Annotated in this window: 103 protein-coding genes, 1 tRNA gene, 1 other RNA gene and 5 pseudogenes (1 of these 110 cut by a window edge); 55 read left to right on the top strand and 55 right to left on the bottom strand. The window is 65.3% G+C overall.

Going from position 1 to position 114,146, the window contains the following annotated elements:
- Positions 1-462, bottom strand: partial view of a hypothetical protein gene (locus MSIMFI_RS18325; RefSeq protein WP_191498525.1) — the 5' portion only. The gene continues 252 nt to the left of window position 1, outside the view; 462 of the gene's 714 nt are visible here — the first part of the coding sequence; it begins with the start codon at positions 460-462; its stop codon lies off the left edge, out of view.
- 84 nt (positions 463-546) lie between these two features.
- Here MSIMFI_RS18325 and MSIMFI_RS18320 point away from each other — a divergent pair, with 84 nt between their 5' ends.
- Together MSIMFI_RS18320 and MSIMFI_RS18315 are read left to right on the top strand one after the other, a co-directional pair.
- A complete protein-coding gene (locus MSIMFI_RS18320; RefSeq protein ID WP_191498524.1) occupies positions 547-1,083 on the top strand; it encodes a TetR/AcrR family transcriptional regulator in 537 nt (178 codons plus the stop codon).
- Positions 1,080-2,330, top strand: coding sequence for a cytochrome P450 (locus tag MSIMFI_RS18315; protein WP_191498523.1), 1,251 nt, complete (start codon positions 1,080-1,082; stop codon positions 2,328-2,330). The genes MSIMFI_RS18320 and MSIMFI_RS18315 overlap by 4 nt, the downstream gene beginning before the upstream one ends.
- Here the strand turns inward: MSIMFI_RS18315 and MSIMFI_RS18310 are convergent.
- Both MSIMFI_RS18310 and MSIMFI_RS18305 read right to left on the bottom strand, forming a co-directional pair.
- Positions 2,327-3,937: a Na+/H+ antiporter gene (locus tag MSIMFI_RS18310; protein ID WP_191498522.1), complete on the bottom strand. Its 1,611-nt coding sequence runs from the start codon at positions 3,935-3,937 to the stop codon at positions 2,327-2,329. The genes MSIMFI_RS18315 and MSIMFI_RS18310 overlap by 4 nt on opposite strands.
- Positions 3,938-3,964: 27 nt before the next feature.
- Positions 3,965-5,056, bottom strand: a complete 1,092-nt coding sequence (locus MSIMFI_RS18305) for a DUF5685 family protein (RefSeq protein ID WP_191498521.1) — start codon at positions 5,054-5,056, stop codon at positions 3,965-3,967.
- Positions 5,057-5,360: 304 nt separating this feature from the next.
- Here MSIMFI_RS18305 and MSIMFI_RS18300 point away from each other — a divergent pair, with 304 nt between their 5' ends.
- Positions 5,361-5,798 carry a protease inhibitor I42 family protein gene (locus MSIMFI_RS18300; protein ID WP_191498520.1) on the top strand — a complete coding sequence of 146 codons (438 nt, stop codon included), beginning with the start codon at positions 5,361-5,363 and terminating at the stop codon, positions 5,796-5,798.
- 102 nt (positions 5,799-5,900) lie between these two features.
- Positions 5,901-6,605 carry a mycothiol-dependent nitroreductase Rv2466c family protein gene (locus MSIMFI_RS18295; protein ID WP_191498519.1) on the top strand — a complete coding sequence of 235 codons (705 nt, stop codon included), beginning with the start codon at positions 5,901-5,903 and terminating at the stop codon, positions 6,603-6,605.
- A 352-nt stretch (positions 6,606-6,957) separates the two neighbouring features.
- Here the strand turns inward: MSIMFI_RS18295 and MSIMFI_RS18290 are convergent, their stop codons facing one another.
- Positions 6,958-8,343 (bottom strand): FAD-binding oxidoreductase, encoded by a 1,386-nt coding sequence (locus MSIMFI_RS18290; RefSeq protein ID WP_191498518.1) that lies wholly within the window; start codon positions 8,341-8,343, stop codon positions 6,958-6,960.
- Between the two features lie 174 nt (positions 8,344-8,517).
- Here MSIMFI_RS18290 and MSIMFI_RS18285 point away from each other — a divergent pair, with 174 nt between their 5' ends.
- Together MSIMFI_RS18285 and MSIMFI_RS18280 are read left to right on the top strand one after the other, a co-directional pair.
- The gene (locus tag MSIMFI_RS18285) at positions 8,518-8,778 is read left to right on the top strand and encodes a type II toxin-antitoxin system Phd/YefM family antitoxin (RefSeq protein WP_191498517.1); all 261 of its coding nucleotides are present in this window, start codon (positions 8,518-8,520) and stop codon (positions 8,776-8,778) included.
- On the top strand, positions 8,775-9,182 hold the full coding sequence (locus MSIMFI_RS18280; protein WP_191498516.1) for a type II toxin-antitoxin system VapC family toxin: 408 nt from the start codon (positions 8,775-8,777) through the stop codon (positions 9,180-9,182). The genes MSIMFI_RS18285 and MSIMFI_RS18280 overlap by 4 nt, the downstream gene beginning before the upstream one ends.
- 386 nt (positions 9,183-9,568) lie before the next feature.
- Here MSIMFI_RS18280 and MSIMFI_RS18275 read toward each other — a convergent pair whose 3' ends face one another.
- Positions 9,569-11,062 carry an alpha/beta fold hydrolase gene (locus MSIMFI_RS18275; RefSeq protein WP_224770310.1) on the bottom strand — a complete coding sequence of 498 codons (1,494 nt, stop codon included), beginning with the start codon at positions 11,060-11,062 and terminating at the stop codon, positions 9,569-9,571.
- Positions 11,063-11,211: 149 nt separating this feature from the next.
- Here MSIMFI_RS18275 and MSIMFI_RS29340 point away from each other — a divergent pair, with 149 nt between their 5' ends.
- From MSIMFI_RS29340 to MSIMFI_RS18250, 5 genes are all read left to right on the top strand, one after another.
- Positions 11,212-11,334, top strand: a complete 123-nt coding sequence (locus tag MSIMFI_RS29340) for a hypothetical protein (protein ID WP_313958179.1) — start codon at positions 11,212-11,214, stop codon at positions 11,332-11,334.
- Complete coding sequence (locus MSIMFI_RS18265; RefSeq protein ID WP_191498514.1) at positions 11,318-11,668, top strand: type II toxin-antitoxin system PemK/MazF family toxin; 351 nt, start codon at positions 11,318-11,320, stop codon at positions 11,666-11,668. The genes MSIMFI_RS29340 and MSIMFI_RS18265 overlap by 17 nt, the downstream gene beginning before the upstream one ends.
- Positions 11,669-11,786: 118 nt before the next feature.
- Positions 11,787-12,566 carry an Rv3717 family N-acetylmuramoyl-L-alanine amidase gene (locus MSIMFI_RS18260; protein WP_191498513.1) on the top strand — a complete coding sequence of 260 codons (780 nt, stop codon included), beginning with the start codon at positions 11,787-11,789 and terminating at the stop codon, positions 12,564-12,566.
- A gap of 30 nt (positions 12,567-12,596) precedes the next feature.
- Complete coding sequence (locus MSIMFI_RS18255) at positions 12,597-13,310, top strand: haloacid dehalogenase type II (protein WP_224770309.1); 714 nt, start codon at positions 12,597-12,599, stop codon at positions 13,308-13,310.
- 20 nt (positions 13,311-13,330) lie between these two features.
- A complete protein-coding gene (locus MSIMFI_RS18250; protein ID WP_224770308.1) occupies positions 13,331-14,050 on the top strand; it encodes a potassium channel family protein in 720 nt (239 codons plus the stop codon).
- 5 nt (positions 14,051-14,055) lie between these two features.
- On the opposite strand, the gene MSIMFI_RS18245 is transcribed toward MSIMFI_RS18250, so the two are convergent.
- Positions 14,056-14,355: a DUF2695 domain-containing protein gene (locus MSIMFI_RS18245; protein WP_191498512.1), complete on the bottom strand. Its 300-nt coding sequence runs from the start codon at positions 14,353-14,355 to the stop codon at positions 14,056-14,058.
- A 363-nt stretch (positions 14,356-14,718) separates the two neighbouring features.
- On the opposite strand from MSIMFI_RS18245, the pseudogene MSIMFI_RS18240 reads away from it, so the two are divergent.
- Both MSIMFI_RS18240 and MSIMFI_RS18235 read left to right on the top strand, forming a co-directional pair.
- Positions 14,719-16,026, top strand: a pseudogene (locus MSIMFI_RS18240) (cytochrome P450); the annotation flags it as partial.
- A 15-nt stretch (positions 16,027-16,041) separates the two neighbouring features.
- Positions 16,042-17,157 (top strand): annotated as a pseudogene (locus MSIMFI_RS18235) (sulfotransferase family protein); the annotation flags it as partial.
- Positions 17,158-17,199: 42 nt separating this feature from the next.
- On the opposite strand, the gene MSIMFI_RS28335 reads toward MSIMFI_RS18235, so the two are convergent.
- On the bottom strand, positions 17,200-17,727 hold the full coding sequence (locus tag MSIMFI_RS28335; protein ID WP_224770307.1) for a hypothetical protein: 528 nt from the start codon (positions 17,725-17,727) through the stop codon (positions 17,200-17,202).
- Positions 17,724-18,299 (bottom strand): ester cyclase, encoded by a 576-nt coding sequence (locus MSIMFI_RS18225; RefSeq protein WP_191498509.1) that lies wholly within the window; start codon positions 18,297-18,299, stop codon positions 17,724-17,726. Before MSIMFI_RS18225 ends, MSIMFI_RS28335 begins: the two co-directional genes overlap by 4 nt.
- A 35-nt stretch (positions 18,300-18,334) precedes the next feature.
- Here MSIMFI_RS18225 and MSIMFI_RS18220 point away from each other — a divergent pair, with 35 nt between their 5' ends.
- The gene (locus tag MSIMFI_RS18220; RefSeq protein WP_224770306.1) at positions 18,335-18,940 is read left to right on the top strand and encodes a class I SAM-dependent methyltransferase; all 606 of its coding nucleotides are present in this window, start codon (positions 18,335-18,337) and stop codon (positions 18,938-18,940) included.
- Between the two features lie 37 nt (positions 18,941-18,977).
- Here the strand turns inward: MSIMFI_RS18220 and MSIMFI_RS18215 are convergent, their stop codons facing one another.
- The 3 genes from MSIMFI_RS18215 to MSIMFI_RS18205 form a co-directional block, all read right to left on the bottom strand.
- Positions 18,978-20,354, bottom strand: a complete 1,377-nt coding sequence (locus tag MSIMFI_RS18215; RefSeq protein WP_191498508.1) for a flavin monoamine oxidase family protein — start codon at positions 20,352-20,354, stop codon at positions 18,978-18,980.
- A 102-nt stretch (positions 20,355-20,456) separates the two neighbouring features.
- Entirely contained in the window at positions 20,457-21,743 is a 1,287-nt protein-coding gene (locus MSIMFI_RS18210; protein WP_191498507.1) for a cytochrome P450, read from the bottom strand.
- Between the two features lie 22 nt (positions 21,744-21,765).
- Entirely contained in the window at positions 21,766-22,104 is a 339-nt protein-coding gene (locus MSIMFI_RS18205; RefSeq protein WP_191498506.1) for an MmpS family transport accessory protein, read from the bottom strand.
- Between the two features lie 164 nt (positions 22,105-22,268).
- On the opposite strand from MSIMFI_RS18205, the gene MSIMFI_RS18200 reads away from it, so the two are divergent.
- Positions 22,269-23,297: an NAD(P)H-dependent amine dehydrogenase family protein gene (locus tag MSIMFI_RS18200; protein WP_260861272.1), complete on the top strand. Its 1,029-nt coding sequence runs from the start codon at positions 22,269-22,271 to the stop codon at positions 23,295-23,297.
- Positions 23,298-23,424: 127 nt separating this feature from the next.
- A complete protein-coding gene (locus tag MSIMFI_RS18195) occupies positions 23,425-25,290 on the top strand; it encodes an Hsp70 family protein (protein WP_191498505.1) in 1,866 nt (621 codons plus the stop codon).
- On the opposite strand, the gene MSIMFI_RS18190 is transcribed toward MSIMFI_RS18195, so the two are convergent.
- Positions 25,287-26,234, bottom strand: a complete 948-nt coding sequence (locus MSIMFI_RS18190) for an SDR family oxidoreductase (protein WP_191498504.1) — start codon at positions 26,232-26,234, stop codon at positions 25,287-25,289. The two genes, MSIMFI_RS18195 and MSIMFI_RS18190, sit on opposite strands and share 4 nt — an antisense overlap.
- A 95-nt stretch (positions 26,235-26,329) precedes the next feature.
- Between MSIMFI_RS18190 and lnt the strand changes: the two genes are divergently transcribed.
- On the top strand, positions 26,330-27,835 hold the full coding sequence (lnt, locus tag MSIMFI_RS18185) for an apolipoprotein N-acyltransferase (RefSeq protein WP_191498503.1): 1,506 nt from the start codon (positions 26,330-26,332) through the stop codon (positions 27,833-27,835).
- Positions 27,828-28,541, top strand: a complete 714-nt coding sequence (locus MSIMFI_RS18180; protein WP_191498502.1) for an SHOCT domain-containing protein — start codon at positions 27,828-27,830, stop codon at positions 28,539-28,541. Before lnt ends, MSIMFI_RS18180 begins: the two co-directional genes overlap by 8 nt.
- 77 nt (positions 28,542-28,618) lie before the next feature.
- Here MSIMFI_RS18180 and MSIMFI_RS18175 read toward each other — a convergent pair whose 3' ends face one another.
- Both MSIMFI_RS18175 and MSIMFI_RS18170 read right to left on the bottom strand, forming a co-directional pair.
- Positions 28,619-29,242, bottom strand: a complete 624-nt coding sequence (locus MSIMFI_RS18175; protein WP_191498501.1) for an MBL fold metallo-hydrolase — start codon at positions 29,240-29,242, stop codon at positions 28,619-28,621.
- Complete coding sequence (locus MSIMFI_RS18170; RefSeq protein ID WP_191498500.1) at positions 29,242-30,327, bottom strand: S-(hydroxymethyl)mycothiol dehydrogenase; 1,086 nt, start codon at positions 30,325-30,327, stop codon at positions 29,242-29,244. Before MSIMFI_RS18170 ends, MSIMFI_RS18175 begins: the two co-directional genes overlap by 1 nt.
- Positions 30,328-30,483: 156 nt before the next feature.
- Here MSIMFI_RS18170 and MSIMFI_RS18165 point away from each other — a divergent pair, with 156 nt between their 5' ends.
- The 3 genes from MSIMFI_RS18165 (at position 30,484) to MSIMFI_RS18155 (ending at position 32,993) form a co-directional block, all read left to right on the top strand.
- A complete protein-coding gene (locus tag MSIMFI_RS18165; RefSeq protein WP_191498598.1) occupies positions 30,484-31,503 on the top strand; it encodes a class I SAM-dependent methyltransferase in 1,020 nt (339 codons plus the stop codon).
- On the top strand, positions 31,503-32,333 hold the full coding sequence (locus MSIMFI_RS18160) for a serine hydrolase domain-containing protein (RefSeq protein ID WP_396820360.1): 831 nt from the start codon (positions 31,503-31,505) through the stop codon (positions 32,331-32,333). Before MSIMFI_RS18165 ends, MSIMFI_RS18160 begins: the two co-directional genes overlap by 1 nt.
- Before the next feature lie 147 nt (positions 32,334-32,480).
- Positions 32,481-32,993 carry a DUF3145 domain-containing protein gene (locus tag MSIMFI_RS18155; protein WP_191498499.1) on the top strand — a complete coding sequence of 171 codons (513 nt, stop codon included), beginning with the start codon at positions 32,481-32,483 and terminating at the stop codon, positions 32,991-32,993.
- A gap of 173 nt (positions 32,994-33,166) precedes the next feature.
- On the opposite strand, the pseudogene MSIMFI_RS18150 reads toward MSIMFI_RS18155, so the two are convergent.
- A pseudogene (locus tag MSIMFI_RS18150) lies at positions 33,167-33,679 on the bottom strand (Rv2253 family sensor-like surface protein).
- 356 nt (positions 33,680-34,035) lie between these two features.
- Between MSIMFI_RS18150 and MSIMFI_RS18145 the strand changes: the two are divergent.
- A complete protein-coding gene (locus MSIMFI_RS18145) occupies positions 34,036-34,626 on the top strand; it encodes a hypothetical protein (RefSeq protein ID WP_191498498.1) in 591 nt (196 codons plus the stop codon).
- On the opposite strand, the pseudogene MSIMFI_RS18140 reads toward MSIMFI_RS18145, so the two are convergent.
- From MSIMFI_RS18140 to MSIMFI_RS18130, 3 genes and pseudogenes are all read right to left on the bottom strand, one after another.
- Positions 34,561-35,315, bottom strand: a pseudogene (locus MSIMFI_RS18140) (PE family protein); the annotation flags it as partial. The gene MSIMFI_RS18145 and the pseudogene MSIMFI_RS18140 overlap by 66 nt on opposite strands.
- 416 nt (positions 35,316-35,731) lie before the next feature.
- A complete protein-coding gene (locus tag MSIMFI_RS18135) occupies positions 35,732-36,655 on the bottom strand; it encodes a diacylglycerol kinase (RefSeq protein WP_191498596.1) in 924 nt (307 codons plus the stop codon).
- Between the two features lie 14 nt (positions 36,656-36,669).
- Positions 36,670-38,259, bottom strand: a complete 1,590-nt coding sequence (locus tag MSIMFI_RS18130) for an FAD-binding oxidoreductase (RefSeq protein ID WP_191498595.1) — start codon at positions 38,257-38,259, stop codon at positions 36,670-36,672.
- Between the two features lie 47 nt (positions 38,260-38,306).
- On the opposite strand from MSIMFI_RS18130, the gene MSIMFI_RS18125 reads away from it, so the two are divergent.
- Positions 38,307-38,876 (top strand): TetR/AcrR family transcriptional regulator, encoded by a 570-nt coding sequence (locus tag MSIMFI_RS18125; protein ID WP_191498496.1) that lies wholly within the window; start codon positions 38,307-38,309, stop codon positions 38,874-38,876.
- Positions 38,876-40,414, top strand: coding sequence for a glycerol-3-phosphate dehydrogenase/oxidase (locus MSIMFI_RS18120; RefSeq protein WP_191498495.1), 1,539 nt, complete (start codon positions 38,876-38,878; stop codon positions 40,412-40,414). Before MSIMFI_RS18125 ends, MSIMFI_RS18120 begins: the two co-directional genes overlap by 1 nt.
- A gap of 61 nt (positions 40,415-40,475) precedes the next feature.
- On the opposite strand, the gene MSIMFI_RS18115 is transcribed toward MSIMFI_RS18120, so the two are convergent.
- The 8 genes from MSIMFI_RS18115 to aceE form a co-directional block, all read right to left on the bottom strand.
- On the bottom strand, positions 40,476-41,363 hold the full coding sequence (locus MSIMFI_RS18115) for a hypothetical protein (protein WP_191498494.1): 888 nt from the start codon (positions 41,361-41,363) through the stop codon (positions 40,476-40,478).
- A gap of 121 nt (positions 41,364-41,484) precedes the next feature.
- Positions 41,485-42,906: an acyl-CoA carboxylase subunit beta gene (locus tag MSIMFI_RS18110; RefSeq protein WP_191498493.1), complete on the bottom strand. Its 1,422-nt coding sequence runs from the start codon at positions 42,904-42,906 to the stop codon at positions 41,485-41,487.
- 45 nt (positions 42,907-42,951) lie between these two features.
- Positions 42,952-44,205, bottom strand: a complete 1,254-nt coding sequence (kasB, locus tag MSIMFI_RS18105; RefSeq protein WP_191498492.1) for a 3-oxoacyl-ACP synthase KasB — start codon at positions 44,203-44,205, stop codon at positions 42,952-42,954.
- 81 nt (positions 44,206-44,286) lie between these two features.
- A complete protein-coding gene (gene kasA, locus MSIMFI_RS18100) occupies positions 44,287-45,537 on the bottom strand; it encodes a 3-oxoacyl-ACP synthase KasA (protein ID WP_186243683.1) in 1,251 nt (416 codons plus the stop codon).
- The gene (acpM, locus tag MSIMFI_RS18095; RefSeq protein ID WP_023365075.1) at positions 45,534-45,881 is read right to left on the bottom strand and encodes a meromycolate extension acyl carrier protein AcpM; all 348 of its coding nucleotides are present in this window, start codon (positions 45,879-45,881) and stop codon (positions 45,534-45,536) included. The genes kasA and acpM overlap by 4 nt, the downstream gene beginning before the upstream one ends.
- An 82-nt stretch (positions 45,882-45,963) precedes the next feature.
- Positions 45,964-46,881, bottom strand: a complete 918-nt coding sequence (locus tag MSIMFI_RS18090) for an ACP S-malonyltransferase (protein ID WP_191498491.1) — start codon at positions 46,879-46,881, stop codon at positions 45,964-45,966.
- Positions 46,882-47,018: 137 nt separating this feature from the next.
- Positions 47,019-48,347, bottom strand: a complete 1,329-nt coding sequence (locus MSIMFI_RS18085) for a PucR family transcriptional regulator (RefSeq protein WP_191498490.1) — start codon at positions 48,345-48,347, stop codon at positions 47,019-47,021.
- Between the two features lie 165 nt (positions 48,348-48,512).
- Positions 48,513-51,302, bottom strand: coding sequence for a pyruvate dehydrogenase (acetyl-transferring), homodimeric type (aceE, locus tag MSIMFI_RS18080; protein WP_191498489.1), 2,790 nt, complete (start codon positions 51,300-51,302; stop codon positions 48,513-48,515).
- 140 nt (positions 51,303-51,442) lie between these two features.
- On the opposite strand from aceE, the gene MSIMFI_RS18075 reads away from it, so the two are divergent.
- The 6 genes from MSIMFI_RS18075 (at position 51,443) to MSIMFI_RS18050 (ending at position 54,484) form a co-directional block, all read left to right on the top strand.
- A complete protein-coding gene (locus MSIMFI_RS18075) occupies positions 51,443-52,018 on the top strand; it encodes a hypothetical protein (protein WP_191498488.1) in 576 nt (191 codons plus the stop codon).
- A gap of 80 nt (positions 52,019-52,098) precedes the next feature.
- Complete coding sequence (locus MSIMFI_RS18070; RefSeq protein ID WP_186245843.1) at positions 52,099-52,521, top strand: DUF3052 domain-containing protein; 423 nt, start codon at positions 52,099-52,101, stop codon at positions 52,519-52,521.
- Positions 52,521-52,982 carry a peroxiredoxin gene (locus MSIMFI_RS18065; protein ID WP_191498487.1) on the top strand — a complete coding sequence of 154 codons (462 nt, stop codon included), beginning with the start codon at positions 52,521-52,523 and terminating at the stop codon, positions 52,980-52,982. The genes MSIMFI_RS18070 and MSIMFI_RS18065 overlap by 1 nt, the downstream gene beginning before the upstream one ends.
- Positions 52,983-53,040: 58 nt before the next feature.
- A tRNA-Val gene (locus tag MSIMFI_RS18060) sits at positions 53,041-53,112 on the top strand.
- Between the two features lie 39 nt (positions 53,113-53,151).
- Positions 53,152-53,343: a hypothetical protein gene (locus tag MSIMFI_RS18055; RefSeq protein WP_224770305.1), complete on the top strand. Its 192-nt coding sequence runs from the start codon at positions 53,152-53,154 to the stop codon at positions 53,341-53,343.
- Between the two features lie 4 nt (positions 53,344-53,347).
- A complete protein-coding gene (locus MSIMFI_RS18050; protein ID WP_191498485.1) occupies positions 53,348-54,484 on the top strand; it encodes an epoxide hydrolase family protein in 1,137 nt (378 codons plus the stop codon).
- A 71-nt stretch (positions 54,485-54,555) separates the two neighbouring features.
- On the opposite strand, the gene MSIMFI_RS18045 is transcribed toward MSIMFI_RS18050, so the two are convergent.
- Complete coding sequence (locus MSIMFI_RS18045) at positions 54,556-55,371, bottom strand: oxygenase MpaB family protein (RefSeq protein WP_191498484.1); 816 nt, start codon at positions 55,369-55,371, stop codon at positions 54,556-54,558.
- 52 nt (positions 55,372-55,423) lie between these two features.
- On the opposite strand from MSIMFI_RS18045, the gene MSIMFI_RS18040 reads away from it, so the two are divergent.
- Positions 55,424-56,422, top strand: a complete 999-nt coding sequence (locus MSIMFI_RS18040; RefSeq protein WP_191498483.1) for a cobalamin biosynthesis protein — start codon at positions 55,424-55,426, stop codon at positions 56,420-56,422.
- A 40-nt stretch (positions 56,423-56,462) separates the two neighbouring features.
- On the opposite strand, the gene MSIMFI_RS18035 is transcribed toward MSIMFI_RS18040, so the two are convergent.
- From MSIMFI_RS18035 to MSIMFI_RS18025, 3 genes are read right to left on the bottom strand one after another with little or no spacing between them, the layout of a single operon-like run.
- On the bottom strand, positions 56,463-57,302 hold the full coding sequence (locus MSIMFI_RS18035) for an SURF1 family cytochrome oxidase biogenesis protein (RefSeq protein WP_191498482.1): 840 nt from the start codon (positions 57,300-57,302) through the stop codon (positions 56,463-56,465).
- Positions 57,302-57,799, bottom strand: a complete 498-nt coding sequence (locus tag MSIMFI_RS18030) for a low molecular weight protein-tyrosine-phosphatase (RefSeq protein ID WP_191498481.1) — start codon at positions 57,797-57,799, stop codon at positions 57,302-57,304. The genes MSIMFI_RS18035 and MSIMFI_RS18030 overlap by 1 nt, the downstream gene beginning before the upstream one ends.
- Entirely contained in the window at positions 57,792-58,472 is a 681-nt protein-coding gene (locus MSIMFI_RS18025; RefSeq protein WP_396820352.1) for an HAD-IA family hydrolase, read from the bottom strand. Before MSIMFI_RS18025 ends, MSIMFI_RS18030 begins: the two co-directional genes overlap by 8 nt.
- A 90-nt stretch (positions 58,473-58,562) precedes the next feature.
- Between MSIMFI_RS18025 and cobC the strand changes: the two genes are divergently transcribed.
- Genes cobC through MSIMFI_RS18005 form a run of 4 tightly spaced genes read left to right on the top strand, consistent with a single transcriptional unit; the run spans position 58,563 to position 62,579 of the window.
- Entirely contained in the window at positions 58,563-59,591 is a 1,029-nt protein-coding gene (gene cobC, locus MSIMFI_RS18020) for an Rv2231c family pyridoxal phosphate-dependent protein CobC (RefSeq protein WP_191498480.1), read from the top strand.
- Positions 59,588-60,736 carry a Nif3-like dinuclear metal center hexameric protein gene (locus MSIMFI_RS18015; protein ID WP_191498479.1) on the top strand — a complete coding sequence of 383 codons (1,149 nt, stop codon included), beginning with the start codon at positions 59,588-59,590 and terminating at the stop codon, positions 60,734-60,736. Before cobC ends, MSIMFI_RS18015 begins: the two co-directional genes overlap by 4 nt.
- Positions 60,733-61,470, top strand: coding sequence for a zinc ribbon domain-containing protein (locus tag MSIMFI_RS18010; RefSeq protein WP_191498478.1), 738 nt, complete (start codon positions 60,733-60,735; stop codon positions 61,468-61,470). Before MSIMFI_RS18015 ends, MSIMFI_RS18010 begins: the two co-directional genes overlap by 4 nt.
- Positions 61,467-62,579: a bifunctional RNase H/acid phosphatase gene (locus tag MSIMFI_RS18005; protein WP_191498477.1), complete on the top strand. Its 1,113-nt coding sequence runs from the start codon at positions 61,467-61,469 to the stop codon at positions 62,577-62,579. Before MSIMFI_RS18010 ends, MSIMFI_RS18005 begins: the two co-directional genes overlap by 4 nt.
- Before the next feature lie 15 nt (positions 62,580-62,594).
- On the opposite strand, the gene MSIMFI_RS18000 is transcribed toward MSIMFI_RS18005, so the two are convergent.
- From MSIMFI_RS18000 to MSIMFI_RS17990, 3 genes are all read right to left on the bottom strand, one after another.
- Positions 62,595-64,184: a phospholipase C gene (locus MSIMFI_RS18000; protein WP_224770304.1), complete on the bottom strand. Its 1,590-nt coding sequence runs from the start codon at positions 64,182-64,184 to the stop codon at positions 62,595-62,597.
- A gap of 172 nt (positions 64,185-64,356) precedes the next feature.
- Entirely contained in the window at positions 64,357-64,551 is a 195-nt protein-coding gene (locus tag MSIMFI_RS17995) for a ferredoxin (protein WP_191498476.1), read from the bottom strand.
- Positions 64,548-65,732 carry a cytochrome P450 gene (locus tag MSIMFI_RS17990; RefSeq protein ID WP_191498475.1) on the bottom strand — a complete coding sequence of 395 codons (1,185 nt, stop codon included), beginning with the start codon at positions 65,730-65,732 and terminating at the stop codon, positions 64,548-64,550. The genes MSIMFI_RS17995 and MSIMFI_RS17990 overlap by 4 nt, the downstream gene beginning before the upstream one ends.
- Positions 65,733-65,830: 98 nt before the next feature.
- Here MSIMFI_RS17990 and rnpB point away from each other — a divergent pair.
- An RNA gene (gene rnpB, locus MSIMFI_RS17985) (RNase P RNA component class A) lies at positions 65,831-66,247 on the top strand.
- 104 nt (positions 66,248-66,351) lie between these two features.
- Here the strand turns inward: rnpB and MSIMFI_RS17980 are convergent.
- The gene (locus tag MSIMFI_RS17980) at positions 66,352-67,917 is read right to left on the bottom strand and encodes a CYTH and CHAD domain-containing protein (RefSeq protein ID WP_191498474.1); all 1,566 of its coding nucleotides are present in this window, start codon (positions 67,915-67,917) and stop codon (positions 66,352-66,354) included.
- Between the two features lie 127 nt (positions 67,918-68,044).
- A complete protein-coding gene (gene panB, locus MSIMFI_RS17975) occupies positions 68,045-68,899 on the bottom strand; it encodes a 3-methyl-2-oxobutanoate hydroxymethyltransferase (protein WP_186243664.1) in 855 nt (284 codons plus the stop codon).
- Positions 68,900-69,045: 146 nt separating this feature from the next.
- On the opposite strand from panB, the gene MSIMFI_RS17970 reads away from it, so the two are divergent.
- From MSIMFI_RS17970 to MSIMFI_RS17940, 7 genes are all read left to right on the top strand, one after another.
- A complete protein-coding gene (locus MSIMFI_RS17970; RefSeq protein WP_186243663.1) occupies positions 69,046-70,455 on the top strand; it encodes a WS/DGAT/MGAT family O-acyltransferase in 1,410 nt (469 codons plus the stop codon).
- A gap of 37 nt (positions 70,456-70,492) precedes the next feature.
- The gene (locus MSIMFI_RS17965; RefSeq protein ID WP_191498473.1) at positions 70,493-72,049 is read left to right on the top strand and encodes an alpha/beta hydrolase; all 1,557 of its coding nucleotides are present in this window, start codon (positions 70,493-70,495) and stop codon (positions 72,047-72,049) included.
- A gap of 109 nt (positions 72,050-72,158) precedes the next feature.
- Entirely contained in the window at positions 72,159-73,712 is a 1,554-nt protein-coding gene (locus MSIMFI_RS17960) for an alpha/beta hydrolase (protein ID WP_191498472.1), read from the top strand.
- A 94-nt stretch (positions 73,713-73,806) separates the two neighbouring features.
- Entirely contained in the window at positions 73,807-75,147 is a 1,341-nt protein-coding gene (glnA, locus tag MSIMFI_RS17955; protein ID WP_186243660.1) for a type I glutamate--ammonia ligase, read from the top strand.
- A gap of 136 nt (positions 75,148-75,283) precedes the next feature.
- The gene (locus MSIMFI_RS17950; RefSeq protein ID WP_191498471.1) at positions 75,284-78,283 is read left to right on the top strand and encodes a bifunctional [glutamine synthetase] adenylyltransferase/[glutamine synthetase]-adenylyl-L-tyrosine phosphorylase; all 3,000 of its coding nucleotides are present in this window, start codon (positions 75,284-75,286) and stop codon (positions 78,281-78,283) included.
- A 15-nt stretch (positions 78,284-78,298) separates the two neighbouring features.
- Positions 78,299-78,922 carry a PaaI family thioesterase gene (locus MSIMFI_RS17945; RefSeq protein ID WP_224770303.1) on the top strand — a complete coding sequence of 208 codons (624 nt, stop codon included), beginning with the start codon at positions 78,299-78,301 and terminating at the stop codon, positions 78,920-78,922.
- Positions 78,919-79,776 (top strand): TIGR03619 family F420-dependent LLM class oxidoreductase, encoded by an 858-nt coding sequence (locus MSIMFI_RS17940; RefSeq protein ID WP_191498470.1) that lies wholly within the window; start codon positions 78,919-78,921, stop codon positions 79,774-79,776. Before MSIMFI_RS17945 ends, MSIMFI_RS17940 begins: the two co-directional genes overlap by 4 nt.
- A 77-nt stretch (positions 79,777-79,853) precedes the next feature.
- Here the strand turns inward: MSIMFI_RS17940 and glnA (MSIMFI_RS17935) are convergent, their stop codons facing one another.
- The gene (gene glnA, locus MSIMFI_RS17935) at positions 79,854-81,290 is read right to left on the bottom strand and encodes a type I glutamate--ammonia ligase (RefSeq protein ID WP_191498469.1); all 1,437 of its coding nucleotides are present in this window, start codon (positions 81,288-81,290) and stop codon (positions 79,854-79,856) included.
- Between the two features lie 228 nt (positions 81,291-81,518).
- Here glnA (MSIMFI_RS17935) and MSIMFI_RS17930 point away from each other — a divergent pair, with 228 nt between their 5' ends.
- Positions 81,519-81,941, top strand: coding sequence for an RDD family protein (locus MSIMFI_RS17930; protein ID WP_191498468.1), 423 nt, complete (start codon positions 81,519-81,521; stop codon positions 81,939-81,941).
- 6 nt (positions 81,942-81,947) lie between these two features.
- On the opposite strand, the gene MSIMFI_RS17925 is transcribed toward MSIMFI_RS17930, so the two are convergent.
- From MSIMFI_RS17925 to sucB, 5 genes are all read right to left on the bottom strand, one after another.
- Positions 81,948-82,700: a DUF4191 domain-containing protein gene (locus tag MSIMFI_RS17925; protein WP_191498467.1), complete on the bottom strand. Its 753-nt coding sequence runs from the start codon at positions 82,698-82,700 to the stop codon at positions 81,948-81,950.
- A gap of 5 nt (positions 82,701-82,705) precedes the next feature.
- Positions 82,706-83,632 carry a lipoyl synthase gene (lipA, locus tag MSIMFI_RS17920; protein WP_191498466.1) on the bottom strand — a complete coding sequence of 309 codons (927 nt, stop codon included), beginning with the start codon at positions 83,630-83,632 and terminating at the stop codon, positions 82,706-82,708.
- Between the two features lie 10 nt (positions 83,633-83,642).
- Positions 83,643-84,329 carry a lipoyl(octanoyl) transferase LipB gene (lipB, locus tag MSIMFI_RS17915; RefSeq protein ID WP_191498465.1) on the bottom strand — a complete coding sequence of 229 codons (687 nt, stop codon included), beginning with the start codon at positions 84,327-84,329 and terminating at the stop codon, positions 83,643-83,645.
- A 107-nt stretch (positions 84,330-84,436) separates the two neighbouring features.
- A complete protein-coding gene (locus MSIMFI_RS17910; protein WP_186243652.1) occupies positions 84,437-85,366 on the bottom strand; it encodes a TIGR01777 family oxidoreductase in 930 nt (309 codons plus the stop codon).
- A gap of 2 nt (positions 85,367-85,368) precedes the next feature.
- A complete protein-coding gene (gene sucB, locus MSIMFI_RS17905; protein ID WP_191498464.1) occupies positions 85,369-87,105 on the bottom strand; it encodes a 2-oxoglutarate dehydrogenase, E2 component, dihydrolipoamide succinyltransferase in 1,737 nt (578 codons plus the stop codon).
- A gap of 209 nt (positions 87,106-87,314) precedes the next feature.
- On the opposite strand from sucB, the gene MSIMFI_RS17900 reads away from it, so the two are divergent.
- The gene (locus MSIMFI_RS17900) at positions 87,315-89,087 is read left to right on the top strand and encodes an SDR family oxidoreductase (RefSeq protein ID WP_191498463.1); all 1,773 of its coding nucleotides are present in this window, start codon (positions 87,315-87,317) and stop codon (positions 89,085-89,087) included.
- Positions 89,088-89,090: 3 nt separating this feature from the next.
- Here the strand turns inward: MSIMFI_RS17900 and MSIMFI_RS17895 are convergent, their stop codons facing one another.
- The 3 genes from MSIMFI_RS17895 to MSIMFI_RS17885 all read right to left on the bottom strand — a co-directional run bounded on the left by MSIMFI_RS17895 (position 89,091) and on the right by MSIMFI_RS17885 (position 92,356).
- Positions 89,091-89,435, bottom strand: coding sequence for an aminopeptidase (locus tag MSIMFI_RS17895; protein ID WP_191498462.1), 345 nt, complete (start codon positions 89,433-89,435; stop codon positions 89,091-89,093).
- 113 nt (positions 89,436-89,548) lie between these two features.
- The gene (locus MSIMFI_RS17890; RefSeq protein ID WP_191498461.1) at positions 89,549-91,108 is read right to left on the bottom strand and encodes a leucyl aminopeptidase; all 1,560 of its coding nucleotides are present in this window, start codon (positions 91,106-91,108) and stop codon (positions 89,549-89,551) included.
- Between the two features lie 132 nt (positions 91,109-91,240).
- Complete coding sequence (locus MSIMFI_RS17885; RefSeq protein ID WP_186243647.1) at positions 91,241-92,356, bottom strand: adenylate/guanylate cyclase domain-containing protein; 1,116 nt, start codon at positions 92,354-92,356, stop codon at positions 91,241-91,243.
- Positions 92,357-92,398: 42 nt separating this feature from the next.
- On the opposite strand from MSIMFI_RS17885, the gene gcvT reads away from it, so the two are divergent.
- Both gcvT and MSIMFI_RS17875 read left to right on the top strand, forming a co-directional pair.
- Positions 92,399-93,511, top strand: coding sequence for a glycine cleavage system aminomethyltransferase GcvT (gcvT, locus tag MSIMFI_RS17880; RefSeq protein WP_191498460.1), 1,113 nt, complete (start codon positions 92,399-92,401; stop codon positions 93,509-93,511).
- Positions 93,512-93,565: 54 nt separating this feature from the next.
- A complete protein-coding gene (locus MSIMFI_RS17875; RefSeq protein ID WP_191498459.1) occupies positions 93,566-94,684 on the top strand; it encodes a branched-chain amino acid aminotransferase in 1,119 nt (372 codons plus the stop codon).
- Here MSIMFI_RS17875 and MSIMFI_RS17870 read toward each other — a convergent pair.
- The 5 genes from MSIMFI_RS17870 to MSIMFI_RS17850 all read right to left on the bottom strand — a co-directional run bounded on the left by MSIMFI_RS17870 (position 94,681) and on the right by MSIMFI_RS17850 (position 99,250).
- Positions 94,681-96,087, bottom strand: coding sequence for an MFS transporter (locus tag MSIMFI_RS17870; protein WP_224770302.1), 1,407 nt, complete (start codon positions 96,085-96,087; stop codon positions 94,681-94,683). The genes MSIMFI_RS17875 and MSIMFI_RS17870 overlap by 4 nt on opposite strands.
- A 114-nt stretch (positions 96,088-96,201) precedes the next feature.
- Entirely contained in the window at positions 96,202-96,942 is a 741-nt protein-coding gene (locus MSIMFI_RS17865) for an adenosylcobinamide-GDP ribazoletransferase (protein WP_191498458.1), read from the bottom strand.
- A complete protein-coding gene (cobT, locus tag MSIMFI_RS17860; protein ID WP_191498457.1) occupies positions 96,939-97,988 on the bottom strand; it encodes a nicotinate-nucleotide--dimethylbenzimidazole phosphoribosyltransferase in 1,050 nt (349 codons plus the stop codon). Before cobT ends, MSIMFI_RS17865 begins: the two co-directional genes overlap by 4 nt.
- Positions 97,985-98,521: a bifunctional adenosylcobinamide kinase/adenosylcobinamide-phosphate guanylyltransferase gene (locus MSIMFI_RS17855; RefSeq protein WP_191498456.1), complete on the bottom strand. Its 537-nt coding sequence runs from the start codon at positions 98,519-98,521 to the stop codon at positions 97,985-97,987. Before MSIMFI_RS17855 ends, cobT begins: the two co-directional genes overlap by 4 nt.
- 27 nt (positions 98,522-98,548) lie before the next feature.
- Positions 98,549-99,250: a DUF3043 domain-containing protein gene (locus MSIMFI_RS17850; protein ID WP_191498455.1), complete on the bottom strand. Its 702-nt coding sequence runs from the start codon at positions 99,248-99,250 to the stop codon at positions 98,549-98,551.
- A 161-nt stretch (positions 99,251-99,411) separates the two neighbouring features.
- Between MSIMFI_RS17850 and MSIMFI_RS17845 the strand changes: the two genes are divergently transcribed.
- Together MSIMFI_RS17845 and MSIMFI_RS17840 are read left to right on the top strand one after the other, a co-directional pair.
- Entirely contained in the window at positions 99,412-100,488 is a 1,077-nt protein-coding gene (locus MSIMFI_RS17845; protein WP_191498591.1) for a glycerate kinase family protein, read from the top strand.
- Between the two features lie 103 nt (positions 100,489-100,591).
- A complete protein-coding gene (locus MSIMFI_RS17840) occupies positions 100,592-100,948 on the top strand; it encodes an iron-sulfur cluster assembly accessory protein (protein ID WP_186243640.1) in 357 nt (118 codons plus the stop codon).
- A gap of 47 nt (positions 100,949-100,995) precedes the next feature.
- Here MSIMFI_RS17840 and MSIMFI_RS17835 read toward each other — a convergent pair whose 3' ends face one another.
- Positions 100,996-101,691 carry an Rv0361 family membrane protein gene (locus MSIMFI_RS17835; RefSeq protein ID WP_186243639.1) on the bottom strand — a complete coding sequence of 232 codons (696 nt, stop codon included), beginning with the start codon at positions 101,689-101,691 and terminating at the stop codon, positions 100,996-100,998.
- 204 nt (positions 101,692-101,895) lie between these two features.
- Between MSIMFI_RS17835 and MSIMFI_RS17830 the strand changes: the two genes are divergently transcribed.
- On the top strand, positions 101,896-102,870 hold the full coding sequence (locus MSIMFI_RS17830; RefSeq protein WP_191498454.1) for a carbohydrate kinase family protein: 975 nt from the start codon (positions 101,896-101,898) through the stop codon (positions 102,868-102,870).
- Positions 102,871-102,936: 66 nt separating this feature from the next.
- Here MSIMFI_RS17830 and asnB read toward each other — a convergent pair whose 3' ends face one another.
- A complete protein-coding gene (asnB, locus tag MSIMFI_RS17825; protein ID WP_191498453.1) occupies positions 102,937-104,895 on the bottom strand; it encodes an asparagine synthase (glutamine-hydrolyzing) in 1,959 nt (652 codons plus the stop codon).
- Positions 104,896-105,085: 190 nt separating this feature from the next.
- Between asnB and ctaC the strand changes: the two genes are divergently transcribed.
- From ctaC to MSIMFI_RS17805, 4 genes and pseudogenes are all read left to right on the top strand, one after another.
- Complete coding sequence (gene ctaC, locus MSIMFI_RS17820; protein ID WP_191498452.1) at positions 105,086-106,150, top strand: aa3-type cytochrome oxidase subunit II; 1,065 nt, start codon at positions 105,086-105,088, stop codon at positions 106,148-106,150.
- Positions 106,151-106,158: 8 nt separating this feature from the next.
- Positions 106,159-106,578, top strand: coding sequence for a cytochrome c oxidase subunit 4 (locus MSIMFI_RS17815; RefSeq protein ID WP_085253500.1), 420 nt, complete (start codon positions 106,159-106,161; stop codon positions 106,576-106,578).
- Between the two features lie 166 nt (positions 106,579-106,744).
- Positions 106,745-107,568: pseudogene (locus tag MSIMFI_RS17810) on the top strand (MmpS family transport accessory protein).
- Positions 107,568-108,209 (top strand): DUF2561 family protein, encoded by a 642-nt coding sequence (locus MSIMFI_RS17805; protein WP_186243635.1) that lies wholly within the window; start codon positions 107,568-107,570, stop codon positions 108,207-108,209. The pseudogene MSIMFI_RS17810 and the gene MSIMFI_RS17805 overlap by 1 nt, the downstream one beginning before the upstream one ends.
- 221 nt (positions 108,210-108,430) lie before the next feature.
- Here MSIMFI_RS17805 and qcrB read toward each other — a convergent pair whose 3' ends face one another.
- The 4 genes from qcrB to ctaE form a co-directional block, all read right to left on the bottom strand.
- Positions 108,431-110,089 carry a cytochrome bc1 complex cytochrome b subunit gene (gene qcrB, locus MSIMFI_RS17800; RefSeq protein WP_191498451.1) on the bottom strand — a complete coding sequence of 553 codons (1,659 nt, stop codon included), beginning with the start codon at positions 110,087-110,089 and terminating at the stop codon, positions 108,431-108,433.
- On the bottom strand, positions 110,086-111,351 hold the full coding sequence (qcrA, locus tag MSIMFI_RS17795) for a cytochrome bc1 complex Rieske iron-sulfur subunit (protein ID WP_191498450.1): 1,266 nt from the start codon (positions 111,349-111,351) through the stop codon (positions 110,086-110,088). The genes qcrB and qcrA overlap by 4 nt, the downstream gene beginning before the upstream one ends.
- Entirely contained in the window at positions 111,348-112,190 is an 843-nt protein-coding gene (gene qcrC, locus MSIMFI_RS17790) for a cytochrome bc1 complex diheme cytochrome c subunit (RefSeq protein ID WP_186243632.1), read from the bottom strand. Before qcrC ends, qcrA begins: the two co-directional genes overlap by 4 nt.
- A gap of 73 nt (positions 112,191-112,263) precedes the next feature.
- Positions 112,264-112,875 (bottom strand): aa3-type cytochrome oxidase subunit III, encoded by a 612-nt coding sequence (gene ctaE / locus MSIMFI_RS17785; protein ID WP_186243631.1) that lies wholly within the window; start codon positions 112,873-112,875, stop codon positions 112,264-112,266.
- A gap of 87 nt (positions 112,876-112,962) precedes the next feature.
- On the opposite strand from ctaE, the gene trpD reads away from it, so the two are divergent.
- A complete protein-coding gene (gene trpD / locus MSIMFI_RS17780; protein ID WP_191498449.1) occupies positions 112,963-114,075 on the top strand; it encodes an anthranilate phosphoribosyltransferase in 1,113 nt (370 codons plus the stop codon).
- Positions 114,076-114,146: the final 71 nt, after the last annotated feature.

Raw genomic sequence — 114,146 nt, 5'->3', positions numbered from 1 at the left:
GTGTTCGGTGCGTAGCCATTCCAGCCACCCATCAGGCCGCCCCTCGGTGGGCTCCTCGATGATCAGCAGGACGCCGCGGTGCGGACGGAATGGCACTACTTCGGCGGACACCAACGTCGAATACCATTGCAGCAGTTGCAACCCCGCTATTTGCAGCAATGGCCGCCAGACCGGGAAGCGACCTTGATCGCGAAGCGTACGGCCCAGCGCCACGAAGTCGGCGAAGGTCTGACGCACGGGTTCACCGACGAGGTAGTGGACGACATTCCCAACTAGCGGTCCATCGGAAACCAGCCGGTGATCGAGGTATTCGCCATCGGCGATCCATCGCAGTCCGTGCACGATGCCCGGTAGCTGGTATTGCTCCGGCATGTGATCTAACAGATGCCACCGCAGATAACTACCGTCGTCGTCGGGCGGCGTGGGAGCGGTGAGGCTGAATATGCCCGCCTTGACCCGCATTACGAGGCATTCAGCTCGGCTAGCGACAGCGTGCTCATCGCGGTAGATTCTAACAGTGCTCGAATTAATTCGAACTAAGATCGAATGACCTCCGCGGCGCGACGCGCATACGGCGAACTGGACCGGGCTCAGGTGGTGGCATCCCTACACAGCCTGGCGCGGCGCGTCGGCGTACAGCAAGTGACGATGCGTGAGCTCGCCGCCGAACTCGGCTCGGCCGTACCGTCGGTCTACTACCACGTCGCGGGAAAGCAAGCCGCGCTGGATCTGCTTGCCGAGTCCGTGCTGGCCGACATCCCCGTACCCCAGGCGGGTCCGTGGGACATTCGGCTCACCGAGCTCTACTGTGCCGCACGCGAGGTAATGCTCGGCGTTCCCGGTGTCGCCGGAATCTTGCAGACCAATGGTGACGGCGCCCGCGCCCGCCGACTGGATCGGCTCAGCCGCTCACTTCTCGCCGAAGCCGGCCTCGCGAAAACCGTTGTCAGCACGGCACATACGGTGCTCTACACCTACCTGCTGGGCTCGGTCAGCCTGGAGGAGGCCCGAGGCAAACGCCAGCCCGCCTCGCGTTTCCGTTCCGGGCTTGACGTGATCATCGCCGGGGTCAAGGCCTCATGAACGTGCCAATGCTTAGCTCCATAACCGTCGAAAACCAGGACAGTCCCGCCGACCGTGACGCCGCGGCGGTGCTCAACCCCGACACCTTTGTCCAAGGCGCCCCGTTCGCGGCGCTAACCCGGTTGCGGCTGAACTCACCAGTGCATCCGGTGCAGCTGCGCGGGCTGCCGCGGACATGGTTGTTGACTCGGCACGCCGACGTGCGGCTGGTCAGCCGCGACACCGAAACCTTCACCAGCCGCAACGGGAACACCCTGGTGAAGGCCGAGGCGGGACCCAACTCCGCGATGTTGCCCGGTATCGACCCGCCGCGTCACGTGCACTTCCGCAAGCTCATCAACCAGGGCTTCACCGTCCGCAATGTGCAGCGCCTGGAGCCGCGGATGCGCCGAGTCGCGCGGGACATCGTCGCCAACATCACCGGCAAGGGTGAATTCGACGCCGTGGCAGACATTTCCGCGGAGATGTCACTACAAGTGATCGCCGACGTGCTCGGGGTTCCCGCCGAAGACCGGATGGAGGTTTTCCGGTGGAGCAACGCCATCGGCAGCCTGGGCATCGAAGACCCCGATTACGCACCCACACCCCAGGCGCTTGGACAGGCGGCCGCTGAAATGTTCGCCTACTGCGGCGAACTGGTGGCCCACCGGCGCAAGCACGGTCTCACCGACGACATCTTGTCGGCACTGCTCACGGCGGAGGTTGACGGCGAAAAGCTCAACCGCGATCAACTCAACGAGTTCTTCCTGCTGCTGGCAATCGCGGGCAATGAGACCACCCGAAACACACTCAGCCACGGCATCTTGGCGCTGTCACAACACCCGGAGCAACAGGCGCTGCTTGCCAAAAGCCCGGACGCGATCACGCCCGCCATCGAGGAGCTGCTCCGCTGGGCAACGCCGGTGATGCATTTCCGGCGCACCGTCACCAGCGACGTCGAGATCCGTGGACAACGGATTCCCGCCGGCGACTGGGTGCTGATGCATTACCTGTCGGCCAACCGTGACGAGGAAGTGTTCGATCGTGCCGACGAGTTCGACGTGACGCGCACCGACGCCAATCACGCCGCATTCGGCGGCGGGGGAGTGCACTTCTGTCTTGGCGCTCAACTAGCCCGTCTGGAGTTGCGGGTGATGCTCGAGGAGTTGTACCGAAATGTGCCGGCTCTGAAGGTAACTGGGCCACCCGATCGGCTGCGGTCGTCGTTCTTCCATGGGATCAAGCGCCTACCGTGCAGCGCGAACTAGCCGCTACCTTCGTATGCCTCGGTATCGGCGGGGTCGAGTAGTTGCACTTCCTCTAGATCCATCTCGCGCTGCAACTCGCGCAACACGATGTCGTCGATGAGGTTTTGGTTTCGCAACGTGGTAACGGCGTGGCGCTGGTGGTCGAGCACGCGCAGATGGACCCGTCGGACCAGATCGTTGCGTTGGGCCAGATCGTTTGTCGCCGAGTCGTCGCCGATTTCGCGGACGAGCGCGGCGCGTTCCTCGTACTCCTTTGTCAGGCGCTTCAGGACGTCCGGACCGGCATCGAGCTCGCGGGCGACCTCCGGCAGGATTTCGAGGGCGGCTTCGGCGCTTCGAGTTCGGGCCAGTTGCAGTTCGTCAGCGCGGGCAATGTCTTCGGGCATCCGGGCCCATCGAACGACGGCTGGCAGCGTGCTGCCTTCGACCAAAACGCTGACCAGAATTACCACGGAAACCACGAAGATGATGCGGTTGCGGTCCGGGAACGGGGCGCCGCTGGACGTGGTCAACGGCACCGCTAATGCTGCGGCAAGCGACACGGCTCCTCGGAATCCCGCCCAGCTGGTGACGCAGCGCTGACGGAATCCGACATGACGAGTGGGCTTCTTGAGGACCCTGTCCGCGGCTCGACCGAGCACGGTGGTGAGCTCGACCCAGACGATCCGGGTTGCGATGACGACGCCGGTGACGGCCAGGGCCAGAACCGCTGCGCGGCGCAGGCCACCGTCGGCGTCTGAGATGTGCTGCACCGCGCCCGGGAGTTGGACCCCGACGAACACCCACAACGAGCCGTTGATCAGGAACGTCGAAATGTCCCAGAATGCGTAGGCCTCCAGGCGGGAACGTGCCCGGATTACTTTCGGCCCGACATAGGTGAGCACCAGTGCCGATACCAGGACCGCGACCACTCCGCTGCACTCCAAAGTCTCGGCAAGCAAAAACGCCGCGAACGGCGTCAGCAGGCTCAGGGCACCTTCCTCCAGCGGCGCGTCAATTCGGCGGCGCACCAGGGTCACCAGCGTGCCGACCAACAGCCCGGCCGCGATTCCACCGACATAGGAATAGACAAACCGCCCGGTGAGGGCGGCGGGGCTGACCTCATGTCCGCCGACCGCTACCGACACGGTCACGGCGAACAGCACGAGCGCGGTGCCGTCGTTGATCAGGCTCTCGCCGCGCAGCACGGTGAGGGCCCGGCGGGGCAACTTCTTGGCCAGACCCGCTACGGCGGCCGCGTCGGTAGGGGAGAGCACCGCGCCGAGGACCGCCGCCGCGTGCGACTCCATGCCGAACGCTCGCGCCGTCCACGAAACCGCCACCGCGGTCGCGATCACCAGGCCAACGCTGAACAACACGATGACGCGTAGATTCCAGCGGATCTCGCGAAAGCTGGTGTTCATGCTCTCCCAATAGAGGATCGCCGGCAGGAACAGCAGCAGCACGATCTCGCCGTCGATCTCGACGCTGCCGAAGCGGGGGATCAGACCGAGCAGCCCACCCAAGAAGATGAGCAGGACCGGCGGACCCACGCGATAGCGTCGACCCAGGATCGTGCCCACGACCACGGTGGCGACCAGCGCGACGATTACGACTAGCCCAAACACGCGACCATCCTGCCGTACGCCGGCCGGTTAGTTGCAGTCGCAGCAGTCTCCGCAGTCACAGCAGCAACCGCCATCGCAACAGCTGTCGCAGCAGCAGTCACACCCGCAGTCGCAACAGCAGGCATCGGTGCAGGTGTCCCAGCACCCCTGTTTGCGCTGCGGCACGGGTTCGGGTGGCAGCTCGCCCGGCATGCCGGGGTAGGAGCCAGCGCTCATCGCCTGGTTACCGAAGTTGATCCCTTCCTGCTGGCCGTGCGGCGTTCCGTTGTGCGCGCGAAATGTGCGTGAGACCGCACGGCGGACCTCGCGGGTCAGCAGGCGGCGGGGCAACCGTTCGTCGGTGAAGTCGACGTCGGCCAATGCCAGCTCGATACCCAGCATCGCGTCGTCACACAGGGTCCGAACCTCGTCAACAGATGTGCCGGTGGCGGCCAACGGATTCCACTTCCCGTGCGCGACGTCGTCGCGGTAATCCTCGACCGCGTCGAGCAGGTGCGCCAACCGCCCGAACAGTTGACCGACCTCACGCAGCGGCGCCTCGTTCGCGGGCCGGCCGGCCAACACGGCGGTGTGGGCGAACGCCGCGGCAACGGCCGTCTCCGTCGGCTCGGTCACCGCCAGCAGCGAACTGCCCGGGCCTGCGCTCGCTTCCAGCTCGGCCTGCCGATCCATCGCGGCCACCAGCACGCCGGTATCGAACCCCAGGCTGTGACCGGTTTCGGTGCCCTGGCGCACCCACCGCTCAGCGACCCGGCGTGCAGCGGGACGCACCCCGACCGCGCCGACCAAGCCGTCGCGGTCGTCGACATGATCACGCACCCGCGCGGCGGCAAGCGCCAACGAGACCACGGCGGCCAGCCGCACACACTCGCCGGTCGCCACGTCGGCGCGCTTCATTCCGCGCAACGGGCACGGACCCGCGGTGCGTCGGGTGGGTTGCGCCTGCGACTGCGCCTCGACCAGCAGCGAGACCACTAACCCGTCGTAGTTGGTGGCGATCCGCGCGGTCTGGCCGTAGTCGTCGCGCAATGCCAGGCACAGGCCGCACAACTGGGCTCGCCAGGCCGCCGTGAGTTCGCCGCCGAGCCGATGACGGCAGGGCCTGATGATGCCAAACACGCATCGAAGCTACCGGACAACTAGCTGTTAGCGAGGCAGGTCGTGGGCAAGTCGACCATGGGCTGTGCAGCGCCGTCGACTTCCGGTGCTTAGGTGTCGGGGTGCTTTCCAGTGGCGGTACCCCGCGGGGCCGGGCCACAGGGCCAGCATGACGATCACGAAAAACGTTAGTAGCACCCCGAATTGACCGTTGAGCGCAACCAACATGGCCAGTACCGCGAAACACCCGTTCCGGGCCAGCGTCGGCCAGATCATCACGGGTGTTCACCTCCGGACTCTGGCAGACGTGGAATATTAGATTCTCGTGAAGACTAGGCTCATCGCTGCCGTCGCCATGTTGGTCACCCTGATTGCGGTAGGGGTGGCCGCTTGCTCAACCAAGAGTCAAGCGGCGACCAAGACCATCGACGTCTCCATGGACGATGTGTTGAACCAGACCACCATCAGTCGCGACGTCGCGCTTTCGGTAGGGGACACGCTCAAGGTGTCATTGGGGTCGAATCACAGCACGCCGTTCCGCTGGACGGATGACCCCAAGATCGGCGATTCCACCATCTTGACGCAGTCCAGTCACGAGTATGTGCCTGCAAAAACCGACCTTATTGGAGCCCCGGGTACCGAGGTTTGGACGTTTACAGCGCTGAAGTCCGGGACGACGACCGTTGTTGCCCACTACGCGAGTGTCGTGGGCAGCGATCCGGCACCGACATGCACATTCACCGCGAACGTCACCGTGAAGTAGCTCTGGGCCACGTGGCGCGGGCAGACGCAAAAGCCCCCGAAAACCGCGATTTTCGGGGACTTTTGCGTCTGCTCGGCGGGTCTGCCGGGGCACAATAGCCTGATGACCGCCCCGTATAGCGTTGTGGACTTCCATTTCGACCCGATGTGCCCGTTCGCCTACCAAACTTCGGTGTGGATCCGCGATGTCCGCGCGCAGTTGGGCATCACGGTCAATTGGCGATTCTTCAGCCTGGAGGAGATCAACCGCGTCGAGGGCAAGAAACACCCGTGGGAGCGCGATTGGTCGTACGGCTGGTCATTGATGCGTATCGGTGCGCTGCTGCGTCGCACGGATATGTCGCACCTGGACCGGTGGTATGCCGCGATAGGTCATGAGCTGCACATGGCTGGCGGCAAGCCGCACGATCCCGAAGTGGCGCGACGTCTGCTGGGCGATATCGGCGTTGACGGGGCCGTTCTGGATGCGGCGCTTGATGACCCGACCACTCACGACGAGGTTCGTGCCGAGCACCAGCGGGTTGTCGACGCGGGCGGCTTCGGCGTGCCGACTCTCTTTATCGACGGACAATGCTTGTTTGGGCCGGTGCTAGTGGATCCGCCGACCGGGCCGGCCGCGTTGAAGCTGTGGAGCGTCGTCACCGGCATGGCAGAACTGCCGTACGTTTATGAACTTCAGCGACCGAAGTCTGCGGCCGACGCCGAACTCATCGGACGGAGTTTGCGCCCTTACCTCGATGGGCGTGATTGGGTCAGCATCAATCGCGGTGAAGTGATCGATGTCGAAAGGTTGGCCGGCGGACGGTAGTTCATTAACCCGCCCCAGCCACTTAGGCTAGGAAACCTAGGCATTGTTGACGACGGCCGTTCTCGTTACGCATGCATGCTTATGCATGTAGCTCCGAAAGCTCTATCCCGGAAATAGAACGCATAGGCGGCAGTTTGCGGAGCGTCGTATTACACTGCGGCTCACCCGAATAAACCCTGGCCGACCTGGCCGGTATGTCTCGCTCCAGTGTCCAGTCGCTCGAAAAGGGTAGTGGCTCAATCAAATTTGGATTAGATCGGTTTCGATGATCGACAAACCAAGCGCCTCGCGAAGATGCTGCGCATCAGAATCGAAAGCTTGGCGGGGCTAGAGGGGCGGTTCGTGCCGCGAATCATGCTTGTTCTGCCGGGAAGACAACATCGGGGTTGAGGATTCCCGCCGGGTCGAAGCTCTGCTTGATCCGGCGCATCAGAGCGATCTTGGCAGGGTCTTCGAGCTCCAGGAAGTACGGGGTTTTGGCGCGGCCAAGGCCGTGTTCGCCGGAGATCGCACCACCCAATTCCATTGCGAGCGCGAAGATGTCGGTCATCAGCTTCTTCTTTTTGTCCGGATCTTTGCAGACGATAGCCATGTGCACGTTCCCATCGCCGGCGTGCCCGCAGCCGACCGCGGCACCGCCCGCGGACGACGCTAGACCGCGCGCGGTGGCAAGGAATTTCGGCATCGCGGCGCGCGGGACGACGGTGTCGATGATGTCGTCCGCGCCGAGCGCTTTTGCCGCCCAAAAGGCTTTCTCGCGGGCCTCGATCAACTTGCGCGCAGAGCCTCCTTCGAGGACATATGCGTCGACCGCGCCAAGCTCGGCAAGCATCTCACCCACGGTTTCGACGTCCTCGAACAGACGGTCCGCGCTACGGTTCTCAAGCGCCACAAGGAGATACGCTTGGCAGCTGTCGCGGATCTTGTCTGGGATGCCCAGCTCCAGATTCTGGGTGGCGACGAGCGCGGCCATCGTCGTGTTGTCGATGTACTCCAGGATGTCGGGCGCAAGACCGCTGGCGAGGACCTTGGGCACCGCCGACATGACCTGGTCGAAGTCGGCGAATGGGGCGAGCACGCTGGCGTTGTGGTCGAGTCGTGGGTGCAGCTTGACGATCACCTCGGTGACCAACGCCAGGGTGCCTTCGGAGCCGATAATCAGCTGGGTCAGGTCGTAGCCGGTGGAAACCTTGGCGATCCTGCCGCCGGTTCGGATGATCTCGCCGGTCGGCAGTACGGCCTGCAACCCGAGTACGTTGTGACGGGCCACCCCGTACTTGACCGCACGCATCCCGCCGGCGTTTGTTCCGACGTTCCCGCCGACGCTGGAGGACAGCTCGCCTGGGTACACCGTGTACCGCAGCCCGGCATCGACGGTCGCGGCGTCCAGGTCGGTCAGCGTCACCCCGGGCTGGACAACGGCGACCTGGTTGATGGCATCGACCTCCAGGACCGCGTTCATCCGCTCGAAAGAAATCAGCAGCCCACCCTGCACCGGCCGCGCCGCACCCGACAAACCGCAGCCGGATCCGCGGGCTGTCACGGGCACCTTGTGTTCGGCGGCGGCTCTGAGTAGCTCTGCAACCTCTTCTGCTGTCTTCGGCTTGGCGACGTAGGCCGGCTGCTGCGGCGGGTTCGTCAGCTCCTCGTCGTGCGCATAATCCTCGGGGGTTGCGTCGCCCGTCAGCAGGGTGTTGTTCCCGACGACTTCTGCAAACCGTGCAGCTATGTCGCTCATCGAAGGCCCCACCTTCTTGCTGTGCCAGTTAGCGATTTACTTTACGGTCGCGATCACGGCGCAGGTGCTACCGCGGTCTTGATGGCGTTATGCGCCGCCTCCATCGCGGCCGCAACGGCCGGCGCGGCTATCCACAAGGCGAGGCGTGGCCTACAGTAGTGCTACGTTCGTAGCATGTCTGAAGTGGCGTCTCGTCAGCTACGTAACGACACGGCTGGGGTGCTTCGGCGCGTGCGCGACGGAGAGGACGTCACCATCACTGTCAACGGCCGACCCGTCGCGGTACTCACCGCGGTTCGCCCCCGGAGCCGCCGTTGGTTGAGCAAGTCAGAGTTCCTGTCGCGATTGCGCCGCGCTCAAGCTGATCCCGGGTTGCGCGAAGATCTCGCGGCGCTCGCGGGCGAAACCACCGACGATCTCGGACCGATTCGATGATCACCCCGCGGGCTGCCGGCGTGCTCGACACCTCGGTGTTCATCGCGACCCAGAGTGGCAAGCAACTCGACGCGGCGCTGATCCCTGACGAGGTTGCCACCACCGTCGTCACGCTCGCCGAACTCCACGCCGGTGTGCTGGCCGCGAGGACTTCTGACATCAGGGCGCAGCGCCTCGCGACGCTGGAATCCGTTGCTGACATGGAAACGCTGCCTGTTGATGATGAAGCGGCCAGAATGTGGGCGCGGCTGCGGATCCATCTCGCCGAGACTGGTCGGCGGGTGCGGATCAACGATCTGTGGATCGCCGCCATTGCCGCATCGCGAGAATTGCCCGTCGTCACCCAGGACGAGGACTTTGCCGCCCTAGATGGCGCCGTCAACGTGACGATCATTCAGGTGTGACTTTGGCCCGAGCGCCAGCGGTGACCTGCGCCGCGACCGGACCGTTGTAACGAAAAGCCTTGCGAGACTGAGCGAGTCGCTTCCGATCGGTAGACGGACAAGGTGCACAGCACGTGGTGAAATGGGCAGCAGCGCGCCAATACCTTTGTTACCCAGGGTTTCACGGACAAGGCGTACCACGTCCTCCTCCATGGATGTCAGCGATCTCCCGCCGCGAGTGGGGCGTTTGCGTTCGCCGGCGTCCGCCAAGTGCGCATCGGCCGCGAGCAGACGCAGAATCGCACCAAAAACCCATTGTTAGTGCGATTCTGCGTCTGCTCGCCGAAACGAGCCGAAACGAGCCGAAACGAGCCGAAACGAGCCGAAACGAGCCGAAACGAGCCGCCCTACTTCACCTTGAACGGTTTGGGCGAAATCGTTGCGACACAGCTGGTATCGGGTGAACCCGGGGTCCGGAAGAAGGATGCCACCACGTCTTGCGCGCACTTGGACGTGATGACCGCCGCATGCCCGACGCCGGGAATGGCAATGGACGTCGAGTGGCTCAGTTGCCGTGCCACATAATCACCCCACTGGGCACCGGTCCGTGCATCAAACTTTCCGGAGACAATCAGTGTCGGGATCGAGCTTCGTGCAGCCGCACGCACCGATGTCGGCGCCTTCGGCACATTCCACTCCCGGTCGATGCCGAACGGAAATGGCGGCGGGTGGGCTAATACGGAGTCCGGATAATCCGGAAAGGCGGATCGCCCCTGCTCCAGCAGCTGCGACGGCGGATCGTAGGCCACCCACTCGCTACACGTCGCGCCGAAATTCAGCCCGTAGGAATATTGGCCGACAAACTTGGCCGCCGCCCACGACTCGGCCCATTCAGCGGCAACGATCTCAGGGTGGCCATGCGCCAATTGATCGATCGCATAAGGGACTTCGGTGGCATTCTCGCCGCGGGAGACCATACGCATCATCCAGTTCACGAGCGCCCCGCCGCTCAGCACTACCTTCACCGATAGATCACTGTCGGGCATCGTCACCGATGTCTCGACTGGGGCGGCTTCCAGCTGGCGCACCAAGCTTGTGAAAGTTCCGGCCAGATTCGGAAACTGATCGCGACACGCCACGTCGGCCTCGCACGCACCAAACACGTTGTCGAACGCTTCGCGTGTGCTGCTCCAAAACCAGCTAGGACTAACCACATCGGGCGGCACCACCCCATCGATCGTCACCGCCCGGATCCCTTCGGGATGTTCGCGCATGTAGGTCAGTGCCAACTCCGACCCATAGGAAAGCCCGTACACATTCCATTGATCGATTCCCAGCGCCGTGCGCAGGTCCGCGATGTCGGCGGCGTTTTCGGTGGTGTTGTAGGCGCGGAGGTCAGCGCCCGTGGCCGCCAGTCGGTCGTGACACGTCCGGATCGCCGACGCATCGGAGACCATCGCGACATTGTCTGCGTGAAACCGGTCAATCTCGGTGCAGGTGAGGGCCGGCTGATTGGAGTACGTTCCGCGCTGGGCGATCAGGATCAACTCACGGTCGCGGTCCAATCCGGCGCCCATGACGAAGTCCGCACCCTGAACCGCGTCCTCGCCGGGGCCGCCGGCCAAGTACACCACCGGATCTGGTGCCGGCGTCGGCGTCGCAGCCGGCACCCGCGCGACCGCGAGCCGGATCGTTCGCCCGTTCGGGTTGGCGCGATTTTCGGGCACCACCAGGTAGCCGCAGTGCCACGCATCGGAGCCAGCGACCGGTTCGAGCAACTGTGGGCACGGGGCCCGTTCGAATCTGGGAGTCGTGGCCGCCGACGACGTCGGTTCGTGGCACGCCGGCAACACCCCAGCGGCGACGAGAACTACCGCTAGTTCAATCGCCGCGCGCCGCATGAGGGAAACCGTATCTGGACGGTGCCCGGATCGGACCGGGGTTTGGGCAGACTACTACCGTAGTACAACGACGATGTCGCGTGTTAGACGCATATGTCAAGCGGACCGGATTGCCGTCGCGTTCAGCAGCCGTACAGCGAGCAATTCGCATGCTCCGACATCCAGGTCTCGAAGAGGACTATGCGAACGCGTGGGCGGAATGGTCGACGGTCGATGAGGCCGACGTGTGGGAGAACGCCACCGACGACGGACTCGGTGATGCTGCGCGGTGAGATATGGCAGGTCGATCTCAATCCCGCGCGGGGACGCAAGGCGAACAAGAGTCGTCCAGCTGTCGTGATCAGCAACGATCGGGCCAATGCGACGGCTTCCCGCCTTGGGCGTGGAGTGGTGACGGTGGTGCCGGTGACAAGCAACATCGCCACGGTTTACCCGTTCCAGGTGTTCTTGCCTGCTGCTACGACCGGCCTTGCGGTTGACTCCAAGGCGTGGGCGGAACAGGTCAGATCCGTTGCAACCGAACGGCTGCGACGCCGAATCGGCCGAGTCTCGCCCACCGAGCTAGCGCAACTCGACGAGGCACTGCGGCTGCATCTCGATTTGTGACGGCAAAGTGGCTGGCGCCGAGAACCGTGGCGAGCAGACACAGAGTCGCACCCGCGCTACCGGCATAGTGCGATTCTGTGTCTGCTCGCGACGCCCGGGTGCTTGTTACCATCGCGCGGTGAGCGCGCCACACGGGTGCGGCCGACCGCAGTCACGGCGCGACATCTTGAAGCTCGTCGGCCTTGCGCCGGCAATTCTTGGCGCCAGCGCACTGATAGACCCGCCGCGCGCCACCGCGGGCCTCGCTGGAATGGCCGTCTTCCTCGACCCTGGCCACAACGGCGCCTACGACCCCTCGATGGGCCGACCGGTCCCCAATGGTCGGGGAGGCACAAAACCGTGCAACACGACCGGCGCCGCGGCACCCGACGGCTATGCCGAGCATGCGTTCACCTGGGACGTCACGCGTCTGGTCGCCGACGCGCTCAACCAAATGGGCGTACGTACCCAGCTGTCGCGCGAAAGCGACAACTCTGTTGGGCCGTGTGTCGATGAACGGGCAGCCTTGGCCAACGCGATGCGCCCAGACGCGATAGTGAGCATCCACGCCGACGCCGGACCCCCGTCCGGTCGGGGGTTTCACGTGAATTACTCCAGTCCGCCGATGAACGACATCCAAGCCGGCCCCGCTATCCAGTTGGCGCATGAGATGCGTGATTCTCTGGCGGCAGCGGGTCTGCAGCCGGCCACTTATATCGGGTCCAACGGGTTGTATGGACGCGCAGACCTCGCCGGCTTGAGCCTGGCCCAATACCCGGCTGTGCTAGTAGAACTTGGCAACATGAAGAACGCCGACGACGCTGCCCAGATGGAAAGCGCGGACGGCCGGGCACGATATGCCGGGGCGGTCACCCGGGGGATAGCGGCCTATCTGAACGCCCGAGCCGCGGCAGGCTAACCGAGGGGTTCAACGTTGCATCATGAGCATGTGGTGAAAGCGTTGTTGTTCGACGTGCAAGGCACGGCGACAGATTTTCACTCGACCGTTTGCGACGAGGCAAAGCGGATCAGCGCCGGTCGGCACCCGCGCGTTGATTGGGCTGAGGTGGTAAGGCGTTGGCGCGCAGGCTACTTCGCTGGTTTGGAGGCCGCTTTGGACGCCGCGCCGACCCGCGACGGCCGTTGGGTTTCGGTGCACTCGGTCTATCGACGCGTGCTCGACACCGTTCTGGACGAGTGCGCCGTCACCGGATTATCCGACGTCGAGTGCGACGAGCTCACTTTGGCGTGGCAGCGCCTGAAGCCGTGGCCGGATGTCGTGCCCGGGCTGACCCGGCTAAAAAGCGTGTTCACATTGGCCACTCTTTCCAACGCCGACGTCAGCGCCGTGGTCAACATCTCCAAGCGGGCGGGCCTGCCCTGGGATGCCATCTTTGCGGCGGAGATGGCCGGGGTGTTCAAGCCCGATCCCGCCGTCTACCGCATGGCCGCGACCTACCTCGGTCTTGACCCTGCCGAAATCATGATGGTGGCAAGCCACAAGTACGACATCCGCGCCGCGGCCCGGCTCGGATTTCGAACGGCCTTCGTGGCACGTCCGCTGGAACTCGGCATCGGGGCCGCCGCGGATGTGGCTTACGAAGACGAGTTCGATAGGAACGCTGCCGATTTCCTCGACCTCGCCGAACAACTCGGCTGCTAAAGGAACTACCGTAAGGCCGCGTGAGTAAGCCAACCAAGGAACAACTCTGGGAACAGCGCACCGAATGGCCACTCGCCGCGGTTGCCGTCGCCTTCCTAGCCATGTACTCGGTGCAAGTCCTCACCCGACCGCAAGGTGAGGAAGCCCGCATTCTGTGGATGGCGAGCTGGATCGCATGGAGCCTTTTCGCCATCGACTACTTTGTTCGGCTGAGCTTGGCCGCCGATCGCCGGCAATGGTTCCGGCTGCACCTGTTCGATCTGCTTGTCGTTGCGCTGCCACTGATGCGACCGCTGCGGCTGCTGCGGTTGGTTGTTCTCGTCGGCGTGCTCCAGAAAGCCATCGGTAACGCCGTTCGCGGCCGCATCCTGACTTACACCATTGCGGCCGTCGTCCTGTTGATCTACGTGGCATCGTTGGCCATCCTCGACACCGAACGCGACCAGCCCGGCGCGACGATCAATACCTTCGGACAGGCCGTGTGGTGGTCCATCACCACCGTGACCACGATCGGGTACGGTCACTTGTATCCCATTACCGTCACCGGTCGAGTGATCGCGGTGCTGCTGATGATCGGCGGCATCACTCTCGTCGGTGTAGTGACTGCATCGCTCGCCTCGTGGATCGTGCAGCGCGTCGCCGAAACCGGCGTCGAGAATCAGGCGGCTACGGCGGCCCACATCGACGAGCTTCGGTGTGAAATCCGGAGGTTGGCCGAAGAACTACGGCAAAGACCTTGATTCTGCTAGCCGAATACCTCGTCAGGCTCGACATTGAAGAGGATTTCGCAGTCGCAGTAGCCACCAAACTCCCGAAGCTCCCGCTGCAGTTCTGGCCAGTCGATGCCGCGCGACTCGGCCCATCGTTGGGCATGCCGGGGGCTGTGGTCGCAAGGCTGGTCGTCGGACCTCTCTTCGATGTAGTTGAGCAGCTCGTCAAGCTGGTCGTAGTCGATCAGGGTCAGCTGCGGGCCGGCCAAACGCTGGGCTTCCTGGTAGGCGTCGAGCAGAAACTTGCGCCGCGCTTTATCGGGTGGGGTCGCCATGAGGTCCGAAGCTAGTAGCTCCACAACTGACGCGCACGTTGCCGTCGGGAAATCTGACGATCCTGCCGGGTTGCTGGATCGCCTGCACCGATACGCCGACGTGTCGAAAACTTACGTGTGCCACTAGCGGGCGTTCGAACTTCACGCCCTGTTTGCAAAACGCTTTGTCGAACTGCCTACCTATCCGAAAGTGCGCCGTTAACCTACAGGTGTTCAAAGACGTTCGCTGCCGGAAATGGGAGGGCGATGACAGCGACGCAATCCCCTGCCGGACTGGGCCAGGATTGGGTACTGCCGGCAGGGTGCCCGATTGGCGGAGCGCCCGCCCCCGAGCCGAACGTCGGGCACGCGCCCCGGCCCATGACCACAGCGATGCGGCGCGACGCGCGAATTCTGCGGACCTATGGGCCCGAGTTCGTCAAACGGTTTGCAGGCAGCGTCACCGGGCAGGCCCGGTCCAGACTAGTCGGCAGGCGCTACCGAAAGCGTATGCAACACACGGACTTCGACCCGCTTGATCCTGCAACCGCCGCCGATCCTTACCCGCGGTACCGGGAACTTCTGGCAGGCGAGCGGGTGCAGTACAACCCCAAGCGCGACGTGTACATCTTGAGCAGATACGTCGACGTCCGCGAGGCCGCGCGTAACCACGAAATGTTATCCAGCGCCCGTGGGATCACCCTTTCCCGCGGCTGGTTGCCTTTTCTGCCCACGACAGACCCGCCCATCCACACGCGGATGCGCAAGCATCTGACGCCGGGGATGACGCGTGGCGCGTTGGAGTCGTGGCGTCCGATCATTGACGAATTTGCCCGAGAGCTGGTTGGCGGGCTGCCGACCTGGACAACCGTGGACGTCGTATCCGCCGTGGCGGCACCGATGCCGATGCGCACCATCACCAACGTGCTCGGCGTTGCAGGAGCGGACGAGGCCGCTTTCTGCCGCGCATCCAATCAGGCCGCGAGGATCACCGAAATCAACCTGTCAGTTTCGGGGCTGCTTTCGATGATGCAGGGTTTCACCGGATCTCGGCGGTTGTGCTCGCTGTTCACACAACGGCGCGACAACGGGCTACTGGGAGAGCGCACTATCCTCGGGAAGCTTTCCGAGCATGCCGAGCACGGTCGGCTCACCGATGACGAATTGTTTTTCTTCGCTGTGTTGCTGCTCGTCTCGGGCTACGAGACCACCGCGAATTTGCTCAGCACACTGTTTCTCACCTTGGCCGACAATCCGGATCAGCTCAAGTTGATTGCGCGGCAACCAGATCTGATTCCATCGGCGATCGAGGAGCAACTTCGCTTCATGTCTCCAATCCAAAACATTTGCCGCACAGCGCGCGTCGACTATCCCGTCGGCGGCGACATCATCCCGGCGGGTTCATTGGTGATGCTGGCGTGGGGTGCAGCGAATCGTGATCCGCGTCAGTACGACGCTCCGGATGTGTTTCGCGCCGACCGCAACCCGCCCGGGCATCTTGCGTTCGGTGCGGGCATCCACTTGTGTCCCGGGGCCCACTTGGCGCGTATGGAAGGCCAGGCGGTCTTGCGCGAGATCGTCAATAACATCGACAGGATAGAGGTGGTGGAGCCGCCTGTGTGGACGACAAACGCCAGCCTGCGCGGTCTGGCCCGGCTAGGCGTCGCGATTACGCCGCGTGCAACCGTGTAGGCCGGGTCTGCTGCGATGAAAGCCTCGACGTCTCGATTTTCCTGGTTGCAGTCGGCCCCGCTGTGGATCGGCTGCGGGTTTTCGGCCTGGACGCGTCTACTGATCCGTCACCGCTTCGCCGTGCATTGGAGTCGCTGGCACTTCGCGGTTTTCTACACGTTTCTCAGTATCGTCAATTCCTTTCTGGGGTTGTGGCAGAAGATCTTGTTCGGCAGGCGAGTGGCCAATACGGTGATCGCTGATCCGCCAATCTTCATCGTCGGTCACTGGCGGACTGGCACCACCTTGCTGCATGAATTGTTGGTTCTCGACAACCGTCACACTGGTCCCACTGGATACGAATGCATTGCGCCGCACCATTTTCTGTTGACCGAGTGGTTAACGCCGTACATAGGCTTTCTGGTGCCGAAGCATCGGCCCATGGACAACATGGATTTGAGCTTGCAGCATCCGCAGGAAGACGAGTTCGTGTGGTGCATGCTGGGCCAGCCGTCGCCGTACCTGACCATCGCGTTCCCAAACCGGCCGCCTCAGTATGAGCGGTATCGGAATTTGGAGCAGGTCACATCGGGAGAACTAGAAGCATGGAAGCGAACCCTATTCCGGTTCGTTCAGCAGGTCTACTTCCGCCGTCGCAAGACGGTGGTGCTAAAGAATCCGATGCATAGTTGCCGAATCAAGGTGCTGCTGGACATCTTTCCGCAGGCGAGGTTCATACACATCGTCCGGGATCCTTACGTCGTCTATCCATCGACCATTCATCTCTATAAATCGTTTGCGCGAATACACGGCCTGCAGCGGCCGACCTTTGAGGGATTGGACGAACAGGTCGTGTCCACCTATGTCGATCTGTATCGAAAGTTGGACGAAGGACGCCAACTTGTGGATCCGTCACGTTTCCATGAGTTGCATTATGAGGATCTGATCGCCGATCCCGAAGGCGAGCTTCGCAAACTATATGACCACCTGGAATTGGGCGGCTTCGAGCATTACCTGCCGCGGCTACGGCAGTACCTCGCTGACCATGTGGACTATAAAACCAATACCTACGCACAGTCGGCCGAGCAGCGTGCGATCGTCGATGAGCACTGGGGTGAGGTCATGGAGCGCTACGGCTATCGTCACGATCCTTCGGCCGATCCGCCGTTCGGCGTCGACCGTGCCGACGATGTGTCAGCGACGCGCGGACCCAGTCAGAAGTTGACCGCTGGCCGCTTGCAGCAGACAGATGACGATACTCGGGGTGGGATCCGACCCGGTTCGGTCCTGATGGGAATCGATGAGCCAGGTAACCGAGTACGGACTGGCTTCGACGGGTTGACCGGTGTAAGGCGCGAACCCGGAACCGCACGCTTGGTTGGCGACGGTGGCGACGGCCGAGTCGACGGCGACCGGAGCGCGTAGATACACCTCAGCCAAATGCGGTGTCCCGCAATCGGCCAGGGTCACGGTGATGCGGCTCAGATCGGCCGGCGGAAGGTCTACTACGCACTGGCCGACTTGGAGATCAATCCACTTCTGAGTGTGCGTGCCAGGGGCGGCGGGTCGCGGCGAGACCGGGGCGGTGACGGCCGTCGCGGCGGCTGAGGTCGGTGCCGTGGCGGTCGACGTCGTGCCGGTATGGACGGTATTGGTGGCACAGCCCGCCAGCAGTGCTGTTGCGGATAGGCCGCACAACATATGACGGGGTGAGACATTCATGGCCGGGAGTCTAATTCGGGTGAACGTCGGTGGCGGGTGTTAGTGAGTGCCGGGTCGGGTTCCTCCGAGGACATCGAAAGCAGGCCGCGCACGCAACGCGCGGTCAGCAGCCAGTTCGCCGGTTTCTTCATGTCAAGTCCATCGATCAGTTGCTTGAACATGGTCAGCCTGTCGAAGTAGATGCGTTCGCAGACAAGGGTTTCGGTCTCATCGAAGACGAAGTAAGCGGTCATCCGGACGCGGAACCGGCTGCCAGTGGGTGGTACCGCGCCGAGATAGCCGCGATGAGTGCCCATCAGCCAGAACTCGACGATCACCGCATCGGCGCTGTGGCGCAACGCAATAATCTCGTGGTCCTGGTCCGGGAAGGCGGTCCGAGTGTAGTTGTAGTAGCCCCGGACCGCCTGGTTCCCGTCATGAACCGTCATCTGCGGGATGAGTTCATAGCGGGGGTGCGGGAAGGTCGACAACACGGCGTCCCAGTCTTGGCTGACCTCGTCACGGAAATGATCGAGCACAAGCTTTTGCCGGGCGGCTAGCGCGTCAGGCGCGGGAAACGCGGAGGTGGGCATGCTTGGACAATAATCCTCGGAAGGGAGGTCTCTAAGTGCGCATCAGACTGCGGGAACAGCGCCGGCGCGTTACGGAAGCGCTACACGTCATGAAGCCCGCGGCCAGACTGCGGGACCAAGCCAAAGCGCTCGCGGATTACCTAAGTCACGGCGATAGCCTGCTCGACGTTGGCTGCGGGACCGGCCATCTCTCGGCGTATCTACAGCAAATGTATGGGGTGGACCCAAGCGGGGTGGACGTCAAAGATTTTCGTCAAGCCCCGATCCCATTCCGCCAGTTTGACGGCACCACAATCCCCTTCCCGGACAAGGCGTTTGATCACGTCGTGGTCAGCGAAGTGCTCCATCACAGCCATGACCCCATGGCGTTGATCAAGCAGTGCCACCGGATCGCGCGCCGTAGCATCATCGTCTTCGAGGACGTGCCGGAGGGGCCTCTCGGCAAGTTGGTGCTCTTTGCGCATGTGCAGTTGTTCGCGCGGTACTACCGCTACCCCTTCCGGCCCGCACACCTCGGCGCCTACCGGTCTGCGCTGGAGTGGCTGGGCGACAAGGCGATCTGCTTAGCGCGACTCCCGCAGCCCCCCGAGTGGTTGACCATGTACCCCCGAGTCTTGCTCGTGTTCACGCTTGCTGCGTAGCTACCGTTAGAACCGCTGTAGCGAGAACTCGTAGGTGTCACAACCCCTTGTTGGCGGATGTGAGCGATTCGGCTGACATGACTTCGCTGGCGGCGCGTTCGCCGGAACGGATGGCGCCATCGATCCACCCGCACATTTGCACCGAGCTTTCGGTGCCGGCCCAGTGAATACGGCCACACGGTCTGCGCAGCGCATGGCCGAATTCGGTGAGCACACCCGGCGGTGCGTGGCTGAGCATGCCGCCGCCGGAGTAACGCTCGCGGCTCCAGTTCTGCTCGACGTAGTCCTCGGGCTTGCCGGCCCTGGGGCCGAACCGTTCCACCAGGGCGTTAAGGACCGCCCGACGGCGCCCGTCCTCGTCGAGGCGCTCATATTGTCGTGCGATCGGGCCCTCGATGACCACGCACAGGATGCCCGGGGTGCCGGTGTCGGTGCAGGCGTCGATGGTGACCGTTGCCAGCGATCCGGGCGCGGCGCTTTGGCCGCACAAACCGTCGGCTCGCCAGAACGGCTCGTCGTAGACGATCGAGACCTTGACGATCGCGCCGCCGGGCATCCGCTGGTGCAGGAACGACCGATCGGTGGGAAGCATTGGCTCATAGATGATTTGGCTGGCGATCGCCAACGGAACCGCGACGATGACACGCCCGGCCCGAACGCTGTCGCGATCGGACCGGACGGTTACGCCGTCGGGATCCTGGGTGATCGACCGGACCGGCTGCGACAGCTGGATCACGTCGCCCAGCTCGTCGGCGATTGGCCGGTAGATCGCACCCATTCCGCCGATCACCCGGGCGTCTTGAGATGCGCCCTTGCCGCCGAGCACGAAGCTGGGCCCACCGGCCGACCCCATCTGGTAGAGCATGAAGAGCATTGACACCTCGGAAGCCGCCGACGTGTAGCAGCCGGAGATCGCCGTATCGAGCAGGTCGTGTGCCACCTTGGACTTGATGTTGCGTTCCAGCCATTGGGCCAAAGTCATCCGATCCCACTTCTGCGCCTTCTTGGCTTCCCATGGCGCCTCCAGGGGGATCGACTTGCACATCTGCCCAAGTTCGAGGAAACCCGCGCCCAGGTTCAGCGACGCCCACGGGCTCATGGTCCATGGGATCGTGCCCTCGTAGCGGTATTGCTTGCCGTCGACCACCATCATGGCTTCGCCGTCGTGGTACTGCTTGAAGCTCTTCACGCCGAATTCGTCCATCAGCGCATAGATCCGGTCCTGCGTCGGCCCGATCCAGGCGCCACCCTTGTCGATCCACGACCCGTCGTCGCGCTCCACGGTGAAGGTCCTGCCGCCAACCCGGTCCCGTGCCTCCAGCAACCGCACCGAATGGCCGGCCTGCTTGAGCCGAAGTGCCGCAGTCAGGCCGGCGAAACCGGCACCTACCACGCATACGTCGACATCGTTCATCATGAAAGGCCTACTAGCAAACGGGGGACCAGTCAACGCCGAGCAGACGCAGAATCGCACGAAACGCTCGGCGTTCGTGCGATTCTGCGTCTGCTCGGCACACTAAGTCCACGCCACGGGCAGCCGCTTGATGCCATGAATGAACTGCGACAGCAGTCGCGCCGGCTCCTCGGTCGCGACGATGTCGGGCATTTCGCGGCGCAACTCGTCGAACACGACCCTGATCTCACGACGAGCCAGGTTCGCGCCCAGGCAGAAATGGGCGCCCCCGCCACCGAACCCCACGTGCGGATTGGGGTCGCGCGTGACGTCAAACGTCCACGGATCGGGGAACTTTGACTCATCCCGGTTGGCCGAGCAATACCACAGCGAGACCTTGTCTCCGGCGGACATCTTGGTGCCGCGCAGCTCAACATCTTGGGTCAGGGTGCGGCGCATGTAGACCACCGGCGACGCCCACCGCACGATTTCCTCGACCGCGGTGGGTGACACGCGGTCGAAGTCCGACCACCACTTCTCCCGCTCCTCGGGATAGCGGGACAGCGCCAGCACGCCGTGGCTGATCGCATTACGCGTCGTCTCGTTGCCGGCCACCACCAAAAGAATGAAAAACGTTGCGATTTCCGACGATGTCAGCCGCTCGCCGTCAACCTCGGCTTCCACCAGGCTCGTGGTCAGATCGTCGTGATGGTTAACGCGACGGTCGTCGGCCAGCGCGGTGGCGTAGGCGCCGATATCCATCGAAACCTGAATGAACTCATCGAAATCGGTCGCCAGATCCGGGTCGCCGAACCCGAGAATCACGTTGGTCCAATGGAATACCCGCTGGTGGTCTTCCTCGGGAACACCCATCATGTCGCAGATGATCTGCAACGGCAGCGGCCCGGCGAGTTCGCTGACCAGGTCGGCTTGCCCGTCGGGATGATTGGCGATCATCGATGCCACCAACCGGTGGGCCCGCTCGCGCACCGACGCCTCGATGCGGGCGACGACCTTCGGAGTGAACGCCCTGCTGACAATCGAGCGCAGCCGCTGGTGTCGCGGGTCGTCGAGCACGATCATTGAGCCGAAATACTCGGCCAACTCCGGTGTTTGGTCGTTGATCGTGATGTTGGGGCTGGAGCTGAAAATCTCGGGATGACGGCTGGCGTAGAAGATGTCGTCGAGCTTGGTCAGCGCCCAATGCCCGTTGCCGGCGGTGAACCCGGGCAGTTCGAGGGTGGGCCAGAACGAAACCGGCGCGTCTCGGCGCAAAGTGGCGAAGGCGCCGTCGCGGATGTCGTCGTCGAATCCCCAGAATTTCAGGGAGTCGAGACGGACATCGGCAAGTGGAACCTCGGGCGGTGCTACTCCGTTGACCCGAGTCGAAATTCCACTCTTGAGGGCCATCGGATCCTCCTCTGGGCCGTTATCAGTGCGAGCAGGCGGCTCGTCCGGGTAGCCCGGTCGACGTCTGCTGGTTCACCACATTGCCGTCGAGCAGGATCCTGCAGGATATGGTGCCCGGTCCCTGGGCGCTGAGCACGAACACTTGAGCACCGAATGAGCTGAACTCCGTTTTCCATGGCAGGGGCACGTTGACGGCATGCTGCTGACCTTCGACGGTTTGGTACGAGATGTATTCGGCGAGGCCGCTGCCGCTCACTTCGTAGCGGACTTGGGGCATTGGGTCGGCGTTTGCCACACCACACGTGGCCGCCAAGCCGATACCGACAGCAAACAGGATCGAGGGTCCGCCGAGATGCTTCATGGTTGTCCATGTTGTCACCGCGCACGGCGGCACACCAGGGGCTTCGCGTCCTTTGGCCACGAGCCACGCTTAGGGTGAAGTGCGGGATCAGGGTGCAGCAGGAGGTGGCTGGTTTGGACAAGATAAAGCGAGTGGTGGTCTGGGGCACCGGATTCGTGGGCAAGATGGTGATCGCCGAGATCGTCAAGCATCCGCTGTTCGAGCTGGTGGGCGTCGGCGTCAGCAATCCCGACAAGGTTGGCTGCGACGTCGGCGAAATCTGCGGGCTGGCCGAACCCGTCGGCATCACCGCTACCGACGACGTCGACGCACTGATCGCGCTCAAACCCGACGCGCTGGTGCACTACGGTCCGACGGCAATGCACGCCAAGGACAACATCCTGCTGATAACGCGGTTCCTGCGGGCCGGGATCGACGTCTGCTCGACTGCAATGACGCCCTGGATCTGGCCGACCATGCACCTGAACCCGCCGAACTGGATCACGCCGATCACCGAAGCCTGTGAACTTGGCGAGTCGTCCTGCTTTACCACCGGTATCGACCCGGGATTCGCCAACGACCTGTTTCCGATGACCCTGATGGGCCTGTGTTCCGAGGTGCGCAAAGTCCGGGCGTCCGAGCTGCTGGACTATACGAACTACGAGGGCGACTACGAACACGAGATGGGCATCGGTCAGAAACCCGAGTTCACGCCGATGCTGGAGAACCGAGACGTGTTGATCTTCGCGTGGGGCGCCACCGTGCCGATGATCGCCCACGCCGCCGGCATCATGCTCGACGAAATCACCACGACCTGGGAAAAATGGGTGACTCCCACCGAGCGCAAATCGGCCAAAGGCGTAATCAAACCCGGCCACGTCGCCGCCGTCCGGTTCACCATCAACGGCGTCTACCGGGGCGAAACCCGCATCCAACTCGAGCACGTCAACCGCATCGGGCTCGACGCCGCCCCCGACTGGCCGACGGGCCATGACAATGACGTCTACCGGGTGGACATCGAGGGGACCCCGAGCATCTTTCAGGAAACCGCGTTCCGATTCACCGACGGCTCGGGCCGGGATGCGGCCGCCGCCGGCTGCCTGGCCACCGGAATGCGAGCGCTTAACGCCGTACCGGCGGTCAATGAGCTGTCCCCTGGCTGGGTCACGGCGCTCGACCTCCCGCTGATCCCCGGAGCCGGCGTCATCCGTTGACCAGCGCGCGTCGTGTCGTCATACAGCTCGCGCATAGCCGGCGCAAAGATTGGCTATATGTAATACCGAGAAAATTCGGGTAGGCGGGATGGCCGGGACATGCCGCTGAACACGGGGATTGGACCACATGGCAGAAGCACCACGGTCCGCACTGGGTCTGTCGATCGGTGCCACCAACCTCGCGGCGGTCACCGCGGATCACGCGCTCACCCGCAAGCCGGTGCTGACGTTGTACCGACAGCGCCCGTCCGAGGTGGGCGTCCCACCGGAAAATCCCAGACTCTACGAGCCCGGCCTGGTGATCACCGACTTCGTCGATCGGGTGGGGGACCCGGTCGAAATCGTGGCTGCCGACGGCTCGATGCACCGCAGCGAGGCCCTGGTCGCCGACGGGCTGCGGGCGCTCGGCTATGCGGCCACCGGCGGCCGCCCACTACCCGACAGTGTGGCGGTGACCTATCCCGCCCACTGGGGACCCGCGGCGGTGGACGCGCTGAGCGGCGCTTTGAGCCGGGTTTCGGAGTGGTCGCGTGGGGCGCAACCACCGTCGCTGATCCCTGACGCCGCGGCAACGCTTTTTGCCGCGCGGGCCAACCCCGGCCTCCCGGCCCGCGGGATGGTCGCCGTGTGCGATTTCGGTGGTAGCGGGAGCAGCATCACCGTGGTCGACGCCGACGGCGACTATCAGCCGGTGGCGGCGACCGTTCGCTATCACGACTTCTCCGGCGACCTGATCGATCAGGCGCTGTTGACCTACGTCATGTCCGAAATTCCGAGCACCGGCCCGTTCGACCCGGCGGGCACTTTTGCGATCGGCTCGCTGGCGCGGCTGCGGTCGGAATGCAGGAATGCCAAGCAGCAGCTCTCGTCCAGCACGGTCACTACGCTGGGCGACGACGTGCCGGGAATGCGCGGGGAAGTCCGGCTCACCAGAAACGAGCTCGAGGACACGATCCGCGGTTCGCTGGACGGGTTTGTCGGGGCTCTGGATCAGACGTTGGGGCGCAGCGGAATCCGCGCGGCCAAGCTGGTTGCAATCATCTCGGTGGGCGGCGTAGCCAACATCCCGGCGATCACCACCACCCTGTCGGGACGCTTTGGCGTCCCGGTGGTTACAACCCCGCGTCCGCAACTGACCGCCGCGATCGGCGCCGCACTACGGGCCGCGGGCGGTCCAGCCGATACCGGTGCGACGGTGTTGACGCCGACGGCATCTGCGTCTGGGGCGACGGCTACCGCCCCGGCTGTTTTGGCGCCGGCTCCGGCTGTTTCGCCGCCGGTACCGGCGGCGAATGGGATGGGCGATGCGCCGGTATCGGTTCTGCAGCCCGCGTTGGCCTGGTCGGAGGCCGACGATGACTCCCGCGCCATGCCCGCGGGCACCGGCGAATACCCGGGTTCTTCGCGGGGCTCCGGGTTCACGGCCGCACGCCCGCAATTGAGCTTCGACCGCGATGCCCGCGCGGAGCCTGAGCCCAAACCCAAGATCATTCCCTGGTATCGCCTGCCCGCGGTGATCATCATCAGTGCCGTCGTCGCGGTGCTGCTCGTGGGTACCGCGGTCGCGATCGGGTTGAACTCGTCCGACAACAAGCCGGCGCCCTCCACGGGCGTGACCACCGTTCCCACTTCCTCGGCGCCGCCCGCTGCCCCACCGTCGACCGACGCCGGAACCACGGGGCCCACGCCCGAGAACACTCAACCAGCGCCGCCGACCCAGCAAGCACCTCCGCCGCCACCGGCGCAGACCACGGAAACTCCGCCACCGTCGACGACGGAGACCCCGCCAGCCACCACAACTCCGCCGCCCGTCACCACCACACCGCCGGCATCGCCGACCGCTACCACCGGGGCCCCGGCGACCACCCAGCCGCCGGCGACCACGCAATCACCGGCGCCGCAGGCACCCGCTCCGCCGAATCCGCCGCCGATTCCGCCGGTCCCACCGATTCCGGACATACCGCAGATCCCGGGAATCTCACGCGGCGGCTAGTCCGGGTAGCTGACGCCGGTGAGCCGCTCGGAAATCTCCCAAAGACGTTGGCTCTCAGCCTCATTGCGGGCACGAGCGGGAACTTTGGCGTCAGTCACGCCGCCGCCCGCGGCCTCATAGACCCCGCGGGGTCCATAGAATGCACCGCCCTCGGCTTGGGGCGTCGCGGCTGCATACAGCGCCGGCAGGATCCCCTCGTCGATCTCTTGCCATAGGAACGGACTGAACCGCCATGACATCTTGTACAACCGCTCCATCAGAGCCGGCTTTTGCCGGCCATGCGACGGGCCGCTGATCTGGAGGTTGGTCTTGGTCAATCCCGGGTGCGCGGCATTAGACACGATGCCCCATCCCGCCTTGCGGCTGCGGCGGTCCAGCTCGCGGGCGAACATCAAGACCGCCAGCTTCGACTGGCCATAGGCCGTCATCGCGGCGTACGACTTCTCAAACTGCAGATCATTGAAATGGATGCGACCGCGGCGGGCCGCCAGGCTGCTCAGGGATACCACACGCGCGCCCTTGACCGCGCGCAACAGCGGCAGCACGTGCGCGGTCAGCGCGAAGTGTCCGAGATGGTTACTGCCGAACTGCAATTCGAAGCCGTCGGATGTGGTGTCGCGGTCGGGTGGCGTCATGACACCGGCGTTGTTGATCAGGATGTCGATCGGGCGGCCCTCGGCATTGAGTTGTTCGCCCAAGGCGGCGACGGAAGCCAGTGACGACAGGTCGAGTGTTTTAACGGTCAGCTTGGCGTCGGGAACCGTGCTGCGGATTTCCTCGATCGCCGCTTCACCCTTGGCGCGATTGCGGATCGCCATCACCACGTCGGCGCCGGCCGCCGACAGCCGCCGGGCCAGCCCGAACCCGAGACCGCTATTGGCTCCGGTGACAATCGCCAGCTTCCCGGAAAGATTGGGCACCGTGACGACGAGATCGTTGGCCATGCGTATCACTCCCTTTTCCGGTTGCTTGGTATCCGGTGGGTCCCAGTGTCCTCTTTCCCTCGTCTTCCGCGAAGTTGAGCGGCATTCTGATCTGCATGACCCCGAGCGTGGGACGGCGCATCCCTGGCTGGGCCGCGGCCTTGGCCGCTGGCGCGCTACCGGGGCTCGCTTTTCCCGCGCCGTCGTGGTGGTGGCTGGCGTGGTTCGGCGTGGTCCCGCTGCTCTTGGTGGTGCGGGCCGCGCCGACGTCCGGGCAGGGCGCCGTACGTGCGTGGTGGGGTGTTGCCGCGTTCGTGCTGACCACCCAGTACTGGCTGGTGACCAGCGTTGGCCCGGTGGCGGCGGTGTTGGCGATTGGACTGGGCGCGTTGTGGCTGCCGTGGGGGTGGCTCGCGCACCGGCTGTTGTCGGCGCCGGTCAGTACCGGGCGCACCTGTGCCGCCGTGATGGTGTTGCCTAGCGCGTGGGTGGCGGCCGAAGCAGTGCGGTCGTGGCACCCGTTGGGCGGTCCGTGGGCATCGTTGGGTGCGTCCCAATGGAACCAGCCTGTGACGCTGGCATCGGCCGCATTGGGCGGGGTGTGGCTGACGAGTTTTCTTGTGGCCGCGGCAAATACCGCGATCGTCGGCGTGATCCTGCACCGGGACGTGGTCGGTCGATGTGTCGCGCTGGGCTCCATGTTGGCATGCGCGGGACTCGGCCCGGCCTGGTATCTGCTGGGCCACACGCCAACCGGCGGCGCGACCGTGCGCGTGGCGTTGGTACAGACCGGCGACATCGCCGACTCGACGGTCCGGCAGGCGGCCAGCGAGGCACTCACCGCAACGCTCGCGGGCCAGCGGCCGGACTTGGTGGTCTGGGGAGAAAGCAGCGTCGGGCAAGATCTTGCCAGTCGCCCGGAGGTGTTGGCCCGCCTCACTGCGCTGTCTCGGCGGGTAGGCGCGGACCTGCTGGTCAATGTCGACGCGCGCGCACCCAACGGGGGCATCTACAAGACGGCGGTGCTCGTCGGCGACCACGGATCATTGGGCAGCTATCGGAAAACCCGGCTGGTGCCGTTTGGCGAATACGTGCCTCTCCGGCCGCTTTTGGGCCGGATCACCCGCGATACCAAAGCCGCCGCCGAGGACCGGCAGCGAGGGAGCGGGCCGGGGGTGCTGCGCGTGGACTCCCTGGATATCGGACCGCTGATCAGCTATGAGGCAACCTTTTCCGATCTCGCCCGCGGCGCGGCGCAGCTGGGCGCCGGGCTGCTGGTGTATCAGAGTTCCACGTCGACATTTCAAGGAAGTTGGGCGCAGCCGCAATTAGCTAGCCAGCCCGCAGTCCGCGCCGTCGAAGTGGGCCGCCCGGCGGTGCATGTCGGATTGTCCGGCGACAGTTCGGCCTTCGACGCTCGGGGCCGCCGGCTGGCGTGGTGCTCATCGGAATTCCGGGGGGTCATTATGGTCAGCGTTCCGTTGGGCTCGACTACCACTCCTTACCAGCGACTCGGAGACTGGGTGCCGGTGTTGGTGTTTGTGGTTGTCGGTGGTGCTGGTGCGTATACGGTGTTTCGTCGTCAACGAATTGCCCGCGTGAAACACTGCGTGAATGAGTAGCGCACGGCTCGCCAAGATTTCGCTGGCCGCCGCCATTGCGATGCTGGTGATCTCGGTGGCCGGCTTCATCACGGTACTGGTGCTCAACGCATTTTTTCTGGACAAGTACAACGCCTACGGCGAAGTACCCATCCCGGGATCGGGCAGCCTGCATTTGCCGGCCGGCGAAGTCACCGTCAGCCTGCACACGGTGGTCATTAGCGGTCCTAGTGGCAGCGGGCTGCCGGTGCCACCGCTTGGGGTCACGATCATCCCCCCGGACGGCGTCGCGCAACCGGTAGTGAGGGAAAGCATCGGTAGTACAACGACCGTCAACAACGATGCGCATGTGCGAGTGTGGCTGGTCCAGATTCCCGCCGAGGGTACCTACAACATCACGACGGACGGCCAGGTCAACGGGTACATCAACCCGCGATTGGCCTTCGGCCACAAGAGTTCATATGGCTACCTGGTGTGGGTGTTCGTCGGCTTGTTCGCTGTCGGTCTGGTCGACCTGGCGTTGTCGATCAGGTGGATGACTCGCCCCAGGCGGCAGGCGGCGTCGGCGATACTGACCACGCCTGTAGCGAACACTTTCGCTGGGGCTTACGAACCCACCGACGACGGCGTCAGGCTGGAGCGACTCAAAACGCTTGCGGCGCTGCGAGATTCCGGAGCGTTGACAGAGGAGGAGTTTCAGGCCGAAAAGCGGCGGATCCTCGGCTAGCTTGTTGTGGCGAGCGTGCGTGTCTGTTCGCCGACACGCCGGTACGGCTGACAATCTGCGCACGCTCGCGGGCGGACTTAATGGCCGCGGGCCACCCATTCTTCGTAATGGACGATCTCGTCGCCGACGATCGTGCTGTCACCGTGCCCGGTATGCACGACGGTGTCGCCGGGCAACTTGCCGAGCCGACCGGATATTGACTGCAGGATCGTCGGGAAGTCGGAGTAGGAGCGGCCGGTTGCGCCGGGCCCGCCGGAGAACAGGGTGTCGCCACTGAACACGGTGCCAAGTTCTGGGGCATACCAGCACACCGATCCGGGGGAGTGGCCCGGCGTGTGCAGCGCCTGCAACTCCGTTCCCGCCACGCGCAACCTGTCTCCGTCGTTGACAGTGCGAAAGTCCTTGTTCGGGTGAGTCATTCGCCACAACACGTCATCGCCGGGATGCAGCAGCACCGGTGCGTCGAGGGCCGCACCGAGTTCGGGAGCCACAGTCACGTGGTCGTTGTGGCCGTGCGTGCACACGACGCCGACCACGTTGCGGCCCCTGACGGCATTGATGATCGGGGCCGCGTCGTGGGCGGCGTCGAAGACCACCACCTCGGAGTCGTCGCCGACCAGCCAGATGTTGTTGTCGACTTCCCAGCTGCCGCCGTCGAGTTCGAATGTGCCGTGCGTGACGACCCGTTCGATCGAGGCCACTACAAGACCACCACCGACCGCAGCACATTGCCCCCATGCATCTGGTGAAACGCATCCTCGACGTCGCCCAGCCCGATGCGCGCGGAGACGAACTTGTCCAGCGGAAGGCGGCCCTGCAGGTACAGGTCGATCAGGGTGGGGAAGTCGCGTTCGGGCAGGCAGTCGCCATACCAGGACGACTTCAGCGCGCCGCCGTGGGAGAAGAAGTCCACCAGCGGCATGTCGAGGCGCATGTCGGGCGTCGGAACTCCTACTAGCACAACGGTTCCGGCGAGGTCGCGTGCGTAGAAGGCCTGCTTCCACGTCTCCGGCCGGCCGACGGCGTCGATCACCACGTTGGCACCAAAGCCGTCGGTGAGGTCCTGGATGGTCTTGACGACATCGAGTTCGCGGGCGTTGACGGTGTGGGTGGCACCGAATTTGCGGGCCAAGTCCAATTTCGTGTTTTCGGTGTCGACGGCGATGATCCGTTTGGCACCCACCAGCGCGGCCCCCGCGATCGCCGCATCGCCCACGCCGCCGCAGCCGATCACCGCGACCGTGTCGTCCCGGGTAACGGCACCGGTGTTGATCGCTGCGCCTATACCGGCCATCAGTCCGCAGCCCAGCAGGCCGGCGACGGCGGGATCGGCAGCCGGGTCGACCTTGGTGCATTGGCCGGAGTGCACCAGCGTCTTGTCGGCAAACGCGCCGATGCCCAGTGCCGGGGTGAGTTCGGTGCCGTCGGTCAGTGTCATCTTCTGCTCGGCGTTGAAGGTGTCGAAGCAGTACTGCGGCCGGCCGCGTTTGCAGGCCCGGCACTGGCCGCACACCGCTCGCCAGTTCAGGATCACGAAGTCGCCCGGCTCCACCGTCGTCACCCCGGGCCCGACCACTTCAACAGTGCCCGCGGCCTCGTGGCCGAGCAGGAAGGGGTACTCGTCGTTGATGCCGCCCTCGCGGTAGGTCAGATCGGTGTGGCACACGCCGCATGCGGCGATGTCGACGACGGCCTCGCCGGGTCCGGGTTCGGGAACGACGATGTCCACCAGCTCAACGGGTTCACCAGTTTTACGTGAAATCACGCCGCGCACTGTCTGACTCATGGGTCCAACCTACTGTTTGGCGTCGAGCCTTCGTCGGCGGCGCCGATCCTGCGCTGAGAGTGCCCATCCGGATGAAAGGGTGGCAGTGAACGCAGGCTCGACGGATAGAGTCCAAGCGTGACGGCAACCGAGACCACTGAAGAATTCAGCGAACGGATGGTTGCGGCCATCGACAGCGCCAGCCTGGCGATTCTGGTGAGCGTGGGACATCAGACCGGGCTGCTGGACACGATGGCTGGGCTGCCACCTTCCACCAGCGGCCGGATCGCCGAGGCCGCGGGGCTCAACGAGCGGTATGTCCGGGAGTGGTTGGGCGGCATGACCACCGGGCAGATCGTCGACTACGACGCCGATACCGCCACCTACTCGCTGCCTGACCACCGAGCGGCCGTGCTGACCCGCGCGGCCGGGCCGGACAATCTCGCCGTGGTGGCCCAGTTTCTCCCGTTGCTCGGCAATGTCGAACAGAAAATCATCGACTGTTTCCGAACGGGCGGCGGGCTGCACTACAGCGAATATCCCCGCTTCCACAAGCTGATGGCCGAGCAAAGCGGCGCGGTCTTCGACGCCTCGCTCGTCGACGTCGTGTTGCCGTTGGTCGACGGACTCCCGGGGCGCCTACGTAGCGGCGCGGACGTCGCCGATTTCGGCTGCGGCAGCGGCCATGCGATCAACGTGCTGGCGCGGGCGTTTCCGGCGAGCCGGTTTACCGGGATCGACTTCTCCGACGAGGCGATCGCTGCGGGCATTGCGGAGGCGAATCGCCTCGGCCTGACCAACGCCAGCTTCGAAAGTCACAATCTGGCTCAACTAGACAAGGCCGCGGCGTACGACGTCATCACCGTGTTCGACGCCATCCACGATCAAGCGCAACCGGCGCAGGTGCTGGCAAACATCTACCGCGCACTTCGGCCCGGTGGTGTCCTGCTGATGGCCGACATCAAGGCGTCGAGCCGACTCGAGGAAAACATCGGGGTCCCGATGAGCACCTACCTCTACACGACCTCGTTGATGCATTGCATGACGGTGTCGCTGGCGCTGGGCGGGGCCGGACTCGGTACGGCGTGGGGATGGCAGCTGGCCACCTCGATGCTCGCCGCTGCCGGGTTTGCCGACGTGCGGGTAGCAGAGATCGAGTCTGACCCGATCAACAACTACTACATCGCCACCAAATAGTGCCCGCTTCGAGCGCCTTAGCCGCGCTGGACCCCCTCGCCGATTGGCCGGTGGCCAATGCCGCCGCCGCGGTGGTCGGACCCGCCGGAGTGCTCGCCACCCATGGCGACACCGCGCGGGTGTTTGTCTTGGCGTCGGTGACCAAGCCCCTGGTGGCCCGCGCCGCGCAGATCGCCGTCGAGGAGGGGGTCGTCGACCTCGACACCCCGGCCGGCCCGCCCGGCTCCACGGTTCGCCACCTGCTGGCACATACCTCGGGTCTGGCGATGCACTCCAATCAGACGCTGGCTCGGCCCGGCACCCGACGGATGTATTCCAATTTTGGTTTTGCAGTGCTGGCCGAAAGCGTGCAGCGGGAGTCGGGAATCGAGTTCGGCCGGTATTTCGCCGAGGCGGTGTGCGAGCCACTGGGCATGGCAACAACCCAGCTCGATGGCGGTGCCGCAGCCGCCGGGTTCGGGGCCACCTCGACGATTGCCGACTTAGCGGCGTTTGCGGGTGACCTGCTGCGTCCGTCGACGGTCTCGGCGCAGATGCACGCCGAAGCCACCGCGGTGCAGTTTCCGGGTCTGGATGGTGTGTTGCCCGGCTACGGCGTCCAGCGGCCCAACGACTGGGGGCTGGGCTTTGAGATCAGGGATTCGAAGTCGCCGCACTGGACGGGCGCGCGCAACTCGGCGCGGACGTACGGCCATTTCGGCCAATCGGGCGGCTTTATCTGGGCAGATCCTGAGGCCGACCTGGCGCTGGTGGTGCTCACGGACCGCGATTTTGGAGACTGGGCGCTCGATCTTTGGCCGGCGCTCAGCGACCGCGTGCTGGCCGACTGATATTTGAGAAACTGCACACTAGCGCAACAGGGGCCTCACAAGGCACAATAGACACGCAAGACACACAAATATCAGCAAGCATCCTGCTTTGTCGGGTTCACCAGGTCGTTGGGGAAGACGTCCCTCGTGGAACCGAAGGAGCAACAGATGCGTGCGTCGAATCAATTCGCCGACGTGACGGCCGGTGTGGTGTACGTCCATGCCTCGCCCGCGGCGGTGTGTCCGCATGTCGAGTGGGCGTTGTCGTCGACCCTGCAGGCCAAGGCGAACCTGGTCTGGACGCCGCAGCCGGCCATGCCCGGCCAGTTGCGCGCGGTCACCAACTGGGTCGGACCGGTGGGCACCGGGGCGCGACTGGCCAACGCGTTGCGCTCCTGGTCGGTGCTGCGGTTCGAAGTCACCGAGGATCCCAGCCCCGGAGTCGACGGCCAGCGATTTAGCCACACCCCGCAACTCGGACTGTGGAGCGGTGCGATGAGCGCCAACGGCGACATCATGGTGGGGGAGATGCGGCTGCGGGCGATGATGGCGCAGGGCGCCGACACGTTGGCCGCCGAACTGGATTCGGTGCTGGGAACGGCGTGGGACGAGGCGCTCGAGGTGTACCGCGACGGCGGCGATGCCGGTGAAGTGACCTGGCTCAGCCGGGGCGTGGGCTAGTGGTGATCGCAAGCGCGGCAGTGGCGATCGCAAGCGCGGCAGTGGCGATCGCAAGCGCGGCAGTGGCGATCGCAAGCGCGGCGTAGCCGGGCGCAGCGGGTCGACACCACGGGACGCCGGGCGCAGCGGGTCGACACCACAGGACGTAGGGCGCAGCGGGGCACCACCATTGGCTAGTTAACCGGCACTGAGACCGGCTTTGCCGACACCGGCATATCGACGTTGCCCGTGCACGCGCCGCTCGCAATATCGGTATGGAAGACGCCGGTGAGGATTCCGTGATCGCCTGGCGTGTAGACCGTTATCGATTTCGCCGGGTCGTATTCGATGGTGCCGTCGGGTAGTAGGCAGTCCCAGTTCCAGCTCATCTCACGTATCCACTGAGACCCATTCCAGGTGAATTCGATTGTCCGCGGCATGGATTCATTCTTGCGCGGGGGAGGGTCATTCACTGTGGCGACACAGCTGCTCGCTGAGCAGCTCGAGCTGATGGAGACGCTGGTCCGGTGGGCATATTCTGGCTGACTGGCCGCCATGCTGGTGCCTGTCTTCGCGTTGGCGGACAGCGTCAGAATGTACTGCCCGTTTCACGACGCAACCTCACCGGCGAACGCTGCAGGAGCTAGCAAGCCTCCCAGCGACGCAGCCGCCAAGGCGACGAGCGCGGTCTTGCGAAGTCCGGACATTCATCCTCCCTCGCGAGCGCGTCTGCCAAGATGTCGCGTTCAGCGATCGGGTTGTTACACATTCGGCCTGCACCGGCCGCCCGCTAGCCCGACAACGTGGTGAAGAGAACCCGCGTGGTGCCGGAAAACCCCCGCGCGGGGTCGGTTGTTGTCGAATTGCGGCCTTGCGCCAATGCGAGGGGCGCTGTCTCGCCAGCGGCGGTATCAGACCAGCTGGCCGAGGCGGTTAACCGAGCATTAGCGAATCAAAGCCATGCTGGCACAAGCAAATTTGATGATTAGCGGTCAATGCACCCGGCCCGCACGGCGTAGCTGTGCTTGGTAATGGTGCGCGACGCGACGACACGGTGAACGACTTGCCTGCAGCCGCTTCAACCGTTAGCGCCAGGTACGCCGGAACTACCGGACAGCGACCCGCCGGCCCCGCCGGCCCCGTCGGCTCCATCAGACCCAGGGTTACTTCCGGACCCACCGGACCCACCGGACCCACCGTTACCACCATTGCCGATCAGCTTGGCGTCGCCGCCATTCCCTCCGGTGCCGCCGTCGCCGCTTGCGCCGGCGGATGCAACACCGCCCTTGCCGAAGCCGCCCTTGCCGCCAGCGCCGCCGGCCCCGGCATTCCCGCCGCTGCCGCCGTTGCCGTACAGCGACCCACCGGGAGCCCCCGCTCCGCCGTCGCCGCCGCGGCCGCCGGGCCCGCCGGGGCCGCCGCGGCCGTCGTCGTCACCACCGGGAGGGTTTGCGCCTCGGCCGCCTATGCCGCCGTCGCCGCCGGTGGCGGCGTGGCCCCCAGACCCGCCCGTGCCGGACAGCCATCCCGAATTGCCTCCGGCGCCGCCGTCACCGCCCTGGCCGCCGGCGCCGCCGAAACCGCCACGGCCGTTCCTGCCGAAGCCCTCGCCGCCTGCGCCGCCATCACCGCCGGTACCGGCGTTGCCGCCTGAACCGCCCGTGCCGGACAGCCATCCGGCATTGCCGCCGGCGCCGCCGTTGCCGCCAATCCCACCATCACCGCCGGTATTTACGCCGCTGTCGCCCCCCCCCCCCCCCCCCCCCCCCCCCCCCCCCCCCCACCCCCCCCCCCCCCCCCCCCCCCCCCCCCCCCCCCCCCCCCCCCCCCGCGCGCCCCCCCGCCCCCCCCCTCCCCCCCCTCCCCCCCCCCCCCCCCGGCCCCCCCGCCGCCGCCGCCCCCCCCCCGTTGGGCCCCCCCCCCGCCGGCCCCGCCGTTGCCATACAGCAGACCGCCCGCTCCGCCGGGCTGGCCCACGCCGTTGATAGTTCCCCCTGCGGCGCCGTCGCCAATCAGCGGGCGCCCCAGCAGCACGGTGGTGGGCGCGTTTATTACATTGAGAACGTTCTGCTGCAGCGTTTCCAGGGCGGAGGCATTGGCGGACTCGGCGCTAGCGTAGGCACCCGCGCCGCCGGTCAGGGCCTGAACGAACTGCCGATGAAACGTCGCCGCTTGGACGCTGAGCTGCTGATACTGGTGAGCGTGCGTCTCGAACAACTCCGCGATGGCGGCCGACACCTCGTCGCCGGCCGCGGGCAATAGCTCGGTCGTCGAGGCTGCCGCCGCCACGCTGGCTGCGCTGATCGTCGAATCAATGGTGCCCAGCCGTGTTGCCACCGCCATCACAAACTCCGGTGCCACGCTTACAAATGACATGTCGCGCCTCCAACAACCTGCTGTCCTGCTAACGATCCGGCCCGCGTCGTGCCGGCGCACCGTCACAGTGCACAACATTGCCAACGCAGCTTTGCGAATTGCACAGTCGTGCGTATAGCGCGTTGCTAGCAGGGACGCAGCACCTGCAGCGCGGCCGAGGCCGCGGAGATCTCGGCGAACAGCACGTCATGTTTGCTGGTGCCACCTGACCAGTGCGGCAGTGCGGTCGGTCTGCACCTATGTCAGCCATGCGGGCCGGCCGCGCCGGAGGTGCCGTACAGCGTGCCGCCGGACTCACCGGACCCGCCAGCCACCGGATCCATTGGTAACACCGGAGCCGCCGGCTCCTCCGGCCCCTGGCCACGCAGGCTTGGGTCCGCCGACTACCGGTTGGGTCGCAGAATCTGCAGCGCGGCCGGCACCGCGGAGATCTCGGCGGGTAGTAGGCAGGCGAAGTCGCCGTCCGCATAGACGTTGATACCGGGGCACTCGACGTGGATTGTCTTGGCCCGTGCCGTGCTCACCTCGTCCAGCTCGACATGTGAGCCTTTGAAAATGGTCGGGAACAGGCGGAGCAGCTTGGTACGGGAATCCGATTGGGCCATGGTGATGTCGAGCAGGCCGTCCGAGTGATCGGCGTTGGGGCAGATCAATAGCCCGCCGCCATAGCTGCGGGTATTGCCCAAGGCGACAAGCGTGAGATCGGAGTCGATCTCCGTGGTTCCGTCGAGCACCATCCGAAACGGCAACAGCCGCAGCTGCGACAGCTCGGCAAGCATCGCGATGTAGTAGCGCAGCCGACCATGCGGCCAGCTCATCCGGTTGGCGCGATCGGTCACCAGAGAATCGAATCCGGCTGCCGCGACGGTTCCGAACCACTTGTTCACGCCCTTGCCGTCGCGAATTCGGCCCAGGTCAATGGTTTCCGTCCACCCGTCGATGACGATGTCCGCGGCGGCCTCGGGATCCTTTGTGGGAATACCGAATTCACGGGCATGATCGTTACCGGTACCCGCCGGGATGATTCCCAGCGGGACGTCCGTGCCCGCCAACACCTGCAGGGCATTGGAAATCACGCCGTCGCCGCCTGTGACGACGACCGCGTCGGTGCCCTTCTCGAGCGCTGCGGCGACGAGATAGCGCGCGTCTTCCGGGTCCTCGCCGACGATTTCGACGACCTCCACACCGCGATGCTTCAACCGGGCGATCGCGTGCTGCGCCGCGCCTACCGCGGTGCCATGTCCCGAGAGGGGATTGGTCAGCGCGGTCACTTTAGCGATCTCACGCCGACGCAGTTGCCCGGTGATGGTGCTTTCTGCGGTCACGGAATCAGCTTGCCGGGATTGAGAATTCCGGCCGGGTCCAAGGTTGCCTTGACGGCACGCAACAGCTGCACGCCCAGATCGCCCACCTCGTCGCGCATCCAGGGCCGGTGGTCGGAACCGACCGCGTGGTGGTGGGTAATGGTGCCGCCGTTGGCCATGATCGCGTCGGAGGCGGCTTTCTTAGCGGCAAACCACTGTTCGATCGGATTGCCGCGTTGCCCGGCGACCACAGTGAAGTACAACGACGCGCCGGTGGGATAGACGTGCGAGACGTGACACATCACCAGCGCCGGTGTGCCCGATTCGGCCAGCGAGCTGGTAAGTGCTTCGGTCACAGCGGCTTTCAGCGTCGGAATGTTGGACCAGTCGGTGGCCGTCTCCAGGGTCTCGCAGAGCGCACCCGCGGCCAACAGCGAGTCACGCAGGTAGGGTGCGCTGAATCTGCCGTGCTCCCAGGTCTGGGCTGGGCCTTCGCCCAACGACTTGCCGCCGTGGGCTTCCAGCAGCGCGCGCGTCTCGGCGTGCCTGCTTTCGGTGTGCTCCTTGGTGCCCTCGAACAGGGTCAGCCCCAAACAGCCTCCGGTGGACTGATTTTCGCCGATCGTTTCGTGGGTCGCGAGGTTGACTCCGGTCTCGGCTTCGTCGGATAGTCGCACGACGGTGGGTCCGGTGCCGGTCTGGGTGATGGCGCGCAGAGCCGCGACCCCGGTGGCGAAGTCCGGGAACGACCATGCCTCATAGCGAGTCGTTTCGGGTACCCGATGCACCCGCAGCCGCACCTTGGTGATGACGCCGAGGGTGCCTTCCGAGCCGATCGCCACCTGGCGCAAGTCCGGTCCGGCCGCCGACGCCGCAACCCGACCGAGATCCCAGATGCCCACCGGGGTGATCATGCGTAGACCGAGAATCATGTCGTTGAACCGGCCGTAGCCTGCCGAGTCCTGGCCCGACGACCGGGTGGCCGCGAAACCACCAATCGTGGCGTACTCGAAGCTCTGCGGGAAGTGCCCGAGCGAGAAGCCGTGCTCGCTGAGAAGGCGTTCGGCCTCCGGGCCGGTGACACCGGCGCCCAATTCGGCGATGCCGGACACCTCGTCGAGGGAGTGCAGTTGGTTGAAGCGCCGCAAATCCAGTGAGACCACAGCGCTGAACTGACCGCGTGTGGGATCGAGCCCACCGGTGACGTTGGTGCCACCCCCGAAAGGCACGATGGCAATGCCGTGTTCGGAGCAGTAGCGCAGGATCGCGGCGACGGTGTCCTCGCCGCTGGGGCCGCCGGGCAGCAACACCGCATCGGGAGCATCCTGGACGCCTCGGTCCTTCCGCCGCAGCATGTCGGGCGTGGACTTGCCGCCGGCGTGTAGCAGCCGATCGCGGTCGGCAGTACGGACATACTCCGCGCCGACGATCTCGGCCAGTGCATCGTGATCCGCCTGCGACAAAGCCGACGGGCGCAACCGAACCTGGTCGGGTTCGAGTTCGACCTCATCCGAATCGTCCAGGCCCACAACCTGTTTCAGTAAAGATCGGATGCCATCGGAAAGCGGTTTGGCGGCGGCGGGATCTCCCCACGCGTTCCATTTCATCGGCGGAAGGAGTTCCTCGAGATGCGTCATGCGTTACAGTATTACACATGGTGTCAATCAGTAATGAGCCTGCGGACATCGGGAACCGGATACTGCGTGCCGCGGAGACCTGCGTGATCGATTTCGGTGTGGACCGGGTGACCCTCGCCGAGATTGCACGCCGTGCGGGTGTGAGCCGGCCGACCGTGTATCGCCGCTGGCCGGATACTCAGTCGATTGTGGCGGATCTGCTGACCCTCCACGCCCCTCGGACGTTGCGCGCGGTGCCACGGCACGGCGAGGGCCGGGGGGCGCTGGGCGAACGGATCGCCACGGTGGCCACCAGCCTGCTGGACGACGAAGTGGTCGTATCGATCCTGCGCTCGGAGATGGTGATGGTCTATATCACCGAACGCCTCGGCCGCAGCCAGCGGATTCTGATCGAGACGGTTGCCAACTGGCTGTCAGAAGCGCAGCGCGAAGGCAGTGTCCGCCCCGGCGACCCATGGCAGCTGGCCGCGATGGTGCTGCTGATCACCCAGTCGGCGATTCAGTCCGCACAAATCATCCGGCCGATCCTCGATCGCGATGCACTGACCACCGAACTCGCCTACGCACTGAACGGATACTTGTCCTGATGACCAACTCGACCGCTCTCAATGCTGCGCGCCGGACCGCCGACCTCGCGGCTCTCGCCGACGGCGAACCACTCGACGTCATCGTCATCGGCGGCGGCATCACCGGCGTTGGCATCGCCCTGGACGCCGCGTCCCGCGGCCTTCGGGTGGCCCTGGTGGAAAAGCACGATCTGGCGTTTGGCACCAGCCGCTGGAGTTCGAAGCTGGTGCACGGCGGTCTGCGGTATCTCGCGACCGGCAATGTGGGCATCGCCCGGCGCAGCGCCATCGAACGCGGAATCCTGATGACGCGCAACGCTCCTCATCTTGTTCATGCGATGCCGCAGCTGGTTCCGTTGTTGCCGTCAATGAATTTCGCTAAGCGCACGCTGGTTCGCGCCGGGCTTCTGGCCGGCGACGCGCTGCGGATGCTGGCGGGTACACCGTCCTCGACGCTGCCCCGGTCGCGAACGATCTCCACACAGCGCGTCGTGGAGATGACGCCGACCGTACGGCGTGAGGGACTTCGGGGTGGGTTGCTGGCCTACGACGGGCAGTTGATCGATGACGCCCGATTGGTCACCGCGGTAGCGCGCACCGCGGCGCAACACGGCGCGCGGATCCTCACCCACGTGGCGGCGTCCAAGGCCACCGGAACGTCGGTCCGACTAACCGACCAGCGCACCGGGCAATCGTTCGATGTTTCCGCGCGCGCCGTCATCAACGCGGCGGGAGTGTGGGGCGGCGAAATCGACCCCTCGCTGAAGTTGCGGCCCAGCCGCGGAACGCATCTCGTCTTCGACGCCAGTGCGTTCGCCAATCCGACTGCAGCGCTGACCATTCCGATTCCGGGTGAGGTCAACCGATTTGTGTTCGCCATGCCCGAGCAGCTCGGTCGGGTGTACCTTGGGTTGACTGACGAAGACGCTCCCGGCCCGATTCCCGATGTGCCAGAGCCGTCTTCGGCGGAGATCACGTTCCTTCTCGACACGGTGAACACAGCGTTGGGGACCGCGCTGCAGACTTCGGATGTAATCGGTGCCTACGCCGGGTTGCGGCCGTTGATCGATACCGGTGAAGGCCGCACCGCCGATGTGTCGCGTGACCACGCCGTTTTTGAGTCGGCATCCGGCGTGATCAGCGTGGTCGGTGGCAAGCTGACCGAATATCGTTACATGGCAGAGGATGTCCTCAATCGTGCGATCAGCCTGCGGCAATTGCACGCCGCTGATTGCCGGACCCGCAACCTGCCTCTGATTGGGGCACCAGCCAACCCCGGGCCCGCCGCGGGGCCGAGTGGCGGATTGCCGGAGTCACTGGTCGCCCGTTACGGGGCCGAGGCCCCAAACGTCATCAGAACCGCTACCTGCGAACGGCCTACCGAGCCGGTCGCCGACGGAATCGATGTCACCCGGGCGGAGTTCGAATACGCCGTCAGCCACGAGGGCGCGCTCGATGTCGACGACATTCTCGATCGGCGGACCAGGATTGGCTTGGTGCCGCGCGACCGCGCGAGAGTGGTTGCCGTAGCAGAGGAGTTCCTCGCGGCCGCCCGCTGAGCAGACGCAGAGTCGTACTCCACGAGGCGTTTTCGTGCGATTCTGTGTCTGCTCGGCGGGGTTAGCTTGCCATGCGGGGACGGCTTAGGTGGGTGGCGATTCGCTGCACAAGGCGGTACGGTTCGTGCCGCACGTCGTCGACAACGATCGGGACGATCGTCCAGCCGAGCTCTTGGATCATGCCCCAGCGTGCTTTATCTCGCAGCATTTCATTGCGGCCCGCGTGCCATTCGACGCTTTCGTATTCTGCCGCCAAACGTGCGTCCGGCCATGCGAAGTCGACTCGCCATAGTTCGCCGTCGCGGCCGTATATCGAATACTGGAGCTCCGGAAGCGGCAGCCCATGGTCGATCATGACGAGCCTAGCCTCGCTTTCCATTGCGGACTCCGCACGCGCATCGACAAGGGGCAATAATTCTCGCACTGCGACAATGCCCCGGCGCCCCCGCTGTTCAACAATGGCGGCTTCAATCTCGTTGCGTGTGCACTGAGTCGAACGCAGTGCGGCGTCGAGAGTTGCCAGTGCTCGCGGACGGCGCAATTGCCTCGCGACCTCCACAGCCGTCCAGGCCGGTGCGGTAGCCAGACGACCTGCTACCCGTTGCAGCGGAGCGCCGGTGCGTTGGTGAACCATTAGGCCGACTGTGGGACGCATTCGGACGCCGGGATCTAGCACGTGAATGGTATTCGTGTTCTCCACGTCAAACCCGTACAACTTCGCTGCTGTGCCCATGCAAACTACGGCATGCCGTCTCATGAAGAGGTCGAGGGCGGCCAAGCGGCCCGACAGGTTTGGGTCTTGAGCCGCGTAGACGCCATACCAGACGCGAACGAGGCCACCGTTTTTGACCTGCACGTCGAGCTGTTGACGGGTCATGACTTTCAGCAGCTGCGCGGTGGTGGCGAACCCGCCGGACTTCTCGAGGAGTGCTGTCGCATCTGGGTGCACCGCGAAAGCATGCGAAAGCTACCTCGCCTTGGCCAGTCACCGTGTGGATAACGCTCGCTGAGCAGACGCAGAATCGCACGCGGAAGGCCTTCCGCGTGCGATTCTGCGTCTGCTCGCGCTATTAAAGCGGGATGTTCTTGTGGCGGCCGCGGCGCGCTGGCGCTTGCGCCAGCGCTTCGGTGAGCTTGCTGCGGGTATGCGCGGGATCGATTTTCTCGTCGACCACACCGATGTCGATGGCGCTATCCACGCCTCCGGCAATCCGCTCGTGCTCGGCGGCCAACTGGTCATGCAGCGCCTCGCGTTCGTGGTCCGGTGCGGCGGCGAGCTTGCGCTTGTGCAGGATGCCGACGGCCGCCTTGGCGCCCATCACCGCAACCTCGGCGTCCGGCCAGGCGAACCCCTTGGTCGCGTTCAACGAACGGGAGTTCATCGCAATGTAGGCCCCGCCGTAGGTCTTTCGGGTGACCAGGGTGACGCGCGGAACGGTGCATTCACCGAAGGCGTGCAGCAGTTTGGCGCCGCGGCGCACGACGCCGCCCCACTCCTGGTCGACACCCGGCAGGTAGCCGGGCACATCGACAACCACCACCAGCGGGATCCCGAACGCATCGCAAAGCCGCACGAAACGCGCTGCCTTCTCGGCACTTTCGGAGTTCAGGCAGCCCCCGAGCCGCAGCGGGTTGTTCGCCAGAACGCCAACCGTGCGGCCGGACAGCCGGCCCAGCCCGACCACCATGGACGGTGCCCAATTCGCCTGGAATTCGTCGAAAGGTGTGTCCTCGTCCAGGATCGCGGTCACGATCGGACGCACGTCATAAGCCCGCCGAGCGGACTCGGGCAGTAGCGCGTGGATGTCGGTGTCACCGGCCTCGGCCTTGCTGCGGTCGAAATGCCCTTGCTGGCAGAACAATCCGACCAACCGCCGGCCGCGCTCGTATGCGTCGAGTTCATCGTCTGCGACGATGTGGCACACCCCGGACTTCTTGTGGTGGGTCTCCGGTCCGCCGAGCGACGCCATGTCCACGTCCTCGCCGGTGACGCTGCGCACCACGTCGGGCCCGGTGACGAACACCCGGCTTTCCGGCGCCATCACGACGACGTCGGTCAGCGCGGGTCCGTACGCGGCCCCGCCGGCGGCGAAGCCGACGACCACCGAGATCTGCGGAACGTAGCCGGATGCGCGGATCATGGCCTCGAACACCGTGCCGACCGCGTGCAACGCCCGCACACCCTCGGCCAGCCGAGCACCACCGGAGTGCCAGATGCCCACGATCGGGCTCTGCTCCTCGATTGCGGTGTCGTAGGCGTTGACGATGTGAGCGCAGCCTTCGGTGCCCATGGCTCCGCCCATCACGGTGCCGTCCGTGCAGAACGCGATGGTGCGCACACCGTTGACGGTGCCCGCCGCGGCAAGCACACCCGAGCGGTCACGCTCGTGCAGCAGTTCGACGCTGCCGTCGTCGAAGAAATTGCTCAGACGCAGCAGTGGATCGCGGGGGTCAAGCGACTCGCCAACCGCCTCGGGGGCCATGATTGTCATCGCAGGTCCCCTGTTCCGAGTGATGCTCTGGGTAGCAGCGCGGGGTCAGTCCCGCCCGAGGGCGAGTGCCACGTTGTGCCCGCCGAATCCGAACGAGTTGTTGATGGCGTACTTGTAGTCGCCCGGCCGCGGCTTACCCGCCACCACGTCCAAGTCGATCTCTGGATCGAGGTTTTCCAGGTTAAGTGTCGGCGGAACGACCTGATCCCGCAACGCGAGCACCGTCAGGATCGACTCCACCGCACCGACCGCGCCAACCGAGTGGCCGAGGGCAGATTTCGGTGCGTACACCGCCGGCCTGTTGCTGCCCAGCGCGTTGTTGATGGCTCTGCCCTCGGCAACGTCGCCCACCGAGGTCCCGGTGGCGTGCGCATTCACGTGGTCGATATCGCCCGGCGTCAGGCCGGCGAGCTGAATTGACCGGGTCATCGCGTGCCCGGCCCGTTCGCCGTTGGGGTCCGGCGCCACCATGTGGTACCCGTCCGAGGTGATGCTGGCGCCCATCAGACGGGCCAAGATGTTGGCGCCGCGAGCCTTTGCATGCTCCTCGGTCTCGATCACCATCAGCGCGCCGGCTTCGCCGAACACGAAGCCGGTGCGGTCTCGGTCGAACGGGCGACAAGCACCGGCAGGGTCATCGTTCTTGGTGGACATCACGATGCGCATCTGCGCGAACGCCGCGATCGGGACGGCTTCGATCTTGGTCTCGACGCCGCCGCAGATCGCGACGTCGGCCTCACCGAAAACGATATTCCGCCAGGCCTGAGCGATGCCCTCGGAGCCGGACGCACACGCCGACACGGGCGTGATAACCCCCGCCCTGGCATGCCGTTCGAGACCCACCGCCGCGGCGGCGCCGTTGGGCATGTACTTCTGCACGCCCAGCGGGGAGACCGCCTTCATCCCACGGGCCCGCATGTCGTCGTAGCTGAACACCATTTCTTCCGACGAGCCCAACCCGGTGCCGATGGACACCATCAAGCGGTTGGGGTCGACCTCCGGGGAGCCGGCGTTTTCCCACACCCGACGACTCAGAATGGTGGACATCCGCTGCAAGTAACCCATCCGACGCAGCTCGACGCGGGTCAGCTGGCTGTCGAACTCCTCCAGCAGGTGACCGCCGATGCGAACCGGCAGGTCGAACTCCTCGACAAATGGGTCGTCGAGCGTACGGATCCCACTTTGGCTGTCGAGCAACAACTTCCACGTGGTCTCGGCGTCAGTTGCCAGTGCGGTCGTCATGGCGATGCCGGTGACAACTACATTCGGGAGCGTTTTCCCGGTAACCAGCTCCGTCATTTGTCTTGCGAACGTCCCTTCCGTATCTGTCCGGCTCCCCCTCGGGCCGTTTGCGGCCCGCGTCATCGCCGGACGCCGTGCTCAGTAACGCCCGAAGGCGAGCGCCACATTGTGGCCGCCGAACCCGAACGAGTTGTTGATCGCGTAACGGAAATCGCCGTAGCGAGGTTCGCCCGCGACAACATCAAGGTTGATCTCGGGATCAGGGGTTTGGTAATTCAGGGTCGGGGGGATGACGCCGTCCCGCAACGTCAGCACCGTGAGTAGGGATTCGAGCGCACCGACAGCGCCGATGGAATGGCCCAGCGCCGACTTCGGCGCATACACCGCAGCGTGCTCGCAGCCAGCAACCCGGAGGGCGTTGGCCTCCGCGGCATCGCCGATCGGCGTCGCCGTTCCGTGCGCATTGACGTGGTCGATGTCTTTGGGGGACAAGCCCGCCAACTCCATTGCCCGTGTCATCGCCCGACCCGCACGGACCCCGTCCGCCGCGGGCGCCACCATGTGGAAGGCGTCTGAGGTGACACCTGCACCCATCAACCGTGCCAGCGGCTTGGCGCCGCGGGCTTTGGCGTGCTCTTCGGTCTCGATGAGCATGAGCGCCCCGGCCTCGCCGAACACGAAACCGTCACGGTCCTTGTCGAACGGGCGCGATGCCCCTTCGGGGTCGTCGTTCCGGGTCGACATGGCCCGCATCATGGAGAACGCCGCGATGGGCAGCGCCTCGATCGGGCCCTCGACACCGCCGCAGACGGCGACGTCGGCGTCACCCATGACGATCTGCCGCCACGCGTGCGCAATCGCCTCCGAGCCCGACGAACAGGCCGACACCGGGGTAATCACTCCGGCACGGGCCCCGAGCTGGAGGCCCACCACGGCCGCGGCACCGTTGGGCATGATCATCTGAACCGCGAGCGGGGACACCTTGCGGGGGCCGCCCTCGTTCATGAGGTCGTAGCTCTCAACGATCCTCTCGGCGCCGCCAAGGCCGGTACCGACCACGACGGTGAACCGGTCCGGATCGACCTCGGGGGTGCCGGCACTCTCCCAGAGCTGACCGCTCAACAACTTGGCCATCCGCTGGACGTAGGACATGCGTCGCATGTCCAGCCGGCCCATGTGGTTATCGACCGGCTCCTTCAGGTGGCCACCGATCTTGACGGGCAGGTCCCACTTGGTGACGAACTCGTCCTCAAGCACGTGGATGCCGCTCTCGCCGGCCAACAGCCCCTTCCACGTGCTCTCGATGTCCGGCGAGATCGACGTCGTCGCTGTGACGGCGGTTACCACAACGCTGGGGTACCCGCCATTAGCAGTGGAAGGCTTGGTCACTTGCTCTCTGCTTCCAGCCTCGCCTTGACGTTGGCAACAGCCTCGGGGTTCTCCGACTCCAGCTTGGCGCGCAGCGCCTCGGCGGCCTCGGGGTTCTCTTCCTCGAGCTTCTGGATGTAGGCGACGACGTCACCGACGGTACGCAGACCGGCAAGGTCCTCGTCGGGGATCTTGACGCCGTACTTGTCCTCGGTCTGCACAGCGATCTCAACCATTGACAGCGAGTCGATGTCCAGGTCGTCGACGAACGACTTCTCCGGGGTGACCTCGGACGGCTCGATACCGGTGACCTCTTCGATGATTTCGGCAATACCGGCGATGATTTCTTCCTGAGATACGGCCACAGCTAGCTTCCCTTCATAATGTGTTGTGTATCAATCGAACTGACGTACTTTTGTGGTTCTGGCCTTTTGGCCGAGCCGGCGGTTACAGGCTTGCCAACTCGTCCAGATCTGCGGGTGACTTGACGGCGCGCGTCGGAACCCCCCGAAGTTCGCGTTTGGCGATGCCGGTGAGGGTGCCCGCGGGGGGGAACTCCACGATCGCCGTGACATTGTTCTCGCTGTGCTCACGGATGTATGCGGTGCACAGGTCCCAGCGCACTGGCTGGGTGAGCTGAGAGACCAGGGTCTCCATCGCCGCCGCGGCAGACTCCACCGGCTTGCCGTCGTGGTTGGACAGCAGCGTGGCGGTGGGCTCGGCGGTCACGATGCGGGCCGCCGCCGCGGCATAGCCTTCAAGCGCCGGTGCCATGAACTGGGTATGGAACGCCCCGGCGACACCCAGCGCACGCACCCGGGCCTTGGCCGGCGGGTCTTCGCCGAGCTTCTCCAAAGCGGTCAGCCGGCCAGCGGCGACGATCTGCCCGGCGGCGTTGCGGTTGGCGGGGACCAGGTCGAGCTGCTCGAGTCGAGTCAGCACGTCGGCCTCGTCGCCGCCGAGCACCGCCGACATGCCGGTCGGCTCGGCAGCGCACGCCTTGGCCATTTCGGCGCCGCGGGTGGCGGCCAGCGCGACGGCGTCGTCGGCGCCCATCACGCCGGCGATGGCGTAGGCCGCGATTTCGCCCACGGAGTGGCCAGCGACGATGAGGTCTTGATCAGCGAGCAGACCACGCCGGGTCAGCTCATCGTGAGCCAGCAGGGTCGCGGCAACGATCAGTGGTTGGGCGACGGCGGTGTCGGTGATCTCCTCGGTCGAGGCGGTGGTGCCCAGACGGGCGAAATCGAGGCCAGTGGCCTTCGACCACGACGCGATCCGGTCTGCTGCGCCTGGCAGTTCCAGCCACGGCGCCAGCATTCCCTCGCTCTGGGAACCCTGTCCGGGTGCAAGCAACGCAATCACGTGTCTAAGAGAACACTGTGAAGACGGTTTTGCGGGGTGTAACAGATTATGAACCTCGTCTTAGGTTTTTGTATACACCCTACAAAACAGGCCCGTAAGCTCCGCGTTTGAGATCAGCCCGCACCCTGTCATCTAAATCACTCTCCCCCCGACGGAGCTACCGTACCCCCTCTGAGCGGCAGCGGAAGGGGTGAGACCGCATTGTTCCCGACGCTGGAATGATGCGTCGGGTAGTTCAGTTGGCCGACCGTCGCCGCCACTCGCAGGACATACGCGTCACGCGGTTGGGTGGGATCGCGCCCGGTGAAGTCGGTGATCCGCTTGAGTCGGTATCGGACGGTGTTTGGATGAACGAACAACTTCCTGGCACAAGCCTCAATTGCGCCGCCACAATCTAAGTAAACGTCCAGCGTCTCGATGAGAGTCGGTCCAGCGTCGGCCAAGGGGCGCATCACATCTGTATGCAGCGCGACGATCGCCGATGCATCTCCCATCAGGGCACGTTCTGGCAAGAGTTCTCGCGCCAGTACGGGGCGTGGTGCGCCGCGCCAGCCGCCGACTGCGTTCATCGCGGAAATTGCCTCGCTAGCGCTGTGGTAGGCCGCCGTCAGCATGGGTGCCGTTGGCCCGATCACCACCGGTCCGTCGGAAAAGGCGTCCAGCAGGTCCTTCAGGAACTTCTCGGTGGGCGACAAGTGGCCCGACACGATTGCCACCAGCCAGGTGCCGTGCACGTCGGTGAGGGCCGCTCGGCCGTGGCGGACGGCGATATCGCGGACGTCCTGGCTGGCCCGGGCGCTGCCGTGCGGGCTGTTGGGGCCGTCGCGTCCGGGTGCCGGGGTGCCCACCACCACCGTTGCCGGTGCGGTCGTGTCCCAGTTCAACGCGGCCGCGCGGGACAACAGCTCGGGACCGGTGTCGCCGCGTACCACCGCGTCGACGACGCTGGCCTCCATCCGGCTGTCCCAGGTGCCTCGCGCTTCGGCCGCATCGGCATAGGCCGACGCCGCGGTGAATGCCAGGTCGCGGCTGTATTTCAAGATCCCCACCGTCAGCGCGGTCAACTGCTCTTCGGAGCGGGCCAGCAGCGGCACTACTTCTTCGAAGAACTCCATGGTGACCCGCACCATGTCCACGGTGTGGCGCAGCGCGATGCGTCGGGTCAGATCCTGTGGCACCAGCTCGAACGCCTGCGCGGTGTAGCTCACGTTGCTGTGCGGGTCGTGCATCCACTCGACGAAATTCACCACCGCCGTCTGAACCACCAGCGCGACACTGGCCCGCTGGGAGGCCTCCAGGTCGGCGAAGAACGGCAATCGATCCTGCATGGCCGAGACCGCCTCGGTGGCCAGCCGGCCCGAGTATTGCTTCAACCGCCGAAGCAGTGACTCGGGCACGGTCTCCAGTAGTTCCAGGGGCGACCTGGGCCTAGCGGCAAAAGGGCCCGCAAACTGGTTGTCGTTCACCCCTAAAAGCTACGCCCAAATTCTGGAAGATCCCGCCAAAGGACGGGCGTGGTGGTCCGCTTCGACCGCGCAGCCAGCGTCACGCTGTCGTGACGCTCGACGTCGAACGCCACGCTGTCGTGACGTTCGACGTCGAACGCCACGCGGCTGTGGCGCGCAACGTGGTTAGGCCACACCTGGATCAGAGGTTTGCTCGGGCGCGGCCCGCACGTCGTCGATCCGATACTGACGGGCGGCCGCGACCGCCACCGACGGGTCGATCTCGCCGTCGCGGGCCAGCGCCTCCAGCACTGCTACCACCACCGATTCGGCGTCGGTGTTGAAGTAGCGACGAGCGGCGGGCCGGGTGTCGGAAAAGCCGAAGCCGTCGGTGCCCAGCGTGCAGTAGGTGCCGGGGACCCAGGGGCGGATCTGTTCGGGGACCGCCCGCATCCAGTCCGATACGGCGACCACCGGGCCGCTGGTCTTCTCCAGCGCCTTCGTCACGTACGGGACGCCCGCCGGCTGGTCGGGGTGGCGCAGGCGTTGCGTTTCGATGGCCACCCCGTCGCGGTTGAGTTCACCCCAACTGGTCACCGACCACACGTCCGCGGTGACATCCCATTCGGCGGCCAGCATCTCGGATGCCTTCAGCGCGGCGGGCATCGACACCCCGGAGGCCAGGATCTGAGCCGCGCTGGCGCGTTGTTCTCGCACCGCGTGGTAGCGGTAGATACCCCGCAGCAGTCCCTCGGGATCGAAGTTCGCCGGCTCTGGTGGCTGCACGTATGGCTCGTTGTAGATGGTGATGTAGAAGAAGACGTTCTCCGGGTTCTTCCCGAACATGCGGTCGAGACCACTTTCGATGATGTAAGCGATTTCGAAGGCGAACGCCGGGTCGTAAGAGACGACCGCCGGATTGGTACTGGCCAGCAGCAGCGAGTGGCCGTCGGCGTGTTGTAGGCCCTCACCGGTCAGCGTGGTGCGCCCGGCGGTGGCCCCGAGCACGAACCCGCGGGACATCTGGTCGGCCGCGGCCCAAAACCCGTCGCCGGTGCGCTGGAACCCGAACATCGAATAGAAGATGTAGATCGGGATCATCGGCTCGTCATGTGTCGCATACGAGGTGCCGGCTGCGGTGAATGAGCCCACCGAGCCGGCTTCGCTGATGCCCTCGTGCAGGATCTGGCCGACTTCGCTTTCTTTGTAGGCCAGCATCAGTTCGGCGTCGACGGCGGTGTACAGCTGGCCGTTGCGGTTGTAGATCTTGAGCGACGGAAACCAGGAGTCCATCCCGAAGGTACGGGCCTCGTCGGGAATGATGGGAACAATTCGCGGACCAATTTCTTTGTCCCGCAACACTTCTTTGAAGGTGCGTACCGTCGCCATGGTGGTGGCGACCTCCTGTTGTCCCGAGCCCTTCTTCAGCGCTTTGTATATGTCGCGGCTTGGCAAGGTCAGCGCCTTGGCCTTGGTCCGGCGTTCGGGGACGAAGCCGCCTAGGGTGCGGCGTCGGTCGAGCAGGTAACGGATCTCCGGGGCGTCCGGGCCTGGGTGGTAGTACGGCGGCAGGTAGGGGTCTTCCTCGAGCTGAGCATCGCTGATCGGAATGCGCATGGCGTCCCGGAAATACTTAAGGTCTTCCAGCGCGAGCTTTTTCATCTGATGAGTGGCATTGCGGCCCTGGAAGTGGGCCCCCAGCGAATAGCCTTTGATGGTCTTGGCCAGGATGACTGTCGGCTGTCCCTTGTGGTCGACGGCGGCGCGGTAGGCGGCATAGACCTTGCGGTAGTCGTGGCCGCCGCGCTTGAGATTCCAGATCTCGGAGTCGCTCATGTGCTCCACCAGCGCCTTGGTGCGTGGGTCGCGCCCAAAGAAGTGGTCGCGCACGTAGGCGCCGTCGTTGGCCTTGTAGGTCTGGTAATCACCATCGGGGGTGCTGTTCATCAGGTTCACCAGCGCGCCGTCGCGGTCGGCGTGCAGCAGGGCATCCCATTCGCGGCCCCACACCACCTTGATGACGTTCCAGCCGGCCCCGCGGAAGAACGACTCCAGCTCCTGGATGATCTTGCCGTTGCCGCGCACCGGGCCGTCGAGGCGCTGCAGGTTGCAGTTGATCACGAAGGTCAGGTTGTCCAGGCCTTCCAGTGCGCCCACATGGGCCAGGCCGCGGCTCTCGGGCTCGTCCATCTCGCCGTCGCCCAAGAAGCACCACACGTGCTGGTCGGAGGTGTCCTTGATGCCGCGGTCATGCAGGTAGTGGTTGAACCGGGCCTGGTAGATGGCGTTGAGCGGGCCCAGGCCCATCGACACCGTCGGGAATTCCCAGAAGTCCGGCATGAGCCGCGGGTGTGGATAGGACGGTAACCCACCACCGGCGTGACTGTGCTCTTGGCGGAACCCGTCAAGCCGATCGGCGGTCAACCGGCCCTCGAGGAAGGCGCGCGCGTATATCCCGGGGGACGCGTGGCCCTGGATGAACACCTGATCCCCGCCGCCGGGGTGCGATTTGCCCCGGAAGAAGTGGTTGAAACCGACCTCGTAGAGCGCCGCGGACGATGCATAGGTGGAGATATGGCCCCCGACGCCCACGCCTGGTCGTTGCGCGCGGTGCACCATGATGGCCGCGTTCCATCTGATCCAGGTCCGGTACCGGCGTTCGACGTCCTCATCGCCGGGGAACCACGGCTCCAGCTCGGTCGGGATGGTGTTGACGTAGTCGGTCGACGTCAATGCGGGTATGGCCACCCGCTGCTCGCCGGCGCGTTCGAGCAGTCGCAACATCAGGTAGCGCGCCCGCGCCGGCCCCGAGCGCTCGAGGAGCTCGTCGAACGACTCCAGCCATTCCGACGTCTCCTCGGGATCGATGTCGGGCAGGTAAGACGCCACACCTTCGCGGATCACCCGAACACGGTCGTGTTCGCTTGCGCTGCTTGTGGTTTTGGCCAAATCGTGGCGGGCGAACTCGGTGGTCAACGCACTACTCCTGTTGTTGGCGGCGTGGTCCCTACCCCTATCGTGCCGCACCGCTGTGCCAGGCGGGTAGCCGCCGGGTGCCGAATCCAACCCGGTACAGGTGGGACAGTTGAGACCGGAACCCGGTAACGTCATGAGCCGTGCTCATCGGATGGCGTGCCGTCCCCAGACGAGGCGCTCTGGCGCTCGGGTGTGTTGCGATAGTGCTGATGGGCGTGATCAACCTGGCGGGATGTACCAGCGTCACCGAAGGTACGGCGACACCGGACACCAACGTCGCCGGGGCCTACCGGTCTTCGGTGTCCGCGTCGATATCGGCGTCATCCGCGACGTCGAGTGTCCGGGAGTCCCAGCGGCAACAATCATTGACGACCAAGGCGATTCACACCTCCTGCGACGCGCTTGCGACCACGAGTAAGGACGCGATCGACAAGGTGAACGCCTTCGTCGCGGCATTTAACGCCGGCCGCAACACGGGTCCGACGGAAGGCCCGGCCATTGCGGCGCTCAACAACAGCGCCACGGCGGTTTCCGGCAGTTTCAGTGACGCGCTGTCGGCGGAGATGCGCGATGCGGTCAATGCTTATATGGATGCGGCGCGCGCGGTGGCCAACGCCATCGGCACGCACGCGGCGACGGGGGAGTTCAACAGGCGAGTCGATCAGCTCAACGACACGAAGACCAAGGCGCTGAAACTGTGCATGGCGTCCTACTAGGTAGTGGTATGTGCGCGGACGCGACTGTGCGACGATAGGGCCCATCGCACGGAGTGCGGATGGTTAGAGGAGGTTCCACGGTGGTCGCGGCGGATCACGCCCCGAGCTACGCCCGCAAGCTGGGCATCCAACGAGACCAACTTGTCCAGGAATGGGGCTGGGACGAAGACACCGACGACGACATCCGCGCTGCGGTCGAGGAAGCGTGCGGCGGTGAGTTGCTCGATGAGGACAGCGACGAGGTTATTGACGTCGTTCTGCTGTGGTGGCGCGACGGCGACGGGGACCTGGTGGACACCCTGATGGACGCGATCAGCCCGCTCGCCGAGGACGGCGTGATCTGGGTGTTGACGCCCAAGACGGGCCGGCCCGGTCACGTGCTTCCCGCCGAGATCGCCGAGGCGGCGCCCACCGCGGGTCTGATGCCGACGTCGTCGGTCAATCTGGGTGACTGGAGCGCCAGCCGATTGGTCCAGCCGAAGTCGCGGGCCGGAAAGCGCTGATGCTGGACGTCGGAGTCACTGCCCCGGACTTCACGCTGCGCGACCAGAATCATCAGCCCGTAACGCTCAGTGGCTATCGGGGCGCCAAGAATGTGCTGTTGGTGTTTTTCCCGCTGGCATTCACCGGGATCTGCCAGGGTGAGCTGGACCAGTTGCGCGACCACCTGCCCGAGTTTGAGAACGACGACAGTGCGGTGCTGGCCATCTCGGTGGGCCCGCCGCCGACGCACAAGATCTGGGCGACCCAGAGTGGGTTCCTGTTTCCGGTGTTGTCGGACTTTTGGCCGCACGGAGCGGTCAGCGAGTCCTACGGCGTCTTCAACGACAAGGCCGGCTACTCCAACCGCGGCACGTTTGTCGTCGATCGGTCTGGGATCATTCGGTTCGCCGAGATGAAGCAGCCCGGTGAAGCCCGCGATCGGCGGGTGTGGAGCGATGCGTTGGCGGCCTTAAAGGTATGAGCGTTTTGGGTGCTCGGCGTCTAGGCGTGTAGCCTGCGGCGGGGCCGTGTGGTTTCAAGGGCGCGTAGCTCAGTGGTAGAGCTCTGGTTTTACACACCAGCGGTCGGCGGTTCGATACCGTCCGCGCCCACTTTTGTCGGCGACGAGCCGATATGGCAGTGTCGTGGGCGTGGGTGACCTACCTGGCTTTCAGAGCGACAGCGCGGCGCGACGGACGACACCGCCGGTGCGGTCAACCGCAGCGGACCAGCAGCCGGCGACCAAGGCGGACTTGTATGCCGCCGTGGACGCGATGCGTGCCGATATGCGTGAACTGCTAGAGCAGATCAGCGCGTTGATCAAGGACGCGAACAAGCAATAGCGTCATGAGGCCGTTTCGCATCGATGTTCCCGACGAGGTTCTCGACGACTTGCGAACACGATTGGCGCACACCCGATGGCCGGAAGCCGAATGTGTGGACGACTGGAGCCAGGGCATCCCGCTGGCTTACACCCGCGACTTGGCCGCGTATTGGGCCAACGACTATGACTGGCGCTCGCGCGAGGCCGCACTCAACCGCTTCGACCAGTTCATCACCGAAATCGACGGGTTAGACATTCATTTCGTTCATCAGCGGTCCCCGCACGAGGACGCCTTTCCGCTGGTGATCACCCACGGCTGGCCGGGCTCGATCGTGGAGTTTCACAAGGTGATCGAGCCGCTCAGCAATCCCACGGCCCACGGTGGACGTGCCGAAGATGCTTTTCACGTCGTCTGCCCGTCTCTTCCCGGCTACGGCTTCTCCGGGAAGCCGAGCCGCACGGGGTGGGGCGTCGGGAAAATCGCGCAGGCATGGGAGACGCTCATGCTGGGCCTGGGCTACCAGCGCTACGGCGCCCAGGGTGGCGACTGGGGGGCGGCGGTGACCACCCAGATGGGCCGCAACGGCGGCCCCGGCGGCAACCACTGCGCAGCCATCCATCTGAACATGCCGATCGGCCGGCCTACGGCCGAGACAATGGCCAATCCGAGCGAAGCAGAACAACGGGCACTGGCCGCGCTGGCCGAACACCGCAAGTGGGGGACCGGCTATTCCAAGCAGCAGTCCACGCGCCCGCAAACGGTGGGATACGGCCTCGTCGATTCGCCCGCGGGCCAGCTGGCCTGGATAGTCGAAAAGTTCTGGGCGTGGATGGACTGCGACGGGCATCCCGAGAACGTGCTCGGCCGCGATGAGCTGCTCGACAACGTGATGATGTATTGGGTGACCGGCACCGCCGCTTCCTCGGCCAGGTTGTACTGGGAGAGCTTCAAGGTTTGGGGGCAAATGGACCGCGTCGAGTTGCCGACGGGTGTCGCGGCGTTTCCCGGGGAACTCCTGAAGGCCCCGCGGAGCTGGTGCGAGCCCGTCTACAACATCACCCACTGGACGGACATGCCGCGCGGCGGGCACTTTGCCGCGTTTGAGCAGCCGGAGCTGTTTGTCGAGGACCTGCGCGCGTTCTTCGCCACGGTGCGCTGAGGCGCCTCGCCGACTGTGAATTTGCCGACGGGACACGCCGTTTCGGCGTCGTCGTTTTCACAGTCGGCGCTTTAGACGATCCGCCAGCCGCGGCGGGCGCGAAACCGCATGTCCCACAGGTAGAGCCGGTAGGTGAAGATCCACGCCCGGTGCGGAATCAGTCGGTCGGCCAGCCGCAGCACGGCCAGCAACCACTCGAACCGGCGCTGCTGGGCTTGCGTCCAGTCCAGCTGCATCATCGCCCGAAACTCCGGCGCCAAAAACCCCGTCGTCGCGAACAGATTGAACGGTCCGGCAAGTGCCCTGAGCGGCCACGGAAGAAAAGCCACCGAGGCCACACCGCGAAGATGCTCTCGGACTGGTGGGTCGATGCGCAGGTCGTCGAGCGAGCGCTTCCAGTACTCGTCGAACGCGACCCGGTCCGGCGGCCACATGCGCTCCGGCACCTGCAGCGTGGTCCCCAGCCGCTTGGCGTCGCGATAGACGAGGTCGGCGCTGACGTCATCGAGCGGTCCATGCAGGAACTCGTGTTGGTCCACGAAGTACCGGTACAGGCACGCGGCAACCCACAGCTGCAACTTGGGATCGAATGCGTTGTAGGACACCGGGCTCGACGGCGTCGACCGGACCTGCCGGTGCGCGACATCGACGGCGCCGCGAATTAGGGCTCGATCCGATTCGGAACCGATGGTGGCAACCGCCAGATAGGTGCCCGTGGTGCGGGCCCGCTTGAACGGATGCTTGTAGACATTGCCGCTGTCCACCGGGCTTTCCAGCACGCCATACCCGACGCCCGGCAGTGACAGCTGCATGATCACGTTCGCGGCCGGCAACAGCAACGCCGCCGGGTTCAACAGGTCGGCGATCCGACTCGCGGGCCGCTTCATCGCGGATATCCTCCCATGGGTTCGAGTAGACCACGTATGAGACGCTGCCGTGATGTTTGCCTCGACACGGCAGGCCCGGGTCGCCGGCGCGCTGGCCGGCTACGTGCTCGATCTCGCGCTGGCCGATCCGAAACGCGGTCACCCGGTCGCATTGTTTGGCCACGCGGCCGCGAAGTTGGAGCGGGTCACCTATCGCGACTCCAGGCTCGCCGGGGCACTGCATGTGTGTCTGCTGGTCGGTTCCGTGGGCCTGCTGGGTGCGGCTCTGCAGCGCTGGGGCCGGTCCTGGTCGGTGGCGGCCACTGCGGCCGCCACCTGGGTATCACTGGGCGGTACCTCATTGGCGCGCACTGGCCGGCAGATGTCGGATTTGCTGGACCGTGGCGACGTCGAGGCCGCCCGACGGCTGTTGCCATCGCTGTGCGGGCGCGATCCGGCCTGGCTGGATGAGCAGGGGCTGACGCGTGCGGCCCTGGAATCGGTGGCGGAGAACACCTCCGATGCCCAAGTGGCGCCGCTGCTGTGGGCGGCGGCCGGCGGCGTGCCGGCGGTGCTGGGATATCGCGCCGTCAATACCTTGGATTCGATGGTCGGATACCGCTCGCCGCGCTATGTCCGATTCGGTTGGGCTGCAGCGCGATTGGATGACTTGGCCAACTATCTCGGCGCACGGGTCACGGCGACGCTGGTGGTGATCTGCGCACTGGGGGTGGGCGGCTCACCGTTGGGTGCGGTGCGCGCTTGGCGTCGTGACGCCGCGCGACATCCCAGCCCGAACGCTGGGATCGTCGAGGCGGCATTTGCCGGTGCGCTGGGCGTGCGACTTGGTGGACCGACCCAGTATCACGATGAGCTGCAGATCCGGCCCAGACTCGGTGACGGCCGGCAGCCCACGGTGGCCGATCTACGTCGTGCGGTGGCGCTGTCGCGAGGGGTGCAGGCGGCGGCCGCCGTGGTGGTCGCGTTTGAGTGTGTGCTCAGGGCTTCGAGCGTGCGTGCAGGCCGGGCGTGGCGCGGTTTTTTCGCCGTCAGCGCACACCCAAAGCCGTGAGCGCACACTCATCGACTGCTGACATGGCCAGGCAATTGGCTTAGCGCCGGCGGCCGTAGCGATCGCTGAGCTTCTCCTCGATGGTCGTGGGTCCGGTCATCGGCTGGTCCGGCGCTGAAGCCGTCTGCTTTTCCCGTCGGCGGGCTCGGATCTCGGAGTAGGCGAAGTAGCCCAGGCCGATCGGCGCCAAGATGCCGAACGAGATCCATTGGATGCCGTAGGACAAAAACGGACCCGCGTCGAGGTGCGGTATGCCGAGCACACCCAGCCCCCCGGGTTGGTCTTCGACCAGTTGCAGATAAGAACCGGTCAGCGGCACTCCGGTCAACACCGAAACCTGTCCGGTGTTGATCGAATACACCTGCTGCACACCGTCTCTGGTGAACGGCTCCTTGTCCCGCATGGTTGGTTCGGAGTCGCGCAGCCGCCCCGTGATCGTCACGGTTTGATCGGGCGGGCGCGGGATCGGCGGTACGTGTGAGCCCGGCTGCGGCCGCACGTATCCGCGGTCTACGAGGACGGTTGGCCCGCCGTCCACGACGAATGGCGCCAGCACCTCGAACGCCTGGTCCCCTTCGACCACTCGCAACCGGGCCAACACCTGAACGTCCGCCAGATAATGCCCGGTTGCCGTGACCCTGCGCCACTGGGCAGCGGGTGCCGACGAATCCTGTTGCGGAAGAAACGTTTTCAATGACACCGGGGGAGTGTTGAGCGAGTATTCGATTTGCTGGTTCTCCCGTGAGGTCCTGGTGTTCTTCCCCAGCTGCCACGGCGCGAGCACCATGAAACACAGATAGGTGAACGCGACGACTACCAAGATCAGCGCGATCCAGCCCGGTCGCAGCAGGAACGCCAGGCCCCGGATCAAACGAGGCATCAACCGGATCCGTTCTGCGCGAGTCGCTCGTCGACCCAGTCGTGCAGGCCGGGCAGCGCCGCCTCGATCACGGCGAATGCCTCTTCGAAGTCGTCGTGGTCGCCGTAGTAGGGATCCTCGACATCGAGGGCATAGGCGCCGGAGCGCGGGTCGAACGAGCGCAGCATCCGTATCCGAGTGGCGTCAACCCCGAGTTGGCGCAGCAGCCGCACGTGGTTGCGGCCCAGGGCCACCACCAGATCGGCTGTCAAGTGATCGGCGTCGAGCTGTGCGGCGCAATGCTCGGTGGGGTAGCCGTGCGCACGCAGAACCCTGGTCGCACGCTCGTCGGCGCAGTCGCCGACGTGCCAGTTGCCGGTGCCCGCACTGGTCACTCGTACCGCGCCATCCAGACCACGCTGGGCGATCTGGTGGGCGAACATCTTCTCGGCCATCGGCGAGCGGCAGATGTTGCCGGTACAGACGAACGTGACATGGAGGGCACGCGGATCAGACACCCAGCACCCTCCGCAGCTCGGCCATCGTCGCGGCATGGGTCACGCCGGTGGCGTCGATCAACTCGGCGAAGTCGGCCTGCCCGTAGCCCCAGCCGACCACCACCGTGTCGATGCCATGTGCGGCCGCCCCCTCAACGTCGTGGCTGCGGTCGCCGACCATGAGCACGCGCTCGGGCAGCGGCCGCAGCTGGCCCAGCGCGTGGGTCAGCACCTCGGTCTTGCTGCTGCGGGAGCCGTCAGCGGTCGCGCCGGCAATGACCTCGAAGTGCTGGTCCAGCCCGAAATGGGCAAGGATGCGCCGGGCCGTCGGCTCCAGCTTGGAGGTGGCCACCGCCAGTCGGACGCCGGAGGCTTGCAGGTCGGCCAATAGTGCATCGATGCCGTCGAACAGGCTGTTCATCGCCCAGCCGCGGGTGCCGTACTCGGCGCGGAAGGCCGCGATCGCGTCGTCGGCGCGTCCGCCGAGCTCCATCGAGCGGAACGTTTCGTCCATGGGCGGGCCGACGATCTGCGCGGCAAGGTCGCCGTCGGGCACGTCGGCGCCGATGTGGCCGAGTGCATGCAGGAAGGACGCCACGATCCCGTCGGCTGAGTCGGTGAGGGTGCCGTCGAGGTCGAAGATCACCAGTTGTGGGCGGCAATCGGTGGCGCGCGCGGAGATTGTGCCTGTCACACGCCCATTGTCCTTGATCGGCGTGGTTGGCTGTGACGGTGTTGCCTAGACACTGCCGAGGCGGCGCGGCGGCCCACTAGTGTTTCACGGATGGCAAGTCTTGACACGAGCCTCGCGGCGGCGCGCTATCACGGCGATCAAGACGTCGCGCCCGGCATGCTGGACTTCGCCGTCAACGTCCGCCACGCGCATCCGCCGGGATGGCTAGTGCAGCGACTGGCCGCGCTGCTGCCGGATCTGGCCCGCTACCCAGGCATCCAGGATGTGCGTGTCGCGCAGGACGCGGCCGCCGCCCGCCACCGGCGAAGCCGCGACGAGGTGGCGCCGCTGGCCGGGGCGGCCGAGGGCTTTGCACTGTTAAGCAACCTGCGGCCGAGGCGGGCCGCGATCGTTGCACCCGCGTTCACCGAGCCGGCTGTGGCGCTGAACGCGGCCGGAATCCCGGTGCACCACGTCGTGTTGGAGCCGCCGTTCAGCCTGGACGGCGTGGCCGTGCCTGACGACGCCGATCTTGTCGTGGTGGGCAATCCGACCAACCCCACGTCGGTGCTGCACACCCGCGCGCAGCTTCTCGCGTTGCGCCGGCCGGGACGGATCCTGGTAGTCGACGAGGCGTTTATGGATTCGGTTCCCGGAGAGCCGGAGTCATTGGCTGGCGACCGCCTGCCCGACGTGCTGGTGCTGCGCAGTCTGACCAAGACCTGGTCGCTGGCCGGTTTGCGGGTGGGCTATGCGCTTGGCTCGCCCGACGTGCTGGCCCGGCTGACCGCACGACGCGCGCACTGGCCGGTAGGCACGCTGCAACTGGCAGCCATCGCCGCCTGCTGCGCGGTCGAGGCCGTCGCCGAGGCGGAGACCGACGCCACCCGGCTGGCAGCGCTGCGTGCGGAAATGGTGGCGGGTCTTAGATCGGTGGGTGTCACCGTCGTCGAAGGTCGGGCTCCGTTTGTCTTGTTCAGCACGCCAGGTGCCGACGTGCTACGAAACCGGCTGCAGAATCAAGGAATTGCGGTGCGCCGTTGCGACACGTTCGTTGGCCTGGACGAACGGTATCTGCGGGCAGCGGTGCGGCCGGAATGGCCGCTGCTCGTTGCGGAAATCGCCGAGGTGCTGTCGTGACTGTGCGCCTGCGCGATGTCATCGAGGTGCTGGACGAGGCGTACCCCCCGCGGCTTGCCGAGCCGTGGGATTCGGTGGGCTTGGTGTGTGGCGACCCCGCGGATGCGCTGGACTCGGTAACCATCGCGGTCGACGCGACACCGGCGGTCGTCGACGAAGTTCCCGAGGGTGGGCTGCTGCTGGCGCATCATCCGTTGCTGTTGCGCGGGGTCGACACGGTCGCGGCCAGCACGCCCAAGGGCGCGCTTGTGCACGGTTTGATCCGCACCGGACGTTCCCTGTTCACCGCGCACACCAACGCCGACTCGGCCTCACCTGGTGTGTCCGACGCGCTGGCGCAGGCTCTCGGCCTGAGCGTCGAAGCGGTGCTTGCCCCCTCGCCGGGTGCCGCAGGTGCCGCAGACCTCGACAAGTGGGTCATCTATGTGCCTCCCGAGAATTCAGAGGCGGTGCAGGCAGCGGTTTTTGAAGCCGGCGCCGGACACATCGGTGACTACTCGCACTGCAGCTGGAGTGTGACGGGTACCGGTCAGTTCCTGCCACACGATGGAGCGTCGCCGGTGATCGGCAGCATTGGGGCTGTCGAGCGGGTGACCGAGGACCGCGTCGAGGTCGTCGCACCCGCACGCGCGCGGCGCGGTGTGTTGGCGGCCATGCGGGCCGCACACCCCTACGAGGAGCCGGCCTTCGACATCTTCGCGTTGGTGCCGTCACCGGCCGGCGTCGGGTTGGGCCGCATCGGCACGCTGCCACAGCCCGAACCGCTGAGCGCATTCGTCTCCCGCGTCAGCGCCGCGTTGCCCCAGACATCCTGGGGCATCCGTGCCGCCGGCGACCCCGGCATGCTGGTGTCGCGGGTCGCGGTCTGCGGAGGCGCCGGGGACTCGTTGCTGGGCGCCGCGGCCACGGCAGACGTGCAGGCGTATGTCACATCAGACCTGCGGCATCATCCGGCCGACGAACATCGCCGGGCCTCCCAAGTGGCCTTGATCGACGTCGCACATTGGGCCAGCGAATTTCCGTGGTGCGGCCAGGCGGCCGAGGTGTTGCGATCGCATTTTGGCGCGTCGCTGCCGATCCGCGTGTGCACCCTCCGAACTGACCCGTGGAATCTCGAGAACGACACTGAAAGAGATCCGTCATGAAAGCCGAAGTAGCACAGCAGCGTTCGCTACTGGAATTGGCGACGCTGGATGCTGAGCTGTCCCGGATCGCTCATCGGGCCACTCATCTGCCCCAGCGGGAGGCCTACGAGAAGGTAAAGGCCGAGCACACTGCCGCCAGTGATCGGCTGGCCGCCGTCCGAATCGCGGTGGACGACTTGGACGCCCAGGTGTCGCGCTTCGAGGGCGAGATCGACGCGGTGCGCAAGCGCGAAGACCGGGATCGGTCGTTGCTGAGGTCCGGGGCGACGGATGCCAAGCAATTGGCCGATCTGCAACACGAGCTGGAAACCCTGGAGCGTCGTCAGGCCAGCCTGGAAGATTCCCTGCTCGACGTAATGGAGCGCCGCGAGGAGCTGCAAGCGCAGCAGCGGGCCGAGTTGCAAGCGCTCGATGGGCTGCAGACCGACTTGGACAGCGCGCAACAGGAACTCGACGCCGCACTCGCCGAGATTGATCAAGCCCGCAATGAACATTCATCGCGTCGCGACGCGGTGACCGCGACGCTGGACCCCGGCCTTTCGGAGCTCTACGAACGGCAGCGGGCCAGGGGAGGGGCGGGCGCCGGACAACTGCAGGGACACCGATGTGGCGCATGCCGGATCGAGATCGGCCGCGGCGAGCTGGCCCGGATCGCGGCGGCCGCCGAAGACGAGGTGATGCGCTGTCCGGAGTGCGGGGCGATCCTGTTGCGGGTCAAGGGATTTGAGCAGTGAAGGTTGTCATCGAAGCCGACGGCGGGTCGAGGGGCAACCCCGGGCCGGCCGGCTACGGCGCGGTGGTGTGGACCGCGGACCGCTCGACCGTGCTTGCCGAGAGCAAGCAGGCGATCGGCAGGGCGACGAACAACGTCGCTGAATATCGCGGTCTAATAGCCGGTTTGGACGATGCGGTGAAAATGGGTGCCACCGAAGTGGCAGTCCTGATGGATTCCAAGCTTGTCGTGGAACAAATGGCGGGGCGCTGGAAGGTCAAACACCCCGACCTCGTTGAGTTGCACGCCCAGGCTCAGGTGCTCGCGGCGAGGTTTCGCCGGATCACCTATTCGTGGGTTCCCCGGGCCCGGAACTCGCACGCCGATCGGTTGGCCAACGAGGCGATGGACGCCGCCGCTCGCGCCAACCGCAGGGTAAACAAGGCCACGGTGCCGGTCGCCGAACCCGCCAAGGTTGCAACGCAGTCCCCCGTCGCACCCGGGTGGACCGGCGCGCGCGGCATTCCCACCCGGCTGCTATTGCTGCGGCACGGCCAGACCGAGTTGTCGGTGCAACGCCGCTACTCCGGGCGTGGCAACCCGGTACTCAACGAAGTCGGATGGCGGCAAGCCGGCTTGGCGGCGCGGTATCTGGCGCAGCGCGGCGGGATCGCAGCAGTGATTTCCTCGCCACTGCAGCGTGCCTACGACACCGCGACGACCGCGGCACGAGCGCTGGGCTTGGACGTGACCGTCGATGACGACCTCATCGAGACCGACTTCGGTGCGTGGGAGGGGCTGACGTTCGCCGAGGCCGCCGAACGCGATCCCGAACTGCATCGTCGCTGGCTACACGACACCAGCACGACACCGCCGGGCGGCGAGAGCTTCGACGAAGTGATGTGGCGGGTGCGTCGGGCACGCGACCGGATCATGACTGGGCACGAAAACGAGACGGTGCTAGTGGTCTCACATGTCACGCCTATCAAGGTGTTGCTGCGGCTCGCATTGGGTGTCGGCCCGGGTGTGCTGTACCGGTTGCATCTTGATCTGGCGTCGTTGAGCATCGCCGAGTTCTATGCCGATGGAGCGTCATCGGTGCGGCTGGTCAACCAAACCGGTTACCTGTAGACACCTCGGTGCTAGCTAGCAGAGACCGCTGGGTACACCGCGTGCGGGGGTGGTTTCCTGACTGGGCATTGTCTGCGGAAAGGGCACCCGATAGGGGATTGCCTCGGCGATCTCTCCCGTCACTGGATTGGGATTCAACCCGATTGTTCCCAAATACACGTTGGGCACGCACTGGGGCAGTTTCGGCACTGCGTCGAGCAGTGGGTGACCCAAGTCGGGTCGCGATGGGTTGGGCGGGACGGCGAAGTTGAACGTCGATGTCATATCGCCGACCGTGCTGTCGCGCCAGGCGGTGAGGTTGGGAATCGGCACCCCGAACCGCTTGCCGATCAACTTCAGCTGTGAGGTGTGGTCGAAAACGTCATGGACCATCAGCGGGCCGCGGCTGTATGGCGAAATCACGATGCACGGGACGCGAAAACCCAAACCTATGGGTCCACGTATGCCGCTAGCGCCCGCCACGCTATTGATGTCGGCAACGGTGAGAAATTCGCCGGGAGTTCCCGCCGGAGGTGTCGGCGGTGTGACGTGGTCGAAGAACCCACCATTTTCGTCGTAGGCGACAATTAGCGCGGTCTTTTCCCATACCGCCGGATTGGAAAGCAAAATTCTTAACAGCTGCACAATGCCGATAGCGCCGACGGCCGGCGGGAATGCGGGGTGTTCGGACAACGGCGTGTTAGGAACCACCCAGGAAACCTGGGGCAGCCTATTGGCTTTGACGTCGGCGACGAAGTCGAGGGGGTAGGTCGGCGCGATGCCGAAGCGAGCCAAGTCTGAGCGGGGATCCTGGGCTTGCTTGAAATACGTCATTATTCGGTCATAGGTGTAGTTAAGGTAATGACTAGCGATTGGCCCGAGAGCTTTGCTGCGATACAGCTTCCAGCTGATGCCGGCAGCGCTGAGGTTTTCCGGCATGGTTGTCCAGCTGAACTGAGCAACCGGTTCGGCGGCGGGGCTAGTGAGTTGCGGGCCGCCGTTGGTGCCGCCGGGGTCGATCGAGGCGCTGATCCAGTACAGCCGGTTGGGCAGGGTGGGACCCAAAACCGAGCAATAGTACCGATCGCAGACCGTGAACGTGTCCGCCAACATGTGGTGGATGGGGATGTCTTTGCGGGTGTGATAGCCCATCGTCACGGGGACATTGCCCACCACCGGACTGGCACTGACCTGTGCCGGTAGCCAGTTATCGTTGGCACCGCCGTTCCAGGACTCGTGCATCGCCTTCCAGGAGTGGTCGGGGTCGTTCAGGCATTGGCCGTCAACGAACGGGCCTCGGGTGGTATCGAATCGGAACGGGATGGTGGTGCCGGCGGGGTCGAGTTGCTGCGTCTGCGGATTCCAGCCCTTTTGCTGGAATGCGGGCGACGGAGTGTTGAATCCATCGGTGCCAGAAAGAGTTCCAAAGTAATGATCGAATGATCGGTTCTCCTGTAAGAACAACACAATGTGCTCGATGTCGGTCAAATGCCCAGAGCACGGCCCAGCCCCGTAAGCCTTTTCTATCACCGGGCCGGCAAAGGACATTAGAGCGCCGGTGCCGCCCGCGGCGACCTTGGCAATAAACTCGCGACGAGACATTCCGCCGAACGGGTCTTCGCTCACCCCAATGCCTTCCGGTCCAATTTTCGGCTCACGCTATACTCGCTAGGGCGATTATTCGTGGCAGCTCAAACGGCGTGTCGGTATGCATTTTTGCCCGCGCCAAATAGACACGCGCTGTTAATGTCTGTGATGCTTCGGTCGCCGGATTCGACGCGCTAAATTTACCGCGGCGTCAGCGAAATAGCGTGATCGCCTGCTCCGGGCAGTTTTGCTCGCCGGCGACCGCCTGCGCCTCGAGTTCGCTGCCGACTTCCTCGGCACGCACGACGGAGTGGCCGAACTCGTCGGCGTCGAAGACGTCGGGCGCCAGCGTGTAACAGCGCCCGTGGCCGACGCAGCGATCAGCGTCGACGCAGACGCGAATCATCGTTGCGGCACCGCGAAGGTCAGCGGTAGCGCCTCCACAGACCTCAGAGCGGCGGTGTAGCTGAGCTCAACTCCGGGCTTTATCGCGTAGTCGGGAATGCGCCGGTGGAATTCGCGCAACGCCACCCGTAGCTCCATACGCGCCAGATGCGACCCGAGGCAGCGGTGCGGACCTCCGCCGAAGGCGCGGTGTCGGTTCGGATTGCGGTGGAAATCTACGAGCTCCGGATCCGGGAACTCGGCCGGGTCGGTGTTGGCGGCGCCGAGCAACGGGCTGACTCGCTCACCCTTACTGATGGGGCATCCACCCACCTCGACATCTTGCATGGCCACCCGCGCCACGCCGGGCACTGGCGTCTCCCAGCGCAACAACTCCTCGATCGCACTCGGCACGATATCGGGCTGCTCGACGAGCTCCCAACGGTGCTCGGGATGGCGCGCGAGATAGACGAAGAAGCAGTCGAGCGAGTCCGTCACTGTGTCGAGTCCTGCTATGAGGAAAAGGAAACAGATATCCAGGATCTCCTCGCGTGTGAGCGGCTGTTCGGCAATGTTCGCCGCGATCAGCGCGGACAACACGTCGTCGCGCGGGGCGGCGATGTGGTCGTCGATGGCCCGCTCGAAGTAGTCGTAAATTTGTTGCGCTACGCCTGCCGAGGCTTGGTGGCGGTCGTTGTAGCCGGCGGATCCCGCCGGGCGGATCACACCGTCCTTCCATTCCAGGAACTTGTCGAGGTCTTCCAGTGGTAGGCCGAGCAGTTGCAGGAAGACGGTGCAGGGAAGGGGTACTGCGAACTCGGCGTGAAAGTCGCATTCGCCGCGGTCGACGAAGCGGTCGATCATCTCGTTGACCAGCTCGGTGACGCGCGGTTCACGCCGCGCCATCTCCCGCGGAGTGAACAGCGGATCAAGGATGCGACGGTACTTCGCGTGGTCGGGTGGGTCGATCTGCAAAGGGATGAGCGGTCGCAGGTTGCCGAGATCGACCGCGTCCATGTTCGACGAGAACAGCTCGGTGTGCTTGAGTGCCATCTCGATGTCGGTAAGGCGGCTCAGCACGACCGCCTGTGGCGATCGAAACACCGGGTTTGATTCGCGCAGCGCCTTGTACATCGGCTGAGGTTCGGCGAGGCCCACCATCGCCTGGTCGACGAATGCTTCGGCTTGTGAGGCTTCGGTCATGTCGTCAGCCTCGCTCCAGCGTCCCGCCAGGGCAATGACTTTCCCGGGGTCAGCCGCTGGCCTCGCCATTGCGCAGCGGGTACCGTGTTCGTCGCGGACGAGTTGGCTGGGCGGCCGCGGCTTGAGTCGGTCGCAAGATCGGCGTCGAGTCGAGGAAAGTCCGGACTTCACAGAGCGGGGTGATTGCTAACAGCAATCCGAGGTGACTCGCGGGAAAGTGCCACAGAAAACAAACCGCCATCCTCGTGGTGGTAAGGGTGAAACGGTGCGGTAAGAGCGCACCAGCACTCCGGGTGACCGGGGTGGCTAGGCAAACCCCACCCGAAGCAAGGCCAAGAAGGTCGCACCGAAAGTGCGGCCGCGCAGGCGTCCGAGGGTTGCTCGCCCGAGCCTGCGGGTAGGCCGCTTGAGGCACCCGGCAACGGTGTGTCCAGATGGATGGTCGCCGCCGTGCCGCCGTTGGTTAGAGCCGCGGCGGTGTGGAACAGAATCCGGCTTACAGGCCAACTCGCCCGCCCTTTGCCAGGTCGCGGTGCCGGATGAGCGCCGAGTGCGAATCTCACGACGCCACACGCCGGTTGACCGTCGTGTGGTTCACGCTCGGCGGTTCGGGGCGCCCTCAGCGTCGTGCGCGGCGCACCGATTTGTCGAGTTTGCGCAGGGCCGCGTCGAGCTGGTCCCGGCAACTGTCGGCCAAGTCGGCCTCCTGCTGGTAAAGCAGGCCATAGGTGAACGTGTCTTCGCCTGCGGCGTGTGCGGCATCGACCTGCTGGATCAAATGCTGGCGACTGACCACGCTGTCTTGGTGATCGCCGAGCAACGTCTGGATGGCCTTCGCCCGTCGGGATACCTTGTCCTCGCCGGTTGCGGCCGCGGTATAACGCAAGCGTTTGGCGCGCTTTCGGATCCGGTGCAGCGCCTCGTCGGGGTCTTTCTGGTGGTCGCCGTCGTCGTCGCCGTCTTGATCGCCCTGGGCGGCTGCCTTTGCGGCCTTCCGGACGCGTTTGTAGGCGGCGTCAATAGTTATCGGGGTCGCCGGTGCCGAGTCTTGGCCGACCGTCGTGGCCGGGTTTTCGGCGACGAGGGCGTCGAGGGCATCAAGCAGGCGGAAGTAGCGTTTCGACCGCATCGCGATCAAAGACCGCCGCAGCCCTCTTTGATAGCGACGCCGGGCGCCGTCGACCAGGCGCTCCCGAACGGGTCCGCGCACCAGTTCCGGTGCCAGTCGGTCCAATTCGCGCTGGTAGCGTTCGCCGAGCACCTCGGCATCGCGCGCCACACCCAAGACGCTGGCGAGTTCACGTAGTTCATCGATGACCCAGGCCCCGTCGGCCAATCCGAACGAATCCTGGGCGTCCTTCAACAGGCTGCGGATCTTGCGGGTGGTCACCCGCATCTGGTGCACCGCATCGTAGGCGTCCGCGCGCACGGCGCGATCCCACACCAGTAGCTCCTCAATTTGCTGGGCGACGGCGCGATGCACCGGGTCCGCGGGTGGCGGTGTGCGCGTCGACGCAGCGGCAGAGGATGTCCGACCTAGGACCCGTGCCAGCTTGGAACCGTGGCCCGCGGGTGCGGCGCCGGCGTCGAGCAGCCGGTTGCCCAGCCGGTTCAGCAGGTCGTGACCAGCGGTCCCATCCGTTTGCTGGAGCTCCAGCTCCCACTCGCGCCACTGCTGTTCTTCGTGTCCGTCATCGGAGCCGCTGGCAGCAGCAGACGACCAGGCGGTGACGTGGTCGTTGCTGAACTCCGCCAGGGCAACGCCGTCGACGCCGTAAAGGATCTGGCTCTCGCGCTGGGTGGTGATTCGCGCGACGGGCTCGATCGGGCGGTCGCGAACGATCGCCAGCACCACGTCGAGCAACGAGGCCGGCACGGCTTCCCCGGTTGCGTCGGCGGACTCGAGCGGCGCATGAATTTCGGTGCGCGCGTCGGGCCCCGCCGGCAACTTCAGGTGCCACCCCGCGTCGGGCCCGCCGGTGCGGCGCCGCAGGGTGATCCGGTTGCGCGCCAGGTCCTGGGTCGGGGTGTCGAAGTACACCGCGTCCAGCGATTGCATCGGCAACTTTTCGACGCGGGCCACCGCGGCGATGCCCTCGAAGGACGGCGACACCGTCGACTCGACAACGTCGAACTTGCGCTCGACTTCCAGATGGCGCGCCGTCTTTGGCGCCTGTACCGGCATCTTCGCCTCCGTGGATGGTGATAGGCCCCCATAGAGTGCCACATCAGGGTTACGCGCCCTTCACCGATCCACTTGTCGTTTGCGGCGCAGTTCGCCCCGAAGAGCATTGCGGCCGAAGCTGTACCGGCTAAAAGCAGTGCTCGTCGGCCGGGAAAGCGCCGGCGGCAACCTCTTCCGCGTATTGCATTGCGGCGCGGCGTAATTCACCGGCGATGTCTGCATAGCGCTTGACGAAGCGGGCGGCCTTGCCGCCGCTGAGGCCCGCCATGTCCTGCCAGACCAGGACCTGGCCGTCGCAGTTGGGACCGGCTCCAATCCCGACGGTCGGGATGGTGAGCTTGCCGGTGATCTGGGTTGCTAGTTCGGCCGGCACCATTTCCATCACGACGGCAAACGCTCCCGCTTCTGCGACTGCGATGGCGTCGGCGATCGTCTGTTCCGCGGCGTCACCGCGGCCCTGGACCCGGAAGCCGCCCAGGGTGTTGACGCTTTGCGGAGTGAAGCCAATATGGGCCATCACCGGAATGCCTGCCGTGGTCAGGCACGCGATCTGCTCGGCTACCCGTTCACCGCCCTCGAGCTTGACGGCGTGCGCGCCGCCTTCCTTCATGAACCGGGTAGCGGCGGCCAATGCCGCGGTGGGTCCGGCCTCGTAACTGCCGAACGGCAGATCGGCGACCACCAGCGCGTGCGGGGCACCCCGCACTACGCCACGGACCAGCGGGATCAACTCGTCGATCGAGATGGGCACCGTCGTGTCGTAGCCGTAGACGACGTTGGCTGCCGAATCTCCGATCAGCAGCACCGGAATGCCGGCCTCGTCGAAGACCCGGGCGGTCGAATAGTCGTAGGCCGTAAGCATGCCCCACTTATGGCCTTCGGCCTTCCATTTCTGCAGGTGGTGGGTGCGGATCTTGGTGCGCGGTGCCGGGGCGTTGGCAGTGTTGGCAGGGTTAGCCCCATAGACATTCTGCTCAGACATCACTGTCCCTAGTGCTGGTCGGGTCGATCCTCGTGGCCCTGTAGGTTTGGTCCTGATGGGGTCCCCGGGTTCGTCTGACTCCAACAGTCTGCCATTTTGTCCATGTAGATGCACCGTGTTGTTCGCCACCGGCATACGATCTGCGGATGCAGCGGCTCAGTGGACTCGACGCCAGCTTCCTGTACTTGGAAACCTCCTCCCAGCCCATGCATGTTTGCTCGATCATGGAATTGGATACGTCGACCATGCCCGGCGGCTACACCTTCGACCGACTGCGCGACGCATTATCGCTGCGCATCAAGGCGATGCCGGAGTTCCGCGAGAAGCTTGCCAATAGTCTGCTGAACCTCGACCATCCCGTCTGGGTTGATGACGAGAACTTTCAGCTCGATCGGCATTTGCACCGCATCGGCTTGCCATCGCCGGGCGGGCGCGCGGAAATGTCGGAAGTCTGCGGCCACATCGCATCGTTGCCGTTGGATCGCAGGCGGCCGCTGTGGGAGATGTGGGTCATCGAAGGCGTCGCCGGCACCGACTGCCATCGCAAAGGCCGCATCGGGGTCATGACCAAGGTGCACCATGCAGGCGTGGATGGGGTGACCGGCGCCAACTTGATGTCGCAGTTGTGCACCACCGAGGCCGATGCGCCCCCGCCCGACCCGGTGGATGGGGTCGGCGGCGGCAGCGGCTGGCAGATTGCCGCCGGCGGCTTGATCAGGTTCGTCACCCGGCCGCTGAACCTGGCGAATGTGGTGCCGGACACCGTTTCCTCGGTGGTTGGGACACTGCTGCGGGCCCGGGACGGCTTGACCATGGCGCGTCCGTTTGCCGCACCGCGCACGGTCTTCAACGCCAGAATCACTGGCCGGCGCAACATCGCCTATGCCCAGCTGGACCTCGAAGACATTAAGACAGTCAAGAACCACTTCGGCGTCAAGGTCAACGACGTGGTGATGGCGTTGGTGTCCGGGGTGCTTCGGCAATACCTGGCCGAGCGCAACGCGTTGCCCGACGCCTCACTGGTGGCGACGGTGCCGGTGTCGGTGCATGGCAAGTCGGATCGCCCCGGCCGGAACCAGGTTTCGGGCATGTTTGCCAGCCTGGAAACCAACATCGCCGACCCCGCGGAACGTCTGAAGGCGATCGCCGCAGCGAATTCCGTTGCCAAGCAACATAGTTCAGCCATTGGTGCCACGCTGTTGCAGGATTGGTCACAGTTCGCGGCGCCGGCCGTTTTCGGGATCGCGATGCGGGTCTATGCCAGCACCCGGTTGACGAGCTTGCCGGTGCACAACCTGGTGGTGTCCAACGTGCCGGGACCACAGATCCCGCTGTACATGTTGGGTTGTGAGGTCAAGGCGATGTACCCGCTGGGGCCGATCTTTCACGGCTCAGGTCTCAACATCACCGTGATGTCGCTGAACAGCAAGCTGGATGTCGGGCTCATCTCCTGCCCGGACCTGTTGCCGGACCTATGGGAGATGGCCGATGAGTTTGCCATCGGCATGGAAGAGCTGCTGGCTGCGTGCGAGAGATCGCCCGGCGATGGCCGCTAACCAGGAATTTGAGTCTTCTCTGGCAGCATAGGGTGCCATGAGTCTGTCCCGCCGCGACAAGATCGCGCGCATGCTGCTGGTCTGGACCGCGATCGCATCCGTGGTGTTGGTGCTCGCCGGATGCATCCGCGTGGTCGGCGGGCGTGCTCGCATGGCTGAGCCGAAGCTGGGCCAGCCGATCGAATGGACACCGTGTCGTTCGTCAAACCCGGGAGTGAAGGTCCCCGGCGGCGCGCTTTGTGGCAAGCTCGCCGTGCCCGTCGACTACGACCATCCCGACGGTGAGGTGGCGTCGCTGGCGTTGATTCGCTTTCCCGCGACCGGAGACAAGATCGGTTCGCTGGTCATCAATCCCGGTGGCCCCGGTGAATCCGGTATAGAGGCCGCACTCGGTGTTTTCCAGACCCTGCCGAAGCGCGTCCACGAACGCTTCGATCTGGTCGGGTTCGACCCACGTGGTGTGGCATCCTCGCGACCCGCGATTTGGTGCAACTCCGATGCGGACAACGACCGGCTGCGGGCCGAGCCGCAGGTTGACTACAGCCAGGCCGGCGTGGCGCGCATTGAGAACGAGACCAAACAATTCGTGCGCCGCTGCGTCGACAAGATGGGCAAGAATTTCCTGGCGAACGTCGGGACGGTCAACGTTGCCAAGGATCTGGATGCCATCCGCGCGGCGCTGGGCGACGACAAGCTGACCTACCTCGGCTACTCGTACGGCACCCGGATCGGCTCGGCCTACGCCGAGGCCTTCCCCCAGCGGGTGCGGGCGATGATCCTCGACGGCGCCGTCGACCCCAACGCCGATCCCATCGAAGCGGATCTACGTCAGGCCAAGGGATTCCAGGGCGCGTTCAATGACTATGCGGCGGACTGCGCTAAGGACTCGAACTGTCCGCTGGGCACCGACCCGGCCAAGGCTGTCGAGGTCTACCACAGCCTGATCGACCCGCTCGTGGACCCGAACAACCTGTCGGTCAGCAGGCCGGCGAAGACTAACGACCCGCGCGGCCTCAGCTATAGCGATGCCATCGTCGGCACGATCATGGCGCTGTACTCCCCGAATCTGTGGCACCACCTGACCGATGCTCTCTCGGAGCTGGTCGACCACCGGGGAGACACCATGCTCGCCCTGGCCGATATGTACATGCGTCGTGATGCACACGGGCATTACAACAATTCCACCGACGCACGGGTCGCGATCAATTGTGTTGATCAGCCGCCGATTACAGACCGAGCCAAGATCATTGACGAAGACCGCCGGTCACGCGAGATTGCACCGTTCATGAGCTACGGCAAGTTCACCGGCGACGCTCCACTGGGTACTTGTGCGTTCTGGCCGGTGCCGCCGACGAGCAAGCCGCATTCCGTCTCCGTGCCCGGTCTGGTGTCGACTGTGGTGGTGTCCACGACCCACGATCCCGCGACGCCCTATCAGGCGGGGGTCGACCTGGCCAAACAACTGCATGGCTCGTTGCTTACCTTCAACGGAACGCAGCACACGGTGGTATTCCAGGGCGATAGCTGCATTGACGACTACGTGACGGTGTACTTGATCGGCGGCAGCACTCCGCCCAGCGGCGCAAAGTGTTAGTCACCGCTCGCCGAGCGTGGTGGTGACACGCTCGGCGAGAGCTGGATGAGATCAAGGCGTGATCGTTTCGCGCCGTCACGGGTACTCATGGGTGACAAGATCAACGGCCATGTGCCGCCTGAGACCGTTGAGCTCGGCGCTGCTGTCGTTTGGGCTGGCGCTCGGCGGGCACGCGACGGCTGCACCGCCTTTGGCCGGTGCCACGCCTGAGGCCGATGCCGGTCAGACCCAGAGCCCCGTTGCACCGGCAGCCGCGCCGCAACAGAGTTGGGGGTCCTGCCGTGAGTTCATCGCGGATGCCAGCAACCTTCCCAGCGCGAAATGCACAACGGTGTCGGTACCGGTCGATTACGACAAACCCGGTGGGGCACAAGCCAAGTTGGCGGTGATCCGGATCCCAGCGACCGGTCAACGTGTCGGATCGCTGCTGATCAATCCGGGAGGACCCGGGGCGTCCGCGGTCGAGATGGTCGCCGGGGTGGCGCCAGAGCTCAAGGACACCGATATCGCCCGACACTTCGACCTGGTGGGCTTTGACCCGAGAGGAGTCGGACACTCGACCCCTGCATTGCGGTGCCGCACCGACGCCGAGTTCGACGCCTACCGGCGCGACCCGATGGTCGATTACAGCCCGGCCGGTGTGGCCCACATCGAGCAGGTCTACCGCGAGTTGGCGCAGCACTGTGTGGACCGGATCGGCCCGGAATTCCTGGCGAACGTCGGCACGGCATCGGCGGCGCGCGATATGGACATGGTCCGCCAAGCGCTGGGTGACGAGCAGATCAACTACCTCGGATACAGCTACGGGACCGAGTTGGGTACCGCCTACATCGAGCGGTTCAGCTCCCATGTGCGGGCGATGGTGCTCGATGGCGCGATCGACCCGACCATCGGTCCCATCGAGGAAACCATCAACCAAATGGCAGGATTCCAAACCGTTTTCAACGATTACGCCGCGGACTGCGCCCGTTCGACGGCCTGCCCGTTGGGAACCGACCCGGCCCAGTGGGTCAACCGCTACCACGCCTTGGTTGACCCGCTGGTCGCGAGGCCGGGTAAGACGTCAGATCCGCGTGGCCTGAGCTACGCCGACGCGACCACGGGCACCATCAACGCGCTCTATACGCCGAGTCATTGGAAGTACCTGACCAGTGGGCTCCTTGGGTTACAGCGCGGCACCGACGCGGGCGACCTGCTGCTGCTCGCCGATGACTACCAAGGCCGGGACCGCCAGGGGCGCTACAACAACGACCAGGACGCGTTCAACGCGATCCGTTGCGTCGACGCGCCGACGCCGACTGATCCAGCGCCTTGGATCGCCGCCGATCGCAAGATCCGCGAGGTCGCTCCGTTCCTGTCGTACGGGCAATTCACCGGTTCGGCCCCGCGCGATCTGTGCGCGCTGTGGCCGGTTCCGGCAACGTCGATACCGCACCCGGCAGCGCCGGCTCCACCGGCCAAGGTCGTCGTGGTCTCCACCACCCACGACCCGGCCACCCCCTACCAAGCCGGGGTCGACCTGGCCCGCCAGCTGGGCGCCCCGCTGATCACCTTCGACGGAACCCAGCACACCGCGGTGTTCGACGGCAACGACTGCGTGGATACCGCCGTGGTGCGGTACCTCGACGGCCTGACCTTGCCGCCGGCGAACTTGCGGTGCTGAACAGCGGCGCGCAAATGCCGTCGGACCAGCTTGCAACGCTTTTGACCGGGCACCGGTAACACGGAATTAACACAACTTGCATAGTGTTCGGGTTATGGATCGACAGAAGGAATTCGTCCTCCGCACCCTGGAGGAACGGGACATCCGCTTCGTCCGGCTCTGGTTCACAGACGTGCTCGGTTTCCTCAAGTCGGTCGCAATCGCCCCAGCAGAGCTCGAAGGCGCATTCGAGGAGGGAATTGGCTTCGACGGATCCTCGATCGAGGGTTTCGCCCGAGTCTCGGAATCCGACACCGTGGCGCATCCCGATCCGTCGACCTTCCAGGTGCTGCCCTGGGCCACCAACTCCGGTCACCACCACTCGGCGCGGATGTTCTGCGACATCACCATGCCGGATGGCTCGCCATCGTGGGCAGACCCGCGACATGTGCTGCGGCGTCAGCTTACGAAGGCCAACGAACTTGGTTTCTCCTGCTACGTACATCCGGAAATCGAATTCTTCCTGCTGAAGTCAGGCCCCGACGATGGGTCGGTACCTGTACCCGTCGACAGCGCCGGCTACTTCGACCAGGCGGTACACGACTCCGCGTCGAATTTTCGCCGCCACGCGATCGAGGCCCTGGAGTTCATGGGAATATCGGTGGAATTCAGCCACCACGAAGGCGCGCCGGGCCAGCAGGAGATCGACTTGCGCTTCGCCGACGCGCTGTCGATGGCCGACAACGTGATGACGTTTCGTTACGTCATCAAAGAAGTCGCGCTCGAAGAGGGTGCGCGGGCATCGTTCATGCCCAAGCCGTTCGGGCAGCACCCGGGCTCGGCGATGCACACCCACATGAGCCTGTTCGAAGGCGAGGTTAACGCCTTCCACAGCGACGACGATCCGCTGCAGCTATCCGAAGTCGGCAAGTCCTTCATCGCCGGGATCCTTGAGCACGCCTCTGAGATCAGTGCGGTCACCAACCAATGGGTCAACTCCTACAAACGGCTCGTGCAGGGCGGGGAGGCACCCACCGCCGCCTCATGGGGGGCCGCCAACCGGTCCGCGCTGGTTCGGGTGCCGATGTACACGCCGCACAAGACCTCGTCGCGGCGGATCGAGGTGCGCAGCCCAGATTCGGCGTGCAACCCATACCTGACGTTCGCCGTACTGCTGGCCGCTGGACTGCGTGGGGTGGAGAAGGGCTACGTGCTGGGCCCGCAGGCCGAGGACAACGTGTGGGATCTAACGCCCGAGGAACGCCGGACCATGGGATACCGCGAACTTCCGTCCAGTCTGGACAGTGCGCTACGCGCCATGGAGGCCTCCGAGCTCGTCGCGGAGGCCTTGGGGGAGCATGTTTTTGATTTCTTCTTGCGCAATAAGCGAACAGAGTGGGCCAACTATCGCAGCCACGTCACCCCCTACGAGCTGAGCACCTACCTGTCGCTCTAGACCGGCCCTAACCCACATCCTGTTTTGCAGGGGCGGCAGCGTCTTGCGCTACCGTCAGTGTCGTGGGCGCCACTCCTCCTCATCGCTTGGTCCCCCGCGCGGCTGCGCGGCTGGGGGTGCCCCCACTGCATCGTCGGTGGCGCGAGTCGTGACCAAACCCGCGACGCAGCGACCCAAGTTGCCCAGCGTCGGCCGGCTCGGATTGATCGATCCGCGGGCAGGCGCTCGTTTGACGCAGCTGGGTTGGGATAACGAGGACGACCAGCTCTGCGTCGATCTGCTGTGGTCGTTGTCGCGCGCCGCGGACGCCGACGCCGCGCTAGCGGCGGTAGTCCGACTGGCCGAGAACCCAGCCACCGGATGGGACGAGCTGAATGCGGCCCTGCTCACCGAGCGCAGCCTGCGTGGGCGGTTGTTCGCGGTGCTGGGTTCATCGCTGGCCTTGGGCGAGCACCTCGCCGCCCATCCACAGTCGTGGAAGCTGCTGCGGGGCAACGTCAAACTGCCTTCCCGCGACGAGATGGAGGAGTCATTCAGCGAGCGCATCGAGGCGGCCTCGGATGCGTCGGGGGCTCCCAGCGCGGTGGTGCACCGATTGCGCGCCCGTTACCGCGACCACCTGTTGATACTGGCCGCCCTTGATTTGGCCGCGACGGTCGAAGACGAGCCGGTGCTGCCGTTCACCGTGGTCGGTGCCCAGTTGGCCGACATCGCGGACGCCGCGCTAGCGGCCGCGCTGCGGGTGGCTGAGGCGACCGTGTGCGGCGACCGCACGCCACCGCGTCTGGCGGTCATCGCGATGGGCAAATGCGGTGCGCGAGAACTGAATTACGTCAGTGACGTCGACGTGATCTTCGTTGCTGAGCGCGCCGATCCGCTCAGCACCCGCGTCGCCAGCGAGATGATGCGGGTGGCGTCGACGGCGTTCTTTGAGGTGGACGCCGGGTTGCGGCCGGAGGGCCGCAGTGGGGAGTTGGTTCGCACGCTCGATTCGCACGTCGCGTACTACCAGCGCTGGGCCAAGACCTGGGAGTTCCAGGCATTGCTGAAAGCCCGCCCCGCGGCCGGCGACATGGGACTTGGCGAGCGCTACATAAAGGCCTTGATGCCGATGGTTTGGACCGCATGCGAGCGTGAGGACTTTGTGGTTGAGGTGCAGGCGATGCGGCGCCGTGTCGAGCAGTTGGTGCCCGCCGACGTCCGTGGCCGCGAACTCAAGCTCGGTAGTGGCGGATTGCGTGACGTGGAGTTTGCCGTGCAGCTACTGCAGCTGGTGCACGGCCGCAGCGACGACTCGCTGCACGTGGCCTCCACCGTTAACGCACTGGCGGCGTTGAGCGAAGGCGGTTACATCGGGCGCGAAGACGCCGCGAATCTGACCGCCTCGTATGAGTTCCTCCGACTGCTCGAGCACCGACTGCAGCTGCAACGGCTCAAGCGCACCCATTTGCTGCCCGAGGCCGACGACGAAGAAGCGGTGCGCTGGCTTGCGCGTGCGGCTCATATCCGGCCCGACGGTCGGCACGACGCGGCCGGGGTGCTGCGCGAGGAACTCAAACACCAAAGCGTGCGGGTATCCCGTCTGCACGCCAAGCTCTTCTACCAACCGCTGCTGGAATCGATCGGCCCAGCCGGGCTGCAGATCGCCCCCGGCATGACGTCGGAGGCCGCGGAACGTCAGCTGGCTGCGCTGGGCTACGTGGGGCCGCAGACCGCGTTGAAGCACATGTCGGCGTTGGTCAATCAGAGCGGCCGGCGTGGACGGGTGCAGTCGGTGTTGCTGCCCCGGCTGCTGGACTGGATGTCGTACGCGCCCGATCCCGACGGTGGGCTGCTGGCCTATCGCCGGCTCAGCGATGCACTGGCAACCCACAGTTGGTACCTGTCGACGCTGCGCGACAAGCCCGCTGTGGCCAGGCGGCTCATGCATGTACTGGGGACTTCTGCGTATGTGCCGGATCTGTTGATGCGGGCGCCGGAGGTCATCCAACATTACAGTGACGGGCCGTCCGGACCGAAGTTGCTCGAAACCGAGCCCGCTGCGGTGGCTCGCGCTCTGATCGCCTCGGCGGGCCGCCACCCCGAGCCGGCGCGGGCCATAGCCGCCGCGCGCACGCTGCGCCGTCGCGAGCTGGCACGGATCGGTTCGGCAGACCTTCTCGGCCTGCTCGAGGTCACCGACGTGTGCCGCGCGCTCACGTCGGTGTGGGTGGCGGTGCTGCAGGCCGCGCTCGACGCAACGATCCGGGCCAACCTTCCCGAAGATGGCCACGCCCCCGCGGCCATCGCGGTCATCGGCATGGGCCGCCTGGGCGGTGCCGAGCTGGGCTACGGCTCGGATGCCGATGTGATGTTCGTCTGCGATCCGGCAACCGGCGTCGATGATTCGCAGGCAGTTAAGTGGTCGACAAGCGTCGCCGAGCAGATTCGGACACAGCTGGGGACTCCGAGCGTTGACCCGCCTTTAGAGGTGGACGCCAATCTGCGACCCGAGGGCCGCAATGGTCCGTTGGTCCGAACGCTGGGGTCCTACGCCGCTTACTACGAGCAATGGGCGCAGCCGTGGGAAATCCAGGCGCTGCTGCGCGCGCACGCGGTCGCCGGCGACGCGGAGCTGGGTCAGCGGTTCCTGCTGATGGCCGACAAGACGCGCTATCCGCCCGACGGCGTGTCGGCCGAGGCGGTGCGGGAGATTCGCCGCATCAAGGCGCGCATCGAGTCCGAGCGGTTGCCGCGCGGCGCCGACCCCAACACGCACACCAAGCTGGGGCGCGGGGGACTGGCCGACATCGAATGGACCGTGCAGTTGATGCAGCTGCGCCACGCGCATGAGGTCCCGGCCCTGCACAACACCTCGACGCTGGAATCCCTGGACGCGATCGCCGCGGCGGGGCTGGTTGCCGCGGAAGAAGTGGAGCTACTGCGTCAGGCCTGGCTGACCGCCACCCGGGCCCGCAACGCGCTGGTGCTGGTCCGCGGTAAGCCGACCGATCAGCTGCCGGGACCGGGACGTCAGCTCAATGCGGTCGCGGTCGCCGCGGGCTGGCGAAACGACGACGGTGGGGAATTCCTGGATAACTATCTGCGCGTGACGCGACGCGCAAAAGCGGTCGTGCGCAAAGTGTTCGGGAGCTAAGCAGGAGGCTGATGGGTGGACGCCGCATTCGAGGTCCTCAGCGAATCCGAGCTTGGCCGGGTGACGGCTATGTATGCCCCGTTGGCCGAAGCGGTTCGAGACCTCATCGAGGCAACCATCCGAACCCAAGCTGACGACGACGTCATCCAGGAGGCGCGGACCACGATCGAGGCGGTGACCGAGTCGTTGCGCAGTCAACGCGTCCGCCCGGTCGGCGTGACCTACCGCGTTGACGGTCGGCCGTTGCCATTGGGCAATGCCGCGACCGGCCCGTGCAATCCGATAGCCCCGCCATTGGTTGTCCATCACGATGACGGGCGGTGCTGGAGTGAGTTTGTCCTCGGCACGGCCTACGAGGGCCCGCCGAGCCTCGTGCATGGCGGTGTTTGCGCGCTAGTGCTTGACCACATGCTCGGCGAGGCGGCGAGCGGTGGACTGACCAAGCCGTTGTTCACCGGAACTATCACCGTGAAGTACCTTCGCGGCACTCCGCTGGGCCCACTTCGCGCCGAAGCCTTTGTCGAACGCAGCGAGGGTGTCAAAGCCTTTGCGCGGGGCTTTATTTCGGACGCTGCGGGGGTGACAGCGGAAGCGGAGGGTGTTTTCATCAAGCCGGCGTGGGCTCGGGACGTCGAATGAAGTTCTACATCAGCAGCGCCTTCTTGAATACCGCAGAGATCATCGAGATCGCCAAGGCCGCCGATGAACTCGGCTACGACGGCATCGGAATCCCCGACCACGTCGTCAACCTGGAGACCCTGGCCACTCCGTATCCATACACCAAAGACGGGCAACGACGGTGGCAGCCGTTCACCGACTGGCCCGACCCCTGGGTTCTCGTGGGGGCGCTTGCCCAGGTTACGACGCGGTTGCGGTTCGTCACCACGGTATACATTCCCGCGATGCGCAATCCCTACTCGGCCGCGAAAGCCATTGGTACAGCGGCGCTTTTGGCATCCGGCCGAGTGGAGCTGGGTATCGGAGTCGGCTGGTGTTCCGAGGAGTTCGCTTTGATGGGCGAGCAGTTCGCGGGCCGCGGCAAACGCACCGACGAAATGCTCGACCTGATGCGGGCGCTGTGGGAACCGGGCTGGACTGAATTCGACGGCGAGTTCTACCAGGCGCCGCGGCTGGAGATGCAACCAACCCCGCCGCCAATACCGATCTATGTCGGCGGACTAAGTGACATCGCGCTACGCCGTGCCGCGCGCCACGACGGCTGGATCGGGGACCTGATCAAGACCGAACGGGCGATCGAGGCGGTGGGCCGATTGCGCGAGTTGCGGCTCGAAAATGGGCTGTCTCTAGACGATTTCACCATCTTGACGCCGCTGACCGACGCCTTCACCATCGCCGATTATCAGCGCGCAGCGGATGCTGGCATCACCGGCATCATCACCATGCCGTGGATGTTCTACGCCGGGCCGGATGCCGGCTTGCCCGAGAAAATTGACGGGATGCGGCGCTTTCGTAAGGACCTCGCGCTGGACTAATGGCGAGCAGACGCAAAGGCCCCCATTTCGGTACCGAAATGGGGGCCTTTGCGCCTGCTCGCGGTCGGTGACCCGGCTTAAACGTCGAAGTACAGCGCGAACTCGTACGGGTGCGGCCGGATGTTGACCGGGTCGATCTCCTGCTCGCGCTTGAAGCTGATCCACGTCTCGATCAGGTCGGGCGTGAACACGCCGCCCTCGGTGAGGTATTCGTGGTCGGCCTCCAGACGGTCGATGACCGCGGCCAGCTGGGTGGGGGCCTGCGGGATGTTCGCGGCCGCCTCCGGTGGCAGCTCGTAGAGGTCCTTGTCGACCGGCGCTTGCGGCTCGATCTTGTTCTTGATCCCGTCCAGGCCCGCCATCAGCATGGCGGAGAACGCCAGATACGGGTTGCCCGACGAGTCGGGGCAACGGAACTCCAGTCGCTTGGCCTTCGGGTTGCTGCCGGTGATCGGGATACGCACGCACGCCGAGCGGTTACGTTGGCTGTACACCAGGTTGATCGGGGCCTCGTAGCCGGGAACGAGCCGCTTGTAGGAGTTCACCGTCGGGTTGGTGAACGCCAGCAGCGACGGCGCGTGGTGCAGCAGGCCGCCGATGTAGTGACGGGCGGTGTCCGACAGACCGGCATAGCCCGTCTCGTCGTACATCAGTGGGCTGCCGTCCTTCCACAGCGACTGGTGGGTGTGCATACCGGAGCCGTTGTCGCCGAACAGCGGCTTGGGCATGAACGTGACGGTCTTACCGTTGTGCCACGCGGTGTTCTTGACGATGTACTTGTACAGCTGCATGTCGTCAGCCGCGTGCAGCAGCGTGTTGAACTTGTAGTTGATCTCGGCCTGGCCGCCGGTGCCCACCTCGTGGTGGCCCTTCTCCAGGGTGAAGCCGGCATTGATCAGGTTGGTCAACATCTTGTCGCGCAGGTCGACGTACTGGTCGTTAGGGGCTACCGGGAAATACCCGCCCTTGTGGCGGACCTTGTAGCCGCGGTTGGGGCTGCCGTCGGCCTCGGTCGGCGCGCCGGTGTTCCACCATCCGGAGATGGCGTCCACCTCGTAGAACGACCCGTTGGCGCGCGAGTCGAAGCTGACCGAGTCGAAGATGTAGAACTCGGCCTCGGCACCGAAGTACGCGGTGTCGGCGATGCCGGTGCTGATCAGGTAGTTCTCGGCCTTGCGGGCGATGTTGCGCGGGTCGCGCGAGTACGGCTCGAGCGTGAACGGGTCATGCACGAAGAAGTTGAGGTTCAGCGTCTTGGCCTCGCGGAAGGGGTCGATGCGCGCGGTGCTCGGGTCGGGAAGCAGCAGCATGTCGGACTCGTGGATCGACTGGAATCCGCGAATCGACGAGCCGTCGAAGGCCAGGCCGTCGTCGAATACGGTCTTGTCGAACGCCGAAGCCGGGATCGTGAAGTGCTGCATGATGCCGGGCAGGTCACAGAACCGGACGTCGACGAACTCGACGTTCTCGTCCTTGGCGAGTTTGAAGACGTCGTCGGGCGTCAATTCCGTCACAGAATGCTCCTTTACTTGGTAATTCGCGGCCGACGCTATGGAGCCGTTGTTGCCCGTCAGTCAACCCCGTGTTGCGCAGAAGTTACGTGACCAAGGCGCCCACGATAGAACCCGGGCTGACGCCTAACCCTATTGTGAAGCCATGGCCCGCAAGATCGTATCTGGTCCGTTGTCGAGGTTACGCGGGCTGCCCCAGACTCATGGATTGCGGGCAATCGGAGCCGGTCGATGACGCCTGAATCGGCTCCCGGATACCCCGGCGAAACGCTCGGATTACCGCAGACCGGACCAGGTTCACTGGCGCCGATGGGGCGCCGATTTGTGGCGCTGCTGATCGACTGGCTGATCGCCTACGGCCTTGCCCTGCTGGGTTTGGAGCTAGGCGTCGTCTCCCAGGCAATGTTGGCGACGGTGGTGTTGGTCATCTGGCTGGTGCTGGGCGTGGTGTCGGTGCGCCTGTTCGGTTTCACCCCAGGCCAGTTGGCGCTGGGTCTTGCGGTGGCGTCGGTGGACGGCCGAGTCCCCGTGGGAGTTGGCCGGCTGGCGGTCCGTGGCGTGCTGATCGGGCTGGTAATCCCGCCCTTATTCACGGACTCGGACCTGCGCGGCTTGCAGGACCGACTAACCGGCACCGCGGTCGTCCGGCGTTAAGGCCTCCTACTTGCGGCGCACCGTGCGCTGTACGCCGCGCATCTTGCCCTGGCTGGGCAGCGGCCCCTTCGGCATCACGCCCGCACCGGCCCGCGAACCCAGTGCGGCCAGGCGCGACTCCAGGGTGTCCATTTGCTTGGCGCTGATGTTGGCCGGAAGGCGGGTGAGATGGCGTTCCAACTTGGCCAGCGGCACCTCGCCGTCGCCGTTGCCGACGATGATGTCGTAAATCGGCACGTCGCCCACCAGTCGCGCCGTGCGCTTCTTCTCTTGGGCCAGCAGCGGTTTGACTCGCGCCGCCGATCCCTCCGCGACAAGGATGACGCCGGGCCGTCCGATCACCCGATGTACGGCGTCGAAATTGCCGGTGGCTGCCACCCCCGGGCTCACCCGCCACTTGCCGCGCAGGTTGTCGAGGGCCCAGGCCGCTGCGCCGGTTTGGCCTTCGGCTTTGCGGTAGACCGATCGTTGGGCTCGCCGGCCAAAGATGATGAACGCCACCAGCGCCCCGAGCAGCACGCCCAGCGGGATCATCGTGATCATGGTGAACCCTCCGGCCCACACACCCACCGCCACCGACACGCCCACGATCAGCACAAACGCACCGATCATGTATGGCAGCAGGCGCTTGTCCTCCTTGCGCTGGATCGTGAAGGCCTGCCACAACTGACTGCGGCGCTGCCGAGCGGCGGCCTTACGGGCAGCCTTTGCCTGTTGTTTGGCAGCCTTGTTCTCGGCGGCATTTCGGGGTTTCGCCATAGTGTTCAAGAATACGTACGAGTACGGGCCTGCTCGTAAAGCCGTCGCGCCCGGTAGGACGATCGCACCAACGGCCCAGCCAACACTCCTGCGAAGCCCAGGCTTTCGGCGTATTGCGCGTGCTCGACGAACTCCTCGGGCGGCACCCAACGCTCAATCGGGTGGTGGCGCGTCGACGGCCGCAGGTACTGGGTGATGGTGACGATGTCGCAGCCCGCGGTGTGCAGATCGGCCAGGGCGGTGCGGACCTCGTCAATGGATTCGCCTAGCCCGAGGATGAGGTTGCTCTTGGTGACCAGGCCGAAGTCGCGTGCTGCGGTGATGACACCGAGGCTGCGCTGGTAGGTGAAGGCGGGCCGGATCCGTTTGAAGATGCGAGGCACGGTTTCGACGTTGTGCGCCAGTACTTCCGGGCGGGCACCGAAGACCTCCGCAAGCCGGCCGGGCTCGCCGTTGAAGTCGGGAATTAGCAGTTCGACGCCGGTCTGCGGATTGAGCTCTTTGATGGCACGGACGGTCTCCGCATACAGCCACGCTCCGCCGTCGGGCAGGTCGTCACGGGCCACGCCGGTGACGGTGGCATAGCGTAGTCCCATCGTGTGGACGCTTTCAGCGACCCGTCGCGGCTCGTCGCGGTCCAACGCGGCAGGCTTGCCGGTGTCGATCTGGCAGAAGTCGCAACGGCGGGTGCACTGGTCACCACCTATGAGGAAGGTGGCTTCCCGGTCCTCCCAGCATTCGAAGATGTTGGGGCAGCCGGCCTCTTCGCAGACCGTGTGCAGACCCTCGCGCCGGACCAGGTTTTTCAGCTCGGTGTATTCCGGTCCCATTCGAAGCCGCGTCTTGATCCACGGCGGCTTGCGCTCGATCGGCGTCTGCGCATTGCGCACTTCCAGGCGCAAAAGCTTCCGGCCTTCGGGAGCGACAGTCACATCGCCCAGTTTAAGCGGAGGCTACGCGGGCGGCGTCATGTTCACTCACTGGCAGCACACCGTCCAGTGCTTCGCAGACGGCGTCGGCGACGGCCGGGCGGACCTCCTCGACAGCGACCTTGCGTCCGAGTGCGGCGGACAACGACGTCACCCCGGCGTCGGTGATGCCGCAGGGCACGATCGCGGCGAACGCGTCCAAATCGCAATCGCAGTTGAGCGCAAATCCGTGCAGCGTCGTCGCGCGCGATACCCGGACACCGATGGCAGCGACCTTGCGCGCCGGCCGTCCGGGCACCCACACCCCGGAGCGTCCGTCGATCCGGCCCGCGTTCAGGCCCAGATCACTGCACACCTGGATCAATGATTCCTCAAGGCGCCGAACGTAGTTCACCACGTCGAGCGGTTCGGCCAGCCCGATGATCGGGTAACCGACCAGCTGACCGGGGCCGTGCCAGGTGATCTTGCCACCGCGGTCGGTGTCGACAACGGGGGCGCCATTCACGGGTCGTTCGTGCGGCAGCGTCCGCCGACCGGCGGTGTAGACGGAAGGGTGTTCCAACAGCAGCAAGGTGTCGGCGCCGCCCGCGACCCTGGCTTCGGCCAGGTCACGCTGCAGCTGCCAGGCGGTGCGGTAATCGATCGTCGACAGCTGTCGAACGTCGATCGCGGCCGAGCTCGACCGGATGGAACCCGTCACGGTGACGAGGCTACCCGGCGCTCTCCCTGCCCCGGGCTGGTGGCGAGCGTCACGCCAGTGCGACGCTGGATTGCCGCGGCCGCGCTAGCGTGCGACGTTCGTTGCGCCTAATCCTGATGGCGTCGTGCGGTGGCGTAGCTGAGTGCCTCGCCAATTGTGTTGTGGTGGAATTGGAAACCGGCTCGTTCCAGCGCGGCTGGGATGACACGCTGACCGGTGAGCAGGCCCTCGTCGGCGAACTCGCCGAGCGCGGCGCGTACCGCGAAACCGGGCAGCGCCAACGGGGTTGGGCGATTGACGGCGCGGCCGAATGCGGTGGTGAATTCGGCGTTGGTAACGGGCGCGGGCCCGGTCAGGTTCACCGGGCCGGCCAGTGTGGGATGCGAGATGGCGAACAGCAGTGCCCGAACCTCGTCCTCAAGGCTGATCCACGACATGTATTGACGGCCGCTACCCAGCCGGGCTCCGAGGCCCACCGAGAACAGCGGCCGCATCCGGCGCAGCGCACCTCCCGCGGGGGCCAGCACCAGCCCGGTGCGGGCCAGCACGACGCGGGTACCGGCGTATTGGGCGGGCAGCGTGGCGGCTTCCCAGTCCACACATAGCTGGGCCAGGAAACCTTTTCCCGCTGAGTTGTTTTCGTCGACGACGCGGTCCCTGGTGTTTCCGTAGTAGCCGACCGCGCTGGCATTGATCAGAGCGCCGACGCCAGCGTCGGCGACGGCGGCGGACAACACTTCGGTGGGCGCGATCCGGCTATCTCGCAGGCTTTGTTTGAAGGCCCCCGACCACCGGCGCTGACCGATGTTGACGCCACACAGGTTGACCACGACGTCGACATCGGTGAGCACGTCAGGATCGAACTCGCCGCTCTCGGGATTCCAGTGCAGTTCTTCGGAATTCGCCGGCGCCCGGCGCACGATGCGAAATACCGGGTGGTCGGCAGCGCGCAAAGCCGCGGTCAGAGCGGAGCCGATCAAGCCAGACGAACCTGCTATCGCGACAGTGGCCTTGGGGGCTTGGGGGGCTTGGGCCACGTTCACAGCCCTAGATCGGCCTCGAACGCTCCCTCTTCGAGCCGATGTTTGATGGTGGTGAGGAAACGTCCGGCGTCGGCGCCGTCGATAAGTCGATGGTCATAGGTCAACGGCAGGTAGCAGACCGAGCGGACCCCAATCGACTCGTTGCCGCTGCTATCGACGATCACCCGGGGCCGCTTGACGATGGCCCCGGTGCCCAGCATGGCGGCCTGAGGCGGAACCAGGATCGGCGTATCGAACAAGGCCCCCTGGCTGCCGATGTTGGTGATGGTGAAGGTGCCACCGGACAACTCGTCGGGTTTCAAGTTGCTCGAGCGTGCGCGGGTAGCGATGTCGGCGATTGCGCGGGCCAAGCCGGCCAGTGATAAGTCACCGGCGTTGTGGATGACGGGGGAGAGCAGGCCCTGCTCGGTGTCGACGGCGAACCCGAGGTGTTCGGCGTCGTAGTAGGTGATCTCCTTGGTGTCCTCGTTGTAGCTGGCGTTGATGTTGGGGTGAATCTTGAGGGCGTCGATCACCGCCCTGGCGATGAACGGCAGGAAGGTCAGGTTCACGCCCTCGCGTTCGGCGAACGCGGTCTTGGCCTTGGCGCGCAGGGCCACGATCTTGGTCATGTCGACTTCGTGCGTCTGGGTGAGTTGCGCCGTGGCCAGCAGGGATTCGCGGGTCTTGTTGGCCGTGATCTGGCGGATCCGGCTGGCCTTCTGCGTGGTGCCCCGTAAGTGGGCAAGCGCGGGCGGCGCGGCCGTTGCCGCCGGCGCAGCGGTGGGCGCCTGGGCCGCCGGCGCCGGCTTGGCGGCTGTTTTCTTCTGTTCGGCTGCAGCGAGCACGTCTTGCTTACGGATGCGACCGCCCACGCCGGTGCCCTTGACTTCGGCGAGGTCGATGTTGTTTTCGCTCGCCAGCTTTCGCACCAGCGGGGTCACATACGGGGTGCCTTCGGATTCGGCGGTCGGCTGAGGCGGCGCCGGCTCGGCCTTCGGCGCAGGCTCGGGTGTGGGTTCGGGTTCGGGCTTGGGCGTCGCCTGGGCCGCAGGTTCGGGTTTTGGCTCGGGCTTCGCCTCGGGTGTTGGCTTTGGTTCCGGCTTGGGGGCAGCGGGCGGTGCGGCGCCAGTATCGGCGCCAACCCGTGCCAGCTCGCCACCAACCTGGACCACGTCGTCCTCGTCGGCGGTGATGCTGACCAGAACGCCTGCCACCGGGGACGGGATCTCGGTGTCGACCTTATCGGTGGACACCTCCACCAGGGGCTCGTCAACCTGAACCGAATCCCCGACCTTCTTCAGCCAGCGGGTCACCGTGCCCTCGGTCACCGACTCACCGAGCTCAGGCATCAGCACCGGCGTCGCGTCGCGACGTTCCGCGGAAGGCGCTTGGGCCGGCGCCGATTCTGGTTCGGGCTCAGGCTCGGGTTGCGCCTCCGGTTCCGCTTGAGCGGGGGGCGCCGGCGCGGCCTCAGGTTCCCGCTGGGGTGGCGCGGCGGCTTCTTCGCCATCGGCGGAGTCGCCGATCAGTGCGAGTTCACCGCCGACCTCGACCGTGTCGTCCTCCTGGGCGATGATCTTGGTCAGCACACCGGCGGCCGGCGACGGGATTTCGGTGTCGACCTTGTCGGTCGAAACCTCGACGAGGGGCTCGTCGAGTTCGACCGTATCGCCTTCCTGCTTGAGCCACCGCGTGACAGTTCCCTCGGTGACGCTCTCACCAAGTGCCGGCATCTGGACTGAGAAGGCCATCTCTATTGACTCCTGGATCGGTCGTCGGTCGGCACAAAATTGATCTCTGGCTTACCACACCGTCGCGAACCAGGTGCGGAACCCAACGTCGAAACTATCCTGTCACTGCGCCTTTGTCGGCACCCAGCCAGGGCCAATTGACGGTCGGACCGCCTTGCTACGGTGTGGCAACTGGAAGGCAGACGCAAGTCGCGCGTGGCGGAGGTTTGATGCCGGCAACACAGCAAGCACCCCAACAGTTCGTCGACAGCGCGGACGGCGTGCGTATCGCGGTATACGAAGAAGGCAATCCGGACGGCCCGACGGTGGTCATGGTGCATGGCTTCCCGGACTCGCATGTGTTGTGGGACGGCGTCGTTCCGCTGCTGGCGGAGCGGTTTCGCATCATCCGCTACGACAACCGCGGAGTCGGCCAGTCGTCGGCGCCCAAACCCGTCGCAGCCTACGCCATGGCACGTTTCGCCGACGACTTCGACGCAGTCATCGGCGAGCTCAGCCCCGGGGGGAAGGTACATGTGCTGGCCCATGACTGGGGCTCGGTGGGTGTGTGGGAGTACCTGAGCCGCCCAGCTGCCAGTGACCGGGTCGCCTCGTTCACCTCGGTGTCAGGTCCAAGTCAAGATCAGCTGGTCAATTATGTTTTCGGCGGCCTGCGCCGGCCGTGGCGCCCACGAACCTTTGTCCGGGCGGTCAGCCAGGCACTGCGGTTGAGCTACATGGTGCTGTTCTCGATACCGGTGCTGACACCGCTGCTGCTGCGCGTGGCGCTGTCCAGCGCTGCCGTCCGGCGCAGCATGGTCGACAACATTCCCAGCGACCAGATCCACCACTCCGACAACCTGGCCAGCGATGCCGCTCACTCGGTGAAGACCTACCCCGCCAACTACTTTCGGTCCTTCTCAGGGAACCGCCGTACGTCCATCGTCGATGTGCCGGTGCAGCTGATCGTCAACACCAAAGATCCATATGTGCGGCCCCACGGGTACGACGAGACGGCGCGCTGGGTGCCTCGGCTGTGGCGGCGCGATATCAAAGCCGGGCACTTTTCGCCGATGTCGCACCCGCAGGTGATGGCGGCTGCGGTACGTGACTTCGCCGATCTGGCCGAAGGCAACCGGCCAAGCCGCGCCCTGCTGCGTGCACAGGTGGGCCGCCCCCGTGAATATTTCGGCGACATGCTGGTGTCGGTCACCGGCGCAGGCAGCGGCATTGGCCGGGAGACCGCGCTGGCCTTCGCGAGGGAGGGCGCCGAGGTCGTCATCAGCGATATCGATGAGGCCACCGTCAAAGAGACAGCCGCCGAGATCGCCGCCCGTGGTGGAGTCGCGCACGCGTATGTGCTGGACGTGTCCGACGGCCAGGCGGTTGAGGCGTTCGCAGAGCAGATCAGCGCCGAACACGGCGTCCCCGACATCGTGGTCAACAACGCGGGCATCGGCCAGGCGGGCGGCTTCCTGGACACTCCAGCCGAGCAGTTCGACCGCGTGTTGGATGTCAACCTTGGTGGTGTGGTCAATGGCTGCCGGGCATTTGGTCGCCGTCTGGTCGAGCGCGGAACCGGCGGGCACATTGTCAACGTGTCGTCGATGGCGGCTTATGCGCCGCTGCAATCGCTGAGCGCGTACTGCACCTCCAAGGCGGCGACATACATGTTCTCTGACTGTTTACGCGCCGAACTCGACGCCGCGGACGTTCGCCTGACCACGATCTGCCCCGGCGTCATCAACACCAACATCGTCCAAACCACGCGCTTCGACGCGCCCGCCGGAAAGGACGACACGGTCGAAGGGCGGCAAGGGCAGATCGACAGAATGTTCAGGCTGCGCCACTACGGTCCGGACAAGGTTGCCGACGCGATTGTGTCCGCCGTTAAGAAAAACAAGCCGATTCGGCCGGTTGCGCCCGAGGCCTACGCGTTGTACGGCATATCCCGGGTACTGCCGCAGGCGTTGCGCAGCACTGCGCGCATGCGCGTGATCTGAACGTCAAGCGCTCGTCGTCGCACCTTCAGTCCGCCGCACGAGCAGTGCGCTGGCTATCCCGACGACTCCGATTACTACCAGCGGCACGGTCCACATTCGTCGGCTGGACACTGACGACTGGCATTGAGCCACGAAGTCGGTGTGCGGAATGATCTCCTTGAGGATGGGGATGTTCGCCCCGCTCTTGTCGTTGGCGCTCCGGGCCGCGGAAAGATCGGTGGCTATCCCGTTTCCGCAGGACACCGTCCCGCCGTTGTCGTTCGGCACCGACACCGGCGCCAACAGTCCGATCACACCGGCTAGCAGCAGCACCGCACCAACGGCAATGATTAACCGTCGCATTGTCACAGTGGCATGGTTAGCCGCTGCATGTAGGGGCTAAACCCCCGCCGCGATCGCCCCGCTGGCGTGACGCTGGCATATCAGCATCAGCTCAGCGTGACACTCGGCGTGTGCCCGGCTCAGCCGTTCTCGACGATGTCCTCAAGCACGGCAAACATGGTGCGGGTCGGCACGCCGGTGGCCCCCTTGGGTGTGTAGCCCCACGCGCTGCCGGTGTTGTACGCCGGCCCGGCAACGTCGATGTGCACCCAGTCCACCGAATCGGCGACAAATTCCCGCAGGAACACCCCGGCCACCAGCATGCCGGCGAAGCGCTGCCCACTCACGTTGGCCAGGTCGGCCACGGTGGACTTCAGGTCGTCCTTGAGTTCGTCGGGCAGCGGCATCGGCCACGCGTTCTCACCCACCCGCTGCGAGATCGCCGCGACCCGGTCGCGAAACTCGTCGCTGCCCATCACGCCGGGTATGCGGGCGCCCAATGCAACCGTCTGCGCTCCGGTCAGTGTCGAAGTTTCGATCAGGTAGTCCGGATTGTCCTCGCAGGCCCGAACGATGGCGTCGGCCAAGATGAGCCGGCCCTCTGCGTCGGTGTTGAGCACCTCGACCGTGGTTCCGCCGTACTGCGTCAGCACGTCGCCGGGCCGCTGCGCCGTCGCCGAGGGCATGTTCTCGGCCATCGGCACCGTGGCGATCACGTCGATTGGCAGCTGGCGGCGTGCGGCCAGCGCCACGGTCGCGATGACCGCGGCCGCCCCGCCCATATCGGAGGTCATGTGGTGCATCGACGCCGCGGGCTTGATCGAGATGCCGCCGGTATCGAAGGTGATGCCCTTACCGACCAGGGCCACCTTTATAGCCTTTTTCGGGTTCTTTGCCAGCCGCGATCCTGAATGGATCAGCCGCACCAGCCGCGGCGGCCGCGACGACCCCTGGCCGACGCCGATGATTCCGCCATATCCAGCCTTCTGCAGGGCCTTGTCGTCGAGCACCTCCACTTCAAGGCCGGCGGATGCACCTAAAGCCTTTGCGCGCCTTGCGAACTCGGCGGGAAACAGATGACTCGGTGGAGTGTTGACCAAGTCGCGTGCGGCGGCGACGGCGGTCGCGATAGCCTCGGCATGCGCGCTCTGCTGCTTGGCGTCTTTGGCGCTCGATAACACGGTGATTTTGCGCAGCCCGGCGTCTTTCGGCGCGGTCTTGGCGCTGCGGAAGGCGCTGTACCGGTAGCTGCCCAGGATTAACCCCTCGACGGTGGCAGAACAGATGCCTTCGCCGGGCAGCTCTGCCAGCGTGGTGATCACCGCCTCGGCGCTGCCCAACGACCGCGCGGCCACGCCGGCGGCACGACGGACCGTGTCGGCTGGCCACTCGTAGCGCGGCTTGCCGAGCCCGATTGTCGCCACGTTGGCTACCGGCAGCGACGGCACTACCAGCCGGTGCACCTGTTCAGTGCTGCCGGTGGCGTCCAGCGCCCGCAGGCCGGCCTCGATCTCTGCCACCGCATCGGCGGGCAGGAACGGCTCCGCGGAGGCAACGACCGCACCTGGCTTGTCGTCCTCGCCGGTCGACACGACCGGCACGAGCAACACCGATGAACCGGCGCCGCGCTTTGGCAGCGATGTGGCGACCCTGACGGAAGGGATGACGGAGGGGGATCGGTAGCCCGGTTCGGTTGTCACGGGGACTCACCCTAGTCGGGTCCAGTCGGGCGACGTTGCCGGCCGCGTGAGCGGCCGGAGGAGGAGCCCGACAATTCGGCCCAGTCGGGCGACGATGCCGGCCGCGTGAGTGGCCGCGGCCGGGCTGGGGGTTCAGCGCGTGGCGTCGCTTCCGGGTCGGCTGGTACGCAGGTCGAACGCGGTCACTGGGCTGTCAAAACCCTTGAGGGACAATGGGCCACACGCGGCCGCGGGCCAGTCCGGCAATTTGTCATGCAGCTCCGATGCCGCCAGGATCTGCCCTGGCTCCGCGGCCGCCACGAGGCGTGCCGCGAGGTTGACCGGGTTACCGAAGTAATCTCCGTTGATGGCCAAGACCGTGCCGTGTGCGAGACCGGCACGGACCTGGAGTCCTGCTTCGCGCGCCCGCGGATGATCGACCAGATCAGCGGCCGCCTGGACCAACTGCTCGGGTGCCTGGCTGACCCACATGACCGCGTCGCCGATGAACTTCACCACCCTGCCGCCGTCGGCATGCACCACGTCTGCAACGGTGGCACCAAATTCGGTAAGCAAGTCCGACAACTGGGCGGGCGTGAGCATTTGGGTTAACGCGGTAAAGCCGGACAGATCGGCAAAGCCGATGCCGCAGTTCACCCGCGCCGACGTGTCCTGAATGACGCCCTCGAAGTAGGTTCGGGCGCTGGTCAGATGATGCCGGTGCACGATGTCGATCAGGGCCCCGATGCGCGGCACGAACTCGGCGACCGAGCGGTATGCCTGCGCGGTGGCGAGTTCATCGTGGGTGTAGGTCATCTGGATGTCCGGTGTCCCGGCGCGGATCATCGTCGACTCGGCCTCCGCGAGCCGCGCCATGGCGGCGCCCAGGACCCGCAGCAGGCCGAACGCGCCGTCCTCGCCCACCACCGACTTGACCGCGACCCAGGTCTCAAGGGCGTCAACGTCGGCCTGGCTCAGCACCGGGACATCGGGACCGGCGACCGTCAGGCCCAGCAGTGCCCAGGCATGTGCAACGTCATCGGCCGACAAGCCGAGTCGGTCCGCCGCGGCTTGCAGGGTGTAGATCGGGCGTCCCGACCATTGCAGGACGTCACCAGCCAGCCCGAACAGCCGGCCGCGGCTCTCTGCCTCGGCCATCTCCTCGAGCGTGAAACCAAGGTCGTCGAGGTACTTGATCAGATCGGCCCGCTCGCGCGGGTTAGCGATTCCTGCTGCTTCCAGTGCATCGAAATCCAAGGAATCGGACACCTACCAAAGTGTGCCAGCACCCAGTGATTAGGGTGGGACGCCGTGAGCGTTGCGTCAGATCTGCTACAGGGGCCATTGGAAGATCGTCATCGCGAGCTGGGCGCTAGTTTCGCCGAGTTCGGCGGCTGGCTGATGCCGGTGTCATACGCCGGCACCGTCAGCGAGCACAACGCCACCCGAAACGCCGTCGGCCTGTTCGACGTCAGCCACCTCGGCAAGGCGTTGGTCCGCGGACCCGGTGCCGCCCAGTTCGTTAACTCCGCGCTCACCAACGACCTAAGCCGCATCGGGCCGGGTAAGGCGCAATACACGTTGTGCTGCACCGAATTTGGCGGCGTTATTGATGATCTGATCGCCTACTACGTCGATGACGACGAGATCTTCTTGGTACCCAACGCCGCCAACACGGCCGCTGTGGTCGCCGCGTTGCAAGCGGCCGCGCCGGCCGACCTGTCGATCACCAACGAGCATCGCTCCTATGCGGTGCTCGCGGTGCAGGGGCCACGGTCCACCGACGTGCTCGCCGCACTGGGACTGCCAACGGGCATGGACTACATGGGCTACGCCGATGCAACGTACTCGGGCGTGCCGGTGCGCGTCTGCCGAACCGGCTACACCGGAGAGCATGGCTACGAGCTGCTCCCGCCCTGGGAGTCGGCGGGGGTGGTGTTCGACGCGTTGGTAGCCGCAGTGTCCGAGGCGGGTGGGGAGCCCGCCGGCCCGGGCGCCCGCGACACCCTTCGCACCGAGATGGGCTATCCGCTGCACGGACACGAACTTTCGCTCGACATCTCGCCACTGCAGGCCCGCTGCGGCTGGGCAATCGGCTGGAAGAAGGATGCTTTCTTTGGCCGCGACGCACTGTTGGCCGAGAAAGAGGCGGGGCCGCGGCGCCTGCTGCGTGGTTTGCGCATGGTTGGCCGCGGTGTGTTGCGGCCCGGTCTGACGGTACGTGCCGGCGACGCTGGGGATGTTGAGGTCGGAGTCACCACGTCGGGGACGTTTTCGCCGACCCTGCAGACCGGCATCGCGCTGGCGTTGATCGACACCGATGCGGAAGTGGAGGACGGCCAGCAAATCACCGTCGACGTCCGCGGCCGCGCGGTGCAGTGCGAAGTTGTGCGTCCGCCGTTCGTGGAGCTGAAAACGCGCTAACCGACCCGGGTCACGTGGCAAAAATGCGTTCGCACACGCATATACAATCGACCCATGACCAGCGGCTCCCTTGAGTTCACGGTTTCCCGCGCGGCAAACCCGGCTACCGAGGGCGAGCGGGCAGCGATCCTAAAGGACCCTGGGTTTGGCAAATATCACACTGACCACATGGTGTCGATCGACTACAGCTCGCCGGATGTGGGAGGCCAGGGTTGGCACAACGCAAGGGTCATTCCGTACGGACCGATTGAGCTGGACCCGTCGGCGATCGTGCTGCATTACGCACAGGAAGTGTTCGAGGGGCTCAAGGCCTACCGCTGGGCGGACGGGTCGATTGTGTCGTTTCGCGCCGATGCCAACGCAGCAAGGTTGCGTTCGTCGGCCCGGCGGCTGGCGATTCCCGAATTGCCGGACGCGGTTTTCATCGAATCCCTATGCCAGCTGATCGCCATCGACAACGCCTGGGTGCCGCGGGCTGGCGGTGAAGAGGCGCTTTATCTGCGGCCGTTCATCTTCGCCACCGAGCCGGGACTCGGAGTGCGACCGGCCAAGGAGTACCGCTACCTGCTGATCGCCTCGCCGGCGGGCGCGTATTTCAAGGGCGGGATCAGTCCGGTCAGTGTCTGGGTGTCAACGGAATACGTGCGGGCGAGTCCGGGCGGCACCGGTGCGGCCAAGTTCGGCGGCAACTACGCAGCCTCGCTGCTGGCGCAGGCCGAGGCCGCCGAAAACGGTTGCGACCAAGTGGTATGGCTGGATGCCGTCGAACGCCGCTACGTCGAAGAAATGGGCGGGATGAACATCTTCTTCGTGCTCGGCAGCGGCGGCTCGGCGCGCCTGGTCACCCCCGAGCTGTCTGGCTCACTACTGCCCGGCATTACGCGGGATTCGTTGCTGCAGTTGGCAATTGATGCCGGGTTTGCGGTTGAGGAGCGCAAGATCGATATCGCCGAGTGGCAGAAGAAAGCCGCCTCCGGTGAAATCACCGAGGTGTTCGCGTGCGGCACCGCCGCCGTGATCACCCCAGTCGCTCGGGTGAAGTATGGCGACTGTGAATTCACTGTCGCCGATGGCCAACCGGGCGAAGTGACAATGGCTTTGCGCGACACCCTCACCGGGATTCAACGGGGTACCTTTGCCGACACCCACGGTTGGATGTCGCGGCTGGGTTAGGAAACCACGGCGACAGCGGCTGCAGGCACCGGCCGAACCGGCTCGGGATGCCAACTGTCCCAAGCACGTCGGAACTGTCCGCGGTGGACGCGACCGGAGCCGTTGATGGTTCCGAGCACGAGCACACCTGGTTCGCGACGCTGCAATCGCAACGATCGGGTGCGCGCGGGCTCCGCGGCTGGCCCAGGTGCGCGGAGAGCAGCAACGGCGGCGACGACGGAGAGTATCAACACAATGACAACCGGCCAGACCGTTGCGTGCTTCTGGGCGATCACACCCAGAACAGCTCCCACCAGTGTCGACATGATCGCGACCAACGTCGACCCGAAGCCGATCAGCGTAGCCCGGTGTTGCTCGGCGGCGAACACGCTGATCCACGAAACCGATGCGGCGACGACCGGCTGAGCGGCCACCGTCGCCAGCAAGAAAACCGTGCCGTACGCCCACATGTGGTACCACTGGCCGCACAACTCCGCCACGATGCACAACCCCGCGCCGGCCATGCTGAGCAGCGCACTGCCCAGCAGCATGCCGCGCACCCCGAACCTGCCGTAGACCTTGCGCCACAACAGCGAGCCGGTGACCAATCCGATGCTGGTCAGGACCACCAACACGTGCAAACTGCCGACCCTCTGGGCGGCCCGCAGGCTGTAGAAGGTGGTCCCCATGCAGATCGGAGCGAACAACAGATAGGTCGCCGCGTACCGGCCAAACCACCGCTCGGACCGCGCCACCGCGAAGCCCTGCCGGTAGATGTCCCGCAGCGGCGGTCGTGTGGTGGTGAAAGCGGTCCGCATCGGACCCACGAGCAACGCTGCGATACCGGACACCATCAGCGCCGCGGCGCCCATCCACAGCAGATCGCGGTAATGGGCCATCTGATCGCCGTTAGCCAGCATGGGCACAATCACCAGTGAGACGCCGGTGGCGAGCGCCGACCCGGCTGCACCCTGAGTGAGGAACAATTCGCCCCGGCGTGACGGGGGTAGCTTGCTCGAGATCATGTCGGTGTAGGCGACGGTGGAAATCCCGACCACGACTCCGGCGACCCCTGCCGTCAGCAGAAACACGAACGCGACATGCACACCGGTCCAAGGGATTACAGCGTCCCACGCAACCAGCGTCGCCATGGTCGCCGCAATTCCCGCCAGCAACAGGTGCCGCATCTGGCCCACGCGCTGCAGGACTGCTGGCGATATCGAATTCCCAACGATAGAGCACATTGCATACACCGGAAATATCAGCCCGGCCGCCCAGGTAATGCCTTGGTGCGCACAAATGAATGGCAACACCACGGCGCCGTTGCTCAGCTGCGTCCCGGTGCTGTAGAACGTACCCTGGGTGACCAGTCGCCTGAATGGACTTTTCTGGGCCGAGGCGTCCGGTGCCAGAGTTGCGAGCATAACGAAAACGTTAAGGCTGCTGAGGGGCCAAAACAATCCTCCAATTGGAATCGATCGGTGGAATTGCTTGTCCTCCGATTGGGGGACTCCAGAATTAGCCGCATCGGCCCAAAGCTAAAAGCGGGCCAGCGCCGCCAGCAATATTAAATTCATTGTCGTAGTCAGCTCAATCGCGGCGCCCAGCACGTCGCCGGTAATGCCGCCGAAGCGGCGCACACAATGCGCGACCAGGACGGCACCGCAGAAAACCGCTACCAGCACCGCTATGGGTCCCTGCCATAGCTGCGGACCGGCCGCCAGCGAAACCGCGAGCAGCGCTGCGAGCCAGGCCGCCACCACCGGGGCGGGCTGGGTACCTGCGACGCGGGCGCCCAGGGCGCTGCCCGCGGCTACCGGCACCGACCGGCGACAGGCCAGCACCGCGGTGACCCGGCCCGCGAAAACGGCAACGACAATTCCCATCGTGTCGACTATCGAGAAGGCCAGTCCCTGCAACAGGACGACCAAGACAACCGCCGCCACCCCGAACGGACCGCTCGACCCGTCGCGCATCACCGCGAGCGCGCGCTGTGGTGGCCCGTAGCAACCCAGACCGTCGGCGGTATCGGCAACACCGTCGATGTGGATGCCGCGCGTTGCACCCAGCAGCACCGCCACGGTGAGCACGCCGCTTAGTGGACTCGACGGGCCGAACGCGAGCGCACCGGCCCAGGTGACGGTCGCCGCCAGCACACCCAGCACGGCACCGACCACGGGCAGCGCGGTCATGGCGCCGCGTCCCATGCCAGTAGCACCGGAGCCGGGCACCGGAACCACCGTTGCGAAGGCGAAAGCTGTTGCCAGCGAACGCATCACGATACGGACGGGGTCGAGACGCCGGCTTCTGAGAAGGTGGTCATCGATGACAGCGACGCCACCGCAGCGCGCAGTACCGACACTGCGACCGTCGCACCGGTTCCCTCGCCCAGGCGCATGTGCAGGTCCAGGATCGGGTCCAACTGCAAAGCCGCCAGGGCCAGACCATGACCTGGTTCGGTGGAGCGGTGACCGGCTTGCCACCACAACCGGGCGCCGGGTGCCAATCGCTCGGCGACCAATGCCGCGGCCGTCACCGCCATGCCGTCGAGCACCAGCGGGGTACGCCGCACCGCGGCCTGCGCGCAGAAGCCCGCCATCGCCGCCAAGTCCGCACCGCCGCAGCAGCGCAACAATGCGACCGGGTCAGGCAGCAGCGGGCGCACCCGAAACAGGGCATCGCGCACCGCGGCCGTCTTGCGGGCCCAGCCGGCGTCGTCGATACCCGTGCCGAACCCCACGACGGCGACCGGCTCCGCCTCCGTCAGCGCCGCCACCAGAACCGCGGCCGCGGTGGTGTTTCCGATCCCCATGTCGCCGGCGATCAGCAGGTCAGCGCCACCGTCGACCTCTTCGTCGGCGATCTGCTGGCCAGCCGCGATCGCCGCGGCGGTCTCGTCAACGGTCAACGCGTCCTCGGTAGCGATATCCCCGCTGCCGCGTCGCACCTTGTGCGCGCCGATCTGTGCGGTCAACGGGTCGGCGTCCACCGCCAGGTCAGCCACCCGGACCGTTGCGCCCGCGACGTCGGCCAGCGCGTTGATCGCCGCGCCGCCGCCGTCGATGTTGGCGACCATCTGGGCGGTCACTTCCGGCGGGTACGCCGACACCCCGGACCGGGCCACACCATGATCACCGGCGAACACCACTACCCGGGCACGCTCGAACTGCCGCGGCGGACACCGATGCTGGCAGGACGCGACCCAGACCGACAGGTCCTCGAGGCGGCCAAGCGAGCCGCGCGGTTTGGTCAGGGTGTCCTGGCGGGCCCGGGCGGCTGCTGCGGTGCTCGCATCGGGCGGCGACACTGGCGCGAATCCGATCATGTTGCCGACGGCTTGATCGCTACGGCCTGCCCAGCCACCACCAACACCACCCGGTCGCACAGCGCAGCCACCTGCTGATTCAGGCTGCCCAGCTCGTCGGCGAACCGGCGCCCGGATGCGGTCGCCGGCACGACCGTCAGCCCGACCTCGGGGCTGACCAGCACCAGCGTCGACCGGAACGCGGCAACCGTGGCGAGCATGTCTCGGACGGGAGCCTCGACGGACCCGTTTTCCCAGGCCCGGTGGTGTTCGAGCGTGCTGGTCAGCCATGCGCCCAGATCGTCGATCAGCGTCGGGACGTCCGGTGATTGCTGCAACTGGGCGGTGATGTCATCGGTTTCGAGGGTTGACCAGTGTCGGGGACGACGGTTCCGGTGCTTGGCGATCCGTTGCGCCCACTCCGGGTCGGCCTGGGCGCATAGCCCGGGGGCCAGATAGCGGACCGGCTCGCCGGGTGCCAGTGATTCGGCGATGGCTTCCTCCGCCCATCGCGACTTGCCTGATCTGATGCCGCCGAGTACCAGGGTGCGCACCGCGGTCAGACGGCTTTCCGGCGAGTCTTAGCCAACATTGGCGCCGCGCTCGACTTGGGGGCGCGGCGCCCGCATGCGGCGCATCTGCGATGCCCGGCCCGCGGCGTAAATGCCTAGCTTCCAATGGCTTTCGGTGTTATCCGGGAACTTCGCATCAACCAGCTTGCCAACTTTGCGGCCCAAAATGATCCCATCGATCGTCATCAAGGCCATTAGCACCAACATCGCGGGCGACATGTAGAACTGCAGCTGCGGGACGGCGAACATGACGAACAGCAACGCCAGTGCCGACGGCATGAACAGGCCGAGCACGTTGCGCCGGGCATCCACCACGTCGCGGACATAACGCTTTACCGGACCCTGGTCACGCGGGAGCAGATAGGCCTCCTCACCGGCCATCATGCGTTCCCGGCGTTCCGTCATCCGGGCCCGGCTCGCGGCTTTTTCCGCCCGGCGTTCCTCGCGGCTGAGTTTCGGGCCGGCCAGCGTCTTGCGCCGCGCCCGTGCCTCGGAGGCGGTCATCGGTGCCGGTACGGCGGGACCCCTTCTGGTGTTGCGCCTGGCCTCGCTGCGCTTGGGTGTGGGCCGACCCTTGGGCCCCGTCTTCCGAACCCCCTGAGACGCTACGGACGCATCATCTGCAGCCGGCCCGGAGCCGGCACTGTCGTCGCGTGCGGTTGGCGCGTCGGCGCCTTCTTCATGGCCCTTTTTTCGGCCCAGCAGCTTCACAGTCGCCAGGTTACTTCGCGGGCGGCAGCTCGCCGGAACTATGCCGGGGGTTACGCAACGCCAGCATGCGTGTTGGCCCTAGGCTGCGTGTAATGGACGGCTCGCTCGCCTCGGATGCCGCTGCCGATGGCCTCGCGCCCGGCCGGCTTCAGCTGCCTGCGATGCGGGTGCTGGTGGCACCGGATTGCTACGGCGACAGCCTATCTGCCGTCGAGGCGGCGGCCGTCATAGCGACCGGCTGGACCCGGTCACGACCAGGCGATACGTTCATCGTCGCCCCCCAGTCCGACGGCGGGCCCGGCTTCGTGGAAGTGCTACGCAGCCGACTGGGCGAGTCGCGGCGGCTGCAGGTGTCCGGCCCGCTGGACACTATGGTGGACGCCGAGTGGGTGTTTGACCCGGCGTCGGCCACGGCATACCTGGAATGCGCACAAGCGTGCGGCCTGTCGTTGCTGGGCGGCCCGCCGTCGCCCGAGACCGCTTTAGCGGCGCACAGCGGGGGAGTAGGCCAGCTCATCGCCGCTGCATTGCGGGCCGGGGCGCTGCGAATCGTGGTCGGCCTGGGAGGGACTGCGTGCACCGACGGCGGACGCGAGATGATTGCCGAACTCGGCGGCCTCGACGCTGCCCGCCGCCAGCTGGCCGAAGTCGAGCTGATCGCCGCCTCGGACGTCGAATACCCGCTAGTGGGGCCATGGGGCGCGGCCAGGGTGTTCGCTCCGCAGAAGGGCGCCGACGCGGCCACCGTTGCAGCGCTGGAAGCTCGCCTCGGGGCATGGGCAGTGGAACTGGATGCCGCCGCCGGACGGGCCGTGAGCGCCGAGCCGGGCGCGGGCGCCGCCGGTGGTATCGGGGCGGGGCTGCTTGCACTGGGCGGCCGGTGTGAGTCCGGTGCGGCGATCATCGCCGAGCACACCCACCTTGCCGACGACCTCGCCGATGCGGAGTTGATCGTCACAGGGGAGGGCAGGTTCGACGAGCAGTCGCTGCACGGAAAGGTGGTCGGCGAGATCGCGGCTGCGGCCCGCCCACTGGGAATTCCGGTGATAGTGCTAGCCGGGCAGGTGGTTTTGGATAAATCCGCGGCGCGCTCGGCGGGCATCATGTCGGCCCTGTCCATCGCCGATTACGCGGGTTCAGTGGGGTTGGCGCTGGCCGACGCCGCCAATCAGCTCATGGGTTTGGCATCTGAGGTTGCCGCACGACTCGGGAATCGCGGCGGTGCAGGGTACCGTTGATCAGAGTGGATTTTCCCCAGGAGCAGATCGCAAAGCGGATTCCCGCCCAGATTCGATTCCAGCTTGGCGGGCCCACACAACACTGAGGCATGTAGGAGAAGCAATGACGGTGCAGAACGACTCGAGCGCCACGACCCACGGCGTGATCCTGACCGAGGCCGCTGCCACCAAGGCGAAGGCCCTGCTGGACCAGGAGGGCCGTGACGATCTAGCGCTGCGGATCGCTGTTCAGCCCGGCGGCTGCGCGGGGCTGCGCTACAACCTTTTCTTCGACGATCGCACGCTGGACGGGGACCTGAGCGCGGAGTTCGGCGGTGTGACATTGACGGTGGACCGGATGAGCGCGCCCTATGTGGAAGGTGCATCGATCGATTTCGTCGACACGATCGAGAAGCAGGGCTTCACCATCGACAACCCGAACGCCACCGGCTCCTGCGCGTGCGGGGATTCTTTCAACTGACCACGTAGCTTGTGCTGGACGGGGCTGGGCGTGTCGTCCCGGCCCCGTTAGTACTGTCCGGCGGTGCGCAGCACGTAGGAACACACCAAGACTTGGCCGCGCTGGAACAGCAACTGTGCGACGCCTTGCACCTGACCCCGCGGCGGGCCGCCGGTGGCAGGCGTTACCTGCATGGTGAATAGCACCTGAGCCTGGTATGGCGACCAGTACACAATCTTGTCGATCGAGGTCACATCGACCTCCGAGAACTGCTTGCGAAACGCGTCGCTGCTCAGCTTGGCAAGCGCTTGATCGGAGCGCTTGTCCTTCACGCCGTCGTAGATGCCGCACAGCGCATTGCGGACGATGGTGTCGATGTCTTTGTGCACGAGCGCGTTCAAATACCCCTGTATCGCCGTCTTGGCCGATCCCTCCGAAAATGTGCCTCCGGTATTGGCCCCGTTGGTGCGGACCCCGTACACGATTGCCGCAGTCAGGCCCGCTACCAGGACTATGGCGAGCAGGGTGCCGATGAGTAGCCGCCTGGGCTGGCGCTTCGGATATGGCACGGGTGGTGGCACGGGACCGGGATAGCCGGTTGACTGGGACGCCGGGGTGCCCGCCTGCGTGGTGGGAAAGGATGGTTCGGTGCCGCCGGGATGGTCGGGAAAGTCGAAGGTCTGGGGCTTGTCCGACCCGGACCCGGGGTAAGGGTTTGGTCCGTCGGCGCCGACGGCAGGGTTCGGCGAATGCGGACCGGCCATCGCTGTTCTCCTACGCTGGTGTCTGATGCAAGTAGCGGACGACTAGGGGTTGCCGCTCCATCAGGGAATTCCGGCAACCAGGTGAGCTCTCTAGGCAGGCTAGCGCAATAGCTGCCGACGACCTGTGAATGCGACGCAGCGTTGGTCGTCAGGATGAGATCCGTGAGAAGCTAGACGACCTAGAGAATGAAGGGCGGAAATTTTGTGACGATTGCGGTAACCGGTTCCATTGCGACAGACCACCTCATGCGGTTTCCAGGCCGCTTTTCCGAGCAGCTGCTCGCCGAACACCTGCACAAGGTGTCGCTTAGTTTCCTGGTCGACGACTTGGTGGTACACCGCGGCGGGGTGGCCGGAAATATCGCCTTCGCCATCGGCGTGCTCGGCGGTGACCCCGTGTTGATCGGTGCGGCCGGCGCCGACTTCGCCGACTATCGCGACTGGCTGCAGAAGCACGGCGTCAATTGCGACCACGTGCTGATTTCAAAGACGGCGCACACGGCGCGTTTCGTGTGTACCACGGACACCGAGATGGCCCAGATCGCGTCGTTCTACCCGGGCGCCATGTCGGAGGCTCGCAATATCTCGCTGGCTGAGGTCGTATCGTCGATCGGCACGCCGGAGTGGGTGATCATCGGGGCCAACGACCCGGCCGCCATGATCGTGCACACCGAAGAGTGCCGCAAGCTTGGCCTGGCTTTCGCCGCGGACCCGTCCCAGCAGTTGGCGCGGCTATCCGGTGACGAGATTCGCCAGCTCATCGGCGGCGCTGACATCTTGTTCACCAATGACTACGAATGGGATCTGCTGCTGTCCAAGACCGGCTGGTCAGAGGCCGAGGTGATGTCGCAGATCGGACTGCGGGTGACCACGCTGGGCGCCAAGGGTGTCGATGTCGTCGAGCGCGACGGCACCACCATCCACGTCGGTGTGGTGCCCGAGACAAGTCAGACCGATCCCACCGGCGTCGGCGACGCGTTCCGCGCTGGTTTCCTGACCGGGCGCAGCGCTGGTCTGAGCCTGGAGCGTTCGGCGCAGCTGGGTTCGCTGGTCGCGGTGTTGGTGCTGGAGTCGACCGGAACCCAGGAGTGGGTGTGGGACCGAGAGGTCGCGGCCACCCGGTTGGCGGGTGCTTACGGCGACGACGCGGCTGCCGAGATCGCCGCCGTGCTGGCTTAGTTGGGCGAGCAGACGCAAAAGCCTGCGCACGCTCCGCGTGTCGCGGGCTTTTGCGTCTGCTCGCGCTTACAGCTCGACGGGGTACTCGGGCTCGCTGATCTGCGGCGCCACACTGTGCTCGACGAAGATCGCGTGCCACAGCATGAATATCAGCACCGTCCACAGTCGGCGACTGTGATCGCTGCTGCCGGTGCGGTGCTCGTCGAGCATGCGGCGCACCGCGGCGAGATCCACCAGGTGACCGGCCTGCGACGAGTTCACCGTCGAATACGCCCACTCCAGCAGCTCGCCCGCGCGTAGCCAGTGCCGGATCGGGACCGGGAACCCCAGCTTGGGCCGGTGCAGCACATGCGCCGGCACAATGGGCTCCAGCGCGCGCCGCAGTGCGTACTTGGTGGTGGTGCGGGTGATCTTGGCTTGCAGTGGCAACCGCGAGGCCACGGCGAACACCTCAGAATCCAGGAACGGCACCCGCAGCTCGAGCGAATTGGCCATCGTCATCTTGTCGGCCTTGACCAGAATGTCGCCGCGCAGCCAGGTGAACAAGTCGATGTGCTGCATCCGCGCCACCGGGTCCCAACCGGCCGATTCGGCATATATCGGCGCGGTTACGTCGGTGTGGGTCCAGTCAGACCGGAACCTTGGCAGGACGTCACGCAGCTGAGCGTCGGAGAAACTGCGGGCATTGCCGTAGTAGCGCTCCTCGAGGGTCAGCGATCCGCGGTGCAGCAGGCTCTTGCCGCGCATGCCCTCCGGCAACGGCTTGGACACCTTTCCCATCGACCGCCGCAGTGGCCGCGGCAGGTAGTCAAAGGGCTTCAGCGAAAGCGGTTCGCGGTAGATCGTGTAGCCGCCGAACAGCTCGTCCGCGCCTTCACCGGACAGCACCACTTTGACGTGCTTTCGCGCCTCGCGGGCGACGAAGTACAGCGGCACCAGCGCAGGGTCGGCGACCGGCTCGTCGAGATACCAGACGATCTCGGGTAGCGCGGCCACAAACTCGTCCGCACTGACCACCTTGGCGATATGGCGCGCTCCGATAGCCTCGGCCGAGGCCACCGCGACATCGATCTCGGAGAATCCCTCGCGCTCGAAACCGGTGGTGAACGTGATCAGCCTCGGGTTGTGCCGGATGGCCAGGGCCGCGATGGCCGTGGAGTCGATACCGCCGGACAGAAACGCGCCGACGGTGACGTCGGCGCGCATGTGCTTGGCCACCGAATCTTCCAGCACGGCCGTGATCTCGTCATAGCGCGCCTGTTCGGTGTCGGTGGTGATCGGTGTGGCGGCAAAGCGCGGCACGAAGTAACGGGTGACCTCTGGCGCCGACCCGGGCCGGATCCGCGCATAGCAGCCCGATTCCAGCCGCCGCACCCCGCGGTGCAGCGTCTCGGGCTCCGGCACGTACTGCAGCACGATGTAGTGCTGCAGCGCCCGGTAGTCCATCTCAAGGTCGAATCCGATCAGGTCGACGAGGTCCAGCAGGCATTTTTTCTCGCTGGCCACCACGGTGCCGCCGGCGCCGGTCGCCATGAACAGCGGCTTGATGCCGAACGGGTCGCGGGCGCAGAACAACTCGCGGGTGACGGTGTCCCAAAGCGCGAACGCGAACATGCCCCGCAGCCGACTGAGCACGTCGCTGCCCCAGTAGTGGTAGCCGGCGACGATCGCCTCGCCGTCGCCGTCGGTGGCGAAAACCGCGCCGTGCGTGCTGCTGAGTTCGTCGCGCAACTCCAGGTAGTTGTAGATCTCGCCGTTGAACACCAGCACGTAGCGGTCGGGTGCCTCCGGCGGACCCCACCGCAGCGGCTGATGCGAATGAGCGATGTCGATGATGGACAGGCGGTTGAACCCGAACACGGCACTGCCGTCGGCATCTGGGTCGGTCCAGGTGCCCGGCTCGTCGGGGCCGCGGTGGCGCATCAAGTGCGCAGCGCGGGCAATCGCGCCGTCGGCTTCGGCCGCGGCCGCCTCGGGGCGGCCGCGGCCCGCCGGGGCGGCGACGAAGGCCAGCAGTCCACACACGGCGCCTCAGTATGCCGCACTTGACGACGCCTAGGGATGTCGCATCCCGGCGGGTCGCGGTGACCAGGCGGTCGCCCGGTCGAGCACCGTGGTCTACGCTGCGTAGTATTCGACATCCGAGTTCGCCGACGGTTGCCGCGGGAAGCGCGCGACCCCAGTCGGCACAGCTTGTGATACAGGAGGCGCCAACGTGACACCTAGCGAGCCAAGTCGTTTCGGCGGTGCGAGCCGTGTGTCCCGTCGTCTTCGGGTGCTCGCGCTGGCCGCGACGCTGGGCGCTCTGGCCGTCACCCTGAGCGGATGCAGCTGGCAGGAAGCGCTGGCACTGGGATGGCCGCAAGGCATTACCCACGAGGGCCACCTCAACAGGGAACTGTGGATCGGGGCCGTGATTGCGTCCCTAGTCGTCGGTGTCATCGTGTGGGGCCTCATCTTCTGGTCCGCTGTGTTCCACCGGAAGAAGGAAACCGACACCGAGTTGCCTCGCCAGTTCGGCTACAACATGCCGCTGGAGCTAGTGCTCACCGTCGTACCGTTCCTGGTCATCTCGGTGCTCTTCTACTTCACGGTCGTGGTGCAAGAGAAGATGCTGCATATAGCCAAGGACCCCGAGGTCGTGATCGATATCACGTCCTTCCAATGGAACTGGAAGTTCGGCTACCAGCGGGTGAATTTCAAGGACGGCACCCTGACCTACGACGGCGCCGACGCAGCGCGCAAACAGGCCATGCAGTCAAAGCCGGAGGGCAAGGACAAACACGGTGAGGAGCTGGTTGGCCCGGTGCGCGGGCTCAATACCGAGGACCGTACCTACCTGAATTTCGACAAAGTCGAAACCCTGGGGACCAGCACCGAGATTCCCGTCCTGGTGTTGCCCGCCGGCAAGAGCATCGAATTCCAGATGGCTTCGGCCGATGTCGTGCATACCTTCTGGGTGCCGGAATTCTTGTTCAAACGCGACGTGATGCCCCACCCGCAAGCAAACAACTCCGTCAACGTTTGGCAGATCGAGGAGATCACCAGGACCGGCGCATTCGTCGGCCACTGCGCAGAGTTCTGCGGCACATATCACTCCATGATGAACTTCGAGGTTCGGGTGGTGGCTCCGAACGACTTCAAGGCGTACTTACAGCAACGGATCGACGGAAAGAACAACGCCGAGGCCTTGTTGGCAATCAATCAGGCACCTCTTGCGGTGACCACCCACCCGTTCGATACTCGCCGCGGTGAATTGGCCCCCCAGCCAGTAGGTTAGGACACTCAATGCATATCGAAGCCAGGCTGTTTGAGTTCGTCGCCGCATTCTTCGTCTTGACGACGGTGCTATACGGTGTGCTGACATCGCTGTTCGCCACCGGTGGCGTCGAGTGGGCCGGCACTACCGCGCTTGCGCTCACGGGCGGCTTGGCCTTGATCGTCGCCACCTTCTTCCGGTTTGTGGCGCGCCGTCTCGATACCCGGCCCGAGGACTACGAAGGCGCCGAGATCAGTGACGGCGCAGGCGAGTTGGGATTCTTTAGCCCGCACAGCTGGTGGCCGATCATGGTCGCGCTCTCGGGTTCGGTGGCGGCAGTCGGAATCGCGTTGTGGCTGCCGTGGTTGATCGTTGCGGGCGTGACGTTCATCCTTGCCTCGGCGGCCGGACTGGTCTTCGAGTACTACGTTGGCCCCGAGAAACACTGATCGGATCCGGGAAGGTCACAATCAGGGCATCAGTTGATCAGTGGCCAGTTCGCCAGAAGCTCTCTGCCCGGCCCGGTTGGGTAGGGTTTGCGAGGCACATCAGAATTGACCCGGCGCGCATGCAAGGATGCAGCGCTGGTGAGGGAGTTGGACAGGGTAGGCGAACATGAGCGGGCCGAATCCCCCCGGACGGGAATCTGACGACCCCGTCTCCGGCAACGAGCCCAGCGCCGAACTGGAACCTCTCAGCGACACCGCCGGCGAGCTGGACTCCGTCCGTGAGAGCAGCGAATTAGTGCTCAGAGACCAAACTGGCGAGACCGACGCGTATTCGCGTGCGTATTCGGCGCCCGAGTCCGAGCAATTTGTCAGCGGCCGGTATGTGCCTGTCGATCTGAGTCTCTACGACTACGACAGCTATGACGACTCCGACGAGGATGCCGAGAGTGCGGCCCCGCGTTGGCCATGGGTGGTCGGTATCGCGGCCATCCTGGCCGCCATATCGCTGGTGGTATCGGTGTCGCTGCTCGTCACGCACACCGGCTCCAACAAGCTGGCCACACCCGGTACCACCTCGTCCGTGCCACCGCTGCAGGACGAAATCACCACCACGAAGCCGCCGCCACCGCCGTCTTCGGCGCCACCACCACCGCACCGCCACCAGCGACGACCAGCGCAGCTGCGGCGCCGCCACCCGTCACGACCACGACGCCGGCCGGTCCGCGACAGGTCACCTATTCGGTGACCGGTACCAAGGCGCCCGGCGACATCATCTCGATCACCTATGTCGACGCCTCCGGTCGGCGGCGGACGCAGCACAACGTTTACATCCCCTGGTCGATGACAGTCACACCGATCTCGAATTCCGACGTGGGCTCGGTCGAGGCGTCGAGCCTCTTCCGGGTGAGCAGGCTCAACTGCTCCATAACGACAAGTGACGGAACCGTGTTGTCATCGAACACCAACGACGCGCCGCAGACGAGCTGCTGATGGTCGGTAGGTATTCCGCATACCGGCGCGGGCCGGACCCGGTCGTGTCGCCAGACGTTGTCGACCGAATTCTGATTGGGGCCTGCGCCGCCATCTGGCTGGTGCTCATTGGTGTGAGCGTTGCTGCCGCCGTCGCCCTGGCGGACCTGGGCCGGGGATTCCACAAGATGGCGCCGCACACCACTTGGCTGTTGTACGCCGTCATCATCGTCTCCGCGCTGATCATCGCGGGAGCCATCCCGGTGCTGCTGCGGGCTCGCCGCACGGTCCAGGACGAGCCGGTGGTTCGCTCGCGAGCTCTGCAGGGTAGTGGGGCGGGACGGCAACCCGTAAGGCTGGGCCGCGCCGGCACGCGCACCGTTGCGGAGCCGGCTCGCGCCGGGGCGGTAAAGGCGGCCGGAGCCGCGGGCGAGTGGTCCGGGGCGGCCGTGGATCGGGTCTGGTTGCGTGGGACCGTCGCGCTGACGGGCACCATAGGCGTTGCACTGATCGCAGTCGCGGCGGCGACGTACCTGATGGCCGTCGGTCATGACGGCGCGTCGTGGATCTGCTACGGGCTGGCCGGCGCTGTCACCGCAGGGATGCCGGCGATCGAGTGGGTACACGTACGGCAACTGCGCCGCGTGGTGGCTGCGCAATAGGCTGCGCAAATAGCCAGCCTTGTTCCCAGCTCAACGTGCTGTCGCCCGCGCGATATCGCGTTTGTCACAACTGCCACATGAGTCTCTGCGCCGGGTGGGTGCACATCTAGCCCAGCTCGTAGCGACACTTCTTGTCGCTACGAGGCGGGCGCGGGGAGTGGCCCGCCTGACAGGAGGCCAATGTGGCGCCTGCCACAAGAGCCGCGGACCCGATCGTCGGGCTAGTGACCCCCGTGTTCGCCGTTGGGTGACTGGCCGATGTTCTCCTGGTGCTCGCGCAATGCGGTGAGGGCACGTTGTTCCGCGGCATGCCCCGCCTCACGCAGCGCCGCATCCTCCGATGCTGGATCGGCGAACAGGAAGCTGCCTTTACCCGGCGATCCCGCTGAGCCCAACTTGTTCATTCGCTTGGGCAATGGTGCGCCTTGGTACTCCAGCGGTATCGGGTGCCCGTGATCGTCGACCGGTCCGAGCGGCTGGTGCAGTTCGATGTACGCGCCGTGCGGCAACCGCTTGATGATGCCGGTCTCGACGCCATGCTCGAGCACTGAACGGTCACTGCGCTGCAGCCCGATGCACCACCGATAGGTGATGAAGTAGACGAACGGGGGAAGCACCACCATGCCGATACGTCCGATCCACGTCGTCGCGTTCAGCGAGATGTGGAACTTCAGCGCGATGATGTCGTTCATCGCCGCGAGGGTCAGCACCATGTAGAAGCTGATTGCCATAGCGCCGACCGCAGTGCGCACCGGAACGTCGCGGGGCCGCTGCAGCAGGTTGTGGTGCGCGTAGTCGCCGGTGAACCGCTTCTCCAGGAAGGGGTAGACGATCAGCAGGGTGAAAACCAGGCCCATGATCAGGGCGACCCACACCGGGGCAGGAATAGTGTGATGCCAGAAGTAGAACTCCCACGGCGGCCAGATACGAGCCAGACCCTCCGTCCACATCATGTAGAAGTCGGGCTGCGAACCCGCCGACACCTGGGATGGCTTGTAGGGACCCAGATTCCAGATGGGATTGATCTGCAACAGGCCGCCCATCAGACCCAGCACGCCTACGATGGCCGCGAAAAAGGCGCCGGATTTGAACGCGAACACCGGCATCACTCGCACGCCGATAACGTTGTGCTCGGTGCGTCCCGGGCCGGGGAACTGGGTGTGCTTCTGGAACCACACCAACGCCAGATGCAGCCCGATCAGCGCCAGGATGATCCCCGGCAGCAGCAGGATGTGTAGCGCATACAACCGCGGGATCAGGATCGTGCCCGGGAAGTCACCACCGAAGAGCAACCAGTGCAGCCAGGTCCCAATAACCGGCATGCCCAACGTGATTGACGACAGCGCGGCGCGCAGACCGATACCGGACAGCAAGTCGTCGGGTAGCGAGTAGCCGAAGTAGCCCTCGAACATCGACAGGATCAGCAGCAGCGAACCGATGATCCAGTTGGCTTCGCGGGGCCGCCGGAATGCTCCGGTGAAGAAAATGCGGGCCAGGTGCACCATGATCGCCGCGGAGAACATCAAGGCGGCCCAGTGGTGGATCTGGCGGACGAACAGGCCACCGCGAACTTCGAAGGAGATCTCTAGCGCTGACTGGTAGGCACGCGACATCTCGACGCCGCGCAGCGGTTGGTAGACGCCGTTATAGGTGACGTCAACCATCGAGGGATCAAAGAACAGTGTCAGGTACACGCCGGTGATCAGCAGCACGATGAAGCTGTACAGCGCGATCTCGCCGAGCAGGAACGACCAATGTGTTGGGAAGACCTTGTTGAGCTGGCGGCGTAGCGCTGCCGACGGGTGGTACCGCGTATCGATGTCCTCGCCTTGGCGGGCCAGGACGTCACCGATTTTTGGAGGACTGAATTTTGGACTCATGTTGTTGTGCGCTCCCAAAATGCTGGTCCGACGGGCTCGATGAAGTCGCCGTTGGCGACGAAATACCCGTTTGCGTCGATCGTGATGGGCAGCTGCGCCAACGCGCGCGCCGCCGGGCCGAATATCGGCTTGGCGAAATGCAACGCGTCAAACTGCGACTGGTGACAAGGGCACAGGATCCGGTAGGACTGCTGCTCGTATAGCGATGAGGGGCAACCCAAGTGTGAGCAGACCTTGGTAAACGCGTAGAACTCACCGTAGTTGAAGCTCTCCTGACCCTGGCGTTTGACCACCCGGCCGACGTCCGTGGGTTTGATGCGGATGAGCATCACCGGGTTGCGGATACCCATGGCGATCTCCGCCAGCTTTTCGTGTGATTCCACCGTGGTGCCGTCGCCGTCGGACTCCCGCCAGGGGAAGACCGTCTCCATCCCGCCAGCGTCGACATCCTCGGGACGCATCTTGATAAAAGGTGGTCCGCCGTGCGAGCCGGTGGCCCGCGCTAAAAAGATGGTCTCGCCCTTGTAGCGCGGGGTCCACCCCGACGTCCACAGCACGGCCTTCTTGCCTTCCGCGGTGGGGACGACCGGCTTCCACGGGTTCTTGATCAGGCCCCCAGCAAACGCCACCAAAGTACCTAGACCGAACGCGCCCAGACCCATGCCAAGAGACAGCCCGACCAGCTTGCGACGTCGGATCGTCGAGGCCTCGAGCGCGTCGGTCAGGTTAGCCACGACGGTCTTGCGGTCGATCTCGCGAGAAGCGCCGTCGTGCCGCTCCTGGATCGTAATCTCTTCGGGAATAAACCGTTTCTGGAACAGCACCGCGCCGATGGCGATCGACAGAATGGATAGCCCGAAGGTCAGGCCATACATCGGGGTAGCGAGGGAATACAGGAAGCTGCCCGCGTCGCCGCTGGGCTTGTACTCCCATGGCCAGAACAGGAAAACCAGCAGCAGCGCGAGCCCGAAACCGCCGCCCAGCAAAAGCCACATGGCCACCCCGCGCTCGGCACGTTTCTCGGCCTTGGTGCCCTCGACAGGCCAGCGAGGTTCCTTATAGGCAATCTGGACACCGTCCAGTTTGCCGCCCAGATCAAGCAGTTCCTGGCGCGACATCGCGGCCAGCGCCGCCTCGTCCGGCTCACGGGCTGGCCCGGCGCCCTTGCCGGTGGCGGAGCCTTCGATGCGGTCGACTTCGCTCACTACGCGCCGCTCCTCCACATCGCTCTTTTGCTCTCCATCGTCGCCGGCGCGGCTCATGAGCGCGCCCCAATCCACAGCGCCAGCCCGATGGCCGCGACCATCCCGATGATCCACATCGCCATGCCCTCGGGCGCGGGTCCGAATCCACCGAGGCCGTAGCCACCCGGCGAGCGCTCCTCGGCGACGGTCCTCACGTAGGCGATGATGTCTTTCTTCGATTCGAAGGAGAGCTGGCGGTCGGAAAACTTCGGCATGTTCTGCGGGCCGCTCAGCATCGCGGTGAGGATTTGTTGCTCATTTGCGGGGCCCAGGTCGGGGGCGAACTTTCCGGAGGACAACGCCCCACCTTTGCCGGTGAAGTTGTGGCACGAGGCGCAGTTGAGACGGAATAGGTCGCCGCCGCGGCCGAGGTCGTTGCCACGCAGCGATTGCATCGCGATGCTGCCGTCGGGGTTGCGCACCACGGTGGGGCCTCCGCCGTTGGCTTGCACATAGGCGCCGATGGCGTCGATCTGTGCCTCGTCGAAGATCGGGTCCTTGCGAGCCGCCTGAGCCTCACCGCGCATGGCGGGCATCCGGCCGGTCGATACCTGGAAGTAGACGGCGGCCTCGCCTACACCGATCAGGCTTGGCCCATGGTCGGGCACGCCCTGCAGGTTTGCGCCGTGGCAGGACACGCATGAGGTGTCGAAGAGTTGTTTGCCAGTGCGCAGCATCGCCGAGGAGGACTCGTCGGCGACGGCCACCTGCGGGGTGGGGGTCAGCACAGCCGCCAGCCCGCCGGCAATGGTCAGCGCGATCAACAGCAACAATCCGCCTGACATTCGACGGCGCAGACGTCGTCGAGCGCGGGTGATCTGATCACTCCCACCGGATCGGGTGAACCTCAGTTTCAACTGGGCACTCCTGTCAATTGCTGTTCGGGTCCTGTTCGGGTCCTGTTCGGGCGGGTTCGGGAGTTACCGGCTTTCATCGGATGAAATAGATCACGGTGAACAGCGCGATCCACACGATGTCGACGAAATGCCAGTAGTAGGAGACGACGATGCTGGCGGTGGCCTGTGCCGGGGTGAATTTGCTCATCGTGGTGCGAAGCAGCAGGAAAATGAAGGCGATCAGACCGCCGGTGACGTGCAGGCCATGGAAGCCGGTGGCGAGATAGAACACGCTGCCGTAAGCGCTGCCAGGGATCGTGGTGCCGTGGCTCATCAGGTGTATGTACTCGTAGCCCTGGCCGAGGATGAAGAACAGGCCCATCAGGAACGTGATCACATACCAGCGCCGCAGCCCGAAGACATCGCCACGTTCGGCCGCGAACACACCCATCTGGCAGGTGAACGATGAGGCGATCAAGACCAGCGTCACCGGCACAGCCTGATACAGATTGAGCTCCGTCGGAGGCGGCGGCCAGTTCCCGCCGGCCTGCGCTCGCGCTGTGAAGTAGAACGCGAACAGCCCAGCAAAGAACATCAGCTCGCTGGATAGCCACACTATGGTGCCGACACTGACCATGTTGGGCCGATTCAGCGAATGCACGCGCGCCGTGATGGCAGTACCGGAGGTCCCTACAGCACTCGTCACATCCGCAAGTATGACGCTTTGTAGTTGTTGAACTCTACCCGGGTCAGAAATTCGTTCTCGCGGGTCGTGTCGTGGGACCATCGGCGCGTGGCTCCGTCATCTGAGGCTTCCGCTCCTGGGACGTCTCGCCATCCCGCAGCTGGGTCGGCGCCGTCCTGGCCGCAGGTGCTTGGTCGATTGACCGACGGGCAGGACCTGGCGCGCGGCCAGGCCGCCTGGGCCATGGACCAAATCATGACCGGCAATGCGCGACCGAGCCAGATCGCAGCCTTTGCCGTGGCCATGAAGATGAAGGCTCCCACCGCAGACGAAGTCGGCGAACTAGCCGGCGTCATGCTCAATCACGCCCGCTCGATGCCCATCGACGCGATCCTCAGGGACATCGGAGACACCGTCGACATCGTCGGTACCGGCGGCGATGGGTTCAACACGGTCAACCTGTCCACCATGGCGGCGATCGTGGTGGCGGCCGCGGCCGTGCCTGTAGTCAAACACGGCAACCGGGCCGCGTCTTCGTTGTCAGGTGGCGCAGACACACTCGAGGCGCTCGGAGTGCGCATCGACCTGGGGCCCGACCAGGTCGCCCGCAGCCTCGCCGAGCTCGGAATTGGGTTCTGTTTCGCGCCGCAGTTTCATCCGTCCTACCGGCAAGCGTCCGTGGTGCGCCGTGAGATTGGGGTGCCTACCGTGTTCAATCTCCTTGGGCCGCTTACCAATCCGGCTCAGCCCCGGGCGGGATTGATCGGCTGTGCGTTTGCCGACCTGGCAGAGGTGATGGCCGGGGTGTTCGCCGCGCGCCGGTCCAGCGTGCTGGTTGTACACGGTGACGACGGGCTCGACGAGTTGACCACCACCACCACGAGCACCATCTGGCGGGTGCAGGCCGGAACCGTGGACAAGCTGACCTTTGATCCCGCCGGATTCGGGTTTGCCCGCGCCGACATTGACGACCTGCGCGGAGGCGACGCGCAGGCTAACGCGGCCCAAGCGCGCACGGTGCTGGGCGGCGCGACGGGACCGGTCCGAGATGCCGTGGTGCTCAATGCCGCGGGAGCAATCGTCGCGCACGCCGGATTATCCAGCCGTGCCGAATGGCTGCCGGCGTGGGAAGACGGGTTGCGGCGGGCCAGCGCCGCGATCGACAGCGGTGCGGCCGAACAGCTGCTCGCGCGATGGGTGCGGTTCAGCCAGCAGGTCTAATTCGGCTTGCTCTCCGGCCAGCCGCGCCGACCGCGCCAACGCCCGGCTCTTCTACACCACCGACGCCGCCG

The organism is Mycobacterium simulans (assembly GCF_900232995.1).
Classification (GTDB): domain Bacteria; phylum Actinomycetota; class Actinomycetes; order Mycobacteriales; family Mycobacteriaceae; genus Mycobacterium; species Mycobacterium simulans.
Note: the sequence above shows the minus strand (reverse complement) of the source record. Positions and strands in the feature narration are given on the sequence as shown.

Excerpts from the sequence above, each read along its gene's own strand:
- MSIMFI_RS17900 (WP_191498463.1), top strand. The coding sequence starts at position 87,315 with ATGCCGGCAACACAGCAAGCACCCCAACAGTTCGTCGACAGCGCGGAC.
- MSIMFI_RS17970 (WP_186243663.1), top strand. The coding sequence starts at position 69,046 with ATGCAGCGGCTCAGTGGACTCGACGCCAGCTTCCTGTACTTGGAAACC.
- sucB (WP_191498464.1), bottom strand. The coding sequence starts at position 87,105 with ATGGCCTTCTCAGTCCAGATGCCGGCACTTGGTGAGAGCGTCACCGAG.
- MSIMFI_RS18125 (WP_191498496.1), top strand. The coding sequence starts at position 38,307 with ATGGTGTCAATCAGTAATGAGCCTGCGGACATCGGGAACCGGATACTG.
- MSIMFI_RS18215 (WP_191498508.1), bottom strand. The coding sequence starts at position 20,354 with ATGAACGATGTCGACGTATGCGTGGTAGGTGCCGGTTTCGCCGGCCTG.
- MSIMFI_RS18045 (WP_191498484.1), bottom strand. The coding sequence starts at position 55,371 with ATGAAGCGGCCCGCGAGTCGGATCGCCGACCTGTTGAACCCGGCGGCG.
- MSIMFI_RS18110 (WP_191498493.1), bottom strand. The coding sequence starts at position 42,906 with ATGACAATCATGGCCCCCGAGGCGGTTGGCGAGTCGCTTGACCCCCGC.
- MSIMFI_RS17840 (WP_186243640.1), top strand. The coding sequence starts at position 100,592 with ATGACGGTGCAGAACGACTCGAGCGCCACGACCCACGGCGTGATCCTG.
- qcrA (WP_191498450.1), bottom strand. The coding sequence starts at position 111,351 with ATGAGCCGCGCCGGCGACGATGGAGAGCAAAAGAGCGATGTGGAGGAG.
- MSIMFI_RS18065 (WP_191498487.1), top strand. The coding sequence starts at position 52,521 with ATGCTGGACGTCGGAGTCACTGCCCCGGACTTCACGCTGCGCGACCAG.
- MSIMFI_RS18290 (WP_191498518.1), bottom strand. The coding sequence starts at position 8,343 with ATGAGCGACATAGCTGCACGGTTTGCAGAAGTCGTCGGGAACAACACC.
- cobT (WP_191498457.1), bottom strand. The coding sequence starts at position 97,988 with ATGATCGGATTCGCGCCAGTGTCGCCGCCCGATGCGAGCACCGCAGCA.
- panB (WP_186243664.1), bottom strand. The coding sequence starts at position 68,899 with ATGTCTGAGCAGAATGTCTATGGGGCTAACCCTGCCAACACTGCCAAC.
- MSIMFI_RS18040 (WP_191498483.1), top strand. The coding sequence starts at position 55,424 with ATGTTTGCCTCGACACGGCAGGCCCGGGTCGCCGGCGCGCTGGCCGGC.
- MSIMFI_RS18170 (WP_191498500.1), bottom strand. The coding sequence starts at position 30,327 with ATGAGTCAGACAGTGCGCGGCGTGATTTCACGTAAAACTGGTGAACCC.
- glnA (WP_186243660.1), top strand. The coding sequence starts at position 73,807 with ATGGATCGACAGAAGGAATTCGTCCTCCGCACCCTGGAGGAACGGGAC.
- MSIMFI_RS18035 (WP_191498482.1), bottom strand. The coding sequence starts at position 57,302 with ATGCCTCGTTTGATCCGGGGCCTGGCGTTCCTGCTGCGACCGGGCTGG.
- MSIMFI_RS18320 (WP_191498524.1), top strand. The coding sequence starts at position 547 with ATGACCTCCGCGGCGCGACGCGCATACGGCGAACTGGACCGGGCTCAG.
- MSIMFI_RS18245 (WP_191498512.1), bottom strand. The coding sequence starts at position 14,355 with ATGGCGACCCCACCCGATAAAGCGCGGCGCAAGTTTCTGCTCGACGCC.
- MSIMFI_RS18190 (WP_191498504.1), bottom strand. The coding sequence starts at position 26,234 with ATGGCCAACGATCTCGTCGTCACGGTGCCCAATCTTTCCGGGAAGCTG.
- MSIMFI_RS17925 (WP_191498467.1), bottom strand. The coding sequence starts at position 82,700 with ATGGCGAAACCCCGAAATGCCGCCGAGAACAAGGCTGCCAAACAACAG.
- MSIMFI_RS18295 (WP_191498519.1), top strand. The coding sequence starts at position 5,901 with ATGACCGCCCCGTATAGCGTTGTGGACTTCCATTTCGACCCGATGTGC.
- MSIMFI_RS29340 (WP_313958179.1), top strand. The coding sequence starts at position 11,212 with ATGCTCCGACATCCAGGTCTCGAAGAGGACTATGCGAACGCGTGGGCG.
- MSIMFI_RS18210 (WP_191498507.1), bottom strand. The coding sequence starts at position 21,743 with ATGGCCCTCAAGAGTGGAATTTCGACTCGGGTCAACGGAGTAGCACCG.
- kasB (WP_191498492.1), bottom strand. The coding sequence starts at position 44,205 with ATGACGGAGCTGGTTACCGGGAAAACGCTCCCGAATGTAGTTGTCACC.
- MSIMFI_RS18165 (WP_191498598.1), top strand. The coding sequence starts at position 30,484 with ATGGTTGCGGCCATCGACAGCGCCAGCCTGGCGATTCTGGTGAGCGTG.
- MSIMFI_RS18130 (WP_191498595.1), bottom strand. The coding sequence starts at position 38,259 with ATGAAATGGAACGCGTGGGGAGATCCCGCCGCCGCCAAACCGCTTTCC.
- MSIMFI_RS18315 (WP_191498523.1), top strand. The coding sequence starts at position 1,080 with ATGAACGTGCCAATGCTTAGCTCCATAACCGTCGAAAACCAGGACAGT.
- MSIMFI_RS17995 (WP_191498476.1), bottom strand. The coding sequence starts at position 64,551 with ATGATTCGCGTCTGCGTCGACGCTGATCGCTGCGTCGGCCACGGGCGC.
- MSIMFI_RS17870 (WP_224770302.1), bottom strand. The coding sequence starts at position 96,087 with ATGCTCGCAACTCTGGCACCGGACGCCTCGGCCCAGAAAAGTCCATTC.
- MSIMFI_RS17805 (WP_186243635.1), top strand. The coding sequence starts at position 107,568 with ATGGTCGGTAGGTATTCCGCATACCGGCGCGGGCCGGACCCGGTCGTG.
- MSIMFI_RS17940 (WP_191498470.1), top strand. The coding sequence starts at position 78,919 with ATGAAGTTCTACATCAGCAGCGCCTTCTTGAATACCGCAGAGATCATC.
- MSIMFI_RS18050 (WP_191498485.1), top strand. The coding sequence starts at position 53,348 with ATGAGGCCGTTTCGCATCGATGTTCCCGACGAGGTTCTCGACGACTTG.
- qcrB (WP_191498451.1), bottom strand. The coding sequence starts at position 110,089 with ATGAGTCCAAAATTCAGTCCTCCAAAAATCGGTGACGTCCTGGCCCGC.
- MSIMFI_RS18180 (WP_191498502.1), top strand. The coding sequence starts at position 27,828 with ATGAGTAGCGCACGGCTCGCCAAGATTTCGCTGGCCGCCGCCATTGCG.
- MSIMFI_RS18285 (WP_191498517.1), top strand. The coding sequence starts at position 8,518 with ATGTCTGAAGTGGCGTCTCGTCAGCTACGTAACGACACGGCTGGGGTG.
- MSIMFI_RS17990 (WP_191498475.1), bottom strand. The coding sequence starts at position 65,732 with ATGACCGAAGCCTCACAAGCCGAAGCATTCGTCGACCAGGCGATGGTG.
- MSIMFI_RS17980 (WP_191498474.1), bottom strand. The coding sequence starts at position 67,917 with ATGCCGGTACAGGCGCCAAAGACGGCGCGCCATCTGGAAGTCGAGCGC.
- lnt (WP_191498503.1), top strand. The coding sequence starts at position 26,330 with ATGACCCCGAGCGTGGGACGGCGCATCCCTGGCTGGGCCGCGGCCTTG.
- MSIMFI_RS18225 (WP_191498509.1), bottom strand. The coding sequence starts at position 18,299 with ATGCCCACCTCCGCGTTTCCCGCGCCTGACGCGCTAGCCGCCCGGCAA.
- MSIMFI_RS18010 (WP_191498478.1), top strand. The coding sequence starts at position 60,733 with ATGAAAGCCGAAGTAGCACAGCAGCGTTCGCTACTGGAATTGGCGACG.
- MSIMFI_RS17960 (WP_191498472.1), top strand. The coding sequence starts at position 72,159 with ATGTGCCGCCTGAGACCGTTGAGCTCGGCGCTGCTGTCGTTTGGGCTG.
- MSIMFI_RS18280 (WP_191498516.1), top strand. The coding sequence starts at position 8,775 with ATGATCACCCCGCGGGCTGCCGGCGTGCTCGACACCTCGGTGTTCATC.
- MSIMFI_RS18195 (WP_191498505.1), top strand. The coding sequence starts at position 23,425 with ATGGCAGAAGCACCACGGTCCGCACTGGGTCTGTCGATCGGTGCCACC.
- MSIMFI_RS28335 (WP_224770307.1), bottom strand. The coding sequence starts at position 17,727 with ATGAATGTCTCACCCCGTCATATGTTGTGCGGCCTATCCGCAACAGCA.
- MSIMFI_RS18275 (WP_224770310.1), bottom strand. The coding sequence starts at position 11,062 with ATGCGGCGCGCGGCGATTGAACTAGCGGTAGTTCTCGTCGCCGCTGGG.
- MSIMFI_RS18155 (WP_191498499.1), top strand. The coding sequence starts at position 32,481 with ATGCGTGCGTCGAATCAATTCGCCGACGTGACGGCCGGTGTGGTGTAC.
- MSIMFI_RS17815 (WP_085253500.1), top strand. The coding sequence starts at position 106,159 with ATGCATATCGAAGCCAGGCTGTTTGAGTTCGTCGCCGCATTCTTCGTC.
- MSIMFI_RS17835 (WP_186243639.1), bottom strand. The coding sequence starts at position 101,691 with ATGGCCGGTCCGCATTCGCCGAACCCTGCCGTCGGCGCCGACGGACCA.
- cobC (WP_191498480.1), top strand. The coding sequence starts at position 58,563 with ATGGCAAGTCTTGACACGAGCCTCGCGGCGGCGCGCTATCACGGCGAT.
- MSIMFI_RS18200 (WP_260861272.1), top strand. The coding sequence starts at position 22,269 with ATGGTGATCGCCGAGATCGTCAAGCATCCGCTGTTCGAGCTGGTGGGC.
- MSIMFI_RS18120 (WP_191498495.1), top strand. The coding sequence starts at position 38,876 with ATGACCAACTCGACCGCTCTCAATGCTGCGCGCCGGACCGCCGACCTC.
- MSIMFI_RS18205 (WP_191498506.1), bottom strand. The coding sequence starts at position 22,104 with ATGAAGCATCTCGGCGGACCCTCGATCCTGTTTGCTGTCGGTATCGGC.
- MSIMFI_RS17930 (WP_191498468.1), top strand. The coding sequence starts at position 81,519 with ATGACGCCTGAATCGGCTCCCGGATACCCCGGCGAAACGCTCGGATTA.
- MSIMFI_RS17845 (WP_191498591.1), top strand. The coding sequence starts at position 99,412 with ATGCGGGTGCTGGTGGCACCGGATTGCTACGGCGACAGCCTATCTGCC.
- MSIMFI_RS17875 (WP_191498459.1), top strand. The coding sequence starts at position 93,566 with ATGACCAGCGGCTCCCTTGAGTTCACGGTTTCCCGCGCGGCAAACCCG.
- MSIMFI_RS17965 (WP_191498473.1), top strand. The coding sequence starts at position 70,493 with ATGAGTCTGTCCCGCCGCGACAAGATCGCGCGCATGCTGCTGGTCTGG.